The sequence below is a fragment of the Leisingera methylohalidivorans DSM 14336 genome (genome assembly GCF_000511355.1).
Lineage (GTDB): Bacteria > Pseudomonadota > Alphaproteobacteria > Rhodobacterales > Rhodobacteraceae > Leisingera > Leisingera methylohalidivorans.
Genome location: NC_023135.1, coordinates 57,201 through 168,998, shown reverse-complemented (window position 1 = coordinate 168,998; position 111,798 = coordinate 57,201). Strand labels below are relative to the sequence as shown.

Sequence of the window (111,798 nt, the reverse complement as noted above, 5' to 3'; positions counted from 1 at the left end):
GCGGCGCCAGCATGAACCCTTCCAGCGTTACAGCCACATCATATTCCTGCGCGCCCTGATACCGGCGCAGGCGGGTTTCCAAAGCGTTCTTGATTGCCGCGTCCCATTCGCTGTGATCCGCATTGCGGGACAGCGGCCATTGCAGCGCCTTTTCAGTATAGACATGCGTTACCCGCGCCTGAAAGGCGCCGAGGTCCTCGGGCGCTTCGTCCAGCCGGGTTTCACCGCAGGCTGCGAGCATGCCCAGCGCGGCCAGAATGGAAAGAATGCGGATCATGGACGCCCCCCAAGGAAATTCGATCCCGCCCAGATAGCCGGGTAAAGCGCAGCGGGTAAAGGTCTGGAAACAGCGCCCCCGCGCAGGTGGCGCGGGGGCACAGGCTGCAGCAGGACACTGCCGCCCTATTTGAACTTGTAGTCGCGCGGGAAGCCGTGCGGCGGGCGCTTGCCGATTCCGGCCCGCTTGCCCAGCCATTGGCTGAGATCGGCCTCGTGCCGGGTCTTGCCGCCGCCCATTTCCCACTTGAGGCCGTCATCCCAGTTGAAGGTGGTGATGTCGCTGAGACCGCCGTCCAGTTCCAGCGCCCCCTGCTTGCCGCGGGCCATATTGTATTTCTGCAAACGCACGCCCTTGCCGCGGGTGAGTTCCGGCATCTCCTCGACCGCGAAGACCAGAAACTTGCCGTTTTCCGATACAATGGCGACGTGGTCGCCTTCAACCGGGATACAAATCTTGGCGTGGTCGTCATCCTTGACGTTCAGCACCTGCTTGCCGCTGCGGGTCTGGGCAACGATTTCCTTTTCGGCGCAGATGAAGCCGTTGCCCGCATCCGAGGCGACCAGCAATCGGCCCTCGGGGTTGTGGATCAGAAGGTCGACGATCTCAGCTTCGTTGGGCAGATCGACCATCAGACGCAGCGGTTCGCCCATGCCGCGCCCGCCCGGCAGATTCGAGGCTGACAGGGTGTAGAAACGACCGTTGGAGCCGAACACCAGCAAACGGTCGGTGGTTTCCGCATGGAAAACAAAGCGCGGGCCGTCGCCGTCCTTGAACTTCAGCTCGCGGCTGAGGTCGATATGGCCGGTCATGGCCCGGATCCAGCCCATCTGGCTGCAGACAACGGTGATCGGTTCGCGGTCGATCATCGCTTCTAGCGGGACATCCTCGACCTCGCCCGCTTCGGCAAAGCGGGTGCGGCGGGCGCCGCCGGAGTAGTCCTTGCCGAACTGCTTCTTGGTCTCTTTCAGCTGCTCGGAAATACGGGACCACTGCAGCTCCTCCGAGCCCAGCAGTTCGACCAGCCCGGCGCGTTCCGCACGCAGGGCGTCGCGTTCGCGGACCAGTTCGATCTCTTCCAGTTTGCGCAAAGACCGCAGGCGCATGTTGAGGATCGCCTCGGCCTGCACTTCGGTCAGTTCGCCCGCGCCCTGGGCCGGAGTGATGTAGTCGGCTTCGGTGAAGGCGCGCGGGTGGTCCGCGCTCCAGTCCTCGCGGATCAGGGCGGCCTTGGGATCCTCGTCATAGCGGATGATGTCAATCACCCGGTCGAGGTTCAGGAAGGCGATGATGAAGCCTTCCAGGACCTCCAGCCGGTGGTCGATTTTCTCCATCCGGTGCTGCGAGCGGCGCTGCAGCACGTCGCGGCGGTGGTCGAGAAAGGCGCGCAGCACCTCTTTCATCGAACAGACCTTGGGGGTCACCCCGTCGATCAGCACGTTCATGTTCAGGCTGAAGCGGATTTCCAGGTCCGAGTTGCGGAACATCATGTTCATCAGAACCTCGGGGTCCACGTTCTTGGACTTGGGCTCAAGGATGATGCGGATGTCGTCCGCCGATTCGTCGCGCACATCCGCAAGAATCGGCACCTTCTTGGTCTGGATCAGCTCGGCGATCTTCTCGATCAGTTTGGACTTCTGGACCTGATAGGGAATCTCGGTGACCACGATCTGCCACTGGCCGCGGCCCAGGTCCTCGACCTCATGGGTGCAGCGCAGGCGGAAGGAGCCGCGCCCGGTGCTGTAGGCCTTGGCGATGTTTTCCTTGGGTTCGACTATGACGCCGCCGGTCGGGAAGTCCGGACCGGGCACATAGTTCAGCAAGGTGTCGTCGCGGGCATCCGGAATTTTGATCAGATGGAGGCAGGCGTCGATCAGTTCAGCGATGTTGTGCGGCGGGATATTGGTCGCCATGCCGACGGCAATGCCTGCGGCACCGTTTGCCAGAATGTTCGGAAAGGTCGCGGGCAGCACGGCCGGTTCGGTCAGGCGGCCATCATAATTGTCGCGGAAATCGACGGAATCCTCGTTCAGCCCCTCCAGCATCGCCTCGGCGACAAAGGTCATCCGTGCTTCGGTGTAGCGCGAGGCCGCCGGATTGTCGCCGTCGATGTTGCCGAAGTTGCCCTGGCCGTCCACCAGCGGGTAGCGGACGTTGAAATCCTGCGCCAGACGCGCCATCGCGTCATAGATCGCGGCGTCGCCGTGCGGGTGGAAGTCGCCCATGGTGTCGCCGGAAATCTTGGCCGACTTCAGAAAGCCGCCCGTGGAGCTGAGCCGCAGGCGGTTCATCGCATAGAGAATCCGCCTGTGCACCGGCTTCAGCCCGTCGCGCGCGTCAGGCAGCGCCCGATGCATGATGGTGCTGAGCGCATAGGTCAGATAGCGCTCGCCAATGGCGCGGCGCAGCGGTTCCAGGATTTCGCCTTGTTCGGGGGCGGACGGCATGTCGGGGTCTTCTACCAGGTCGGTCATGGATTGGTGATACTGCCGCCGCCGGAATTGGTAAAGCGGGCGCAGGCGAAATTCGCACAGTCCTGCGCCGCTCCAGCTGCGGCAGATGCGGTTTAGGGGAGAAGCCGGCCGACTCTCCCCTGTTTCCGCGGCCTTAACTTGCCCTAGATAAAAGGGAACCAGGCAGCAGCGCCGCGCGTTTATTTCTCAAACAAATGCAATTCTGTGCAGCTGCCCGCGTGGTGGTACTTGGGGGACTGGTTATGTCGCGATTTATTATTGTCTCTTTCGCTTTTCTGGGCTGGGGCTTTTATGAACTCAGCGGGGGGGCTGACTTCGAGCCGCGCAAGGAGCGGTCGGACGCCTTGGAAATTGCCAAAGCGGCCTTTGCCGCGCCGGATGAGACCGGGCAGGACAGCCGCGGCGGCGAGAATGCTAAATCTCTGGTTCGCAACGTGACTTTCCGCCCGGCCGATAGGGTGCAGGATGCAGCAGAGCCTGTGCGGCCGGCCGCAGACCCGCAATTGCGGTCGCGCGTGGCGCTGCGGCAGATCACACAAGCCCGTCTTGCGATCAGTGACAGCAGCACCGTGTTTCCGGCAGTTGCGGGTCACGCCGGTCAGGGCGGCCCGCTGCAACTGGCATCGCTGGAAGGCGGAATTTCCGGGATACAGACCGCCTCTACAGGACCTGTGGTGCTGAGCGATACTTCAGCGCCGGCAGGAGAGGCGCTGGCTGGACCCGAGCCAGAACCGGAAAAAGACATCCGCCAGATCAGAGCGTCGCGAGTCAACATGCGCCAGGGGCCGGGTACCAATTATCCGGTGATTGCGCGCCTCCTGGGCGGTGACGAGGTAATCGTGTTTGAGGACAGCGGCACCGGATGGCTGCACCTGCGCGCGCCCGGCAAGGGCAAGGTCGGCTGGATTGCCGCTTCCCTGGTGAGCAAGAAACGCCCATAACTGCTGCGGAACATTCCGGGAGCAAGAGGCGGCTGCATGAAAAAATCCATCCTGATTACAGGCTGTTCCTCGGGGATCGGCCTGGATGCCGCCCGCGGCATGCGCGAGCGCGGCTGGCGGGTGTTTGCCTCCTGCCGGCAGCAGCGCGACTGCGACCGGATGCGTGCAGAAGGCTTCGAGAGCCCGCGGATCGATTACACTGATCCGGAGAGCATCACCGCGGGCCTTGGCGAAGTGCTGGAGGCCACCGGCGGCACCCTGGATGCGTTGTTCAACAACGGCGCCCACGGGCTGCCGGGCGCGGTGGAGGACTTGCCGACCGACGCCTTGCGCACCATCTTCGAAGCGAATTTCTTCGGCTGGCACGAGCTGACCCGGCAGGTGATACCGGTGATGCGCCAGCAGGGGCATGGGCGGATCGTGCAAAATTCCTCAATCCTTGGGTTTGTCACCTTCCCCTGGCGGGGCGCCTATGTGGCGACCAAATACGCGCTGGAGGGGCTGACCGACACCTTGCGGGTGGAATTGAAGGGGTCCGGCATCCACATGGTGCTGATCGAGCCCGGTCCGGTCACCTCGAAAATCCGCGAGAAGTCGATCCCGCATTTCGAGCGTTTCGTCGACTGGAAGGCCTCGCCGTTGCGCGATCTTTACGAATCCCGCCTGCTGAAGCGGCTTTATGAAAGCAATGGACCGGACCGGTTCGAGCTGCCTGCGTCTGCGGTTACGGCCAAGCTGGCGCTCGCCTGCGAAGCCCGCCGTCCGCGCGAACGCTATTTCGTCACCACCCCGACCCATATCGCGGGGTTCCTGCGCCGGATCCTCAGCACAAGGGCAATTGACCGCATCCTGGTGAAGCTCGGATAGCGGATTCTCGGTCGCCAACGGACCGGACGCAGGGTAGAGGAAGGCACAGAATTGTGGCGCCTATGGGGGACAATATGAGCGATCCGCTGTACTATCTGGGACTGGCGGCTGTTGCCGCCGTGGTTGTGGCACTGGTCGTCGGCATCGGCGGCTTTGGCAAAGGCGGCGAGTTCAACCGCAAGAACGCAAACAAGATCATGCGCCTGCGCATCCTGTTTCAATTCATTGCGGTGGTGGTTCTGCTGGCCTACGTCTACCTGCGCAGCAAGGGAGGATAACCGGCAATGGTCGTACTGAACAAAATCTACACGCGCACCGGCGACAAGGGTGAAACCGCACTGGGCAACGGCGATCGCGTGGCCAAGCATTCGGCGCGGGTCAATGCCTATGGCACCTCGGATGAACTGAATTCTTTTGTCGGCGTCGCACGGCTGGAGGCCGGGGGCGACATGGATGCCGCATTGGCCCGCATTCAAAACGATCTGTTCGACCTGGGCGCCGATCTGTGCAGGCCGGAAATGGCAAAAGACGCCGAGGCTGAATACCCGCCGCTGCGGGTGGCCGTGACGCAGGTTGAGCGGCTGGAAACAGAGATCGACGGCATGAACAAGGATCTGGATGCACTGCGCAGCTTCATCCTGCCGGGCGGTTCGAAACTGGCGGCGCACCTGCACGTCTGCCGCACCGTTGCCCGCCGCGCCGAACGGCTGGCCACCGACCTTAGCACGTCTGAGGAGGTGAACCCGGCTGCAGTTAAGTATCTGAACCGGCTGTCGGACTGGTTTTTTGTCGCCGCCCGCGCGGCGAACAACGGCGGCAAGGACGACGTCTTGTGGGTTCCGGGCGCCAACCGCTGATTCCCCTGCCAGCGGCCTGATTCGCGATTTCGTGCCGGTTTTCGGCCGATCCCGCGGGCAACGCGTCATTTGCCTGCCCGCGGCGGTGTTAATCCGGCAGGCAAATTTCCCTCCGGAAACATTCTTGCAAAAATGATGTTCCAAATCCGCAAACGCGACGTCGGCGTGCGCTAACGTGACGATTTTGCCCTGTTGCAGGCGCACACCAGCCGGTATCAACGCAGCGAGAGCATGGAGGGGAGTCGCCCAAAGGCGGCTTGCCGTTTGTTAAGGAGAGAACGCAAAATGAAGGTACTTGTGCCTGTCAAACGCGTGATTGACTACAACGTGAAGGTCCGCGTCAAAGCGGACGGCAGCGGTGTCGATCTCGCCAACGTGAAGATGTCGATGAACCCCTTCGACGAAATCGCCGTCGAAGAAGCCATCCGTCTGAAAGAAGCCGGCAAGGCTGACGAGGTGATTGCGGTTTCGATCGGCGTGAAGCAGGCTCAGGAAACCCTGCGCACCGCGCTGGCGATGGGCGCTGACCGCGCCATCCTGGTGGTGGCTGCCGATGACGTGCACACCGACATCGAGCCGCTGGCGGTTGCCAAGATCCTGGCCAAAGTGGTCGAGGAAGAACAGCCGGGCGTCGTGCTCTGCGGCAAGCAGGCGATCGACAACGACATGAACGCAACCGGCCAGATGCTGTCGGCGCTCTTGGGCTGGTCCCAGGGCACCTTTGCCTCTGAACTGGACATCGAAGGCGGCAACGCCAAGGTGACCCGTGAGGTCGACGGCGGCCTGCAGACCATCTCGGTGAAGATGCCCGCCATCATCACCGTGGACCTGCGCCTGAACGAGCCGCGCTATGCGTCGCTGCCGAACATCATGAAGGCGAAGAAAAAGCCGCTGGCCGAGAAAACCGCCGCCGATTACGGCGTCGACGTCACGCCGCGCCTGGAAATCGTCAAGACCGAAGAGCCGCCGGCACGCGCCGCCGGCATCGTGGTCGGTTCCGTCGACGAGCTGGTTGAGAAACTCAAAGAAGCGGGGGCTGTGTAATGGCTGTTCTTCTCCTTGCTGAAGTGACCGACGGCGCCCTGGCGCTGGACGCAACCGCAAAAGCCGTGGCCGCTGCCTCCAAACTGGGCGACGTGACCGTTCTCGCCGCTGGCGCCTCCGCTGCTGCGGCTGGCGAAGAAGCGGCCAAGATCGCAGGCGTTGCCAAGGTTCTGGTTGCCGAGGACGCATCGCTGGGCCACCGCCTGGCGGAACCGACCGCGGCGCTGATCGCCGGTCTGGCCTCCGACTATGAGCACATCGTTGCACCGGCCACCACCGACGCCAAGAACGTTCTGCCGCGTGTTGCTGCGCTTTTGGACGTTATGGTGATCTCGGACGTGTCCGGCATTGTCGACGGCAGCACCTTCGAGCGCCCGATCTATGCCGGCAACGCGATCCAGACCGTGAAATCGAACGACGCCAAAAAAGTCGTCTCGATCCGCACCGCGTCCTTTGATGCAGCCGGCGACGGCGGCTCGGCTTCGGTTGAAGCCATCTCGGCCGCAGCGAACCCGGGCCTGTCCGAGTGGGTCGAAGACAAGGTTGCCGCAAGCGACCGTCCCGAGCTGACCTCGGCCGGCATCGTTGTCTCCGGCGGCCGCGGCGTTGGTTCCGAAGAAGACTTCAAACTGATCGAAGCCCTGGCCGACAAGCTGGGCGCTGCAGTCGGCGCATCGCGCGCCGCGGTTGACTCGGGCTATGCCCCGAACGACTGGCAGGTCGGTCAGACCGGCAAGGTTGTTGCCCCGGACCTGTATATCGCTGTCGGCATCTCCGGCGCGATCCAGCATCTGGCCGGCATGAAGGACTCCAAGGTGATCGTGGCGATCAACAAGGACGAAGAAGCACCGATCTTCCAGGTTGCCGACTTCGGCCTGGTTGCCGATCTGTTCGACGCCGTCCCGGCCTTGACCGCGAAACTGGGCTAAGCCCTCTCCGGCAACCGACCAATCAGAAAAGGCCCGCCATCCGGCGGGCCTTTTTTATTTCCAATGCCAACGGTGTTCTTATTTCCGGATCAGCGGCGAAAGACGATCTGCCAGCGCATGGGCAATCCGCAGGTGTTCCTTCGGGCCGATCATGTGGCGGGCGGCAGGCAATTCCATTTGGCCAAAGATCATGCCACCGATGTCCTGTGCAACCGCAGCCGAAGAGGTTCTGAGCTCCAGCACTCCCTGCACCTTGGGGCGCAAGGCATCGGCCATGGACCGGTTGACCAGGACCGGTTCCTCAGGGAAGCCGGCTTCGGCATCCAGCTCATAGCGGAGCCATAGCAGCAGAACACGGCCTTCAAGTGCCTCAACCAAAACACTCATCCGCTCTATCCAGCTTCGCTGCAGCTGTTCCTCCACCTGCTCAAACCGCTGGCCGGAGATGTCCCGCAAGGTGCACAGCAGATGCTTGTTGAAATGAAAATCCGTGAAATCCACTTCCGGGTAAAGCGTCTTGAGGGCCGCGTGGGCCTGCAGAAACCGGTCATTGCGGCGCGGATGCACCCGGTAATAGGGATTTGAGATATTCTGCGCGCCCAGCATCTGCACCACAGATACATCCGCCTGCCTGGCGATCCCGATCAGGGTTTCATCCTGCGCGAAACTGTCCAGCCCGGCATTCACACTGCCCAAGTTGACGCAGTCCAGTCCAAGCTGAGTTTGAAGGGAATCGACAAAGGGAAATTCAACGAATCGCCCGTAAACTTCGGTTCCACCAAGAAAGGCGACGTAGGGCTTGTCCAGGGACCGTTGCGGACCCCGGACCAGCAGCCTGGAACGCCCATATCTGCATGGTTCCCCCGAAAGCGCCCCTGCGCTTTTGAGTTCATAACTCATTTCACCACCATTTTTCACCCGAGACTCACCTTGCCGTGCAAGCATTGCAAATTCCCTAAAGTGAGAATTTGCCTTAAATCGATCCCAGCTGCCCTTGTGCCTGACCTTCGCCCGCCAGTAAGGTTGCCGCAGATATTTCAGGAGCCTGAGGCATGGAAATTCAGAAGGTTGGAGTGATCGGAGCCGGGCAGATGGGCAATGGCATTGCCCATGTTCTGGCGCTTGCCGGGTATGAGGTCGTGCTGAACGACGTCAGCCAGCAGGCGCTGGACGGGGCTCAGAGCCTCATTCACAAAAACTTGGCCCGCCAGGCTAGCAAAGGAAAGATCTCCGAGGCCGAGGCAGAAGCTGCGCTGGCGCGTATCACCCTGTCTATGAAGCTTGCCGATGTTGGCGCAACCGATCTGGTGATCGAAGCCGCCACCGAGCGGGAAACCGTGAAACAGGCCATTTTTGAGGATCTTCTGCCGCATCTGCGGCCGCACACAATCCTGACGTCCAACACATCGTCGATCTCAATCACCCGGCTGGCCAGCCGCACCGACCGGCCGGAACGCTTCATGGGGTTCCATTTCATGAACCCGGTGCCGGTGATGCAGCTGGTCGAACTGATCCGCGGGATTGCCACGGATGAGCCCACCTTCAGCGCTTGCCAGGAAGTCGTCGCGCGCTTGGGCAAGACGTCTGCCAGTGCGGAAGACTTCCCGGCCTTCATCGTCAACCGGATCCTAATGCCGATGATCAACGAGGCGGTCTATACGCTTTATGAAGGGGTTGGATCGGTCAAATCGATCGACGAATCGATGAAGCTGGGCGCGAACCACCCGATGGGACCGCTGGAGCTGGCGGATTTTATCGGCCTGGATACCTGCCTGGCAATCATGAACGTGCTGCATGACGGGCTGGCGGATACCAAATACCGACCCTGCCCGCTGCTGACGAAATACGTCGAGGCCGGCTGGCTGGGCCGAAAGACCGAGCGCGGGTTTTATGATTACCGCGGTGAAACCCCGGTCCCGACACGCTGACCTGAACCGGCAGGAGGGGGCCATCCCCCCTTCTTGACCGCACGGCCAGTTCTCCCCCGGGATATTCTTCGCCCGAGACAGAAGCAGGACGGTCAGTCCTGTTTGCCCAGGTTGAGTGTGTGTTCGCGCAGCCAGGCCATAAAGCCCCGCGGATCGCTTTGCAGTTGCTCCATCTGCGCGTCCGTCAGCGGCTTGCCCACAACCGGCGCCTGCGGCTTGTTGCAGGAGCGGACAATCTCATGCAGAAGCAGCCCCTGACGCAGGATCGGGGAGATCCGGCAGGCAATCTGGTACCAGCGTGAATTGTGGCCGGGGAAGTATATCGGCACCACACGGGCCCCAGAGCGGCGGATCAGCTGCGCAGTGAAGACATTCCATTCACGCTCGACCGCCGGGCCGAACCAGCTGTCGGAGGACATAACCACGCCGGACGGGAACAGCGCCACCGCGCCGCCCTGCTTGAGAAAGGTCATCGTCTTGGCCCGCATGTCGACCATCTTGCGTTGGGCTTCGGGGTCATGCGGGAAGGGCACCGGAATCATGAAGGAGGTTGCCGCCTCGTCCAGGCCGGTCAGCACCGAGCGGGTCAGAATACGGTAGTCCAAGCGGCGGCGGCCAATCAGATCCGCAAAAATCATACCGTCGACCATCCCATGCGGATGGTTGGCGACAATCACCACAGGCCCGTCTTCGGGGATATTATTGATCTGCTCTTCCGGCGTCTGCAGATCGATGCCCATTATGTTGAGCGCACCCCGCCAGAATTTCTGGCCGCGGTATTCCGCGTTCTGCTTCTCGAACTTGCTGACCATGCGCAGGATGGTCAGTTTTCCGGTGCACCATTCGATTGACTTTATCGCCAGAGACGTCCAGCGGTCGTCAAAGGAATTGGCATAGGTCAGCGTGCGGCGGTCATAGACCTCGCCCGTTTGATCAGCGGCTTCCGGCGCGGCGCCGGTATTCCTGTCGTGTGCGGTATCCGCCAATGTGCCTTTTCCCGTTCCGTCGCCGGCGCCGAGCTAGTAGCCCTCGCCGAACTTGCCGGCCACAAGGGCCTCCAGCGCATGCGCCAGCGCATCAGCATCGGGCCCCGAAGTCTCGACGTCAATAGTCGTTCCTTTCGAGGCTGCCAACATCAAAAGGCCCATAATACTGTCGCCCGAGGCGGACAGTCCGTCCCTCAGCACCTCTGCCGTGGCGTCAAACGCTTCGACCACCTCGACCAGTTTGGCAGAGGCGCGGGCGTGCAGCCCCTTTTCATTGATAATTTTCAGCGTCTTCAATGCCATTTATTGTGCCTGCTCCCCGTCAGGGTTTACGTTTTGCGCGTTTATGTACTTACGCCCGGCCTCCATTGCCTGCCGGACCGCATCGGCCACTGGCAGGTGGCGGGATTTTGCCAGTTTGATCAGCATTGGCAAATTGGCACCGTACAGAATACGGCGATCCGCCGGGGCGCAGGCCTTGAGACTGAGGTTAGACGGAGAGCCGCCGAACAGGTCGGTGACCACGACAACGCCGCCACCGCTGTCCACCTCATTGGCAGCCGTGCAAATCTCATCCTGCTTGTTGTCCCGGTTATCCTCCGGGCCGATGGCAATGGCCATCAGGCACGGCTGAGGACCCACAACGTGTTCCACAGCGGCAAGATACTCCCTTGCCAGCCCGCCATGCGCTACGATCACAATCCCGATCAACCCGGCCTCTCACTTCTTTCGCTGGCCTTGCAGCTCGCGGTGTCTAATTGACACTTGCAGACCGTCTTCTGCAAGGGCCTTGGCCAGGGTTTCCGCCATCGCCACCGATCTATGCTGTCCGCCGGTGCAGCCGAAGGCTATCGAAAAATGCGATTTGCCTTCCTCCCGGTAGGCAGGCAGCAGCAGGCGGGTGAGGTCCAGCACCCGGGTAAAAAATGGGGTGAACCGGCTGTCTGACTTAACATAGTCCTGTACCGCCGCCTCCGTCCCGTTGTGCCGGCGCAATTCTGGCCGCCAATAGGGGTTGGCCAGAAAGCGGCAGTCGAACACCATGTCGATACCATGCGGCATGCCGCGTTTGTATGAGAAACTTTGCACCGAAAGTGCGAGCGCCCGGCCTTCGGGCGCGAACCAGCGTTCAATCTCCGCCTTCAGCTGGTGGACATTCATGTCCGAGGTGTCCAGAAGGATATCCGCCCGGTCCCGGATCGGCGCCATCAGGTCAAGCTCGCGGCGCACGCCCTCGCCCGGCGATTCCGCAGGCGCCAGCGGGTGGCGGCGGCGGGTCTCCGAATAGCGGCGCAGCAGCACATCGGGCTTCGAATCGAGGTACAGCACGGTCAGCTCCACCTCGCGGCGGCCTGACAGCATGTCGATCACATCCAGCAGCGCCCGTGGCGAGAAATCCCGGTTGCGGCTGTCCAGCCCCAGCGCCATCGGTCGCGGTGCCGCAGCAGCATCGATCAGTCCGGGCAGCAGCCGGAGCGGCAGGTTGTCGATCGCTTCAAAACCAAGGTCTTCAAGCACGTTGATCGCCGTGGTCCGGCCCGCCCCGGAGGGTCCAGTGACCAGCACTGCCGGGACCGCCTTTTGTTCCGCTTCAAGCATCGGGGTCCAAAGCCCCGCATCTGAGATACTGCATCAGGGCCGGAGCGAAATGCGCACCCTCCACGCGCTTGAGCCGAAGCACCTCCTGCCCCAGCAGAAACGTGTTGTGCCGCATCGGCAGGCGTTCTGTTTCGGCCTCATCCAGGTCCACCAGTACCGCCACCGGCACAGGGCTGCGGATCTGCGCGCGCAGCAGGCCCATGTACCGCGCCTCGATCAGTCCGCGGATCGGCTCTGGGACGCTGGCGACAACCTGCCCGTCCAAAAGCTGCAGTAACACCCGGTCATCGGCAACCAGCTGGGCGCCAAAGGCCATCAGCTGCAGTGCCAGCGCGGATTTTCCCTGCCCGGAGGTGCCGGTGATCAAAAGCCCCCGCCCCTCGAGCGCGACGCAGGAGGCATGCAGGATAAGGCTTTCTGTGTCAGACATGGTTACACCGGCAGACCAACCACGAACCGCGCCCCCAGCGGTTCCGATGTCACATCGGCCTCGGTCGGGCGTATATTTTCGGCCCAAACCACGCCGCCGTGCGCCTCGACGATCTGTTTCGAGATTGCCAGACCGAGTCCTGAATTGTTACCGAAATGCTCCACCGGGCGCTCCGAGTAGAAGCGTTTAAAGATCTTCGACAACGCCTGCTCCGGGATGCCAGGGCCAGTATCCTCGACCACAATCAGCACCCGGTTGGCACGGCGCCGCGCCCAAACGCGGATGGCGTCGCCCTCCTCGCAGAACGAGATCGCATTGGTGATCAGATTGACAAAAACCTGTGCCAATCGTGCTTCAAGGCCTTGCAGCTGAATGGGCTGGGCGGGCAAGTCCGTGATATAGTCGATCCCCTTGGCACGTGCATCTTCCCCCAAGTATTGGTTGAGGTTGCCCAGCATGGCCAGAAGATCAAAATCCTCTTCCTCTTCCTTGACCAGCTCGGCATCCAGCCGCGAGGCGTTGGAAATATCGCTGACCAGCCGGTCCAGGCGGCGGACATCGTGTTCGATCACATCCATCAGCTTTTCGCGCTGATCATCACGGTGGACCATGCGCAGCGTGCCGACGGCCGATTGCAGGCTGGCCAGGGGGTTCTTGATTTCATGCGCCACGTCGGCCGCAAACTGTTCGTTGCTGTCGATCCGGGAGTACAGCGCCTTGACCATTCCGCGCAGAGCCCGGCTCAGCCGTCCGATTTCGTCCGGCCGGGCAGTCAGATCGGGAATCCGGATCCGGCCCGGATTGGACTGGCGGCTGCCGCGTTCGCGGCCAAGCTCGGCTGCCTCTGCGAGATCGGCTAGCGGGTTGGCAATGGTCGAGGCCAGCACCAAGCTTAGCCCGACCGAGACCAGCAGGGCGACGACAAACATCTGCAGCACCCGCTCCTGCTCGCCGCGCACCAGAGCGTCCACTTCGCCAGTGGGGGAGGTCAGCGCAATGACGCCGACTGCTCTGTCATTGTGCATGATCGGTGTTGCCGCGGAGATCACCCGGCTGCCGGTGGTGTCGGCCACAGTTTCAATGCCGGTGCCGCCGTTCATCGCCCGGTCGACCAAACCGCCCAGCCGTTCCTCTAAGGCCGGCCCTAACGCGGCGGAGTTGACAGCAGCCGCATCGCCGCCATCCGCGATACCCCACAAGGCCGAAAGCGCATCGCTGATCAGCGTGCGGCTTCGGCCGCTGTCATTCAACACGTTCAGGGCATCGCTGCGGTCGACACCTTTGATGCTGGAAATCAGATTACCGGTGGTGTCGAACACAAAGGCCTCGACGCCGCCGCGCAGGCTGAGCCGCGCCAGGGTGTCCTCCACCTGGATGCCATCACCTGCGGCAAAGCTGACCGCGCCTGCGGCCGGCATTTCGGCCTCGAATACATCCGCTGCCAGCATCGCCTCGGACACCAATGTGCCCGCCCTCTGCTGCACCAGGCTTTGACGCGAGGAATTCAGATACAGGATCCCGGTGACCAAGATGATCAAGGCGATCAGGTTGAATGTGATGATCTTCCGGGTCAGAGGCGAACCCTTGAGCGATAAAAGCCCCCGGCGCGCGCGCTTGACCTGCATCTCCCGCGTGACGGATTGCTCGGGGGTAACCCAGTCTTCCCCTAGAACAACATCGCCGTCCAGCTGGCGTTGCGTAATGCTGGTATCGCGCATGCGCGCCCACTCCTTCGGCCCGGGGGCAAACTGCCCCGCTTAAACGTGCCGCTTATTCTTCGTTATAACGGTAACCGATTCCATAAAGGGTTTCGATTGCCGCAAAATCCGAATCCGCGCTGCGCATTTTCTTGCGCAGGCGCTTGATGTGGCTGTCGATGGTGCGGTCATCGACATAGACCTGATCATCATAGGCCACATCCATCAGCTGGTCGCGGCTTTTTACAAAACCCGGCCGCTGGGCCAGCGCTTGCAGAAGCAGGAATTCGGTGACCGTCAGGGACACGTCCCTGCCCTTCCAAGTGACCGCGTGGCGCAGCGGGTCCATGCGGAGGTTGCCGCGCTCCATGACCTTGGCTTCCGGACTGGCCGTGCCTGCCTGATCATTGCCAAGCGCCTCCTGACGGCGCAAAAGCGCCCGGATCCGTTCAACCAGCAGCCGCTGGGAAAACGGCTTTTTCACATAATCATCCGCGCCCATGCGCAGTCCCAGAACCTCGTCGATCTCATCGTCCTTGGAGGTGAGGAAGATCACCGGCATCTGAGATTTCTGGCGCAGCCGCTGCAACAGGTCCATGCCGTCCATGCGCGGCATTTTGATATCCAGCACGGCCATGTCCGGCAGCTTCTTATTGAATGCGTCCAGCGCCGCCTGGCCGTCGTTATAGGTTTCCACCTCAAAGCCTTCGGCCTCAAGCGTCATGGAAACGGAAGTCAGGATGTTCCTGTCATCATCTACCAATGCAATCTTTGACATCGGAATTGCCCCTAATCTGCTCTGTTATGTTTTGTTTTTTACCACTTTCATCGCCGTTATGGTGCCCCGAATCAATCCCATTTGAAGAATCAGGGCGATCTTTGGTCTCCATTAGGGCAAAAATACCTTAGCGTCTGCTGAACAAGCGGGCACCGGCACCGGCCTAAACTGATGGTTGCGCTAAACGTTGCCTTGGTGGCGCTAACTGGGGAGGACCGGCCTGTTCACTGCCCAAAACGACGTGTTAAGACCCCGCCACCGGCAGCGATGCCGTTTTCTATTGCCCCACTGGCGCAGCCGCGCAGCCTGCGTGCCGCCCGCGCCGCCACAGGAGAAAAAACGCATGACATCTGGACGGGTTAACCCGCAATTCCGCCTCGAGGATCAGGGCATCGAGGGTCTGGGAAATGTCTACTACAACTTCATGGAGCCGGCGCTGATCGAAGCCGCGCTGAAACGCGGCGAGGGCACGCTCGGCAATGGCGGCGCATTCCTGGTGACCACCGGCAAATTCACCGGCCGCTCCCCCAAAGACAAGCACGTCGTCAAATCCGACAGCGTCCGCGACACCATCTGGTGGGACAACAACGCAGCGATGAGCACGGAAGGCTTTGACGCGCTTTATGCCGACATGCTGGAGCATATGAAGGGCAAGGACTACTACGTCCAGGACCTGGTGGGCGGCGCTGACCCGGCCCATGCGATCAATGTCCGCATGGTGACCGAACTGGCCTGGCACAACCTGTTCATCCGCACCATGCTGCGCCGTCCCGAGCGCGAGGACCTGGATGATTTCATCGCTGATTTCACCGTCATCAACTGCCCCGGCTTCCAGGCCGACCCCAAGAAGCATGATTGCCGCTCTGAAACCGTCATCGCGATGAATTTCGACCGCAAGTTGATCCTGATCGGCGGCACCGAATACGCAGGCGAGAACAAGAAATCCGTGTTCACCCTGCTGAACTACCTGCTGCCGGAAAAGGGCATCATGCCGATGCACTGTTCCGCCAACCACGCCAAGGGCAACCCGGTCGACACCGCCGTGTTCTTCGGCCTCAGCGGCACCGGCAAGACCACCCTGTCCGCCGACCCCGACCGCGTCCTGATCGGCGATGACGAGCATGGCTGGGCGGCCAACGGCACCTTCAATTTTGAGGGCGGCTGCTACGCCAAGACCATCAATCTGAACGCTGAAGCCGAGCCGGAGATCTACGCCACCACGTCAAAGTTCGGCACCGTGATCGAGAACATGGTTTTTGATCCGGAAACCAAAGATCTGGACTTCAACGATGACAGCCTGACTGCGAACATGCGCTGCGCCTACCCGCTGCATTACATTTCCAATGCATCGGAAAGCGCCCGCGGCGGCCACCCGAAGAACATCATCATGCTGACCTGCGATGCCTTCGGCGTTCTGCCTCCGATCGCCCGGCTGACCCCGGCGCAGGCGATGTACCACTTCCTGTCGGGCTTCACCTCCAAGGTGGCCGGCACCGAGCGCGGCGTGACCGAGCCGGAGCCGACTTTCTCGACCTGCTTCGGCGCCCCCTTCATGCCGCGCCGCCCCGAGGTCTACGGCAACCTGCTGCGTGAAAAGATCGCCCAGCACGGCGCGACCTGCTGGCTGGTCAACACCGGCTGGACCGGCGGCGCCTATGGCGTCGGCAGCCGGATGCCGATCAAGTCGACCCGCGCGCTGCTGACCGCCGCACTGGACGGTTCGCTGGCCGAGGCCGAGTTCCGCAAGGACAGCAACTTTGGCTTTGACGTTCCTGTCACAGTGCCCGGCGTGCCGGAAGTGCTGCTGGACCCGCGCCGCACCTGGGACGACCAGGAAGCCTATGACCGCCAGGCGGCCAAGCTGGTTCAGATGTTCTCCGACAACTTCGGCCAGTACCTGCCCTATATCGACGAGGATGTGAAAGCAGCCGCCATCGGCTGATCGCCTTTTAGGATCCCTCCGTCTCCTGAAAACCCCGGCCCTGCGCCGGGGTTTTTCATTTTAGGAAATAATTTTTCCAGTAAACACTTCCTTAACCCCTCCAGCGCAATTCTTCCGCAAAGGCAGCTTTCGGCTGTTTAACAAAATTTGCGCCATTTCCGGGGAGAGGTCAGAATGGACAAAGAGGCTTTAACGGTTTTCAACAGCATTTTCAGTTCCGGCAGCGCCTTTGTGTACCGCTGTGCCAATGACGAGAATTTCACGATGAAATTCATGGCCGGGCAAATCGAAAAGCTTTGCGGCTGCCCCAAATCGGACATCCTTGGAAATGCAAAGGTATCCTACGTCGGCTTGACACACGCCGAGGACATCGACCGCGTCTTCGCCGATGTGGACGCCGCCATCGAAGCGCGGGAGAACTGGGACGTCGCCTACCGGCTGAGCCGCCCGGACGGAACAGCCGCCTGGGTGCGCGAGCGCGGCAATGCAGTCTATGATGACAATGGCGAAATGGTATACCTTGAGGGGCTGGTCGTGGATGCCTCGGCCGAAGTCAACCTTCGCAAAGAACTCGAGAACACCTTGCAGAAGACCGAAGCGGACAATGCCGAAATCCTCAAGCTGGCAGAGAATATCCTGCGGTCGGTGCAGAAACTTTCGATCCTGGCCATCAATGCGGGCATCGAGGCCGCCCGGGCCGGAAAGGCAGGACAGGGATTTGCGTTTCTGGCGCGTGAGATCAAGGCGCTGGCCGACGAGAACAACGCTTGGGCGAACCGGATCACGGATCAGATGGCGGGCCGCGACAGCTCAGCCCGCGACAAGATCATGCGCGCACGGGCACCGGATCAGACCTGAAGCGAGCCTGTGACCATGTCCCGGACCTTGACCGCATAGCGATCAGTCATGCCGGAGACAAAGTCTGCAAGCGAGTGCATGGCCGTGTACGGGTCTTCCACCCCGCGCAAATCCAGGTCCACGGCGCGGATCAGCTGCTTCCAGTGAGGGTGTTTCTTGGCCAGCCGTTCCTGATCCCAATCACAGCCAGCGAGATCGGCATAAAGCCCGTGAAAGTGGTCGAGAAGGCGATGCAGCACCTGGCGGCCGGCCACTTCCAGCTGTGTCTTGCGGCGCGCTGCAAAGATCCGCTCCACCGACAAACGCTGCAGTTCGGAGAACGCGTCTGCCTTGGCAGAGGCGCCGATCAGATCACCGTCGAACTCGCCGCTCATGATAGCGTCATAATTGTCCATGAACGCCTGCACCGCGGCGCTGCTGGCAGCCCCGATTGATAGTGCGCGCAGCAGGGCGATCCGGTCATTCAACGGCATGGCCGCGTCTTCCTCACGGTTGCGTTTGCCGGTGATGTCCTCCAGTACCGCTGCCACGTCGGACCGGTCCAGATCGCCGACCGCGCCTGCATCTTCGATGTCCATGATCCGGTAACAGATGTCGTCCGCCGCCTCGACCAGGAAAGCAAGCGGATGCCGGCGGTACCAGCCTGCACCTTCGTGCAGCATGCCAGTGGCCTCGCAGATTTCGTCGAGCAGTCCGGTGTCAGAGGCAAAGACGCCGAATTTTTTGAGGCCTGTATAGGGCGCCGGACCGTCACCGCAGACGGCATCACGCACCAGCCGGGTGCAGGGGTATTTCAGGAAGGCGCCCAGTGTTGCATAGCTAAGCCGCATGCCGCCCTCGCGCCGTGCCATTTCCAGCCGCCCGGCGATCCGCAGCCCTTGGGCGTTGCCTTCGAAATGGGCGAACTCGGCCTGCTGGTCCGCCGGGATACGGGCAGCCAACCCGTTTACGGATTGAAATTGCGCTGCAAACCAGCCGCCGATGCTGTCCTCGCCTGAGTGCCCGAAGGGCGGGTTGCCGATATCATGCAGCAGGCAGGCAGCCTGCACATGGCCTGCAATGCGCAAAACCTGATCAGGAGAGATGCGGCCCTCCTGCAGCAGAGCATGGCCGACACCGGTGCCGAGCGACCGGCCGACACTGCAGGTCTCCATGCTGTGGATCATCCGGTGATGCACATGGTCGTGGCTGTACAGCGGATGCACCTGGGTCTTCTGCGCCAGACGGCGGAAGGGTTCGGAGAACAGGATGCGGTCATAGTCCTGCAAATAGGCCTCGCGGCCCGGAGCCTCGGGGTAGTCCGGACGGCACAGCCGCCCCGGATTCAGCAGCCTGTTCCACTCCATCGCCATTTGCCTGCTCCTTTGCCTGTTTGAAGGCGGTTAAACGGGAGGCCGGGCGGAAATGCAATCGCTTCAGCGCGGCCTGATCCCGGCGGGTTCCAGCTTATGCTCGGGCTCCACGTGAATCACCGGCTGCGCGTCGGGGATGGAGGCCGTCAGCGCGGCCTCGACCCGGTCGCAGATGTCGTGAGCGGCGCGGACAGACATGGCGCCGTCGACCACCATGTGGAACTCGACAAACAGGGCCCGGCCGGCGCGGCGGGTCTTCAGCCCATGCACCTGCATCGCCCCATTGGCGGTGGTGTGGATAATCTCCTCGATCCGGGCGCGCTCGCCTTCCGGGGCAGCTGTGTCCATCAAGCCGTTCACCGATGCCGCAATCACCAGCCAGCCTTCGCGCAGGATATTGATCGCAACCAGGATTGCCAGCAGCGGATCAAGCACCGCCCAGCCGGTGGCCAGCGCCAGCACCAGGCCGCCCAGTACCCCTGCCGAAGTCCAGACATCGCTCATCAGATGCCGCCCGCCCGCAGACAGCGCCGGTGAATGCAGCCGGCGTCCGGCCTGCAACAGCACCCGCGCCCAAGCTAGGTTCACGCCCATTGCCACAGCATTGACCACCATTCCCGCTGCGCCCCAATCGGCTGCGGCCGGGCGGCCCAAAGCATTTACGGCTTCATGCACGATCACCAAAGCGGCGATGACAATCATGGTGCCTTCAGCCACAGCAGAGAAATACTCCGCCTTGTGATGGCCATAGGGATGGCCCGCATCCGGCGGCCGCTGGGCGTAGCGCACGGCAAACCAGGCCATTACGGCGCCGCCGATGTTCACCAGCGACTCCAGTGCATCCGACAGCAGCGCGACCGACCCGGTCATCATCCAGGCGGCGGCCTTCAACCCCATGACCGCCAGCGCGATCAAGATCGAGCCTGTTGCCAGCTGCTCCGCGCTCAGCCTTTGATGCATGGTCCCTTCCTCCAGCCCCTGTTCACATCAGCAAGCCGCGGCGCAGCAGATTCACCCCTGCAACCAGCAGAACCACCAGCGTTGCACGGCGGAACAGCACTTGGTCGATCCGGTCATGCAGCTGCCCGCCCATCCACATGCCTGCCACGGCCGGCACAATCAGCGCCAGCGAGAACGGTGCGGTATCCGCCCGCATCACACCCGAGCCGATATGCGCCGCCAGCAACGCCACGGCACCCAGGCCGTAGATCACTCCCTGAACGCGGATTTGCTCGGTCTTTTCAGTGCCGAGCGCAATCAGGTAGGCAACCGTCGGCGGCCCCCAAACCCCGGAAACTCCGCCAATAAACCCGGCGATCCCGCCCACGGCAGCTTCGCTGAAGCGGGTTGGCTTACGGATAGAAAACGCCTTTCCCATCAGCTGGAGCAAGGCAAATCCCGTGACCGGCACCCCGATTACCAGCAGCAGTGCCTGCTGCGGAAGCAGCCGCACGGACTGAGCGCTCAGCAGCATGCACATCAGCCCCGTCAGCAGAAACACCCGGAATTTCCGGATCGAGCCTATCGCGGCCCGCGGCCCTTGACGCAGCGCCTGCATCCCGTTGGCCACCAGTGTCGGAAGAATCAATCCAGCCAACGCCAGGTCAGGCGGCAGAAACACGCTGAGACCGGAGATGAAGATCATAGGCATGGCAAAACCGATCAGGCCTTTGACCGTGCCCGCCAGCAGTGCAATGCCAAAGGCTGCTGCCAGCTCTGCCGGGGAAATGAGAGAAAACAATGCTGTCATATTCCCGACCTACCACATCCGCAGCGTGCTGCACTGGCAAAATAGGCACGCAAGATTTGATCCAAATGCCGCACCCGTGAGTATTTTTGTTGCGCTGCACCTGCAAAATGATTTACCACCGGGCGACCGGAAAAGGATCTGATTCATGGCCCACGACGGACAGGACTTGCATATGAAACCGACACTCATCCCCGACCTGCTGGCGCTGACCGCCGCATCCCTGGAACCTCTGGACCAGTTGCTTGAGGCAGCCCGCGCCTCGGTCAAGGACATGGTGAGCCACGAGGGCCGTGTTTCCGGCCAGCTGGTCGAGGAGAACCAGGTGGCTGCACACGGGCTGTCATGGCTAGCAACCTATGTCTTCAGCCTGCGGCAGATGCAGAAATGGGCCGAGAAACTGCAAGGTGAAGGCAAGTTCGGAGAGATGGAGCAACTGATCCATCAAATCGGCTTTGGCGAATACCTGTCGCAGGTCTATGGCGGCATCCAGATGAACCAGAGCGAGATTATCCGCCTGCAGGATTTGGGCCTTTCCCAAAACGTCCAGCGCGGGCTGATGGTGCCCGCAGTTATGACGCTCTGCGAGCAGGGCAACAGCCAGGCCGCACGCACCCGTCTGGTAGAGCTGATGGAGGCGCAGGCTGGCGCCACCATGTTCGGCACTTCCGGGCTGGAAGAAGAACTGGAAATGATCCGCGACCAGTTCCGCCGCTATGCGGTTGAAAAGGTCGAACCGCACGCCCATGACTGGCATCTGAAGGATGAGCTGATTCCGCTGTCGGTGATCGAAGAACTGGCAGAGATGGGCGTATTCGGCCTGACTATCCCCGAGGAATACGGCGGTTTCGGCCTATCCAAAGCGTCAATGGTGGTGGTGTCCGAAGAGCTGTCGCGCGGCTATATCGGTGTTGGCTCGCTGGGCACCCGTTCAGAAATCGCGGCCGAGTTGATCCTCTGCGGCGGCACTGACGAACAAAAGGCCCATTGGCTGCCGAAACTGGCCAGCGCCGAGATCCTGCCCACTGCTGTCTTCACCGAGCCGAATACCGGCTCCGACCTCGGCTCATTGCGCACCCGCGCGGTGAAGGACAAGAACGGCGACTACAAAGTGACCGGCAACAAGACCTGGATCACCCACGCTGCCCGAACCCATGTGATGACCCTGCTGGCGCGCACCGATCCGGATACAACCGACCACCGCGGGTTGTCGATGTTCCTGGCGGAAAAGTCACCCGGCACCGATGAGGCCCCGTTCCCGACTGAAGGCATGACCGGCGGTGAGATCGAAGTGCTCGGCTACCGCGGCATGAAGGAATACGAGCTGGGCTTCGACAACTTCCACGTAAAGGGGGAAAACCTCTTGGGCGGCGAGGAGAACAAGGGCTTCAAGCAGCTGATGGAGACCTTTGAATCAGCCCGTATCCAGACTGCGGCCCGTGCCATTGGCGTGGCCCAGTCGGCGCTGGATATCGCCATGCAATACGCCCAGGACAGAAAGCAGTTCGGCAAATCGCTGATCAACTTCCCGCGGGTTTCGGGAAAGCTGGCGATGATGGCGGTGGAGATTATGATCGCCCGCCAGCTGACCTATTTCTCGGCATGGGAAAAAGACCACGGCCACCGCTGCGACCTGGAGGCCGGGATGGCCAAGCTGCTGGGTGCGCGCGTTGCTTGGGCTGCTGCGGACAACGGGCTGCAGATCCACGGCGGCAATGGCTTTGCGCTGGAATACAAGATCTCGCGCGTTCTTTGTGACGCCCGGATCCTTAATATTTTTGAAGGGGCTGCGGAAATTCAGGCTCAGGTCATCGCCCGCCGCCTGCTGGCTTAACCTGTTTCAGCCCAACTGCGAACGAACGCTTTCTGGCCCGGCGCTTGCGCCGGGCTTTCCCATTTCCGTGAATTTACCCTCGGAATGCGGCCTGTTTGCGATGTTCTCCCGGAATACGACTGTTTCCAATCTGGGTTGTTCGCACCTTCACGATTCGCGGTTAATAAGAGAGCATGACACGTTTGCGCCTTTTCCTGTTCCCGCTGTTCCTGCTGATTGCCGCCTGCGCTTCTGCCGTTCCGTCAGAGCACTCCCCCCGCATTCTCGCAATGGGGGATTCGCTGCTGGCCTGGCACAGCCTGGCCGGAAAATCCGTCTCCGACACCGTGGCCCGGGAACTGCAGGAACCGGTGGTCGACCGCTCCGTTTCTGCCGCGCGCATCATCTACAAGCTGCCGGTTTCCGCTGCGGCCGGCATGCAGATCCGCAGACAGTACCAGCCCGGCAAGTGGGACTGGGTGATTGTGAACGGCGGCGGCAACGACCTGTGGCTCGGCTGCGGCTGTTTTGCCTGCAACCGCAAACTGGACAAACTGGTCTCTAAGGACGGGCGCGCGGGTGCGATTCCCGGAATGCTGTCAGAATTGCGTGCGACCGGTGCCAAGGTCATATATGTCGGCTATCTGCGCAGCCCCGGAACCGGATCGCTGATTGAGCACTGCCGCGACGAGGGTAACGAGCTGGAAGCCCGCATCGAACGGCTGGCGGAACTGGACAAGGGCATTCACTTCCTGTCGCTCAGGGACATGGTGCCCTTCGGCGACCGGTCTTATCATGCGCTGGACATGATCCACCCATCGGTCAAGGCCAGCAACGAGATCGGCCAAAGAGTGGCCGAAATCATTCAGGCAAATTAGACGGCGGCTCCCGCCTCTTCAGACGCATTCAAGGAATGCATCTTCTGCGTTGGGCCGGGCACCGTGCTGCGCACGGTGCAACAGCGCATTCCTGCTCGGACCGGCCTGCGCCGCGCATTGCGCGGCGCTATGCCCAACCGGCGCAAGGCATTCACAATGCCGCCACGGCGGGCGGGAGACGTCACGTTCCGTTTCCGGGCCGCCTTGTGTTCTCCGCGCCCCTTTTTCAGTGCACAAGGCATCATTGCTGTATGGAGCCCCGGTGCCGCAGTCTGTTTTGATCTTCTCGCTGCTGCTTGCCAGTGCCTGCACCGGCGACGAAACTCTTTCAGCTTATGGGGCAGCGGATGAAATCTGGCATATCTCCAGTATCGACAATGCGGTCTTTCCCGCAACCGCCAGGCTAAACTCCCCGGAACCTGGAAAAATCTCGGGGCAAGCGCCCTGCAACAACTTCCGGGGCGTTCAGACCGCGCCGTACCCTTGGTTCAGCATAGAAACGCTTGCCCTGACGCGCGCCGCCTGTCCTGAACTTGCAGCCGAAACCGCATTCCTGCAAGCCCTGCGGGATATGACGCTGGCCTAAGTTTCCGGTGGCGTGCTGATCCTCAGCAACGACCAGGAACGCAAGATACTGTTCACAGCCGGCGGCTGAGCAGATGCATCAGCCTCCCGCGCGCCTCGGGCAGCGGCCGGTTGCCCAGCGAAGGCGCCAGATGGGTCTCCAGAAAATGGCCGGTGGTGCGCAGCGCCTGCAGGATTTCCGCGTCTCCGGCATCGCCTTTCCCCAGCATCACCGGGGGCAAGGGCAGCAGCCGGTCTGCCCACTCCCCGGCGCCTTCACGTGAAACAGCCCGGCCCGATTTGGGAGAAACATATTCAAGCCTGCGCTGCGACCCGGTGACCGCACAGACTGTCAGATCAAGCCCAAAGCCCATTTCCTCCAGCAGCCCCAACTCCCAGCGAAGGAAGGCAAGCGGCCAAAGCTCTTCATTGCCCAAGAGATCCAGCAACTGTTCACTGCGGGTATAGAGTTCAGGATGCGGTTCGCGTTCAGGCAGGCAGAAGGACAGCAGCGCTGTCACCGTATTCAGCCCCGCCAGCGCCAGCCGCCCGGACATCGCAACTGCGGCCCGGCTGCGCAAAAGTTCTGCATTATAGCTGCCAAGATGGTCCTCCATCCGGGCCCGCCAGGCCACATCCAGCTGGGCTCCGGGCTGCAGTACCGGAGCAAGCTTGCGGCTGGCACCGCCGCGCACCATTCCCGCGTGGCGGCCATGCGCTTCGGTGAAGACATCGATGATGGCTGAGCTTTCGCCATGCCGGCGCATCGAAAGCAGTATGCCATGATCACGCCATTCCAACAGCAGGCCTCCCAGTCATCCAGACCGCCGCAGCAGAGCGCATTGCAGCGGAACCTGCAAGCGGCGGAATCACTCCAGCCCCGGCTCGTCCAGAAGATGGCGGCCGGCGCGGTCTTCGACCTCAATCACCCAAAGGTCCGGGTCGAACCCGCGCTGGCGCTGGATGGAAGTGTCGACCTCAGTCTCTGCGCCGGCAGCCAGTTCATCCCATTTGCGCACACCGCTCATTAGATCATAAGTCCGGTGAAAGGCACGCGCCTGACCATCCAGCGTGTTGAGCTTGACCAGCACCGCACCCGCTGTGTCATCACCATGCGACGTAACAAAGGCAGGAATGTCCATCAGCCGCAGCCGGGCCAAATAGGCCTGCACCCAGAATTCGGCAGTAAGGCGGGTCATGCTGCGCGGTTTCCGGCGATGCCGCCGGTTGCAACCACGGGAGCCTCCGGCAGGAGTATTTTCACAAAGGTGAAACGCATAGACAGCTTCAGTTGCCGTCTTTGAAGTCGAGGCCCATTTCGGAATAACGCTCGGATTCTTCCAGCCAGTTGGGGCGGACCTTCACTTGCAGGAACAGATGCACCTTGCGATCCAGGAATTCTTCCAGCTCGGCGCGGGCGGCTTGGCTGACCGCTTTGATCGTCTCGCCCCGCTTGCCCAGTACAATGCCCTTATGGCCGTCGCGCACCACATAGATCAGTTGATCCACCCGGGCAGATCCATCTTTGCGTTCTTCCCAATTCTCGGTTTCGACCGTCAGCTGGTAAGGCAGTTCCTGGTGCAGGCGCAACGTCAGTTTTTCACGGGTCATTTCAGCTGCGATCATCCGCATCGGCAAGTCGGCTATCTGATCCTCGGGGTAAAGCCAGGGGCTTTCCGGCAGCTTGCCCGCCAGCCACTGGCGCAGGTCGTCGACTCCATGGCCGCGTTCAGCAGAGATCATGAAAGTTTCGGCAAAACCGTAGCGGCTGTTCAGGTCCTCGGCGAGGCCCAGCAGTTTTTCTGCCGGCACCCTGTCGATTTTGTTGATGGCAAGTGCCACTTTCCGGCCGCTGCCGATTTCCTCAAGCCCCTCCAGAATGGTTTCCACGCCTTCGGTGATGCCCCGGTGCGCCTCGACCATCAGAACCACCACGTCGGCATCTGCCGCCCCGCCCCAGGCTGCCGCGACCATTGCCCGGTCCAGGCGGCGGCGCGGGCGGAACAAGCCGGGGGTGTCGACAAAGACAATCTGCGCTTCGCCCTCCATTGCCACGCCGCGGATCCGTGTGCGCGTGGTCTGAACCTTATGGGTCACGATCGAGACCTTCGCCCCGACCATACGGTTCAGAAGAGTCGATTTGCCCGCATTGGGCTCTCCGATCAGGGCAACGAATCCGGCGCGTGTGGTCATCAATACAGGTCCTGTTTGCAGAGCAGACCCCCTACAGGATTTTACCCACAGGGGCCAGAGGTGTTTTCAAGGGGGCTTTGCCTACCTTCACATAACCTTGCCCAATGTCAAAGACCTGTGGCAGGTCCCATGTGACAATCGCGGCGCCAAGCCGATCCGCGAGCCAGGCAGTTCATGACAATTGCGCCTTGGGGAGGTTTCCAACGAAACGCCGTGATTTTCGACTGGGATCGGCTGCGATCCCAGGGGTGACGGGCGCTGCCTCCTGGGGCACCGCATGCGCCGCCGCGCAACAGCTCACCATTCAGACTGCCCGCTTTGCATGACGCGGAAACGTCCCGAAGGGCTAGAGAGTTTGCCGCCAGACGCGCCGCCACCGGTTCTCTACGGTGTGCAAGGCAAGCCGATGCACCTGCGGGTCTCCACGCGCACCGCAGATCAAATAGCGATGCATAGGCACGGCCGTGAAACCGGAATGGCAAGCAGTGGCCTAATTGTTCAGATGCCGCGCCCGGGACGCACCATCGGATCGCAGCTGCGCCATGGCGCGGGATGGCAGGCCTGGAAGGTCTGCCGGGAAATCGGCGGTTTGGCCTCCGCCCGCGGGCATTGGCACCGCAAAATCCACCTTCTGACCTGGGCCGGAGAGGCCGCCAAGGGCACCGGGCTAATGGCCCTGGTGGTACGCGGTGAGAGCCATGTTCTGCGGCTTAGGAATGGGCCGCCAGACCTGTATCCGGTCCACCTTCACGGACTGGCCGTTACCCCGATCCGTTCAAACCTGCGCAAGTTTCCGCCGCTGGTGGCCGATACCATGCTGCTGTTGAAAAACGAGTTGCCGGGATCGCGCTGGTGGCTGACAATCCGGGCGATCGGGCGATCCACTGCCATGGGATTGAACACCAGAAAACCGGTCACGCGGGCTATACCCGCGTGACCTGAGAGCTTATCCGAGCCGCGTCAGCAGCGCCTTTGCAGCGGCCTGTTCGGCCTGCCGCTTGGAACCAGCGGTAGCCTGTGCTTGGGTCCCGTCCTGCAGCCGCGCTGCGATGGTGAAGACCGGCGCGTGATCCGGGCCGCTGCGGGACAGTTCGACATAGGACGGCGGGTTCTGACCGCGCGCCTGCGCCCATTCCTGCAGCGAAGTCTTGGCGTCGCGTGCGTCGCTTTCTACCTGATGAACACGGCGGCCCCACAGCCGCAGGATCATCTCAGCCGCGGCCTCAAAGCCTGCGTCCTTGTAGACCGCGGCAATCACCGCTTCCATCGCATCACCCAGCAGCGCCTGCTTGCGCCGGCCGCCAGACATCATTTCCGACCGGCCCAGTTTCAGAACTGCACCCAAGTCGATTTCCGCGGCAACATCAGCGCAGGCCTCCTTGCGCACCAGCGCATTGAAGCGCGGCGCCAGCTGCCCCTCGGTGGCGGTCTTGTCATGCTCCAGCAAAGCGGTTGCCATCACCAGCCCCAGAACCCGGTCACCCAGAAACTCCAGCCGCTGGTTGTCCTTGCGGTTGGGCGACGACACAGACGCATGTGTCACAGCGCGCTGCAACAGTTCAGGCCGGGCAAACTGATGCCCGATCCGGTCTTCAAACGCGCGCAATTCCTTGGACAGTTTCACTTGATCCCCTTGAAGAAACGGTCGCTCCGCCAGGTCCAGAAATAGAGCATGGAGCGCCCGGCGGAAGAGAACATGATCCGGTCGGCACGTCCGATCAAGTTTTCAAACGGGACGAAACCCACGCCGCCGGCAGACTGCGGCAAACGGCTGTCTGAGGAATTATCCCTGTTGTCGCCCATAAAGAAGTAGTGGCCTTCCGGCACTTGAAAAACGCCAGTGTGATCCATGCCCTGATTGGTGATGTTGAGAACAATATGTTCATTTCCGCCGGGCAGGGTTTCCAGTTTGCGCGACTTATTACAGACAGCCCCCTGGCCCACCGGTGCGTTTTCACAACGCGGGAAGGAACCCTGCGGCCCCTGGCGCCCCATCACTTCCTCGAATTGACCGGCCTCTTGCAGCTTTACCGGTTCGCCATTGATGAAAAGAACGCCATTCTTCATCTGGATCTTGTCGCCCGGCAGGCCGATCAGCCGCTTGATGAAGTCATTGCTGTTCACTGGATGGCGGAACACCACCACATCGCCGCGCTCCGGCTCGCCGCCCATCAGGCGGGTATTGTCGCCGTCCAGGAAACCGCAGATGTTTTTAGCGTCTATGTTCAAACCAATGGCGGGGATGCGCACGCTGGGGCAGGAAGCATAGGAATATCCATAGGCCATCTTGTTCACGAACAGGAAATCCCCGATCAGCAGGGTCTCCTTCATCGATCCTGACGGTATCCAAAATGGCTGAAAAAAGAGGGTGCGGAAGACACCGGCGATCAGCAGCGCATAGACGATGGTTTTCACCGTCTCAATGATCGAACTGCCGGTCTTTGCTTTGGCCGTCATCAGGCTCTCCGGTTTGGAAACAGGGTCCGGGGCTACATGCGGGCCTGAAGGGGCCAAGTCAAGTTCCGGCGGGCAATTCCTCCGGGTTCGCGGTCATGGGACGCGCCTCAATCACCACAAAGGCCTGCGCCCAGGGGTGGTCATCCGTCAACGTCACATGGATCACCGCTTCATGGGCCGGCGGGGTCATTTCGCGAAGGCGTTCAGCGGCCCAGCCTGTCACATGCATCACCGGCTGACCCGTACGCAAGTTGGTAACCGCCATGTCCCTCCAGGCGATTCCCATGCGCAGCCCGGTGCCCAGCGCCTTGGAACAGGCTTCCTTGGCGGCCCAGCGTTTGGCATAGGTGCCCGCCACGTCGCGGCGGCGTTCGGCCTTCTTCTGTTCGGTTTCGGTGAAAACCCGGTTGCGGAACCTGTCGCCGAAGCGGTCCAGCGTGCGCTGGATACGCTCGATATTGGCCAGATCGGTTCCCACGCCCAGGATCATTCTTCCAGCCGTTTCAGCCCCAGTTTGATGCCATGCGCCAGAAACAAACGGTTGACCATCAGGATGACTGCCAGCAGCAGCACAAAAAGTCCTGCGAGATACAGGGCAGGAATGGTCGCCCGCGCTTCAGCGATCACCGGGTTGTTCCAGTAGAGCGGCAGCTGAACGATGGTCAGCAGCGCAACGACGCCGGTCATCGCCGCAGCATTGACCCAGGCCGATTTTCCGTCCAGCGGTGCCCGGATTGTCTGCGCGATGCGCATTCCTTCAAGAACTGCGGCAAACATAGGCGGCAGAACCGTTGCCAGTCCGGCCGGCATGCCGACCCCGAACTGCGTCAGCACCAACCCCAAAAGCATCATGCCGATTGAAGCTGCCATCCAGAGCAGACCGTAGCGGATCAAATTAACGTGCATGCCCTTATCTCTCCCGCGCTTCATCCATCATCCGCCGCATTTTCTGCACTGCCGGGGTAAGGCCCCGGAAGACTGCCTCGCCAATCAGGAAATGGCCTATATTCAGCTCTTTGACCTCCGGGAAGGCCGCAACCGGTTTTACGGTATCATAAGTGAGGCCATGCCCGGCATGCACTTCCAGCCCCAGGGAATGGGCATAGGCCGACATCTCGCGCAATGCGTCCAATTCGCGGTCACGGTCCTCAAACCTGGCCTCGGCGTGGTAGTCGCAATAGGCACCGGTGTGCAGTTCGATCACCTCGGCGCCGATCCGGTGCGCGGCTTCGATCTGTTTTCTATCGGCGGCAATGAAGATCGACACCCGGCAGCCTGCGTCGCGCAGAGGTGCGATGTAATGGGCCAGGCGGTTTTCCTCACGGGCGACTTCCAGCCCGCCTTCGGTGGTGCGTTCCTCGCGTTTTTCCGGCACGATGCAAACCGCGTGCGGCTTGTGGCGCAGGGCAATTTTTTGCATTTCCTCCGTCGCCGCCATCTCAAAATTCAGTGGCACCGTAAGCGCCTCCATCAGCCTGTCGATATCGGCATCTGTGATATGGCGGCGGTCTTCGCGCAGATGCGCGGTGATACCGTCGGCGCCAGCCTCTTCGGCCAGTTTTGCCGCGCGGACCGGGTCCGGATAGGCACCGCCGCGGGCGTTGCGCACCGTGGCGACGTGGTCGATATTCACACCCAGGCGCAATTTGTTCTGTGTCATGACAGCTGTCTCATCCGTCTGAAGTCAAAGCTTTTACGCAAAGACTAGACAGCCTGCGGGCAAGAGCAACCCTGCTGGCGATAATGGTACAATCCGGCGGCACGGCTCAGCAGCCGGTGTCGACTTCGGCGCGCTGCTTGATGGCCTCGAACTTGGCCTTGATCTTGGCCCGGCGGCGCTGCTGATAGACTCGGATCACGGGCAGGCTGAGCATATAGCAGACGGACGCGGAAATGATGCCGGGAATGATGCCGCCGATCATATAGGGGTAGAAAACCTCGTTATAGAACAGGTGCAGCCCCTGCCAGTCGGCGGGCTTGTCCAGGAACAGCGCAAACAGGTTGTCCTTCAGATCGCCCCCCGCGTCCAGAAATTTGCCCATCAGGGATTTGTCGACTTCTTCGTCGAACTCGGTCCCAAGAATCCAGTGCCCGGTCTGCAGCGAGGCCACCCCGATCGGCACATAGGTCAGCGGGTTGCCAAAGAAGGTGGCGCTGAGCGAGGCCAGAATATTGCCATTCATCAGCCGGGAAATGATCGCCGCGACAAGGAAGTGCAGCCCGTAAAAGGGCGTGAAGGTGGTGAACACTCCGGCCCAGATGCCGCGGGCGATGCGTTCAGGCGAATCGGGCAGCCGCCGCACCCGGTGCTTCACATACAGGAACGCCCTTCCCCAGCCGCCGCGCGGCCAGAGAAAATCCGCCAGCGCCCGGAGGGGCGGACGTCTGTCCCGGCGCCTGAATACCAAAGCTGTGCGTCCTTCCCAGTTCCCGGCTCAAAGTTTCATCGGCTTATCCCGGAAAATGGCGCTCTTCCGGCTTGTCACGGAACCGCGCCACCGCGGCAACATCGCTTTCGGCTTCAAGCGTCAGCATCAGCGAGTGCAGCTGCTCCACATCCCGCAACTCCACATTGATCATAAGCCGGTAAAAGTCTGGTTTCCTGTCAACAAATTCAAGGTCCGAAATATTGGCCTTTTTCTCACCAATCAATGTGCAAATGCGTCCCAGCACACCGGCGTCATTGCCGATGGTCAGTTCCAATGTTGTGCCATAAGCCGCCGGATGGGTTCCGCTGTGCCACTGCACATCCATCCAGCGCTCCGGCTGATCTTCAAACTCGCCCAGCTTGTCGCAATCCGCGGAATGCACCACCACCCCGCGGCCGCGGTAGGTGATACCGATGATGCGTTCGCCCGGCAGCGGCTGGCAGCAAGGCGCACGCTCAAAGCTCTGCCCCGGTTCCAAGCCGACCACGGCCCGGCGCGGAGAAATTTCGTCGCCATCGCCAGTGGTGGTCAGTTCCGGATAAACCGATTGCACCACGTCATGCGCGGTGATCTCTGCCGCCCCTAACCGCGCAAGCAGCTCATTCACCCCGCCCGCTCGCAGGGCGCGTGCAGCAGTTTCGAGCGCCTTGTCAGTGGCCTTCTTGCCGACATGCTCAAAAGCCGAGCGTGCCAGTTCATGGCCCAGTTTCACAAACCGCGCCCGGTCCGCCTCGCGCAGAGCGCGGCGGATCGCGGTACGGGCCTTACCAGTGGTGGCAATCTCCAGCCAGCTTAACTGCGGGGTCTGTCCCTCGGCGGTGATCACATCCACAGATTGGCCGTTGCGCAGCCGGGTCCACAGCGGCACCCGGATCCCGTCCACCTTGGCACCGACGCAGGCATGGCCGATGCGGGTATGGATGGCATAGGCAAAATCGATCGGCGTCGCGCCCTTGGGCAGTTTGATCACATCGCCCTTGGGCGTGAAGCAGAACACCTGATCGGAATACATCTCGAGCTTCACCGCCTCGAGGAATTCGTCGTGATCATCCTCGGCGTCGAATTGCTCGGTCAACGAGGCGATCCATTTGGCCGGATCTACCGCAAAGGGGTTTTCCGTGCGCACACCGTCGCGATAAGACCAATGGGCCGCCACCCCGGTTTCGGCCACGTCATGCATCTGCCGGGTGCGGATTTGCACCTCAACCCGCTTGCCGTCCCGGCCAGAAACCGTGGTATGGATCGAGCGGTAACCGTTGGATTTCGGCTGGCTGATGTAATCCTTGAACCGGCCCGGCACCGCCCGCCAGCGCTGGTGAATCGCCCCAAGCGCGCGGTAGGCGTCCTCTTCGGAAGTGGTGATAACGCGGAAGCCGTAGATATCCGAAAGCCGCGAGAAGCCCTGATCCTTGGCCTGCATCTTGCGCCAGATCGAATAGGGTTTCTTGGCACGGCCAAAGACCTCCGCCTCGATCCCGGTCTTTTCCAGCTCCAGCCGCATGTCGCCGGTGATCCGGTGAATTACATCGCCTGTTTCGCGCTGCAGGGTCACGAAACGGCGGATGATCGACTGGCGGCCTTCGGCGTTAAGCACGCGGAACGCCAGATCCTCCAACTCCTCGCGCATCCACTGCATCCCCATGCGGCCCGCCAGAGGCGCATAGATATCCATCGTCTCGCGCGCCTTCTGGGCCTGCTTTTCCGGGCGCATCGCCTTGATTGTGCGCATGTTGTGCAGCCGGTCGGCAAGCTTGACCAGGATAACCCGCAGATCTTTGGACATCGCCATGAACAGCTTGCGGAAGTTTTCCGCCTGCTTGGTCTCGCGGCTGCTGAGCTGCAAGTTGGTCAATTTGGTAACGCCGTCGACCAGCATCGCCACCTCATCGCCAAAACGGCGGGTGACTTCCTCGTAGGAGGCCTTGGTGTCTTCGATGGTGTCATGCAAAAGCGCGGTGATGATCGTCGCATCATCCAAGCGCTGCTCGGTCAGAATGGCTGCGACGGCAACCGGATGCGTGAAATAGGGTTCGCCGGAATGGCGGAATTGCCCTTCATGCATCTGCTCGCCGAAGGCATAAGCCTCGGCGATTCTGTCCGCATTTGTCTTCGGGTTGTAGTTGCGGACCAGAGCAAGCAGATCTCCAGCGGAAATATCGGGGGAGTTCATGTCCGGTCCGCAGCCTCAATTTCGTCAGCGCACGCCTCAGCCCTGGCCCTGGGCCTCCATCAGCGCGCGCAGCAGTTTCTCTTCAGACATATCGTCATCGGCGGGCTTATCGTTATCCGCGCCCATCAGCAGAGCCATCGAATCTTCTTCCGGCTCATCGACCTCAATCTGGGTCTGATTGCCTTCGATCAGGCGTTCGCGCAGATCGTCTGCGCTTTGTGTCTCATCAGCGATTTCACGCAAGGAAACGACCGGGTTTTTGTCGTTGTCACGGTCCACGGTGATTGGAGCACCTGCCGAAATTTCGCGGGCGCGATGCGCTGCCAGCATCACCAGCTCAAAGCGGTTGGGCACCTTGTCTACGCAATCTTCAACCGTCACGCGGGCCATCAGCGACTCTCCAATTCATTCCGGGTCCAGAAGGCAGACATTTACGCCCAAACCTTTCCCTTGACAAGAGCGGAAAACGCCGCATTGCGCGGCTTACAGCGGCGTGACCTCTGCCACATCTGCCGGCGGCAATTCCGCCAGCAGCCCGGCAGCGGTTTTCTGCAGCACCGGGTGGCGCCAGCGCGGGGTAATATCGCAAAGCGGCACCAGCACAAAGGCGCGGTCCTGAATGCGCGGATGCGGCAGGATCAGCTGTCCGGGCGCCTCCTGCATCTGGGTCTCCAGCGGCAGCCCCTGCCAGCGGGCAAACCCGTCCGCATCCGGCAGGACCGCGCCGCCGTGGTCAATCAAATCCAGATCAAGCGTACGCATCCCCCAGCGTTGCTCCCGCACCCGGTCAAACTGTTCTTCAATCTCATGCAAGCGCGCCAGCAGCGCGCGCGCGGTCAAAGATGTCTCAACCGCAACTGCAGCGTTCACATAATCCGGCCCGGCGCCTGCCGGAAAACAGGGCGTCTGAAAGAACCGTGAGACGCGGCGCAGCACAACATCATCGGATTGCAAAGCGGCAACGGCCTTTGACAAGGTGGCTTGCGGCGCATCAGCGTCCACAGGCAGGTTGCCGCCAAGCGCGATGAGGGAAGTTTTCAGATTTCCGGCCATTTTTGACCCTATTTCAGAATGGCAGTATACTTGCGGCAGATGACAAATAACTTACATTAAGTCCACCCGTCTCGCTGATTTCAAGCACTCACTCACGGAACACCCGGCCGGGACGGTTATACCGGAAGGAACATTTTATGTTTTACAAAGACGAACGGCTTGCGCTGTTCATAGACGGGTCGAACCTATACGCCGCAGCTAAGGCGCTTGGGTTTGACATCGACTATAAGCTTTTGCGGCAAGAATTCATGCGCCGCGGCAAGCTTCTGCGGGCCTTTTATTACACTGCCCTGCTGGAGAATGACGAGTATTCACCGATCCGCCCGCTGGTCGACTGGCTGCATTACAACGGCTTCACCATGGTCACCAAACCGGCCAAGGAATACACCGACAGCATGGGCCGCCGCAAAGTCAAAGGCAACATGGATATCGAACTTACCGTCGATGCCATGGAATTGGCCCCGCGGGTGGACCATATCGTGCTGTTCTCCGGTGATGGCGATTTCCGTCCTCTGATCGCCAGCCTGCAGCGCCAGGGCGTACGCGTCTCGGTGGTTTCGACCATCCGCAGCCAGCCGCCGATGATCTCTGACGATCTGCGCCGCCAGGCTGACAATTTCATCGAGCTGGAAGAATTGCGCGACGTCATCGGGCGCCCGCCGCGCGAGCAAAGCGAACCGCGTTCAGCGACAGCAGCACACGGCTAAGCAAAACTTACCGGAACAAGGCGCCCGATGGGGCGGTGCCTTATTCCGGACAGAGCTTTTTCTCCGCATGATTATTGATCTGATTGCGGCGGGAAACCAGTTTGCCGTGTGTGATTTGGCGCGAGTGACGCTATCAGCAGTCGAGCAGCGTTTTGCATGGACAGATCAACCGGCTGAACTTAGCCGCTATGTGCCTGAACTTGGCCGCCTGAACGGCTGCGGCAGCCTCCGCCTCGCAGAGGCACCAATTGTCTATTTCAAACATTTGCTGCTGCCAGTGCGGCTTTTCCGGCCTCTTCGCTAGCGCCGCCGCGGCAAGTTTCGGACGCATCGGCTGCGACCCCGCCGGCACTGGACCTTGCCGCGCGAACCGCTTACCTCTGGCCGCAAGGAGACGCCAATGACCAAGCCAGCCCTAACCCTATACCTTGCCGCGCCGCGTGGTTTTTGCGCCGGTGTGGACCGCGCCATCAAGATTGTTGAAATGGCGATCGCGAAATGGGGAGCTCCGGTCTATGTGCGCCACGAAATCGTGCACAACAAATTCGTGGTCGACTCGTTGCGCGACAAGGGCGCGGTGTTTGTTGAGGAGCTGGACGAATGCCCTGACGACCGCCCGGTAATCTTTTCCGCTCACGGGGTCCCAAAATCAGTCCCGGCTGAGGCCAGCCGCCGCGAGATGGTCTATGTCGATGCCACCTGCCCGCTGGTCTCCAAGGTGCATATCGAGGCCCAGCGCCACGCTGAAGCCGGCCTGCAAATGATTATGATCGGCCACAAGGGCCACCCGGAAACCATCGGTACCATGGGCCAGCTGCCTGACGGCGAGGTGCTGCTGGTGGAAACCGTCGAGGACGTGGCCACGGTAGACGTGCGCGACCCTGATCAACTGGCCTATGTCACCCAGACCACCCTATCGGTCGATGACACCAAGGGCATCGTGGCAGCGCTGCACCAGCGGTTTCCGAACATCACCGGCCCGCACAAAGAAGACATCTGTTACGCCACCACCAACCGCCAGGAAGCGGTGAAATCGGTGGCGCCCAAGGCCGACGCGCTTCTGGTGGTCGGCGCGCCGAACTCCTCGAATTCCCGCCGCCTGGTCGAGGTTGGCGCCAAGAACGGCTGCGACTACGCCCAGCTTGTGCAGCGCGCGGACAACATCGACTGGCGCGCCCTGGAAGGCATCGGATCGGTTGCCATCACTGCAGGCGCCTCCGCCCCGGAACTGCTGGTCAACGAAGTGATCGACGCCTTCCGCGCCCGCTTTGACGTGACCGTCGAAGTGGTGGAAACCGCCGTGGAAACCGTGGAGTTCAAGGTGCCCCGGGTATTGCGGCAGCCCGCATAATCCTTCTGCGGGAGCAATCCAGGCGACAGAAAACGCACCCGGCGCGGACTAACCGTGTTATTCACTAGTCCCGGGCATACTTCTGGAGCCGTATTCATGATTTCGCTGCACTTTCTGATTACCGCATTTGTTGTTGTTCTCGCTCCCGGCACCGGCGTCATCTATACGCTGGCGCTAGGTCTCGGCCAAGGCCGCAGCGCCGTGGTCTGGGCCGCAATTGGCTGCACATTCGGCATTGTTCCGCACCTCGCCGCCGCCACCCTGGGGCTGGCGGCCGTCCTGCACAGCTCTGCCCTGCTGTTTCAGATCGTCAAGGCCGCAGGCGTAGCCTATTTGCTGTACCTCGCATGGCAGGCCCTGCGCAGCGGTGTTGTGCTGGCGGTAGGATCGAAACGCAGCACCCAGCCGGGCTGGAAAATCGCCTGGCGCGGGGCGCTGATCAACATCCTGAACCCCAAGCTGTCGGTGTTCTTCTTGGCGCTGCTGCCGCCGTTCCTGAGCGGCAATCCTGCCAGTGCCACGATGGAGATGTCCGTTCTGGGGGTGGTATTCATGGTAATGACCTTTGCCATCTTCGTACTCTACGGGCTATTTGCCGCCCAAGCCCGCACTTATCTGCTGAACAGCGAGCGGGTGCTGAAGTGGATGAGCCGCGGCTTTGCCGCCGTCTTTGCAGGCCTCGCCGCCCGGCTGGCCGCAGAACGCACCTGAGTGCGGCTAAGGAGACCACCGGATGAGCGATGACAGAACAATCAGCGTCTATGACGAACGCGCCGCGGAATACGCCGAACTGGTTACCGGCAGCTTGGCAAACGGGGAAGAGGCGGATTTCCTGGCCTTTACCACCCGCCTGCCCGAAAACGGCACGGTGCTGGATCTCGGATGCGGCCCCGGCCACTGGGCGGCACGCTTTCGGGACGCGGGTTACCGAGTGGCTGCGCTTGATGCCTCGCAGAAAATGGCAGACGCCGCCCGCACCACGCATAGAATAGAGGTCACTGTCACCGGGTTTGAAGCTTTGGATGCCGAGGCGGTCTTTGACGGCATCTGGGCATATTTCAGCCTGCTGCATGTTCCGCGGGCCGAACTTGCCGTCCATCTGTCCTCCATCCACCGGGCACTGACCCAAGGCGGAACATTGTGCCTGGCGATGAAACTGGGCGAGAACGAAGGCCGCGATGAACTGGGCCGGTTCTATGCCTATTACAGCGAGGCCGAATTGCGCCGCCAGCTCGAAGGTGCCGGTTTCACCCTCCTCGGCAGCCGCCGCGGCACCGGCAAAGGACTGGCTGGCACACACGAGGAGTTCGTAGTACTGACCGCGCATGCCTGAATTATTTGCTTATACCGACGGCGCCTGTTCTGGAAATCCCGGCCCCGGCGGCTGGGGCGTCCTGCTGCGCGCCATGGACGGTGACACCATCGTCAAAGAAAAAGAACTCCAGGGCGGCGAGGCCGAGACCACCAACAACCGGATGGAGTTGCTGGCGGCGATCAATGCGCTTGAAAGCCTGGCGCGGCCGTCCACGATCACCGTGGTCACCGACTCCGCCTATGTGAAGAACGGCGTCACTGGTTGGATCTTCGGCTGGAAAAAGAACGGCTGGAAAACCTCCGGCAAGAAACCGGTGAAAAATGTCGAACTGTGGCAGCGCCTGGACGAGGCCCAGCGCCGCCACAAGGTGACCTGGGAATGGGTCAAGGGCCACGCAGGCCACCCCGAGAACGAACACGCGGATGAGCTGGCGCGCGCTGGTATGGCACCTTTCAAGAAGAAGAAACGCGCCTGATGAACAGGGCCGCCGCATGACGTTTCTGGCGCTGCTGGATTACGCGTCGGTGCTGGTCTTTGCCCTGACCGGTGCACTGGTCGCCAGCCGGGCGCAGCTGGATATCGTCGGCTTTGCCTTTGTTGCCTGCTTGACTGCGCTTGGCGGCGGCACCTTGCGCGACCTGCTCTTGGACCGCAATCCGGTGTTCTGGATCGGCAATCCGAATTACATCCTGCTTGCGGCCTTCGGTGCGGTGGCAGTATTCCTCAGTGCGCATCTGCTGGAGAGCCGGTTGCGCTGGGTCGTATGGCTGGACAGTTTTGCATTAGCTGTGGCTGTCCCCGCGGGGACAGGCGCTGCAATTGCGCTGAACAGCCCGCCGGTAATCACCGTGCTGATGGGCATGGCCACTGGAACCATGGGCGGGCTTATGCGCGACGTGGTCTGCAACGAGGTGCCCTTGGTACTGAAACAGGGTGAGCTCTACATCTCCTGCGCCATGGCAGGTGCGATCACCGCTGTTATGATGATTTGGATGGGGCTGGAGGTGCGGTTTGCCCTGCTGGCCTGCGCCGGTGTGTGCTGGACCCTGCGGGCAGGGTCCATCCTGTTCGGCTGGCACCTGCCAGTCTACAAAAGCCGCCCGCCGCGCAGTTAAGGCAACTTTGCGGCTCACACAGCCTCGCGGCAGATTTGCACAGATGCACTGGCAAGCGGCCCATTCAGCACACCAGGCTGGGCTGCCGGAACAATCCGCACCGCCTGCAGCCAGTCTGCCAAAGCCATAGATACAAGTTTGCCGTTATGTCATGTCTGCGGGTTTGACGGCTGAAAGGATATCGGCGTGCAGGCGGCGCCTTTGCCGGCTCAGGCCCCGGCTAATTCAAAAAAATGTGCGGTCGGTGCAACCGCTGGGTCCAGCCCCGCTTGGCTTGCTTGCCGAGCCACAATGGCCCTGACCGGGTTCCTCAGCCAGAATGTTTGGCATCCCCTGCAAGCCCTTCACCCTCAGCTCCTGACGGCTGGCCGATGGGTGCGCAGACGGCAGCAAGGCATTTGGTTGCAGCTGTATCAACGGCTCTACTTGCGGACCCTTGGCGGCAAACCATTGTTCATAGGCCAAAATCAGGTCCTCCTCAGCCGTTTCCAGCAGCGATACTGCCAGTGCGGTCAGTCCCGGGATCGTTGGCAGCCAGGTGATGTCAAGATCAGGCACAACTGGGCGACTTGGCGCAAGGGCACTAATGACTGCCACGGCTTCCGTCGCGCTATGCACCGGGTAACGGTGCAAGGCTGCGCAATCTCCGGAACCAAGGACTGTGTCGCGCAGACACTGGCGGCACCCGCAGCGAATGAGCCGCAATCAGGCCATTTTGCGGGTCTCAACCAAGGATTTCAGAAGTTCCTGGCCGTCTTTGCTGATCCTGGCCTTACGGCCCCTTCGACGGTGCCAGACCTGCGCCATTTCATGGTATTCCCGCAGAGTGGCGTCCTGCAGAAGGTCTTCCTTGATTTGCAGCGCAGCTGAGAAATTGTCCGCCAGCCGCCGGTCTTCTTCTTCATTCCTGTCAAACTTGTGCCAGTAGCTTGGTTCTATGGAGGAGGTGAAATGGTTCGCCCGGCCGCGCGCTTTCTTGTTCAGGAAACCATCGCGAGAGCGCAGTGCATAGTGGTTAAGCTGCGCTGCGGAATAGCCGTAGTTGCCGCGCACGTACAGTGCGCCTTCCAACTCATCCTCCGGCAGGCGTGTGCCATCGGCAAGCTGCCAGTTCACGCCGCCCCCCGTTTCCGCCAGATAAGGGCGGTGCACCCCCATACGGGCGAATTTTCCATTCTTCCGGAACGCAGTCTTGAAGAACCGGTGCTCATCCGGGCGCCCCACCGCCGGTTCAGCCTGCACAAAGGCCTGAGGCACCGGGGGATGGTCCACAGTAGTGACCCCGGAATTGCCGAAGATGCGCCAAACAAAGGAAACCGCATCGGCATCCGCCCGCTCTGCCAACAGCCCCGGCAGTGTGCCGTCGCCGGAGTTGATCTGCAGATATTCATCGACGTCGATCACCAGAACCCAATCGGCATTAATCACCTTGGGCTCGTACTCCGCCCACATCAGCGCGCTTTTGTGCGGGCCGCGGCGCACCACCCGGCTGAACCGGTGTTCGATAACACCCATCCGGTGCAGGCAGCGCAGGATATGGTCCGTGGGGTCGGAACATTCATTGGTGAAGATGACAAAATCACTGACACCAATGGATTTATAGTGGCTGATCCAGTCGAGAATATAGGCGCCTTCATCCTTCATGGTGCTCACAACCACCACATTCGGCGCGCCGGGCTGGCCGCTGTTCTGTGTCATCTGCAAATGCTCTCTGCCTCGATTTTCTGCTGCTTTGCACAGCGGTTGAGGTACCTTATTCATTCAGCGGCGCGCTGCAGCAGAAATCGCGCGTTCTCCCTCCGGCTGTGGCCTGCGTGCCTCAGCCGGGATTACTTACGCAGGTAGAGCTGCCAAAGCCAGATCAGCACCAATGCCCCCAAAACCGCACCGGCAAAGCCGGCCATAAACCCCATGACCGCCAGCAAGGCACGCAGCACCAGCCCGCCGATCAATGCGCCAGCCATGCCAATCACAACAGTGGTGATGATATCGGTTTCAAGCCGCATCAGCCGGGTCGCCAGAAAACCTGCGGCCGCGCCAATGATGATGAGGGCAGTTATCGGCATCCCGGCCTCCCTATCTGCGCCAATGGGTCGGAACGATCACCAAAGCCCCTATGGAGGAGGCAATCGCATTCCACCCAGGCGCGCTGAACCCGATGCCGAACATCAGCCGCACAAAATAAAACAGGAACGCCCCGCCGTTGCAAATGATGATTGAAGGACGTACCCGTTGCTGGTGAAGCCGCTGCATTCAGAATGCGTAGCCGGCGATACCGGCAATCACCACGGTGCCCATCAGAGTCAGAATCATGCCGGGCCCCCGGTTACAGGCGGCAGCCCTTCGAAACAGGGTAGCCACGTAAGAAAACCTCAGGATCCTGCGCACTTTTACCTGCCCGTTGCAACCGCAACAGCTGAACAGCGCCAGACCCGCAAGCAATCGTCAGATTGTCATCCAAAACTTCGCCCGGCGCTCCTTGGCCCTTTGCCCGTCGCGAGGCCAGCAATTTGACCCGCTGCCCCTTGATGTCGCACCAGGCACCGGGGAACGGCGACAATCCGCGGATTTGACGGTCCACCTCAGCCGCCGGACGGGTCCAGTCTATCTGCGCCTCGCTCTTGTCGATCTTTTCGGCATAGGTAACGCCAGCCTTCGGCTGCACCTCGGGCGTCAGTTCCGGCAGGCGGCTCAGGGTGTCCGCAATCAGCGCAGCCCCCATCTTTGAAAGCCGGTCATGCAGCCGGGCAGTGGTTTCTTCTGCTCCGATTTCAGTAGCCTCCCGCAGCAGAACCGGGCCAGTGTCCAACCCGGCCTCCATCTGCATGATGCAAACGCCGGTTTCTGCATCACCAGCCATGATCGCGCGGTGGATCGGCGCCGCACCGCGCCAGCGCGGCAGCAGGCTCGCATGGATGTTGAGACAGCCGTGTTTCGGCGAATCCAGGATCACCTGCGGCAGGATCAGCCCGTAGGCCACAACCACAGCGACGTCCGCCTGCAGCGCAGCAAACGCGTCCTGCACTTCCCCGCTTCTAAGCGAGACCGGGTGACGCACCTCAAGCCCCAGAGCCGCGGCACGGGCATGAACGGGCGCGGGGCGGTCTTTCTTGCCGCGGCCCGCCGGCCGCGGCGGCTGGCAGTAAACGGCAGCAATTTCGTGCCCTGCATCGACCAGCGCATCCAGCACCGGCACCGAAAATTCAGGCGTTCCCATAAAGACAATGCGCATCAGTCAATCCGTCCGTACCCCGGTTGCCATGCCGCGCCTGCCGTGGGGGCCGTTCCGGACGCGCATCGGGCCGCATTTGGCCCGGTAGTAGAAATCAGTGTCAGCCGTTAAGCTTTTTCGCCTTACGGATCAGCATATCGCGCTTCACCTTGCTAAGATGGTCGAAATACATCTTGCCGTTCAGATGGTCGATCTGATGCTGCACCGAAGTAGCCTCGATCCCGACGAAATCCTTGCGGTCGACCATGCCCTGCTCGTTGGTGAAACGAACGGTCACGGCGCGCGGGCGTTTGATCCTGGCCGAAACACCCGGCAGGTTAGGACTCGCCTCGTCATGTTCGCGCAACTCGATCGAGGAATGCAGGATCTCCGGGTTGGCCAGCTTCACCGCGCGGCCGCGCTCGGCAGAGCCGTCCACCACAGCCAGCCGCAGCATCACACCGATCTGATTGGCGGCAAGGCCTACACCGGGCATCGCGTCCATGGTGTCGATCATGTCGCCCCAGATTTCCCGGATTTCGTCAGTTATTTCGCTCACTTCTTCGGCCTTGGTGCGCAGGCGCTTGTCAGGCCAAGGCAGGCAGGTGCGGACGGTCATGTCGGATATTCCCTCAGGCGCGGGCGCGTTCGCGCTTCAGCTTCTGCATCTTGCGTGTGATCATCTGGCGCTTCAGCGGCTTCAGGTAATCAATGAACAGCTTGCCGTTCAGGTGGTCGATCTCATGCTGCACGCAGGTCGCCCACAGCCCGTCAAACGTCTCAGTTCTCGCGTTGCCATCGCGATCCATCCATTCGACTTCAACCACCTTGGGCCGGGTGACTTCGGCGTATTGATCAGGGATCGACAGGCAGCCTTCCTCATAAACGTTGGTGTCATCGGAGGAGGACAGGATTTGCGGATTGAACATCACCAGCGGGCGCGCATCACCGTCTTCTTCCTTGACGCAGTCCAGCACGATCAGCCGTTGCAAAATTCCGATCTGCGGCGCCGCCAGCCCGATGCCGGGGGCCGCGTACATGGTTTCCAGCATATCATCCGCCAGGACGCGCAAATCGTCGCTCAGGTCCGGCACAGGCACGCAGACCTTCTTCAGGCGGGGGTCGGGATGGATCAGGATCTGTCGTTTCATGAAGTCCATTTATGCGATCAGCGGTCCCATCGCAACGCCCCCCTTGCTTATGCCGCCGCAGCGATTAGCTTCGCTTACAATGATACGGGAGTTCACCACATGAATTTTGACAAGATCACCGACCGTCGCGGCACCCATAGCTCAAAATGGGACAAGATGGAGGCACTGTACGGTCTCTCCCCGCAGAATGGTCTGGCGATGTGGACAGCCGATTCCGACTACGAGACCGCTCCTTGCGTGATTGAAGCAGTCACAGCCGCCGCCGAGCACGGCGTGTTCGGCTACTCCTGGCAGCACCCGGAGTATCTGCAGGCAGTTCAATGGTGGATGAAGACCCGCCACAGTTGGGACATTGAGACCGATTGGGTGCTGACCTCGCAGGGGCTGGGCAATGCCATTGCCCTCTGCCTGGATGTCTGGAGCCAGCCTGGCGACGGCGCAGTTATCTTTTCGCCCGTTTATCATGAATTTGCGCATAAGGTGAACAAGGCGGGGCGCACGGTTACCGAATGCCCGCTGGCGCGCGACGGCGACACCTACAATCTGGATCTGGATGATGCGCAATCGCGCCTGAACGGAACCGAAAAGCTGCTGCTGTGGTGCTCGCCGCAGAACCCGTCAGGCCGGGTCTGGACCGCGGAGGAACTGCGTGCGGTAGCCGATTTTGCCAAGCGCAATGGGTTGATCCTAATCTCTGACGAAATTCACCACGATCTGGTCTATCCCGGCAGCACCTTTGTTCCGATGGACGTGGCGGCCCCCGACGCACGCGCCTGGACTGTCACACTGACCGCCCCCTCCAAAACCTTCAATATTGCCGGCCAGCGGACCGGCAACATGATCATTCCGGATCCGGATCTGCGCACCGCAATGCGGCACAGACAGAACACGCTGGACTATGACCCCAGTGCCCTTGGCGTTGCCATGATCACCGCCGCCTATTCCCCGGAAGGCGCTGAATGGGCCGATGCGCAGATCGCCCATTTGGATGGCAACAGAAAACTGTTTGATGAGACAGTGAACGCATTGCCCGGGCTTAAATCCCTGCCGTTGCAATCAACCTATCTGGCCTGGGTGGATTTCTCCGGCACTGGCATGAGCCGGGCGGAATTTATCAGACGGTTGCGCGAAGACGCCAAAATCGCAACCTCGCCCGGTGATGGCTTTGGCACCGGCGGTGAGTTCATGGAGCGATTCAACCTGGCCACCCAGCGCTCGCGCGTTGAGGACGCGTGCCGCCGCCTGACTGCGGCGTTCTCGGACCTGCAGTAATCATGAAGCGCCTGCTGCGCCTCGTGGCGCTGGTTGTTTTGACCGGCGCCGCCTGGATTGCGTGGCAGGCCTTTGCTCCGCTCGCCGCGCCGCCGCCACCATCCGCGGCAACGGACCGGATCGACCGCATTCTGATCGAAAAATCCGCCCGCCGCCTGACCGCCAGCCGCGACGGGGAGACGGTGCTGGAATTCCCCATCGCACTTGGGTTCGCGCCGGCCGGCGACAAGTTTCAGGAAGGCGACGGCAAAACGCCTGAGGGCATTTTTCTGATCGACCGGCGCAACCCGAACAGCGCCTATCATCTATCGCTGGGGATCAACTATCCGCTCCCCGAGGACACGGGGCAGGCCAGGGCCGCTGGTGCCAGCCCCGGCGGCGACATCTTTATACATGGGCAACCGAATTCCTTTGGCAGCCTTGTCACCCTGTCAGGCGATTGGACGGCGGGCTGCATCGCAATCAGCAATGACCAGATGAAAACGCTTTGGCGGCTTGCCCGGATCGGGACGGAAGTGGAAATCCGTCCCTGACGCCCCGTGCATCCGGTGTCAGATCTTGCCTTGCGACTGATCGAACGGAATCAGACCGGCAGGTCCACCCGGTGATTCATAAAAATCCAGCGGCGCCTTGTCCGCAGCCGGCGTCGAGCGCTTGAACTCATAGCGCATCTCTCCGCCCTCTTCCTCACTGGCGACGATCAGGCATTGCGAAAGGTGCCGCGCGCCATCGTAAAGATCGACCAGACCGCGCAGCATCGGCGCGGTTTCTGCTTCAACCGAAAAGCCCGTCTTCCACATCCGCAGAACCGGAACCAGCTCATTGTCCGCCATCACCCGCAGACGGTTCTTCTTGCGCATCCCCTGAAGGCGGGCAGTGTCCAGCGCTTCCTGCACGGCTTTGGGCACATAAGTGTTCATCATTCAGGCCTTCCAAATGCTTAGGTTCTCTTGGAACCTTCTATTCAACGGTGCGTCACAAACAGATAAAATCAAGTGAACATTTTCGGAAATTTGACGGTCACGCAATTTTGTTGCTCTTGTGCAGTGGCGCAGGTGGCTTGCGCGCTGCATTGCGTAGGCGCGAAGCCGGAGGAGGCTTATGTTTGGTCCGGCACAGCAGCAGGAGCAGACACGATGGGCCTTTTGATTGACGGGAAATGGCACGACCAATGGTATGATACTGATTCCACTGGCGGTGCCTTTAAACGCAGCGAATCGCAGTTTCGCAACTGGATCACAGCGGATGGCAGCGCTGGTCCTTCGGGCGAAGGCGGGTTCCGAGCAGAAAGCGGACGGTATCATCTATATGTGTCGCTCGCCTGCCCCTGGGCTCATCGCACGCTGATCTTCCGCAAGCTGAAGGGGCTGGAGGACCACATCTCCGTTTCCGTGGTGCATCCTCATATGCTGGGCGAAGGCTGGACCTTTGAAACCGACGATCATGGGGCAACCGGCGACACCTTGTTCGGCAGTTCGCACATGCATCAGATCTACACCCGCGCCGATTCAGAGTATACTGGCCGGGTGACGGTCCCGGTGCTGTGGGACAAGGCACAGAATACCATCGTTTCCAACGAAAGCGCCGAGATCATCCGGATGTTCAACACGGCCTTCAACGGGATCACCGGCAACACCGAGGACTACTGGCCGGAAGAGCTGCGCGAACCGATCGAGGCTGTCAACGCCCGCATCTACAGCACCATCAACAATGGCGTCTACAAATGCGGCTTCGCCACCTCGCAGGAAGCTTATGACACCGCAGTCGGGCCGCTGTTTGAAAGCCTGGACTGGCTGGAAGACCTGCTGTCGCAACACCGCTACCTGCTGGGGGAACGCCTGACCGAGGCCGACTGGCGGCTGTTCACCACACTCCTGCGGTTTGATCCGGTCTATCACGTGCATTTCAAATGCAACCGCAAGCGGCTGGCAGACTACCCGAACCTCTGGGCCTACACCCGCGAGCTGTATCAATGGCCGGGCGTGGCAGGGACAGTCGGCATGCTGCATATCGTGCGCCACTATTACTACAGCCATGACACCATCAACCCGCACCGGATCATCCCGGTCAATCCGGATATCAACTGGCACGAACCGCATCGGCGCGGCTGATCCGCCGCGGGCAGGCACCAAACAGGCCTTTTCGGTTGATACCGATATATTTAGGGAGTTCACGCCTCGCCCTGGTTGCTCTATGAACCGCTGTGTCTGATTTAAAGTCCGACCCGTTCGGAGCAACACTCAACCGGTGGCGACCGCGATGCTTGAACTTCCGCTCGAGAATGCAGCCCCATCCAGGGACCACGGCGGCAACCTGAGCGTTGCCAAGGCAGAGTTCGGCGGCTCCCGCGGCGATTGGATGGACCTGTCCACCGGCATCAACCCTCACCCCTATCCGCTGCCGGATTTTACAACCGAAGACTGGAACGCGCTGCCGGACGCCGATGCGCTGGCCGATCTCGAACGCGCTGCGCGGTCATTCTGGAACATCCCGGAACAGGCAGCGGTCCTCGCCGCCCCCGGCGCATCAGCCCTGATCGCGGCCTTGCCTGCTTTGGCCGCGCCGCGCTGGGTGCAGATCACCAAACCGACCTACAACGAACACGCCGCCGCTTTTGAAGCCCGCGGCTGGAAGATTCGCGTGGATGGCCCTGCTGAGGCCCGCGTAGCGGTGCACCCGAACAATCCCGATGGCCGCCTATGGCGGGAAGAACAGCTCACTGCACCGCTGACCATTATCGACGAAAGCTTTTGCGACGTCTGCCCGGCGGAAAGCCTTATTCGCATGGCCGCCCGGCCCGGTGTCATTGTCCTGAAAAGCTTTGGCAAATTCTGGGGCCTCGCCGGCCTGCGGCTGGGCTTTGCGATTGGCGATCCGAAACTGATCGCTGCTCTGTCCACCTGGCAGGGCCCATGGGCGGTGTCCGGCCCGGCCCTGCGTACTGGTGCGCTGGCCCTGCAGGACCGAAGCTGGGCCGAAGCCACCCGCGTCCGGCTCAGGGCGGATGCGGCGCGGTTGGATGGGATGCTGCTTGCCAAGGGTGCCAGCCTGGCCGGCGGCACTGACCTGTTCCGGCTCTACACTGTTGAAGACGCAGCGGCCTGGCAGGAAAAGCTGGCCCGCGCCCATATCTGGAGCCGCATCTTCCCCTATTCCAAAACCTACCTGCGCCTCGGCCTGCCGCCCGCGGACGGCTGGAACCAGTTGGAGGCCGCGCTATGACCACTGCGGCCATGCTGTCGGTTGCCCTCGTGCTGGATGCCGTCATCGGCGAGCCGAAATGGCTTTGGGCGCGTGTTCCCCATCCTGCCGTGCTGATGGGAGAACTGGTCGATATGCTCGACCGCAAGCTCAATACCGGCCCCAACCGCCGCGGCAAGGGCGTGCTGGCCGCTTTGGCGCTGATTCTTTGCGGTTTCACCGCGGGCAAGCTGCTGTCGCTGCCGGGGGGACTGATCGAAATCCTTGTGGCTGCCATCCTGATCGCGCAGCGTTCGCTGACTGCACATGTCGCTGCCGTTGCCAAAGGCCTGCGCAGCAGCCTTCAGGACGGCCGCGAGGCCGTGGCAATGATTGTCAGCCGCGACACCACAGCCATGACAGCCCCGCAAGCCGCCCGTTCCGCCATCGAAAGCGGCGCCGAGAACTTGTCGGACGGCGTCATAGCGCCCGCCTTCTGGTTCCTGATTGCCGGACTGCCCGGGCTGATTATCTACAAGATGGTCAACACTGCCGACAGCATGATCGGCTACCAGAATGACCGCTATCAGGACTTCGGCTGGGCTGCCGCCCGGCTGGACGACCTGCTCAACCTGGTCCCCGCCCGGCTGACCGGACTGTTGATTGCCCTGGCCGGGGGTCAGCTGCGCCATTGGAGGGCCATCGCCTCAGACGCGAAGAAGCACCGATCCCCCAACGCCGGCTGGCCCGAAGCCGCCATGGCCCGAGCGCTGAACAGCGCGCTGGCCGGCCCAAGATCCTACGACGGGCAGATGCGCGACTTCTCCTGGATCCATCCGGATGGGACCAAAAGCGCCAGCGCCGAAACCATCACCCGCTCAGTCATCTTGCTTTGGCGGACTTGGGCAATTGCCTTGGCCCTGACGGTTGCCATCGCTGCCGTTTTCTAGCACATAAGACCCTGTGGGAGCGGTAAGACCAAGGAACGCCAGAATTATGCGCCTATTACCCTTCGTCCTTGCAGCTGGGTTGCTGCCTGCGGCAGCAACTGCCCAGTGCGGCGGCGGCTTTCAGAATTTCGTAAAGCTGATGAAAGATGAGGCGGTGCAGGCCGGCTTTGACACTGCCACTGTCCACGCTTTCTTCTCCGGTACCCGGCAGGATGCCAGCGTGCTCAAGGCTGACCGGGCCCAAGGTGTGTTCCAAAAGCCCTTCATCGAATTCACCCGCCACCTGATCTCGCAATCCCGAATCAAGCGCGGGCGCCAGATGGCCCAAAAACATGATGCCACTTTCCAGCGGATTGAGAACACCTATGGCATTGACCGCGGTGTGCTGCTGGCGTTCTGGGCCTTCGAGACCGACTATGGCGGCTATCAGGGTGATTTCAACACCCGCGATGCGCTTGTCACGCTGGCCCATGATTGCCGCCGCCCAGCGCTGTTCCGCCCGCAAGTCTTCTCGGCGCTAGAGCTGTTCAGCCAAGGTAATTTCGCCCCCAAACGCACCACAGGCGCATGGGCGGGCGAGATCGGCATGGTGCAGATGCTGCCTGGAGACATATTGAAATATGGCGTCGATGCCGACGGCGATGGCCAGGTCAGCTTAAAGACGTCTGCCGCCGATGCACTGATGTCGGGCGCGCGAATGCTCTCGCATTTGGGTTGGCAGCCTGGGCAGCCCTGGCTGCAGGAAGTCAGCATCCCCGAGGATCTTGACCTGACGCTGACGGGCACTGCACGCAAGAAATCCGTTGCCCAGTGGCGCAGTCTGGGCGTCTCCGCGCGGGACGGCAAACTGCCCGATCCTTCCTTGCGCGCGTCGCTGCTGCTGCCGCAGGGCCACAAGGGGCCGGCCTTCCTCGCTTATCCCAACTTTGAAGTCTACTTTAAGTGGAACCAGAGCTTTACCTATGTCCTCACCGCAGCCTATTTTGCCAACCGGCTGGAAGGCGCAGAGGTCTATAGCGCCGGGCAACCCGAGAACGGATTAAGCGGCACTCAGATGAAACAGCTGCAGCATAAACTACAGGCCCGGGGCCATAACGTTGGCGATATCGACGGCATTCTTGGCGCCCGCACCCGGGTTGCCGTGCAAAAAGAGCAGGCCCGCCTCGGCCTGCCCGCCGATGCCTGGCCCACTCCGGTGTTGCTGCAGAAACTTTAACGCACCGGGAACCGCTCGCCTCTTTCCGTTATCAGGATAACGCGGCTGCCGTTGCGCACATACAGATCGCAACGGTCAAACCCGTTGGCGAACTCCACGCAGATGCTACCGTCCCCGGCAACCCGGTAGGTGCCCCAGGCAGTACCGCCGCCATTCTCCGCCGAGTAAGTATAAGCATAGGCGCCATCGCTGCCGTACAGCGACTCGCCGCCGTCATAAAAACGAAAAGACTGCCCCGCCAGTGCCTCCAGTTCGCCTTGCACCAAGGGGATGTCGCCGGGCCGCAGCGGCCAATCGCCGGCTGAGGCGCTGCCTGCCATCAGAGATAGGAAAAGGGGCATGATCCGTTTCATGCCCCGACTTTAGCGGTTCACTTGTTAAGTCCGGGTCACAATCCGGTGACAGATGGATTTACCAGTCGATGAAAGCTTCAAAATCCTGCATTGCGCGGTTCCAGATCCCCACGGCCTGAGCAAAATCATCCGGGCTCATCCCATTACCGCCCAGGAATACATCCATCTCGATCCGGGCCGAGCCCTCTTCCGAGACATAGCCGCGGGCAAAACGGTTTTCACTGTTCCACTCGTTTATCTTGGACAGGCGCACGCTGCCATCTGTCTGATAGCCGGAAAAGAACTGGATGGCCTCGCAGTTGCGGTTGTTATCGCAACCGTAGTAGTAGACCGAGAAATCGTTCCCGTAGTACTCAACTTTCAGGTTAGGGTCGCCAACGCTGTCAGTGGTTACGTCAACCTTGGCTCCCTCATCCTTGAAGAAGTTGGCAACACTATCGCCAGTCTTGGCCACCACATTCTGGGCCGTCGCGGCAATCGGCATCATCAGGACCGCGGATATGGCAATTGCTTTGAGCATATTCATTCGTCACCCCACTGGGAAATTTCGCAACCAAAAGCACCAATTCCATTAGTGCCTCTGCATTAGGCCACCATCGCCTCTGCTTTCTTCAGGTCAACCGAAACCAGCTGGCTGACGCCCTTTTCCTGCATGGTGACCCCAAACAGCCGGTCCATTCGCGCCATCGTCACCGCGTGGTGAGTGATGATCAGGAAACGGGTGTCAGTCTGGCGGCACATTTCATCCAGCAGGTCGCAGAACCGGGTGACATTGGCGTCGTCCAGCGGTGCGTCAACCTCGTCCAGCACGCAGATCGGCGCCGGGTTGGACAGGAACACTGCAAAGATCAGCGCCATCGCTGTCAACGTCTGTTCGCCGCCTGACAACAGCGACAGGGTCGACAGCTTCTTGCCCGGCGGCTGGCACATGATCTCAAGGCCCGCATCCAGCGGGTCATCGCTTTCGACCATCACCAGATTGGCTTCGCCGCCGCCGAACAGATGGGTGAACAGCATGGCAAAGCTGTTGTTCACCTGCTCAAACGCGGTCAGCAGCCGCTCGCGCCCCTCGCGGTTGAGGCTGGCAATGCCGTCGCGCAGGGTCTTCACCGCGCCTTCCAGGTCCAGCTTTTCCGCAACCAGCGTGTCATGCTCGTTCTGCACCCCGCGGGCATCTTCCTCGGCGCGCAGGTTGACCGCGCCCAAGGCATCGCGCTGGCGCTTATAGCGGTCGACGTCGTGTTCCAGACCTTCCGAGGCAGGCATCTCATCCGGTGCTACACCCAGTTTCTCCAGAAGCGCCTGCGGGGTTATCTGCTGCGCTTCGATGATCCGCCCCGCAGCTTGGGTGACGGCTTCCCTGGCCGCATCACAGCGCGCCTCGGATCGCGCCCGCGCCTCGCGCGCCTCGGAGGCCAGCCGCTCGCACTCGCGCTCCTTGTGGACCCCCTCGCGCAGCTCGGCCTCGGCCGCGACCAGCGCCTCTGTTGCAGCCGATTTTCGGGCCTCGACCTCGGAAATCGCCTCGTTCAGCTCTGCGCGTTTACCGGCAATCTCGGCTGGAACCGCATTGGCCTCTTCCAGCTCCTCCTGCGAGGCCTCGCGGCGTTCGGCCAGTTCCTCGATCCGCTGCTCCGCGCTCTCCAGACGAAGGCGCCAGCCCGAAAGTTCCTTGGTCACCTCCTGTGCACGCTTGGTGCGGGCTTCACCCTCGCGGCGCAGCTCGTCATGGCTGGAGCGGTGGGTCAGCATGGTGATCCGCGCCGCCTCGACCGACTGCTTGATGTCCTCAACTACCGTGCGCGCCTGGTCAAGATCGCCAAGCTCAGCCAGGGCCTTTTCCGCCTCTTTCAGCTGCAGACTGGCGTTCAGCGCATCTTCTTCATGGCGCGAAACAGCGATGCCAAGCGTTTCAAGCTTGCCTTCTGCAAGATTCCTGTCGGCCTCAGCCCGGCTCAGCGCGCGGGCCGCATCCGCCACCCGCTGGTCCGCCACGCGGCGAGCCTGGCGGGCGTTATGATCGGCCAGTGTTACCTCTTCCAGCTTTCGCAAGAGCATTTCATGCGCAGCGCGGGCGCCATCCGCCCTGGCGCTGACGCGCTCCATCTCCTGCTTCAGCGCTTCCAGCTTGTTCAATTGCTCCAGCCGCATCGCTGCTGCACTTGGCGCATCCTCAGCCCAGGCACGGTAACCGTCCCAGCGCCACAGATCACCTTCTATGGTCACCAGGCGCTGCCCTGGCTTCAATAGCGCCTGCAGCCCTGCTGCGGCATCGCCATCCACTAGTCCGATCTGCGCCACCCGGCGGGACAGGGCATCAGGACCGGAGACATACAACGCCAGCGGCTGCACGCCAGCGGGCAGGGCGGCATCCTGATCATAACCGGACAGCGCCACCCAGCCAGTCGGCCCGTCCGCCTCCGCCAGCGGCGCGCGCAGGTCATCGGCCAATGCTGCACCCAGGGCCTTTTCATAGCCCGGGGTCACGGTCAGTTCATCCAGGATCTGGCCGCCCTCGGCTGTATCCCGCTCCACCAGTTTCGCCAGCGCTGTAACCTCGGCACGCAACGCGCCCAGCCCGCCTTCGGCTTCCGAGCGCTGCGAACGTGCTTCACCCTCCCGGCTCTGCGTCTCGGTGCGGGCCTTATCCGCGTCGGCCAGCGCCTCTTCAGCCATTTCCGAGGCCTCGCGCGCCTCTTCCTCAGCCGTGACTGCAGCTTCGAATTTGTCCGCCGCCAGCTCCAGCGCGTTCCTGGCCTCCCGCTGTGCGGCACGGGCTTTCTCTGCCTCTTCCCCGGAGCGGCCAAGCGCGCGCTGGCAGTCTTCCACCCCGCGGCGTGCTGATTGATGGCGGGCTGCCAAGCGGGCGACATCCTCGGTCACCTGCGCCAGATGGTCCTCGCGAGCCTGCAGGACCGAACCCGCATCGCGTGCCAGCTTCGCCGCCTCAGCCATTTTACTGTCGTGCCCGTCACCAGCCTTGGACAGCTCGCGCTGCTCCCATTCCAGCCGTTCGATGGTTTCGCCAGCGTCCTTGTTCAGCCCGGTCTCGCGCTCAATATCGTTGCCCAGCTGCACAACCCTGCTTCTGAGCCGTTCGATCGTCTGGCGCGCCTGCGCCTCCTGATCGCCCAGCGAGTCCCGCTGCACCACCAGACGCTGCAAAATAGCGGCTGCGATGGCCTCTTCTTCGCGCAGCGGCGGCAGTATCGCCTCTTGAGATCCTCGCTGCGCTGCCGCCGCACGGACCAGTGCTTCGGCCTTGGCGGCCTGCTCAACCCGCACCCTCAACTCATTTTCCGATGCCAGCCGCGCCTCATCCGCTTCGCGCCAGCGGCGGTACAGGAGCATGCCTTCGGCCAGCCGCAGCTTCTCGCCGATCTCGCGGTAACGCTGCGCCTGCCGCGCCTGCTTTGCCAGTTGTGCCAGCTGTGCGGCCAGCTGTTCGATCACGTCGTCGACACGCAGCAGGTTGGCCTCGGTGCTCTTAAGCTTCAGTTCGGCCTCGTGGCGCCGCTGATAGAGGCCGGAAATGCCCGCCGCCTCTTCCAGGATGCGTCGCCGCGCCTTGGGTTTGGCGTTGATCAGCTCGGCAATCTGCCCTTGCCGCACCAGGGCCGGCGAATGCGCACCGGTCGAGGCATCGGCAAACAGCATCTGCACATCACGCGCCCGCACGTCCTTGCTGTTCGACTTGTAGGCACTGCCCACATCGCGCGTGATGCGGCGCACGATCTCCAACCCGTCGGACTCATTAAACCCCGAAGGCGCCAGCCGCTCAGAATTGTCGATCTGCAAGCTGACTTCGGCAAAGTTGCGCGCGGGACGCGACGAGGTGCCGGCAAAGATCACGTCCTCCATGCCGCCGCCGCGCATGGCCTTGGCGCGGGTCTCGCCCATCACCCAGCGCAAAGCCTCCAAAAGATTGGATTTGCCGCAGCCATTTGGCCCCACAACCCCGGTCAGCCCATCGGCAATGACCAGTTCGGTAGGATCAACAAAGCTTTTGAAGCCGTTCAGCCTGAGCTTGGAAAACCGCAAAGCCGCCCCTTCGTGATTCCGTATCGGGAAAGTTCAGCGGTTCCTAACGTGTGTGTCAACGCTCCGCACCCCCAAATCGGGGCAAACCAAATGTAATTGGCACCATATCTTGTGGATAACCCGTGCGATCCGGCGGTCTTTTGCCAAGCCGGCGCTGTCCCGAAGTCAGACAGAGCGCAACAGCCGCCCCAGCCGGGCTATCCCCTCCTTAATGGCCGCATGGTTGGAGTTGGAAAAGCTAAGCCGCATCGTGTTCTGGCCGCTGTCATCGGCAAAAAAAGCCTGCCCGGGCACAAAAGCGACCTTCTCCGTCTCAAGCGACCGGGCCAGCAATCGGGCCCCATCCGCGCCGTCTGGCATTGTCATCCAGACAAACATCCCGCCCTCGGGCCGGGTCCAGTCTACCCCCTCCGGCATGTGTTCCTCCAGGGCCGCCAGCATCACGTCACGGCGCCGCTGATAGACCGCGTGCAGCTGCTCAACATGCGCGTCAAAGCAGGCCTCGGCCACCGCATGCACTGCCATCTGGTTGACAGTGGACGTGTGCAGGTCCGCCGCCTGTTTCAGCAGCACCATCTGCGATATTACCGGCTTGGCCGCCACCGCCCAGCCGATCCGGACTCCTGGCGCCAGCGTCTTGCTGAAGGTGCCGCAATAGACCGTGCGGCAGTCCTCGAGCGAGCCTTTCTGCTCCAGTTCCAGCGCCAGCACCGGCGGCACGGCCTCGCCATCATAGCGCAGTGACTGATAGGCTGCGTCTTCAATGATCGCACAGCCCAGCACCTCCGCCAGCTCCAGCAACTGCAGCCGGCAGGTGCGATCCAGGGTCTCCCCGGTCGGGTTAGCGAAATCCGGCGACAGATAGGCGAATTTCACCGCGCTGCCCGCCTCAGCCGCGCCTGCGGCATAGCTCTCCGCAGTCCGTTTCCCTTTCAGCGACAGCCGGTCATAGCGTGGCTCATAGGCGTTAAAGGCCGCCAGCGCCCCCAGGTATGTCGGCCAGCCCACCAAAGCGGTGTCGCCAGGCGTCAAAAACAGTTTACCTAAATAGTCCAATGCCTGCTGGGAGCCGGAGGTAATCAGCACATTGACCGGATCACAGACTATTCCAATCTTTGCCATCTCCCCCACAATCCATTCGCGCAGCGGCATATATCCCTCGCTCACCGAATACTGCAGAGCCATGGCTTGCCGTTCTGGTGTAAGCGCATTCTTGAAAGCTTCGGCAAATTCATCCGTCGGGAACAGCGCCGAATCCGGGATGCCGCCGGCAAAAGAGATAATATCCGGCTGGTCCAAAAGCTTCAGCAACTCGCGGATTTCCGACGCCTTCATCCGCGCGTTCCGGCTGGAAAAGATCTGGTCGAACTGCATCCTGGCTCTCCTGGCTTGGTATTTAGTGTCACGGTAGGAGAGTCCAAAATAAAGTCAACAATACTGACCTAATGTTGCAGCCTTCGTGACCCGACCTGCCCTTGCGGCCTCTTCCCTCGCGTGGTCATATGATTTGACCAATTCAGACGAGCCCTCGCATGCCATTTCAGAAAGTTCAGCCCGAAAAACTCTCTGCCTCTGTCGTCAAGCAGATCGAACAGTTGATCCTGCGCGGCATCCTCTCACCCGGCGAACGGCTGCCTGCTGAACGTGAACTGGCCGAACGGCTGGGCGTTTCCCGCCCCTCCCTGCGCGATGCCATCGGCGAACTGCAAGCACGCGGGCTGCTGACGTCCAAGGCAGGCTCCGGCGTGTTTGTGGGGGATGTTCTGGGATCAGCCTTTTCGCCGGCGCTGATCCAGCTCTTTGCCACCCATGACGAGGCAGTGTTCGACTACTTGTCCTTCCGCCGCGACATGGAAGGGCTGGCGGCGGAGCGCGCGGCCCGGTTCGGCTCAGACTACGACCTGCAGGTGATCCAGGCGATCTTTGACAAGATGGAAGCGGCGGGCAACCCGGCAGTATCAGAAGAGGCCGCCAAGCTCGACGCCCAGTTCCACTCCGCCATCATGGACGCCAGCCACAATGTGATCATGCTGCATATGATGCGCTCAATGTTCGATCTGCTGCGCGAGGGTGTCTTCTACAACCGCCGCATCATGTTCCAGCAGCACACCACTTACGAGGCTCTATTGGAGCAGCACCGCGCCATCAACTCCGCCCTGCAGGCCCGCGACCCGCAAGCGGCTCGCACCGCGGTGGAAGCGCATCTGGACTATGTCAAACAGGCCCTCACCGACCACCAGCGCGCCGAGCGCAACACCGAAGTGGCACGGCAGCGGCTGGAGCACGAGACGGGCAAAGGTTGAACAGGGAACTGTAGCCGTTTCAGAGCTCAATCGGTCTGGGGCACAGTTCCACTAGCGAACAAAACCTGTGGATACCCCTTCACGTGAAAGACGGCTTGGACGAGCTCCTTTGCGACCAAAAGTAACCCAGGCCAAGCGCGATGCTAGCGCCTCCAACCGTCTTGAGCATACTGGCAATGAGTGGGCAATTTGGAGCATCCGGGCACTTTTGATTTCGCCATTGGATGGATAATATCTGCCGTTAATAACATCACCCGCCTCGTGCGGTTTGGGAGACGTCCAGATACTTGCTGAGTACTCCACGAGTCGGCCATCATCCTCCACTTAAAGGACTGGCCTGGACACACGGCCGTTTTCGCCGTCTTTCGCATCCACACAGACAATAGAAACATCCAATTCGATGGAATTGGCTTCGAAGCCGCTTTCCGTAGCGCCGAACCTTATTCCGGCTGCCGTAAAAAGCGGACCAGCAAAGATGAGGATGTATTTTATAGTTTTGACGCTTTGAACGAAAAAATTCGATGCCGTTGATGGAAATCCTGACATATCACCCTTAGTTTAAAGCCCTGTTTTACCACACGCCGTTCAAGGCCAGTTTTCAAAGTCAGTCGGCAAAAGCTGAGTTAAGCTGATGCTTTTGCATTTTAGATGGAAGGCAACCTTCTACTCCACGAACGAAAAAACCCGGCCACATGGGCCGGGTTCTTTAATTTTCTAGGTGTCAGCGCAGCTTAGTGCAGCTTGGCGTCCACATCTGCGATCGCGGCGTCAATCAGCTTATTGGCTTCGGTCGCGGTCATCTGTTTCGAGATCACCTCATCCGCCGCAGCAACTGCGATTGATATCGCTTGATCGCGTACTTCCTTCACAGCCGAAGCTTCCGCTGAAGCGATTTGTTCTTCAGCAGCCGCCAGACGGCGGGCGATGGAGGTTTGCAGGTCCGCTTTTGCCTGTTCCGCTGCACGGGCAGCTTCGTCACGGGCAGCAGCGACAATTTGATCGGCCTTAGCCTGAACTTCCTGCTGCTTGCGCTCGTAAGACGCCAGAACAGTCTGGGCCTCCTCGCGCAATGCACGGGCTTCGTTCAATTCGTTCTGGATGCCTTCTGCACGGCTGTCCAGCTGGCCACCCAGCATGCCCGGCACTTTGGCCAGCAGCAGGATGCCTACAAACAGAGCAAAAGCCAGCAGAACGACAAAATCGGTGTTGCCCAGCGAAAAGAACGGACCTGAAGCGGCCAGCGCAGGGCTGGCAGCGCCAAATGTCAGGGCAAGGGCGAGAATATTGCGCATGTCCTTATCCTTTCGTCCGCTCGGCAACTGCCACGGCAATTGCGTCTGCGTCTGCCGAACCGCCCAGCGCAGTTACCAGCGCCTCTGCGGTATCGGTGGCAACAGCCTTCACGCTTTCCAGCGCCCCGGCCTTGATTTCGGCGATTGCCTTTTCGGACTCGGCGGCCTTAGCAGAGATCTGTTCGTCTGCTTTAGCAATTGCCTTATCCAGCCCGGCCTGAATTTCCGCGCGGGTCTCAGCAACGATGCGCTGAGCTTCGGCACGGGCATCCGCCAGAGCTTTGTTATATGCATTCTCGGCCTCGACAGCCTTGGCTTTCAGGTCTTCAGCCGCAGCGAGGTCGTTGGTGATGGTCCCCTGACGCTCGGCCAGCACCGCGGCAATGCGGGGCAGCGCGACGCGCGACAGAATGAGGTAGATCACGACCAGGGCGACCACGAGCCAGAAGATCTGGTTCCCGAAGGTCGAGAAGTCCAGCTGCGGCATGCCCGGAGCAGACCCGTGCGCTGCGTCTGCGGCGCCGTGTGCTGCGTCTTGCGTATTAGATGCCATGTCGTCCTCCTTGGGAACTTGCCGTTACACCGGGCAGTGCAGATTTAGGCCGCACTGCCCGGCCGTAAGGAAATAGGTTCCTAGGGTCTTAGACGGCGAACATCAGCAGCAGCGCGACCAGGAACGAGAAGATGCCCAGTGCTTCTGCAAATGCGATGCCGATGAACAGGGTTGCGGTCTGGCCGGCGGCTGCCGACGGGTTGCGCAGAGCGCCTGCCAGGAAGTTGCCGGCAACGTGGCCCACACCGATTGCGGCTGCGCCGGAACCGATTGCTGCCAGGCCTGCGCCGATGAACTGACCGAGTTGTGCGATATCGCCTTCCATGAGTATTCTCCTTACGATGGAATGTGGTGATTTAGGGTCTGGGTGAACCGCCAGGCTCACCCGGTAAACTTTCAGATCCCGGCCTTAGTGGCTCGGATGCAGCGCATCCTTCAGGTACACGCAGGTCAGGATGGTGAAGACATATGCCTGGATGAAGGCCACCAGAACTTCGAGTGCATAAACCGCAGTGATCGCGAAAATCGGCAGGAAGCTGAACAGGCCCAGCGCGCCTGCAAAACCTGCAAACACCTTCAGAACCGCGTGGCCGGCCATCACGTTGCCAGCCAGACGGATGCTGTGGCTGACGGGACGCACGAAGTAGGAAATCAGTTCGATGATGGCCAGGATCGGGCGAAGCGCCAGAGGCGCGCTCGACACCCAGAACAGGCCCAGGAAACCGGCGCCGTTCTTGACAAAGCCAACGATGGTCACAGTGAAGAACACCAGCCCGGCCAGGATCGCGGTCACGGCGATGTGCGAGGTGGTGGTGAAGGACATCGGCAGCAGGCCCAGGAAGTTGGCCATCACGATGAACATGAACAGGGTCATGATATAGGGGAAGAACTTGACGCCATCCTTGCCAGCCACGTCCTCAACCATCTTATAGATGAAACCATAGGCCAGTTCCGCAACCGACTGGGCGCGGCCCGGCACGATGGCCCGGCGCGACGATCCGAGCACCAACAGCGCGAACACGGCTGCAACGGCCAGAGCCATCCACAGAGTTACGTTGGTTGGGGTGTACCAGGAAATATTATCTCCAAACAGCGCCTTCACATTGAACTGATCCATCGGGTGGATTGCCAGTTTTGATTCCGCCGGAGCGAAAATCAGGCCGGATACCAGCACCAGCGCCAGCGCTGCGTAAAAGAAAATTTTGCCCATCAGTCCGCTTCTCCTGTCGCCGGTGCCCGATCCCGTCGGATCAATCCCGGTCTTGCGCATTTTTGTCGGCCTCTTCGGCCAGTTTCTGTTCCTGGATCTCTTGCGCGGTGCGAAGCATCGTCTTCACCCCAGCCGCCAAGCCCAGCATTACAAACAGCACCATGAAGATGGGCAGGGTACCAAACAGATGGTCCAACCCGTATCCGATGCCAAAGCCGATCCCAAGACCGGCCACCAATTCAATCACCATTCGCCAGGCCTGATTGGCCATCGAATAATGCTCATCCGCACGCGGCTTGGGCTCTTGGGCCTTACGCGCCGCCGCCAGCTTCTCCTCCAGCTGCGCCATGCGCTGCTTTTGGTCGTCGTCGGTCACGGGCGCCATCCTCACGCGAATTCCTGAGAACGGTTGCTAAGGCCAAGGAGCTTGGGAGTCAATTACAAGGATTGAAACTTGGATTCTGGATTAACCATTTGAAAAAGAACAGCTAAAAACGCAACACTGCGTCCCGCGCGCTTCTGCCGCGCCGCCTGTTAGCGCCCGAACTTCGAGGAATCCATATTCAACCAAAAGGTTGATTTTAGCGGGCCGGCGGTTTTACCAACCGCCAGCGCACGATCCGTCCGTCGATCAGCAACAGCCCCAGAAGGATCGCCGCCATGCCCCACAGGTGTTCCGGCAGCAGTTGCTCATTCAGAATATAGGTGCCCAGGAACAGGGCCGAGACCGGCGCGATCAGCGTCGGCAGGGTAATGTTGGTCGGTCCAACCTTGGGCAGCACCCAGTAGAATGCGATGAAAGCCGCAGAGGTTAGAACAAAGCCGATAACGAACAACGAGATCCAGGTCTCCATCCGCGTCACATGCGGCGCGCCTTCGCTCCAGACCGCCAGCGGCGCAATCGCCGCGGTCGCCCCGGTCAGCGCGATGGCCACCAGAACCACCGGTTCCATGTCCCTGAAGCTGCGGGCGATATTGACTGAAAAGGCGTAACACAAAGGCGCGCACAGGGTGATCAGCACAGCCCAAATCTCTGAAGATTGACCAGTCTCCAGCAGCGGCAGCGACAACAGGACGATGCCAAGAAAGCCGCAAACCACCCCCAGCGACTTCAGCCCCGTCGCGCGCTCGCCACCGGGCCAGAAATGCGATACAACCACCGCCAGCGCCGGGGTAGTCGCATTAACAATCCCCGCCACGCCGCTGGCGATATGCTGCTGCCCCAACGCATAAAACGCAAAAGGCCCAGCATAGCTGAGCACCCCAAAGCCAAACAGCGCCAGCCAGCGCCCCGGCTCCACCGGCACCCGCTTGCGCGACGCCAGCACAAAAATCCAGCAACCCAGCGCACCGAACCCCACGCGCCCCATCGACACCGACAGCGGTCCCAGCTCGCGCAGCAGGATCGCGTTGAACATGAACGACATGCCCCAGCCGATGCCCAGGATGAAAATTACCAGCCAGTATTTCAGTGCCACGCCCTGCCCCTCCCCACAGAAGTGCCACCATGACGGTTCAAGACAGATTGTCAAACCTGCGGGCGGTGGATAGGACTACCAGGCATGAGCGACCCCCTCGACACAGTCTTTGCGGCCTTGGCCGACCCGACTCGCCGGGCGATCCTCACCATGCTGTTGGAAGACGACATGGCGGTGACCGATGTAGCGGACCCATTCGAAATGTCGCTGGCGGCGATTTCCAAGCATTTGAGCATCCTGACCCGGGCAGGGTTGATCGCTCAGGAAAAACGCGGCCGGGTAAAGTGGTGCAAGCTGCAGCCCGACGCCATGCGCGCTGCCTCTGTCTGGATGCAGGGCTTTGGCCAGTTTGAACCGGTCAATCTGGATGCCTTTGAACGCTTCTTGGAGGCTGAGCACCTGGCAGGAGACGTGCAGGCGGACCCCTAGCGGACTACAAATACCGATGTTTCAGAATGCAGCACCAGATGGCTGGCGTGTGACGAAAACACATAGTCCAGGATTCCAGGCATATGGGTGCCCATCACAACCAGATCCACCTCCAGCTCCTTCGCAGTCCGGGACAGGATGGAATCGATCTCTGCGCCGACATCCACAGAATAGATCGGCAGCCCTTCAACCTTAGCACCGGTTTGCGCCGCCACCTTGCTTGCCAGGTCCGCCAGCTCATCACCGGACGACCCTACGGTATGCCCGCGTCTGACCTGCTGATCCGTCACATGGACCAGTGTCACGCGCGCACCATGATTCTTGGCGAAATCCGCAGCCACATCCAGAGCTTTCTTGACCGTTGGGGGCATGTGCAGGTCAACGGGCACCATGATATGCTTGAACATTGTTCCCTCCTCTTTCCGAAGTGTCCCTCAGGATCAGTATAGCGGAAAACAAGAGGGTTGCGTTGACCTGCCGCAAGGTGCGGGGAACCGCCGCCCGAGGGAGGCACGCCCTGTGTGCTCAGACGGGTACCCGGTCCCTCGCCCCTTCCAGCAGCATCGCCAATGCCACCACCGACATCACGACCCCAATCAGAACCATGCCCGGCGGCGCGCCGCGGCCCAGCGCGATCTCCCACAGGATCACCCAGCTCGGCGTCAAGTAGGTATAGGCCATAACCTTGGCTGAAGGCAGCCGCATAGCCGCATATTGCAAAAGCACAAAGGTCGCCGAACTGGCACAGACAGCCAGGTAAATCAGCCCGATCCAGACGATACCGGGCAACTGTGACCATTCGGTGGCCAGAATGTCCTGCCAGCCAAACACCGCCAGCAGCGCGCCGCCTGCCAGCAGCATCCCGAAGGTAAAGACCACTGCGGGCTCGCCCCGGTTCAGTTTGCGCACCATCGGCGTATAAATGGCATGCAGCACGCAGCCCCAGAAATAGATGATCTCCCCCTGGCCGACCTCAAACGCCGCCAAGGCGCCCAGATCGCCGCGTACGATCACCCATACTGCACCCGCCGCGCCAATCGCCAGTGCCATGGCCATCCAGCGGGTGGTGATCTGCCGCAGCAGCAGCCAGCCGAATGCCGCGCTCATCACCGGCACCAGGGTGAACACCGCCGCGGCGCTGACCGGCGCCGCCGTCTGCAGCCCATAGAACATCAGCACGAAGTATCCGCCGAACAGCCCGCCGAGCACCGCAAACCGCCAGGGCGCGCGGAAATGCGCCCGCTGCAGCCCGGTGGTTGCCATCGCCGCGATGCCAATCACCACCGCGGCAATACCAAAGCGCGCCGCATTCAAAGCCGCCGGCGCAATCTCGTTGGCCACCATCGCGCCCAGCGAGAAAGATCCCGCCACCAGTGCCGAAAACAACAGCATCGCCAGGTGCCCACGCAGTGCCTCGCTCACAGCTGCCAATCCTTCACCTGCTCTTTCAAGAATGCCAGGAACGCCTGCACCTTGGTAGTACGGTGCAGATCCACATGGGTCACCAGCCACAACGCGCCCTCCCAGTCCTTCTGGGGCGGCATCATCTCCACCAGATCCGGCTGCTGCCGCGCCTCCCACGCCGCCATGAAGCCGATCCCCGCACCGCTTTGCACCGCCGCCTTCAGGGTGAAGCCATCGGTACAGCGAAAGGCGATCGCTTCGGCCGGAGCATTTGCCCGCAGCCAGCGGGAGTACGGCGCCCGGCTGCCCTCATCGTCCTGGCCTACAAACCGGTGGTTGGGAATATCCTCCAGCCCCTGCAGCAGCCCGTATTTCTCTGCATAATTCTTGGCGGCATAAAGCCCGATCTGCTGCTTCATGAAAGGCTGCACCACATTGTCCGGCTGATCCGGCGCATTGCCCGCGCGAATCGCCACATGGGCTTCGCCGTATTCCAGCCGGAACAGCCGGTCGCCGGTCAGATAACGGATGATCAGCCCGGGATGCATGCCCTGGAACTCTTGCAACGCAGGAACCATCATCGGCGCGAACGACGCCAGCGAGGTCACCACCAGCTCGCCTGAAACGTCATCGCCCTGCCCCTTCAGCCGCCCCACCAGCTGGTTGAACTGATCGTCCGTGGCCTGCGCAACCCGCAGCAGGTCCTGCCCGGATTCCGTCGGCGTATAGCCGCGGGCATGGCGCTGGAACAGCTTCACCCCAAGCCGTGCCTCGATTGCGTCGATATGGCGGATCACCGTGGCATGGTGCACCCCCAGCACTTCGGCGGCACCGCTCACCGTGCCCATGCGGGCCACCTGATACGCGGTGCGGACCTCATCCCAATTGTCCATTGCAGCCTCCTTGCCAGCCGGAGCCACTATGCGCACAGATGCACACCCCATGTGACTAAAGCAGCGTTGCGTTCGAATTTGCAATACCCCAAATACCTGACAGCAACAAGCAAAGGAACACGAAAATGACCCGCACTGTCCTCCATATCGACTCCTCCGCCCGCACCGAGGGTTCCGTGACCCGCGATCTTTCGGCGCAGATCGTCAGCCGCCTTGGCGCCGGACAGGTGATCCGCCGCGACTTAGCCACTCCGCTGCCGCTGCTGGACAGCGCGTGGATTGGCGCCAACTTCACCCCTGCGGACCAGCGCAGCGACACGCAGAAGCAGCTGCTTTCCCTCTCCGACTCGCTGGTGGAGGAACTGAAACAGGCCGACACCATCGTGATTGGCTCACCGGTCTACAACTTCTCGGTGCCCTCCACGCTGAAGGCCTGGATCGACCTGGTGGCCCGCGTCGGCATGACGTTCCAGTACCATGAAACGGGCCCGGTCGGCCTTCTGGAAGGCAAACGCGCCATCATCGTCATGGCGTCGGGCGGCACACAGGCCGGCTCCGACATCGACTTTGCCACCACCTACCTGCGCCACATGCTGGGCTTCATCGGCATCACCGATGTTGAGGTCGTCGCCGCCGACGCCATGTCCGTCGACGCAGACGGCGCCTTGGCCAAGGCGAAAACCCAGATCGAAGCCCTGGCCGCCTGATCCCCGGCGTCCCGGCGACGCCGCCAGCCCTCCTCCGGAGAGCTGGCGGCGTTTTTGCGTTTGGCAGGCCCCCGCCACCGTGCCAGTCTGCCCGCATCGGCATTTCACGGGCGGGTTATTTGATGAAGAAGATCGGCATTCTCGGCGGCGTCGGCTGGGCCGCCACCCTCGACTACTACCGCGCCATCTGCGAGGGCGCCGGGCGGTTCTTTGCAGACCGTGGCGGCGCCTCCCCCCTGCCGGTGCCGCCGATCACCATCGAATCCGTGGTGCAGGCCCAAACCAGATCCCTACACGGCCGCCTTGGCGATGAAGCCAGCTGGGCCGCCTTCGACGCAATCTTCCGCGAGGCGATGCTGACCCTGGAACGTGCAGGCTGCGATTTTGCACTGATCGCCTCCAACACCCCGCACGCCCGGTTGCATGCGATCCGCGACGGGGTGATGATGCCGATCCTCAGCATCTTCGATGCCACCGCCAAGGCTGCAGCGGAGACCGGCGCCAATCGGGCGTTGGTGCTGGGCACTGCCGTCACCATGCAAGCCCGCAACTACGCCAATGTTCTTACCGAATATAAGATGAAAGCCAACGATCAGCTACCGGACGCCGAAATCGCCGAAATGCAGGCGATGATCGACGAGGATTTTCACGGCGGCGCCTCTGCCGCCGCTCAGGGGCGGCTTCTGCGCTTCTGCCGCAAACATGCCCGGCCCGGCAGCGTCATCCTGCTGGCTTGCACCGAACTGCCGCTCGCCTTTCCTGATCACCTCGATGATGTGAACTTCAAGGCCGGTGGCTTTCATTTTGTGAACCCGTCCGCTGCCCATGTGGCGGCAGCGCTGGACCTGGCGCTGGAAGACGAGTAAGCTGGATAGCTCGGCCGTCATTCAATTCCTGCTTAGATCCAGCTGACCTCGCAGCCGGTCTTTTCGAAGAAGGCCATCAGATCAGTCCGCGTCATCGCCACCGTGCGGTCATTGACCAGCGGATGCATAAAGATCACATCCGCCTCCTGTGCCCGCGCGTCCATATAAAAGGTGACGCCCTTTTCCGTTCCTGTGATCATCGCCAGCGGACTGACCGCGCCGGGACGGATACCGAGGTTCTCCAGCAGCCGGTCCGCCGAGCCGAACGACAGGTTGCCGGCCCCCAGCTCCGCCCCCAGCGCCTTGAGGTCGACCTCCCGGTCCTGCTGCAGGGTCACCAGATAGTTGCGCTTCTTCTTATCGCGCAGATACAGGTTCTTGAGCCGCAGCGCGTTTTCGCCCGGCACCACGAACTGGTCTTCGATCGCCTTGGCATCCTCCACCGTGCGGAGCGGCACATGCGTGTGCAGCCGATAGGCGATCCCCCAACCGTCCAGCTGCTTCAGCAGCGCATCCGAGGAGACAGGCAGGCTGTCTTGATAGGCCGATGATGCATCCATGATCTTACTCCGCAAGCCGTTTCGGGTTGCAGCGCAGATCACGCAAAATGAATGCGGGACGCAAGAGGTGTTCCGCCCTCTGCGCCCCGTTTTACGCCAATTCGCCTCTACGCCTCGGCGAAATCCGCGCGCCGGGCCTCTTCATAGTGGTCGAAATCAGTGCTGAACCAGCCAGTACCGCGGGTGGCGCTGGCCAAAGTGTTGCACAGGTCATCCTGCGCCGACATCGGCAGTAGTGTTTCAAACACATCCCAGCCAGCGACACCGTCCTCGGCCTCAAACCCAAGGATCTGCCCTTTCATACCGCTCACCACCGGCACCAGTCCGCCAGTAAACACCGAAGGCACATGAATATGCACCCGCATGATCGGTTGAAGCAGCACCGCGCCAGCTTCGGATAGCGCTTCCCTGACCGCATTCTTTCCCGCAGTCCGGAACGCAAAATCAGAGCTGTCGACCGAGTGATGCTTACCATCCTTCAGCGTCACGCAGATATCCACCACAGGATGCCCGTTCAGCCCCTGCGCCAGCGCCTCGCGCGCGCCGGCCTCGACCGAGGGGATATAGTTCTTGGGCACCGCGCCGCCTTTCACGGTTTCCTCGAACACGAAACCGCTGCCCCGCGGCAGGGGCTTCACCTCGATCACCACATCTGCAAACTGGCCGGCGCCGCCGGACTGCTTGCGGTGGCGGTACTGCACCTGCACGGGCTTCCTGATTGTCTCGCGCAATGCCGGCGGTACCACGCCTTCCTCCACCTCAACGCCGAATTCGTCTTTCAGGGCCTGCTTGACGCGCCGCATGTGCAGCGGGCCTTGCAGGTTCAGCAGCACTTGGCCGCTGGCCTCATCCTGCCCCACCCCCAGCGCCGGATCGATCTCCGCCAGCCGCTCCAGCGCGCCCGACAGCCGGGCATCGTCGCGCTCGTTTACCGGGGTAATCACCCGCCGAAAGGTCGATGGCCGCGGCTGCGCCCAGTCCGGCAGCGGCGCTGCGCCGTCGCGCGCATAAGCAAATCCCATATTCAGGTGGTCCGACTTGACCGCTTGTCCCATATCCCCCGGTGTCAGGCTGGCGTTTGCTGTGGATCCAACGCCGGTCAGCGAGCCAAGCGCTGCTCCGCCAACCGAAGCGCCATTGCCGACACTGCCGTCCAACGCCCGCACCATCACCGTCTTGCCCAGATGCTTGACCAGATCGGCCATGCAACCGACAGCGACGACTTTGGCGTCCTTAGACAGCCGCTCCAATGCAGCCCCCACATCCGGCGCCTCGTGCCGCAGCGACTTCATCAGCCGCATGACACCGTTCTTGTGCACGGCAGAACCCATCAGCGCCGGGATCAGGTCGTTGTGCTGCAACACCTTGGTGGCCACCTCGTAGGCCTCATCCGCCATCACCTTCTGATCCTCGATCAGCTCCTCCAGCAGGGTGTCGTCGAAATCCGCCAGCGCCTCCAACAGTTCGGTGCGGGCTTCCTGCTCGCGGGCATACATCGCCACCGGCAGCTCAATCAGTGCCGAGGGCTCGCCTTCGCGGTATTGCCAGGCGCGTTCCGAGATCAGATCCACAGCACCCACAACCTGGCCGTCCTCGCGGATCGGCACCTGCCGCAGAATGATATTGTGGCTGCAATAGGCCTGAAGCGCAGCGACGATTTCCGCAACCCGGTCTGCCGCCTGATCCATGCGGTTGACAAAAATAAAGGCGGGGATCCCCGCCTCCTCCAGCTTGCGCAGATACGGCGCGCTTAACACCGCAGCTCCGGCATCTGCCGGCACGCAAAGGACGGCAGCGTCACTGGCCGCCAATGCCGGACCTGCCTGAGCCAGGTTGTCGGCCCCGCCCGCGATGTCGATTGCGGCCCAGTCCTCCCCCATGAATGAAAAAGGCTGCAAAGCGGCGACGCCTGCAACCTCCTGCCGTTTACCCTCGGCACTGTCCAGATTGGCCAGCGCCGTTGCCAGCGTTGATTTGCCGGACTGCGACGGTCCCAGAATAGTGAAAACGCGCATGTTATCTGATCCTCCCTTGGCTGATGCGGCTGCCCGCCCGGAACCGCAGACGCCAAGCGGCGCGCGGAATGCCTGTACTGAAGATCTGCCTCGATGCTCTGTCGGTTGGCCCAGCCGGTTAGTTGACGGCGAGGGACCAGCTGTCAGATGTTGACCAACACGGCCCCCGCATGTCAAGCCGCACGTAGGTGCCCGCTGCCGCCCCGGCGAACCCGCGCCGCGGTTGACACCGGCGGCCAAACGGCGTAACGCCTGCCCAATATCCGGAAGCGAGTGAGTCTTCCGGTCCCTGCCCGTGCCAGGGATCGCCCCCCACCAGCGTGTTACGCCCGTGGGGGCATTTGCGCATGGATCGCTTGTCCCCTACATACGGGGGCGCCACAACTTGAAACCGGCATCAGGAGGCCGCAGGCATGTTTGAAAATCTATCCGAACGCCTTGCCGGCGTTTTTGACCGGCTGACCAAACAGGGCGCCCTCAACGAGGAGGACGTGAAATCCGCCCTTCGTGAAGTGCGCGTGGCGCTGCTCGAAGCCGACGTCTCACTGCCGGTTGCCCGCGACTTCGTCAAGAAGGTGCAGGAGCAGGCCACTGGTCAGGCGGTCACCAAGTCGGTGACCCCGGGTCAGCAGGTGGTGAAGATCGTGCATGACGCATTGGTCGACGTGCTGCGCGGCGAGGAAGACCCCGGCAAGCTGAAGGTCGACAACCCGCCCGCCCCGGTGCTGATGGTCGGCCTGCAGGGCTCGGGCAAGACCACCACCACCGGCAAACTGGCAAAACGGCTGAAGGAGAAAGAGGGCAAGCGCGTCCTGATGGCCTCGCTTGACGTCTACCGCCCGGCAGCGATGGAGCAGCTGGCGGTGCTGGGCGCCCAGATCGGCGTCGACACGCTGCCGATCGTGCCCGGCCAGAAACCCGTCGACATCGCCAAACGTGCCAAGCAGCAGGCAGCCCTTGGCGGCTATGACGTCTACATGCTGGATACCGCGGGCCGCCTGCACATCGACGAGACCCTGATGCAGGAGGTCGAGGACGTCCGCAACGCGGTCTCGCCGCGTGAGACGCTTCTGGTGGTCGATGGCCTCACCGGCCAGGTCGCGGTGGAAGTCGCGGAGGAGTTCGACGCCAAGATCGGCATCTCCGGCGTGGTCCTCACCCGGATGGACGGAGACGGCCGCGGTGGTGCGGCGCTGTCAATGCGCGCCGTCACCGGGAAGCCGATCCGCTTTGTCGGTCTCGGCGAGAAGATGGACGCGCTGGAAACCTTCGAGGCCGACCGGATCGCCGGCCGCATCCTCGGCATGGGCGACATCGTGGCGCTGGTCGAAAAGGCACAGGAAACCATCGAGGCCGAACAGGCCGAGCGCATGATGAAGCGCATGATGAAGGGTCAGTTCAACATGAACGACCTGAAGATGCAGCTTGAACAGATGCTTCAGATGGGCGGCATGGAGGGCATGATGCAGATGATGCCCGGGATGGGCAAAATGGCCAAGCAGGTGCAGGACGCCGGCATGGACGATAAGGTGCTTAAGCGCCAGATCGCCATGATACAGTCGATGACCAAGAAGGAGCGCGCCAATCCCGCCCTGCTGCAGGCCTCCCGCAAGAAACGGATCGCGGCCGGCTCGGGCATGGAGGTTTCCGACCTCAACAAACTTCTGAAAATGCACCGGCAGATGGCCGATGTGATGAAGAAGATGGGCAAGATGGGCAAAGGCAAGATGCTGAAGCAGGCCATGAAGGGCATGTTCGGCAAGGGCGGCGGTATGCCCGGCATGGACGGCATGGATCCCAGCCAGATGGATCCGAAGGCACTGGAAGCCGCGGCCAAGGCAATGGGCGGCGGCAAGGGCCTCCCCGGCGGCCTCCCCGGTCTCGGTGGCGGCATGGGCTTGCCAGCGGGCCTCAGCGGTTTCGGCAAGAAAAAGTAAACCATGCAGTTCCCTTCCATACCTCAGCTTGAAACCGAACGCCTGGTCCTGCGCGGACCGGAGGCGGCGGATTTCGGGCCAATGGCAGCGTTCTTCGCAGATGAAGCACGTTGCTGGGGGTTTGGCGGACCGCTGGACCGAAACGAAGCCTGGCGCTGGTTCACCATGTCGGTGGGACACTGGGCAATGCGTGGTTTCGGCTTCTGGACCATCACCTGCAAGGTCACGGCCGAAACGCTTGGCATCACAGGTATCTGGCAGCCCGAAGGCTGGCCGGAACCGGAACTGGGATGGGTCGCCTTCCCGGCAGGCGAAGGCCGCGGTGTCATGGCTGAGGCGGCGATGGCGGCCCGCACCCATGCTTATGAGATTATGGGCCTGCCCGCATTGTGCTCCAACATCTTCCCGGGCAACACCCGCTCGGTAGCTCTGGCCGAACGGCTGGGCGCGGTATTCGAAGCGGAATTCGAAAACCCCAAACACGGGCGTGAGCTGGTCTACCGCCACCCCGCTCCTGCCGCGCCCTGCGACGGCGGGATGGAGGCCTACGCATGAGCTTCCGTCAAATCTGCGCAAACCCCGCCCGCCCGGCACTGGCAGCGGCTTGTTTAACCGAATATTACGCAGTCTCCCCGATACTTCTTCACCGGATGGGTGAAATTCATGCCGGACGGTCCGCCGCCCGGGAAAAGGGGCATAAAATGACTGACGTTCGAAAGCCGTTTCCGCGGCTTGTTTCAAAACGGCTGATGCTGATTTCTCCGGCGGACCCGGAGTTTGACGCCAATGCGGCTTTCCTGACCCCGGACGCACCGCGCTTTATCGACGCGGCGGAAGACCCCGACTCGCTGTGGTGGTCGATTGCAACCATCATCGGTCACTGGCACCTGCACGGCTACGGTCTGTTTGCTGTGGTCGAGCGCAGCAGCGGCTTGACTGTCGGCCTTGTAGGCCCCTGGTTCCCCAAGGGCTGGCCGGAACCGGAATTGTCCTGGCACCTGATGGAGCCGGGACAGGGCAAAGGCTATGCCAGCGAATCCGCGCAATGCGTGCTCGATTGGCTGTTTGCCGAGGCTGGCTGGGACAGCATCGTCTCCTACGTGCCCGAGGAAAACGAAGCTTCTATCGCGCTGGCCCAACGCGTTGGCGCCCGGCCGGAAAAACCGGTCTCTTTCCGTCTGCAGCCCGCACCCAATATCCGCGCCTGGCGCCACATCCCGCCGGCCCGCGTGTCCGGCCCGCAAGCCGCACGGGGCATGCTTCACTGATGCGTCTTAACGGGGTCATATCCTGGCTTGGCCGCGCCCTTCCGATGGAAGGAGCGCGCTGATGCCGTTTGACATCCCGGTGATAGAAACCCGCCGCCTGGTGCTGCGCGGCCCCGAAGCGCAGGACTATCCTGATTTCAAAGCCACCTTCAGCTCCTACCGCTCGCGCTTTATGGGCGGGCCGCTGAACACCTATGAGGCCTGGATGCTCTACGCCGCCGAGATCGGCCACTGGCAGGTCCGCGGCTTTGGCATGTGGATGATCCACAACAAATCCACGGACGAGACCTATGGAATGGCCGGCGGCTGGCAGCCCGCGGGCTGGCCCGAACGCGAGATTGCATGGATCATCTGGCCCGGTGCCGCCGGCAAGGGCTATGCGCTGGAGGCTGCACAGGCCGCACGCCGGCATTTTTATTCAAATCTGGGCTGGGAGACCGCGGTCAGCTATATCGACCCCAAGAATCTCGACTCGATCCGGCTGGCAGAACGGCTCGGCGCCACCAAGGACCATGAGGCTGCCACTATCGACGGCAATGATGCAGTTTTCCGCCATCCCGGCCCGGACACTCTGAAGGACAGCCAGATTGCGCACGGCATCGAAATGGAAATCGGCCACTACGCCGACCCGCTGTTCAAGCCGGAGGGCTGGGCCCTTGACTGAACTGCGTCTGGAAACATTGTTGCTGCGCTGCGGCGGTGCAAAGGGTGTGTATAGGGAATGCTCGCCCGCTGCGACCTTGGAACGCTCCAGCCTGCTGCACTGCGGAGAACCTGATGACAACTGATACCCAAGATCCCGCCGCCCGTGCAGCACAGCTGCTGAAGGGCCACCGTGAAAGCATCGACCGCTTGGATGCGATCCTCGTTTATACCTTGGGCGAGCGGTTCAAGCACACCCAGGCAGTGGGGCGGCTCAAGGCTGAACACGACCTTCCCCCGTCCGATCCGACCCGCGAAGCGGCGCAGATCGCACGGCTTGAAGACCTGGCGGAGCAGGCCGATCTGGACCCTGAGTTCGCCAAGGCATTTTTGAACTTCATCATCGGTGAAGTCATTCGCCACCACAAGAAACACCAAGAATAACAATTACAACAGGAACAACCGGGGCATACCCCGGACAACGCCATCAAAGGAGATGTACCCATGGCAATGAAAATCCGTTTGGCCCGCGGCGGCTCTAAAAAGCGTCCCTTCTATCGCATCGTGGCGGCTGACAGCCGCATGCCGCGCGACGGCCGCTTCATCGAGAAGCTGGGCACCTACAACCCGCTGCTGCCGAAAGACAGCGAAGAGCGCGTGAAAATGGACATGGAACGCGTGCAGCACTGGCTGGACCAAGGCGCACAGCCGACCGACCGTATCGCCCGCATGCTGGAAGCCGCAGGCGTGCGCGCCAAGACCGAGCGCAGCAACCCCAAGAAGGGCGCCCCGGGCAAAAAAGCCCAGGAGCGCGCAGAAGAGAAAGCTGCCAAGGCTGCTGAAGCCTCCGAAGCAGCTGCAGACGCGGAATAATTCCGTGGAGCTGCGGGGCGCTTTTCCCGAAGAGTTCCGCAGCCAGCTTGATCTGCTGATGCGGCTCCGGCGCGACGTGCGCCGGTTCCGCAGCGTTCCGGTGGAGGAGGCAGTGCTGATGCGCTGCCTCTCTGCCATTCCGCTGGCCCCCTCGGTGGGGCTCAGCGAACCCTGGCGCATCTTGCGAGTGGACAGCGACACTGCCCGCGCCGCTGCGCTGAAGAATTTCGAAAAGGCCAATACCGAAGCACTAAAAGGCTACTCCGGGGATCGCGCGAGCAAGTACGCGCAGCTGAAGCTCTCTGGCATGCGCGACGCACCGGTGCAGCTGGCGATCTACTGTGACGATGAAACGGCCCAAGGCCACGGGCTGGGCGCCGTCACGATGCCGGAGATGCGGCGTTATTCGGTGGTCACCGCCGTCACCCTTTTCTGGCTCGCCCTACGCGCCGAAGGCTTGGGGCTGGGCTGGGTTTCGGTGCTCGATCCCGAACAGCTGAACCGCGATCTGGCAGCGCCTGCAGGCTGGCAGCTGATCGGCTATTTCTGCATCGGCTATCCTGAACGCCAGTCAGACACGCCAGAACTGCAGGAGGCCGGCTGGGAAAGCCGCATGGCAGACCTGCCGCTGCAAACCCGCTGAGCCCCGGGATGGGACGGTTGATCCGGCTTGTGTTTTTTGTTGCAGTAGCCTTTACCGCTGGCATCTTTTTTGAACGCAACCACCAAAGCGAACTCTGCGAACAATCTGGCGGCCAGTGGCTGCGCGCAGGGTTCTGTGCAAAGGAATGACACCATGAGCGACCTGATCTGCGTAGGAGCAGTGGCCGGCGCCTTCGGCGTGCGCGGCGAGGTGCGGCTCAAGAGTTTTTGCGCCATCCCCGCGGAAATCGTCGACTATTCGCCGCTTACCAACGAGGACGGCAGCCAGAGCTATACGCTGACCCTGACCCGTCCGGTCAAGAATGGCTTTGCTGCCCTTCTGAGCGGAATTGAAACCAAGGAAGAGGCGGACGCCGCCCAAGGCCTGCGCTTGTTCGCCCGCCGTGACCAGCTGCCCAGTCTGCCGGATGACGAATATTATCATGCCGACCTGATGGGACTGGAGGTCTATGACACCGGCGGCACCCTGCTTGGCACGGTGAAATCAGTGCAGAACCATGGTGCGGCGGACTTACTGGAGATTCATGGTCCGGGGCTGAAGTCCGCGGTACTTCTGCCTTTTACCCTGGCCGCGGTGCCGACAGTAGATCTTGAAAAAGGCCGCATCGTTGCCGATCCGCCGGACGGGGTGTTCTGACTTTGAATCTGAACGGGAAAACGGCGTTCCCAGCCAGAACGGCTGCACCTGCTTCTCTACGCTGGATCGCACAAAACCAGGACTACATAGGTCCAGAGCTTTCTGAGCGGCAAGCACGGCAAACCGCTAACATGTCAGTACGGTCCCGCTTTAAGCTGCGGCAGCCCGCAGGCTAGCCGCGGTTTCGGTGCTGCTGCCGCATATTGAGCTGCCCACTGCAACGATTAAGGCTTTCATGGCAGCGGCTCCCGTCAATACTCGTCCCCGCCCGAAGTTCTTGATGAGACGCACGCACTCAACCCGCTCAGGGCGGTCGTACCACCAGATCCACCAAGAAAAGCAGTCCAATTTGCGGGACTCTTGCCGCGCAAAGAGATAAACAGGGTGGCTATCCCTTTGTATCTGATGCTAGCCCTCGTATAGGTCAGCATAGCCCTCCATCTTCCGCCCGAGAAAACATGACCGACATCCCCTCCCGCTCCCACGGCCGCAAGGCCATCCGCCCCACTCTGAAACCGCGCGAGCTGATGACGCCGACACCGGACCTGGCTGGCGTGTGGAAAGCCAAGATTATCACCCTGTTCCCCTCCGCCTTTCCCGGCGTTCTGGGCGAAAGCCTGACCGGCAAGGCGCTGCAGGAGGGGCTGTGGCAGCTGGAAACAACAGACTTGCGGGAATTCGGCGTGGGCAAGCACCGCAACGTCGATGACACTCCGGCAGGCGGCGGCGCCGGCATGGTGCTGCGTGCCGATGTGCTTGGCGCGGCGATTGAACACACGATGGCAGACACCCGCGGCAACTGGCCTTTGGTCTACCTGTCTCCGCGCGGGCGCCGGATGGACCAGCAGATGATGCATAACTTTGCACAATGCGATGGCATAACCCTGTTGTGCGGCAGGTTCGAAGGCGTCGATGAACGAGTGCTGGAGCATTACGGCATCCAGGAAGTCTCCTTGGGCGATTTCGTGATGACAGGCGGCGAGCTGGCCGCGCAGGCACTGATCGATGCCACCGTCCGGCTCATTCCAGGGGTGCTTGGCAACCAAGCTTCGACCGAGGAAGAAAGCTTCGCCTCCGGTTTGCTGGAGCATCCGCAATATACCCGCCCTGCCGAGTGGAACGGCCGCGCAATCCCGGACGTGCTGATGTCAGGCCACCACGGTAAGATTGCGGAATGGAGACACAGGATGAGCGAAGACAACACCAAGGCCCGCCGTCCTGACCTGTGGGAAGCTCACAGCCGGAAGAAAGGAAGCAAGCGCTGATTGTCTGTTTGCCCCCCTCTTCAGGGCTAGCAGCAGCGCAAGTTGCCTCCAAACATTGCCGGATGACCCGAGCCATGCTTTAGTCGCCTCATATTCATCAGAAATTAGGAGTGAGCAGGGTGGCTGGAAAATTCGAACTTTATACCGATAATGCAGGCGAATTCCGCTTCCGTCTGAAAGCAGGCAACGGCGAGAATATTCTGGCCAGCGAAGGCTACAAGCAGAAAGCCAGTGCCAAAAACGGCATCGAATCGGTTAAAAAGAACGCTGGAGAGGATACGCGCTATGAGCGCAAAGAAACTGCCGCCGGCAAGCATATGTTCAACCTGAAAGCCACCAATGGCCAGGTGATTGGCACCTCTCAGAGCTACGCCAGCGCATCGGGCCGCGATAATGGCATTGAAGCGGTGAAGAAAAACGCGCCAACAGCTGTGGTCGAAGACCAGACTGGATGAGAACCTGAAAGCTGGAAAAGGCCGGGACTGGACCCAAAATCCTTATAGACAGGAATCTGCAAGGGTTTTCAGAAAACTCTTGCGGACCGCTTAGCTGGGCACTTGTTTTACTGGGCTTGCGGACGTATACAGCGTCGGTCTGGATTCGCAATCGCGGCTCCGGACCTCTGGCTGTTGGATCGCTCACCTGAACTCCTTCTTCGGTTTTCGCCCGGGATCTGCCCGCCAGAAGTAAGAAACAGACTGCGTGATCTCTGGCGGGCTGCTTGTGGCGGGACCCGGTGAAGACCAAGAGCTCTCATGACGGCACAAACCTCTGCGGAAAGAACCGCAGGCCAATTTTAGGAGAGTTGCGATGAACTTGATCGCACAGCTGGAGGCGGAACAGATCGCCGCCCTGGGGAAAGATATCCCTGATTTCAAAGCCGGCGACACCATCCGTGTCGGCTTCAAGGTGACCGAAGGCTCGCGTTCGCGCGTGCAGATGTACGAAGGTGTTTGCATCAGCCGGAAAAACGGTTCGGGCATTGCCGGTTCGTTCACCGTCCGCAAAATTTCGTTCGGCGAAGGCGTGGAGCGTGTGTTCCCGCTGTATTCGACCAACATCGACAGCATCACCGTTGTGCGCCGCGGCCGCGTGCGCCGTGCCAAGCTGTACTACCTGCGCGCCCGCCGCGGCAAGTCGGCCCGTATCGCAGAAGATGCACACTACAAGCCCAAGAAAGCCTGAGGAGCGGTATCATGAAAAAAGACACTCATCCCGAATACCACTTCATCGACGTCAAAATGACCGACGGCACCATCCTCAAGATGCGCTCCACCTGGGGCAGCGAAGGGGATCAGCTGGCGCTGGACATCGACCCGACGGTGCACCCGGCCTGGACCGGCGGCACCTCGCGTCTGATGGATGCAGGCGGCCGTGTTTCGAAGTTCAAGAAGAAATACGAAGGCCTGGGCTTCTAAGCCGTCTGCCGTATTTTTCCAAACTCCCGAAGGCTGCCCCGGACGGGCAGCCTTCTTTTTTTTCTCCTGACGCTGAGGCCGGATGTGCCTCGCGGGAAAGACAGCCCCCCTCGTGAAACAAGCCCTGGCCAACGCACTGCAAGAGCGCGGATATGAAACCCTGACCCAAGTGCAGGAGGCTGTGACCCAGCCGGAGCTTGAAGAGCGCGACCTGCTGGTTTCGGCCCAGACCGGATCAGGCAAGACAGTCGGCTTCGGACTTGCGCTTGCGCCAACCCTGCTGGGTGAGGCCGAGGCGTTTGACGAGGCCGCCGCTCCGTTGGCACTGGTGATCGCACCAACCCGCGAGCTGGCACTGCAGGTGAAGCACGAGCTGAGCTGGCTTTACCGTGGCGCTGGTGCGGTGATTGCATCCTGCGTGGGCGGCATGGACATGCGGGACGAACGCCGCACACTGGCCCGCGGCGCGCATATCGTGGCCGCGACACCGGGGCGGCTGCGCGACCACATCATGCGCGGCTCCATCGACCTCAGCAACCTGCGCGCGGTGGTGCTGGACGAGGCCGACGAGATGCTCGACCTGGGCTTCCGCGAGGATCTTGAATTCATCCTGGGCGAAGCGCCCGAAGACCGCCGGACACTGCTGTTCTCGGCCACTGTTCCAGCAGGCATTGCCAGCCTCGCCGAAACCTTCCAGCGCGATGCGATGCGGATCAAAACCGCAGGCGAAACCAAACAGCACAGCGATATCGAATACCGGCTGATGAGCGTGGCGCAACAGGATGCGGAAAACGCCATCATCAACGTGCTGCGCTACTACGAGGCCCCCAGCTCCATCGTCTTTGCCAATACCCGTGCAGCAGTGAACCGGCTGGCGGCACGGCTGACCAACCGCGGCCTGCCGGTGGTGACACTGTCGGGCGAACTCTCCCAAGCTGAACGCAGTCAAGCGCTGCAGGCGATGCGCGACGGGCGGGCCCGGGTCTGTGTGGCCACCGATGTTGCTGCCCGCGGCATCGACCTGCCGGGGTTGGAGCTGGTGGTTCACGCCGAGCTGCCTTCGAACCACGAAACCCTTCTGCACCGGTCCGGCCGGACAGGGCGCGCGGGCCGCAAAGGCGTCAGCGCACTGATCGCGCCGCCCAAGGCCCGCAGCAAAGCGCTGCGGTTGCTGAAATGGGCCAAGCTGACGGCAGAGCATTGCGAGGCGCCCTCGGCTGATGACATCCTGGCACGGGATGAGGAGCGGATGCTGGCGGATCCCGTCTGGCAGGAAGCGGTTTCGGAGCAAGAGCAGGCAGGAGTTCAAACTCTGCTGGAGCATTTCTCCGCCGAACAGATTGCCGCCACCTACCTGCGCCTGTTCCGAAGCCGCCATTCGGCACCGGAAGACCTGCGCCCGGCCGGTGCGGAGGAACCACGCAAAGAACGTAAGGAGCGCAAGCCTTTCGGGCCGTCGGTGTGGTTCTCGCTTTCGGGCGGGCGGGCAGCCGGTGCGGACCCGCGCAAGGTGCTGCCGATGCTCTGCAAGGCCGGTAACATCGACCGCGATTCCATCGGTGCGATCCGGGTGCAGGACAATGAGACCTTTGCCGAAATCAGCAAGGCCGCGATTGACGGTTTTCTGAAAGCACTGGACGGCAAGGCGGAACTGGAGCCGGGCGCCGTGTTGACCCAGCTTTCCGAGGCTCCCGATCTGGGCCCGGCCCCGCGCCGCGGCCCCGGCGGACCGAAGGGCGGCTTCAAAGGTGACCGGGACCCCAAGCCGCACCGTGGTAAACCGGATAGTCCGAAACCATATCGCGGCAAAACCGAAGACAGCCGCCCGCCGCGCAAGGACTGGCAGGAAAAGCGCTCTGCTGACAAGGCGCCTTTCGAACGCGAGCCGCGCCGCAGCCGCGCGCCGGAAAGCAGCCCCAAGCCTGAGCCGGCTGTTGTAGCCAAGCCGCGCGGCGCATCCGATCCTTCCAAGCGGATGACCAAGCCCGGCGCGCCTGCAGCAAAACCTTACCACACCAAAGGCCCCAAACCGCCGGCCGGCAAACCAAACAGCAAGAAAAACAAGGCGCGTGCCGCCGATGCCAAGCCGGGCAAACTTCGCAAAGGTGGAGATGCCCGCCCGAACCGCAAGCCGGCGGGACCCTCAAAACACAGGTGACACACTAAGTTTACCAGCCGGCGCAGACCGCTTTTCTTGACCGAATCCAGAGCCTATACAGGGGCGCAAAGATAAAAACGTGCCAAAGGCACGAGCGAAGGGACCTGTATATGGCGCATATTATTGTCGTCGGCAACGAGAAGGGCGGCGCGGGAAAATCCACTGTTTCCATGCATGTTGCAACCACCTTGGCCCGGCTTGGGCACAAGGTGGCAGCGCTGGACCTGGACTTGCGGCAGCGCTCGATGGGGCGTTACCTGGAGAACCGCAAGGATTTCTGCACCAAGGCAGGGCTGGAGCTGCCGATGGTGGAAATGCACGAGCTGCCAGAGATTGATCCCGACAGCCTGCAGCCGGGCGAAAACATCTATGACCACCGCCTGTCGGCCGCGGTCTCGGCGTTGGAGCCGGGCCATGATTTCATCCTGATCGACTGCCCCGGCTCGCACACGCGCCTCAGCCAGGTGGCCCATTCGCTGGCCGATACGCTCATCACACCGCTCAATGACAGTTTTGTCGATTTCGACCTGCTGGCGCATGTAGACCAGAAGGGGGAAACAATCACCGGACCGTCCGTCTACTCGGAAATGGTGTGGAACGCCCGCCAGCTGCGCGCGCAGGCCGGGCTGAAGCCGATTGACTGGATCGTGATCCGCAACCGGGTCGGCACTCAGCGCATGGTCAACAAGGAAAAGATGGAACGCGCCATCAATATGCTGTCCAAGCGGATCGGCTTCCGGGTCGCACCGGGCTTTTCCGAGAGGGTCATCTTCCGCGAGCTGTTCCCTCGCGGACTGACCCTGCTGGACCTCAAGGACATTGGTGTCAAGCAATTGAATATTTCCAACATCGCCGCCCGGCAGGAGCTGCGCGACATGATGAAGGAAGTGAACCTGCCGGGGGTCGAGATCAGTATCTGATCCTGCCCCGGCGGCAGCTCAGCAATCGCAGCCGCATTTGCCGCGGTAGATGGTGTAAAGCTCGATCGGTTCAGCCACTCCGCGCAGCATGTAGCGGCCCAGCGACACCAGATCATGATTGGTTCCCTCGGCCGCTTTCTGTACGTCTTCGGACATGATGATGCTTTGTCCGACCGAACGGTGCATCCCGGCAATCCGGGCGGTCTGGTTCACCGCTTGGCCGATTACGGTGAAATCCAGCCGGTTTTCCGCACCGATGTTGCCATAAAGAATGGTTCCTGCGTGCAGCGCCAGGGTGAAGCCAGCTGTGGGGAGGCCCTGCTCCTCGCGCTTAGAATTAAACGCCCGGACCTTGCCACAGAGTTCATTCGCAGCGGCAAGAGCGGCGTGGGCGTCTTCCTCAATGCTGCCCAGATTGAACATGGTCAGCATTCCATCGCCCATAAACTTGAGGATATTTCCGCCATGCGCCTGGATGGTCTCCACCGCAAGGCCGAAATAGCCATTCAGCATCTCGATCAGGTCAGTGCCGGGCAGCCGCTCTGCAAGCTGGGTGAAACCCTTGAGGTCAAACAAGCAGAGAACCGCATCAATCTGCTGCGAAGAACCACGCTGGATTTCGCCCGACAGCACCCGGCGGCCTGCATCACGGCCCAGATATACCTGCAGAAGGTCACTGGCCATCTGCCTGTTCGACGAGGATTTCAACGCCAGCCCCAGATGCGGCAGAGTGGTGCGGAGCAGATCCAGCTCGCGATTGCTGAACCCTCCGGGCCGGTCCGAGGACCAGGAAATCAGCATCCCTTCGCTGGGATGACGCGGATCGTTCGGCTCGGCGTCCGGCGGCGCAAACCGCACACCCTTTGCAAAGTAATCGGTCGCCCCGCGTTCCCGCAGCTCAGTCAGTAACGGAAATTCCTCCGGGGCGCTGTCCTCGATCCTTTGGCGGAATTCTTCCAGGTTATGCTCCAGAATGTGAAAGAACGGGCTGCGCAGCCATTCTTCGCGCGGGGATTCGCGGTATTCATAGTGCTCGTAGCTGATGCCATCCGCGCGGGTCCAGTTGAAGCCCAACCCGCCGAATTTCGGGTGGAAAGCACGCTGCGCCAGATGGAACCGCCACAACGGCACCCCGGCATCGGCCAGACGTTGACAATATCCTTGCAGCAAGTCCTGCTGATGCGCGCCCTGCAGTCCCTGCTCCATCAGCCAGGCAATCAGCGCTCCGGAATTGACATCAATCTGTATCATGTTTTCACCTTCAATACCGCGGCTCTATTTGGGTATTCCGGCCACCGATGTCTATGGGTCGATCCCTGCTAAATTGCGCAGCATATACCGCAAAATTGCAACCTCACCAGCGGTGAACCTGGCGCAGATGCTGGTGTCGAACTGCAATGCATGTTCCCGCAGATCCTTATAGGCAGCCTCCCCCGCCGCCGTGAGCGCCAGATGTTCCGAACGGCGATCGTTATCATCACGACTGCGGGTCACAAACCGTTTCTCCGACAGCTTGGCCACAGCACGGCTGATCTTGGTCTTGTGGATCTTCGCCCGGCTACCGATTTCCTTGGCCGTCATCTGCCCGTAGTTGCCCAAGTGGAACAGCACCCTCCACTCCGTGCGCAACATTCCATAGCGGTTCTTGTAGTGTTTTTGGAACCCCAGCGAGCTTTCCTCAGCCGCGCGGTTCAGCAGATACGGCAGGAAATCCTGCAAAGCGAAATCATCTTTTTCGTTCATTTTGCTCCCCCTCCCCTTGTTAGTTACAAAAACAACTAATATTCCGCAAGCAGCAAGAGGAGAAACGCGCGATGAATCTACCCGCCGATCCCCAGGAAATGATCCAGGCCCCCTCGATCGCGGGGCCGAGCGAGGGCTATATGCCCGGCTTTGCCAATGACTTTGAAACCGAAGCGCTGCCCGGTGCGCTGCCGCAGGGCATGAACAGCCCGCAAAAGTGCAACTATGGCCTATATGGCGAGCAGTTGAGCGGCACCGCATTTACCGCCGACCCGCCGGAACGGACCTGGTGCTATCGCATACGGCCCTCGGTGAAGCATTCGCACCGCTATAAGAAGATTGATCTGCCGTACTGGAAGTCGGCACCCTGCATCGATCCGGATGTGGTATCTCTGGGCCAGTACCGCTGGGATCCAGTGCCGCATTCGGAGGAAAGCCTGACCTGGCTCACCGGCATGCGCACCATGACCACCGCAGGCGACGTGAATACCCAGATAGGCATGGCCAGCCATATCTATCTGGTCACTGAGTCGATGGTGGACAGCTATTTCTTCTCAGCCGATTCCGAACTGCTTGTGGTACCGCAGGAAGGCCGCCTGCGGTTTGCGACCGAGCTGGGCATTATAGATCTGGCGCCGCAGGAGATTGCCATCATTCCACGTGGACTGGTCTATCGCGTCGAAGTGCTGGAAGGTCCCTGCCGCGGTTTTGTCTGCGAGAATTACGGCCAGAAATTCGAACTGCCAGGCCGCGGGCCGATCGGTGCCAACTGCCTGGCCAACCCGCGCGATTTCAAGGCGCCTGTGGCCGCGTTTGAGGACCGCGAGGTGCCGTCCACAGTGACCATAAAATGGTGCGGTCAGTTTCATGAAACCAGGATCGGCCACTCGCCGCTGGATGTGGTTTCCTGGCATGGCAACTACGCCCCCTTTAAATACGACCTCAGCACTTATTGCCCGGTGGGTGCGATCCTTTTCGACCATCCCGACCCGTCTATCTTTACCGTGCTGACCGCTCCGTCCGGTGTGCCGGGCACCGCGAACATCGACTTTGTATTGTTCCGCGACCGCTGGATGGTGGCCGAAAACACCTTCCGACCGCCGTGGTACCACAAAAACATCATGTCTGAACTGATGGGCAATATCTACGGACAGTACGATGCCAAACCGCAAGGTTTTGTGCCAGGCGGCATGTCACTTCACAACATGATGCTCCCTCACGGACCGGACAAAAACGCGTTCGAAGGCGCATCGAATTCCAACCTGGGGCCAGAGAAGCTGGAGAACACCATGTCTTTCATGTTCGAAACCCGCTTTCCGCAGCATCTGACTACATTTGCAGCTAAGGACGCGCCGTTGCAGGATGACTACATCGACTGCTGGAGTGACATCGAGAAGAAGTTTGACGGCACGCCCGGTCTGAAGTGATGGTGGAAAGGGGGCGCTGCCTCCGCTGGGTTGCAAACGGCCCATCCCCCCGGGAGTATTTGCACAAAGAAGAAGCCCAGGCGGGCGAATGACAGGAAAATGAAATGGCTCTTATGAAATCCTGGGTGGCTTCAGCCAATGATGCAAACCACCCATTCCCGCTCAACAATCTGCCTTATGGCGTGTTTTCGGTCGATGGTGATGATCCGCGCTGCGGGGTAGCCATTGGTGATTTGATCCTGGATATGCAGGCCGCCGAGGAAAGCGGCATCATCCAGTTGGGAGATGCGCCGCTGTTCGACGTGCCCTACTGGAATGACCTGATGGAGGAAGGCCCTGCCGTCTGGGCCGCGCTGCGTGACCGTCTGACAGCCCTTTTGTCCGATGGGGCGGCCGAGCAAGGCAGGGTCGCACCGCTGATGGTTCCAATGGCAGAAGCTGAACTGCACATGCCCTTTGCAGTCAGCGAATACACCGATTTCTACGCCGGCAAGAACCATGCCTTCAACGTTGGCACCATGTTCCGCGGCCCGGAAAATGCGCTGCCGCCAAACTGGCTGCATATCCCGATCGGCTATAACGGGCGGGCGTCTTCCGTGGTGGTGTCGGGCACAGATGTGCGCCGCCCCTGGGGTCAGCTGAAGGGTCCGAATGAAGACAAGCCGCGGTGGGCACCTTGCGAGCGGTTCGACATCGAACTGGAGTTGGGCGCTATTGTCGGCACACCGTCAGATGGTCCGATCACAGTGCAGGAAGCAGATGATCACATCTTTGGCTATGTGTTACTGAACGACTGGTCCGCGCGCGACATACAGGCTTGGGAGTATCAGCCTCTGGGCCCGTTCCAGGCCAAGGCCACCGCCAACTCGATCAGCCCTTGGATTGTGACCAAACCGGCGCTGGAACCCTTCCGCTGCGGCACGCCTGAACGCGAGGTGGAACTACTGGACCATCTGAAGGACTGCGGGCCAATGCTCTATGACATTGATCTGGAAGTCACCATGGCGCCGGAGGGCAAGAGCGCGACTACTATCGCGCGGACCAATTACAAGGAAATGTACTACTCAGCCGCGCAGCAGCTGGCGCATCATTCGACCTCGGGCTGTCCGATGAATGCTGGCGACCTTCTGGGCTCCGGCACCATCTCCGGTCCGACGAAGGAAAGCCGCGGCTCGCTACTGGAACTCAGCTGGGGCGGCAAGGAGCCTATTACGCTGAAGACGGGCGAAGAGCGTTCCTTCATCGCTGATGGCGACACACTGACGCTGAAGGGCGCTGCAAAGGGCAACGGATACACCATCGGATTTGGCGACTGCACAGGCACTGTTCTGCCTGCGCTTGAAGACCCCTACGCACGATAAGGAATACCATTATGGCTAAGGCTTTTGCGTCCCAAGGGGACATGACCGAAAAGAAGATCACCTTTGATGAGATCGGGGAAGGGCTTTATGCCTTCACTGCGGAGGGCGACCCGAACTCTGGCGTGATCATTGGCGATGACAGCGTGATGATCATCGAAGCACAGGCCACGCCACGGCTGGCCAACAAGGTGATTGAATGTGTGCGCTCGGTGACTGACAAGCCGATCACTCATGTTGTGCTGACCCATTATCACGCCGTGCGGGTGCTGGGTGCCTCCGCCTTCGGCGCGCAGCAGGTTATCATGGGCGATACAGCCCGCGCCATGGTTGTGGAGCGCGGCCAAGAGGACTGGGACAGCGAGTTTCAGCGTTTCCCGCGCCTATTTGAAGGCCACGAAAGCATTCCGGGCCTGACTTGGCCTACCACGACTTTTTCAGAAGATATGACGGTCTATCTCGGCAACCGCCGGGTCGATCTGATGCACCTGGGCCGCGCCCATACCGCTGGTGACATCGTGATCCATGTGCCGGACCAGAACGTGATGTTCACCGGCGACATTGTCGAATACCACTCCGCCTGCTACTGCGGCGACGGGCATTTCGGCGATTGGGGCAATACGCTCGACAACATCAAGGCGTTCGAAGTGGATGCCATCGCACCGGGCCGCGGCGATGCCCTAGTGGGCAAGGAGATGGTCAACGCCGCCATTGAGAACACCCGTGACTTCGTCGAGAGCACCTACCGCCCCGCCGCCAAGGTTGCCGCCCGCAACGGCACCTTGAAAGAAGCATGGGATGCAGTGCGCGCTGAGTGCGATCCGAAATTCGCGGACTACGCGATCTACGAACATTGCCTGCCTTTCAACGTCGCCCGCGCTTATGACGAGGCCCGCGGTATCGACACCCCCCGGATCTGGACCGCTCAGCGTGATCTGGAAATGTGGGAGGCCCTTCAAGGCTAACGTTCGGCCAGCATTGCAACCGGGGCGGTTTGATCCAGATCGTATCGCCCCAGCGGAACCTGTGAGACGCTAGACCATCCTTCCGGCGGCCCCATGCCGGAAGACGGTTGAGCTGTTCCGGACGGCACCCGGAAAATGGGAGGAGACCAGATGAACAAGATCTTTGAAGTCCCTTTGTACCCCTATGAGCGTCATGCAGATGAGGACGCCGCAACACCAGTACGCCGCAAGGTGGTGGTGATCGGCGCTGGCCCCATCGGGCTGTCTGCCGCCATCGACTTGGCGCAGCAGGGCACCGAAGTGGTGGTGCTTGATGACAACGACAAGGTGAGCTTTGGATCCCGCGCGATCTGCTTTGCCAAGCGGCCCCTGGAAATCCTCGACCGGCTGGGATGCGGCCAGCCGATGGTGGACAAGGGCGTGCAGTGGAACGTCGGAAAAGTATTCTTTGACGACCGTCAGGTCTATGACTTCAACCTGCTGCCGGAAGAAGGCCACAAGCGCCCGGCCTTCATCAATCTGCAGCAATATTACTTTGAAGAACACCTTGTAAACCGAGTCCGGGAGCTGCAGGAGCAGGGTGCCAAGATCGAAATCCGCGGCCGCAACAAGGTTTCGGCCATCGGCACCCATCCCGACCATGTGACGTTGGAAATTGACACGCCCGAAGGCTCTTATAATCTGGAAGCTGAGTGGCTGATCGCCTGTGATGGCGCAGGTTCACCTACCCGCCGGATGCTGGGACTGGATTTTGTCGGCCGGGTGTTTGAAGACAACTTCCTGATTGCCGATGTGATCATGGACGCGGATTTCCCGACTGAACGCTGGTTCTGGTTCGACCCGCCTTTCAACAAGGGGCAGTCGGCGCTTCTGCACAAGCAGCCGGATGGGGTCTGGCGCATTGACCTGCAGCTGGGCTGGGATATCGACAAAGAGCGGGAGAAGCGCCCGGAAAACGTGATCCCGCGTCTAAAAGCGATGCTGGGAGAGGATGTGAAGTTCGAGCTGGAATGGGTCTCGATCTACACTTTCCAATGCCGCCGGATGGAAAAGTTCCGCCACGGAAGAGTGCTGTTTGCCGGCGATGCTGCGCATCAGGTTTCGCCCTTTGGTGCACGCGGCGCCAACTCCGGCGTTCAGGACACCGACAACCTGTGTTGGAAGCTGCAACTGGTGATGGACGGCACCGCCCCGGAAAGCCTTCTGGACAGTTATGACGCTGAGCGGGTCCACGGCGCGGACGAAAACATTTTGAACTCCTCGCGCTCCACCGATTTTATCACCCCCAAGTCGGAGATGAGCCGGGTGATGCGCGATGCGGTTCTGGATCTGTCAGAACAGTATGAATTCGCCCGGCCGCTGGTGAATTCGGGCCGTCTGTCGGTGCCTTGCACCTATGATGGATCGTCCTTGAATTCAGCCGATGCCTTGGACGGGCCTGAACGGACCCGGCCTGGCTCTCCCTGCCCGGACGCACCGCTGAGTGACGGCTTCCTGTTGGACAGGCTGGGGGACAAATTCGTTCTGCTGACTATCGACGCTGACGCCCCGGATGCGATTGAGGAGTCCGGCATCAGGGTTACCCGTCTGGCACTCTCCATCAAGGACGACAAGTCGCTGGCGCTGAAAGAACGGTATCTGGGCAAGCATGAAAGCGCCGTCTATCTGATCCGCCCGGATCAGCATGTCGCCGCCCGCCGCCCCGGCTTTGACGAAAACCAGTTCCGGCACGCGATCCGCCGGGCCATCGGTAAGGAGTGATCCATATGACCGACGAACAGCTGATCCTGAACGCCAACACCGAGCGCGCCGACGACTTCTATGCAGATCTCCTGGCGGCGCATGAGGGTCTCAGCAAAACCGAAAGCGATGCACTGAATGCACGCCTAGTGCTGATACTGGCCAACCACATAGGCAAACGCTCGATTCTGAAACAGGCGCTGGCGGCTGCCGCACTGAATCCCCAGAAGGATTCCGCTTGAGAATCGAGCAGATCCACCACGTTGCCTACCGCTGCAAAGACGCCAAGCAGGCGGTAGAATGGTACAACGAAATGCTGAAAAAGGGCTTTGTCCTGACCATTGCCGAGGACCGTGTTCCGTCCACCCACGAGCCGGCCTCTTACATGTATAACTTCATGGATGCAGGGAATGGCAACGTGCTGGCTTTTTTGAGCTGCCGACCAAGCCGGAAATGGACCGTGACCGCAACACGCCGGTCTGGGTCCAGCACATCGCCTTTAAGGTAAAGGACCGTGACACGCTGATCCAGTTCAAGAAGCATCATGAGGACAAGGACGTCGAGGTGCTGGGTGTCACTGACCACTCTATCTTCCATTCGATCTATTTCTTCGATCCGAATGGCCACCGGGTGGAACTGGCCTGCCCCGACCCGAAGGAAAAGGCGCTGCCGCAAAAGCTCGGTTCGGTGAAGTGGGAAATGCTGAATGAATGGTCAGAGACCAAGAAAGCTCCGAAACATGCCGATTGGCTGCACTCTAAAGAACGGAACAAGGCCTAAGCTATTAAATAGGGGAGAATGCCGTTGGGCGACGCGATTCTTTACGACTACTGGCGGTCATCGGCCAGTTACCGCCTGCGCATTGCGCTAAACTTGGCAGGGATTAAATATGCCACAGAACGGGTCGACCTGGTCAAGGGCGAACACAAAAGCCTCGAACATCTGGCCCGCAACCCGCAAGGTTTTGTTCCCGTCCTGGAAATCGACGGGCTGCGCCTGACCCAGTCTCTGGCAGTTCTCGACTATCTGGACGATACCCGGAACCTCGGCTTGCTGCCCAAGGACCCAGGTCTGCGTGCCAGGGCACGGGCGCTGGCCCATTCGGTGGCGGTGGACGTGCATCCGGTCTGCAACCTTCAGGTGGCCAAACATGCAACCCAGCTCAGCGGCGGCGCGGCGGACATGCCCAAGGCGTGGATGCAGCATTTTATCCGTCCGGGCCTGGAAGCCTTCGAGGCACTGCTGACCGACTTTGATCAAGCCCCTTTCTGCACCGGCGACACACCTGGGCTCGCCGATATCTGCCTTATGCCGCAGCTTTACAATGCCCGCCGCTGGCAAACGGATTTCAAGGATATGCCCCGGATCTGCGCGGTGGAGGCAGCCTGCGCGGCGCACCCTGCTTTTGCCGCCGCGTACCCGGATCAGGAGCGCTGACTGGACAATCGGTTCATTGTATCAGGAAAAACGCAGCGGCATGATCCTCATTTACCTGGTGCCCGGGAAAGACCACTGCCGGAAGTTAGAGAGAGTGTCCCAGGGCCTTGAGTAACTCCGATCTTCGGCCTTTGCTCGGCCGCAGTCATCGCCATGGAGGCCGAGAAGGTGCGTCTGGTGGCGATCCTTGTTGATTGTCACTCAAATCTGACCCGGTATTGTCACCGAGAATTGACCCGCCAGCCGCTATGCTTCGTTCGTCATGATGTGGTCAATGCTGGTGTGTCCTTCCTTTTTGTTTCGCTTTCTCAGCGCTGGCTTTGTAGCCGAAGCTGTCATTGCCGGTCTCAAGGATGTGGCAGCGATGGCTGATCCGATCGAGCAATGCTGTCGTCATTTTGACGTCGCCAACTACTGTCGCCCCTTCACGGAAGCTTCGAGTCGTGGGAGGACCACGCTGGTGCGCTCGTGGAGTCTGCTGAGAAGGTGGAACAGCAGCGCGCCGACAGAGGTGCTGAGCGGCAGATACCCCAACTCATCGAGGATCACGAGGTCTGTCTCGTCCAATGCTTCGGTGATCTTCCCGGCATTGCCTTGGGCCTTTTCCTGTTCCAGTGCATTGACCAATTCGACGGTTGAGAAGAAGAGCACGCGTTTGCGGTGATGCTCGATGGCCTGAATGCCAAGGGCGGTCGCAACATGCGATTTCCCTGTGCCTGGGCCACCGGTCAGAACAACATTTCCCGCCCCTTCCCTGAACTCACAGCGATGCAGTCGCTGAGCCATGGCCTCGTTGATCTTGCTGGCGGCAAAGCGCGCGGCTTTCGTGTGGTAGGCGATAGAGCGACCCTCTCGTTCGGCCATTTCCGCCTTGAGCAATTGCGAGAGCATGGGGAGTTACCCAATGGCCAGGTCGAACGGATGAACCGCACGATCAAAGACGCCACCGTGAAGAGATACAACTACGAAAGCCATGATCAGCTTCGTTCGCATCTGGCCGATTTTCTCAATGCTTACAATAACGCTCGCCGCTTGATGACGCTCAGCGGCCTCACGCCCTATGAATACATCTGCACAATCTGGACTTCAGAGCCAGACAGCTTCCTTGTGAACCTGATCGACCAGATGCCGGGACCGAACACCTAGCCCCTGTCGTTACGGTTGCTGACGTAGTCTTTCACGAATTTCTCGAGTTCCGGAGTGTCGCATTCAAAGCCCATTTCTTCCGCCTTTGCGATAACTGTGTCTCCGCCCATTCCTTCCTCACAAGCTACGTGCATCATCACCATGGCACTTGCGCGCTTTCCGGACGCACAATGCGCGAGCACGGGGGAGGGCAGCTCCAAAGCCTTGCGGCGGAAGAGATCTACCAGCGCGTCGGAAAGTTGATCGGCATCAACTGGATAGTGCAGGTACGTCAGTCCCGCCTCCCCCGCCACAATTCCCTCTTCCTCTGGCTGCATTCCGAGCTTCTTCTCCTCGTTGCCGGTCTGCATGTTGATGATAGAGCGAAAGCCCTCCCGTGCAGCCCGCCTTACCTGCTCGGCATCCGGTGCGAATTTCGCGACGGTGAAACGGTCGTTGATTTCCACTGTGTCTTGCATGGTCCTCTCCTTCACTTCGGCTGTTCTGCTGCATAGCCGACGGCCTGCCACGCCTTCCAACTGCCGGGCACATTCCGCACCTGCGCAAATCCATTCTTCTTGAGAATACTTGCGGCGATGGAGGCGCGAAAACCACTGGCGCAGTAGGTTGCATATGGGGTAGAGCGATCGAGATCGGACAGCTTGCCCCGCAGCTCGCCTAAGAAAGCATGCGTGGCACCGGGCACATGCCCACCCTGCCATTCGTCCGGCTTGCGCACGTCAAGTGGCGTCAGCCCTTCGGCCTCCTTCAGCTCATGAACCGAGATCTGCGGGATCTGCGCAAACTTCCGCCCCGCCTCGCGCCAGGCGCTCATCCCGCCAGCGAGGTAGCCGCCGAAGCTAGTGAAACCCGTTCGCCAGAGCAGGCGCAGCACGCCGGGAAGGTCCGTATCATCGTGCAGGACCAGATAGATCGGCTTCTCAGGGTCAAGCAGCCACCCGGCCCAGACGGACAACTCGGGCCGCGCTCCGATGTTCAGGCTGCCGGGCACGTGACCGGCGCCGAAATCCATCATGTCGCGCACGTCAAGAACCTGGGCGCCCCCCTCGGTGGCTGCGGCGAAACGCTCCACGGCCATGGGTACAATGCGGGGCAGGTTGCCCAGCACCTCCGGCCCTTGGGAATTGACCTTTTTCATACGTGGGTAATGGGTGGGGACAGGCGGCGCATCGCCGAGGATCACCTCCTTGAAGGCGTCAAGATCCTCAATCCGGGCATAGTCATTGAACCGGCGTTCGTAACCGATAGTGCTCGACATCCGGTCGCCAATATCCGGCCCGCAGGCCGACCCTGCGCCATGACAGGGGTAGATTATCACATCGTCGGACAACGCCATGAAGACGTCACGCACGGTGTGGAACAACTGCTCGGCCAGTTCCTCGGCCTGGTCCTCGCCCAAAAGGTCCGGCCGCCCGACGCTGTCGACAAAGAAGGCATCCCCCGAGAGCACGCCCCATGGTGTCTCGGTCCCGCCATCGTAAAGAAAATAGGACATGTGCTCGGGCGTATGGCCGGGGGTGAAACGCGCTTTCATCCGAATACCACCAAAGGCGAACTCGTCACCATCGCGCACGGTTTCATGGTCAAACCCGTATTCGGCCCCGCCCTCTTCACTCACGTATAGCTTTGCCTCTCCGCCAAGTCGCTCGACAAGTTCGCGCGCGCCGCTCAGGAAATCGGCGTGGATATGAGTCTCGAAGACATGGGTTATCGCCATGCCGAAGCGGCGGGCCGTTTCAAGATAGACCTCGACGTCGGGACGCGGATCAACCACAGCACAGACATGCGCTGCATCATCCCCCAGCAGATAGGAACATTCGGCTACGCCGTCCGCAAGAATTTGTTCGAAACGTAAAGTCATGGTCAACCTCCTTGAAAGGAGAACTCGACGAATGCAGGATTCGTTCCGCCAGGCTTGCTGGCCTTGATGGTTTCCGCAGACCAAGTCCCATACGGATATTGCGGGCAACGATGTGTCCCTGCCAATCGGCGGGGTGTCTTGGTTGGCGGGCTGACTGTGCTCCATCATTTCAATGGTCTTGCTATCTCGAATGTTCTTTTCTCCTTCGGTCAGGCGTTGTGAGGCCGATAGTATTCGTCCTTGGTCAGCACCGCCCAAAAGATCCGTGCTGTTCTATGTGCCATTGCCACTGTTGCCAGTCGTGGAGGCTTGCGGGTAAGCAGATCTATGGCCCAGGGATCGACGCGGTCAGGATTCACCTTCATTTGCCGCAATCGCGCCGTCATGCCGGTCACCAAGAGACGCCGGATATATCGGTCGCCCATCTTCGTGATCCGCCCCAATCGTTCCTTTCCACCGCTGGATCGGTTGAGCGGGGTCAGGCCCAGCCACGCGGCAAATTGCCGGCCATTCTTGAACTGCTTCGCGTCACCAGCGGTGGCAATAAGGGCAGATGCTGTCACCGGTCCAATCCCTGGGATCGTGCGTAATAACATTACGCGCTTGCCAGTTTTGAATGCAAACGCATGCGCATCTCGTACCAGCGAAGACGGAGATGCATGGCGGCAAGTTGGTGACTAAGTTGCTTGGAACATATAGCGCAATCTCTGGCAGGTCCGGTTTATCTCCATCCAGAATGCCCTTGGCAAACTTGACCGCACTTCCTGCGCCCTTTGCAATGATGATGCCAAACTCGGCCAGCAGACAGCGCAGCATGTTGCTGAGCTGCGTCCGCTGACGAACAATCAGATCACGCGCAAGATGAAGGGACAGAACCGCCTGTTGCGCTTCCGACCCAGGCGCAACGAACCGCATTGTCGGGCGTGTCACGGCCTCACAGATCGCTTCGGCATCCACCGCATCAGATTTTCCGCGTTTCACATATGGCTTCACGCAGTTGGCCGGGATCAGCCGAACATCATGGCCGAACTTTGAGAGTTCTCTTGCCCAGTGATGACTGGACCCGCATGCTTCCATCCCGGCTAGGCACGGCTCGAGTTATTCTAAGAAGGGGCTTTGTTGCACAATCTGGATGTGTCCATACTTCCCAATTCCCCGGACGGTCTCACCCTACGGGCTCGGCAACAGGTATACCAAGAGCAGTATAGCGATTGAGGACGGCAATGCGGACCTGGATTTCCGCAACTTGGCGGTCGAAGTCCCGCTCCATGAGGCTTTGCCCCAGCAGTTTTGCACAATGCATTCAATCGTCGGGAAAATGATCCCCCCGATCACTTTCAGACCCTCCTCGTATCTCGGCGCGGCTCCGGCGCTGGTATCCAGTCAACCGTCGCCATAGGGCGCGGCCCAGGTATTTTGCGGCCCGTAGCGCTTCGTTCCGAGCGATGGCCCCCCCGCGCGGGGACATCGAGATGATCTGGCGGCTGCCACAGAGGTTTTCGCGCCCCGATGCGCAGGCGCCGCAGGTCACCAGGGCGGGGATGGTCACCCGGCGGCCCGCTTTCGGGCCGTCCTCGATCAGGCCTGCAGCCTCATGCCCCCGGATCAGCGGCGCGGGCCTGCGGTTGTCTTGACATAGATAGAGGGAAAGATCGCTGGCATTCTGAAGGCCATCGAAGACGGCATGTACCATGCGTCATTGAAGGCCAAGATGTCGGAACTGGAAGCGGAGAAAGCCGGATTGGAGGCCATCATCAAGGAAAGCCCTGGGCCCCCTGCCCTGCGGCTGCATCCCAGCCTTTCGCAGCGCTACGGCGAGATGGTCGAAGATCTCGCCCGGTCGCTGAACGCGCCGGAGGTGAAGCGGGAAGCCACAGCAGCGCTGCGGGCGCTGATTTCGCAGGTTCGGATGGTTCCGGACGCTGATGCGCCGGGCGGGCATGAGCTTGAACTTGTTGGGGAATTGGCCGGGATCATGGCTTTGGGGAGCCCGGAATCGAAAAAGCCCCCGCTGTTGGCGGAGGCTTGGTCGGAAACGCTGGTTGCGGGAGCAGGATTTGAACCTGCGACCTTCAGGTTATGAGCCTGACGAGCTACCTGGCTGCTCCATCCCGCGTCAGGTGTTTTTTTTTGATATCGTTATGAGAGGTTTGGATTTTACTAGGTTTGGCGGTGACCTACTCTCCCAGGGCTTGAGCCCAAGTACCATCGGCGCGACAGTGCTTAACTTCCGGGTTCGGGAAGGGACCGGGTGTTTCACTTGTGCTGTAGCCACCAAACCGAGGAAAATCCAAAAGCCTCCGGCTTTTGGATTTGGCGGCAGGCAGCGTGTTTGCAAAGCAAACATGCGTTGCCGCTGGTCTGTTACGTCACGGGGACGTTTCCAAAAGCGGAAGGCGTTACAATCAAGGTTGTCCAAGTCAGTTTGGGATGTGTTTGCTTTGGTTCGAGTAACACTGTCTGTTACTGGATCAAATCAAGCCTATCGGGCGATTAGTACCGGTCAACTGAATGCATTGCTGCACTTACATCTCCGGCCTATCGGCGTGGTGGTCTTCCACGGCCCTCAGGGATACCTTGTTTTGAGGGGGGCTTCCCGCTTAGATGCCTTCAGCGGTTATCCTGTCCGAACATAGCTACCCTGCACTGCTGCTGGCGCAACAACAGGTCCACCAGTGGTTCGTTCACCCCGGTCCTCTCGTACTAGGGGCAACTCCTCTCAAGTATCCTACACCCACGGCAGATAGGGACCGAACTGTCTCACGACGTTCTAAACCCAGCTCACGTACCTCTTTAAACGGCGAACAGCCGTACCCTTGGGACCTGCTCCAGCCCCAGGATGAGATGAGCCGACATCGAGGTGCCAAACACTGCCGTCGATATGGACTCTTGGGCAGTATCAGCCTGTTATCCCCGGCGTACCTTTTATCCGTTGAGCGATGGCCCTTCCACTCGGGACCACCGGATCACTATGGCCGACTTTCGTCTCTGCTCGACTTGTCAGTCTCGCAGTCAGGCTGGCTTCTGCCATTGCACTCAACGAGCGATTTCCGACCGCTCTGAGCCAACCTTCGCGCGCCTCCGTTACTCTTTAGGAGGCGACCGCCCCAGTCAAACTACCCGCCACGCAGGGTCCCGGATCCGGATAACGGACCGCGGTTAGATATCAAGAGTGCGAAGGGTGGTATCTCAAGGGAGGCTCCACCGCGACTAGCGTCACGGTTTCGATGCCTACCACCTATCCTGCACATCACAATCCTGATACCAGTGCGAAGCTGTAGTAAAGGTGCACGGGGTCTTTCCGTCTAACCGCGGGAAGCCTGCATCTTGACAGGCAATTCAATTTCGCTGAGTCGATGTTGGAGACAGCGGGGAAGTCGTTACGCCATTCGTGCAGGTCGGAACTTACCCGACAAGGAATTTCGCTACCTTAGGACCGTTATAGTTACGGCCGCCGTTTACCTGGGCTTCAATTCGGAGCTCTCACCCCTCCTTTTAACCTTCAGGCACCGGGCAGGCGTCAGACCCTATACGTCGCCTTACGGCTTCGCAGAGCCCTGTGTTTTTAATAAACAGTCGCCACCCCCTGGTTTGTGCCCCCGGATTCCACTTGCGTAGGACCCGGGCCTCCTTCTCGCGAACTTACGGAGGTATTTTGCCGAGTTCCTTCAACATCGTTCTCTCAAGCGCCTTGGTATTCTCTACCAGTCCACCTGTGTCGGTTTAGGGTACGGTCTGACGGAGGGCTATTTCCAGGGACTGATCAGCAGCCCATTCAATCCGATAAGGATGAACTACCTTCACAATCCGTCACATCCTCCTGGCCCACGAATATTAACGTGGTTCCCATCGCCTACGCCTTTCGGCCTCGGCTTAGGGGCCGGCTTACCCTGCTCAGATTAGCTTTAAGCAGGAACCCTTGGACTTTCGGCGAGAGTGTCTCTCACACTCTTTGTCGCTACTCATGTCATCATTCTCACTAGTGATCTCTCCACGGGATCGCTCACGCGCCCGCTTCATCGAAAGCTCCTTGCGTCCAATCTTTCCCGGAGGAAAGTAAGGACGCATGGAACTATGTCACACTACGCTCTGCTACCATGCACTATGTGCATCCTCGGCTTCGGCTCATGGCTTGAGCCCCGTTACATCTTCGCCGCAAGACATCTTGATTAGACCAGTGAGCTGTTACGCTATCTTTAAAGGATGGCTGCTTCTAAGCCAACCTCCTGGTTGTTTTGGACGTCTCACCTGCTTTCCCACTTAGCCATGAATTGGGGGCCTTAGCCGGAGGTCAGGGTTGTTTCCCTCTCCACGACGGACGTTAGCATCCGCCGTGTGTCTGCCATCCAGTACTCCCGGGTATTCGGAGTTTGGTTAGGATCAGTAAGCCTGTGGGGCCCCATTACCCATCCAGTGCTCTACCCCCCGGGGTATTCGGATGACGCTCTACCTAAATAGATTTCGCAGAGAACCAGCTATCTCCGAGTTTGATTGGCCTTTCACCCCTAGGCACAGCTCATCCCGATCCTTTTCAACGGATGTGGGTTCGGTCCTCCAGTGCGTGTTACCGCACCTTCAACCTGGCCATGCCTAGATCACTCGGTTTCGGGTCTGATCCCACGAACTCATGCGCCCTATTAAGACTCGCTTTCGCTGCGCCTACACCTAACGGTTTAAGCTTGCTCGTGAGACCAAGTCGATGACCCATTATACAAAAGGTACGCTGTCAGCCCTCAAGGGGCCTCCAACTGATTGTAGGCGTTCGGTTTCAGGTACTGTTTCACTCCCCTCGCCGGGGTGCTTTTCACCTTTCCCTCACGGTACTGGTTCGCTATCGGTCAGTAAGGAGTACTTAGCCTTCGGAGGTGGTCCTCCGATCTTCGAACAGGATTTCACGTGTCCCGCCCTACTTAATACGTCCCTCAGAGCTTAGAATACGGGGCTGTCACCCGCTATGGCCATGCTTCCCAGCATGTTCTTCTCACTCATCAGGCTCGGCTGGTCCGCGTTCGCTCGCCGCTACTAACGGAGTCTCTATTGATGTCCTTTCCTCCGGGTACTTAGATGTTTCAGTTCCCCGGGTTTGCTCTTATAAACCTATGTATTCAGTCTATAAGTACCTGGTTAAGCCCATTATAAGCAGCCATCCGGAATAAACCGGCGGCTATTATAACAAACTTTCAGGTGGGTTCCCCCATTCAGAGATCTTGGGATCAAAGCCTATTCCCGGCTCCCCCAAGCTTATCGCAGGGTATCACGTCTTTCATCGCCTCTTACTGCCAAGGCATCCACCAAACGCCCTTCTCGCGCTTGATTTGATCCAGAAAAAGAAAGTGTTACCTTCCGCGGCTCCGGAAGCTGGTAAGAAACCGGCGCCTTTATTCTGAACCAAAAAGCAAACTATCCCGCTCCCGGCCACATCTGCGACCAGGAACTTGTTGCATGATCCTCAGATCATGCGGGTTAGTGTACTTGACTTGGACAACACTGTCTTTTCAATCAGGCAGACTTCAGGACGTCTGAGGAAACATGACGTATTCTGAAGCTCGCATCCCGTCCCGAAGGACAGTCAGCACCTGACTGAGACCGGTCCCACACTCGGGCGGCCAACAGTCTTGTTGATTGTATCTCTCTTAACGATGTCAATTTTCGTCTGAAGAACAGACGTTCAAACAGTCAGAAACTGCTTGAAGATATGTTCTTCCTTACGGCGTCCCCGCGGGGGATGGTGGAGCCTAGGAGGATCGAACTCCTGACCTCCTGAATGCAAATCAGGCGCTCTCCCAGCTGAGCTAAGGCCCCAAATATATCCCGAGGGATTATGGTGGGTCGAGGAGGACTTGAACCTCCGACCTCACGCTTATCAGGCGTGCGCTCTAACCACCTGAGCTACCGACCCAGGTTTTCGTTCTGCTCTGCAAAACAAAACCGGTGTGCGACAGGGTATTGCAAGGCAATGCCCGAGAGCAGCACTCAGTGGTTATGTCACCGACAGCTGCCAGTAACGGCTGCTGCCGCGTGTTTTCCTGAAGAGATATGAGGACGGTCCGGTCCAGAGGGCATCTTGCGATGCCCCGATGCGGACAGCTTTGTTTGCTGTCCATGCTAAGTGATGCACGATCAGGAGCAGGCTCCATGATGCTAGCATCATCCTTAGAAAGGAGGTGATCCAGCCGCAGGTTCCCCTACGGCTACCTTGTTACGACTTCACCCCAGTCGCTGAGCTCACCGTGGTCCGCTGCCCCCACCGAAGTGGTTGGCGCACGGCCTTCGGGTAAACCCAACTCCCATGGTGTGACGGGCGGTGTGTACAAGGCCCGGGAACGTATTCACCGCGTCATGCTGTTACGCGATTACTAGCGATTCCGACTTCATGCCGCCGAGTTGCAGACGACAATCCGAACTGAGACAGTTTTTTGGGATTAACCCATTGTCACTGCCATTGTAGCACGTGTGTAGCCCAACCCGTAAGGGCCATGAGGACTTGACGTCATCCACACCTTCCTCCCGCTTATCACGGGCAGTTTCCCTAGAGTGCCCAGCCGAACTGCTGGCAACTAAGGATGTGGGTTGCGCTCGTTGCCGGACTTAACCGAACATCTCACGACACGAGCTGACGACAGCCATGCAGCACCTGTCACTCGGTCACCGAAGTGAAAACCAGATCTCTCTGGCGGTCCGAGGATGTCAAGGGTTGGTAAGGTTCTGCGCGTTGCTTCGAATTAAACCACATGCTCCACCGCTTGTGCGGGCCCCCGTCAATTCCTTTGAGTTTTAATCTTGCGACCGTACTCCCCAGGCGGAATGCTTAATCCGTTAGGTGTGTCACCGAATAGCATGCTACCCGACGACTGGCATTCATCGTTTACGGTGTGGACTACCAGGGTATCTAATCCTGTTTGCTCCCCACACTTTCGCACCTCAGCGTCAGTATCGAGCCAGTGAGCCGCCTTCGCCACTGGTGTTCCTCCGAATATCTACGAATTTCACCTCTACACTCGGAATTCCACTCACCTCTCTCGAACTCAAGACCAGGAGTTTAAGAGGCAGTTCCAGGGTTGAGCCCTGGGATTTCACCCCTTACTTTCTGGTCCGCCTACGCGCGCTTTACGCCCAGTAATTCCGAACAACGCTAACCCCCTCCGTATTACCGCGGCTGCTGGCACGGAGTTAGCCGGGGTTTCTTTACCAGATACTGTCATTATCATCTCTGGCGAAAGAGCTTTACGACCCTAAGGCCTTCATCACTCACGCGGCATGGCTGGATCAGGCTTGCGCCCATTGTCCAAGATTCCCCACTGCTGCCTCCCGTAGGAGTCTGGGCCGTGTCTCAGTCCCAGTGTTGCTGATCATCCTCTAAAACCAGCTATAGATCGTAGACTTGGTAGGCCGTTACCCCACCAACTATCTAATCTAACGCGGGCCGATCCTTCTCCGATAAATCTTTCCCCCGAAGGGCGTATAAGGTATTACTCACCGTTTCCAGTGGCTATTCCTTAGAGAAGGGCACGTTCCCACGCGTTACTAACCCGTCCGCCGCTCCCTCCCGAAGGAGAGCGCTCGACTTGCATGTGTTAGGCCTGCCGCCAGCGTTCGTTCTGAGCCAGGATCAAACTCTCAAGTTGAAACGCCGTTGCCAGCGTATCCTTGACGTTCGAACCTCTGCACATCACTGGTTGCTTTAACAAAACACTCAAACACGGGGGTCTGAAATGCCTTGCGATCCGACCCGGCTAGGAACCGGAACTGCAACCAATTATTCTCTGTCTGTTGTGCTTGGTTTCAAAAGAAACCGAAGCCGAACAAGACAGTGAAGCTGACACTCAATCATCGGAAGCGAACTTCCTAAGAGCGTTGATATACAGACGTTGATCCATCGAAACGAACCAAACCGCCCACATATCTCTTCAGTTATCCATCAATGTCAAAGAGCAAACATCCCGAGGTCAAAAACAGGACCGATGCGCCAGTTCTCCCAGCGCGCCCGCCTGCCAAATCCATCAAAATGCCCCGGTCTCTCCCGGGCGTCCTGCCGTCTCTCCGGCCCGTCCCGGCGTCTCTCCGCCGTGTCTCCCGTCCGTTCCTGCGTCGCCGCCGCCCCGTCCGGTGTGCCCCGCTGCGCCTCAGCGCCGCCGGTGAGGGGGCTTTTACGGTTACCCCCCAGAACCCGCAAGCCCAAAATCGCAAAAAACAAAACTTTCTGCCCGGAAAAACCGCAATGCCAACAAAATCAACGGCTTACGCNGNANTAAACTCNNGCCCCCTGCCCCGCCCGCCNCCCTCAACAACCGCCGCCGCAACCGCCGGATCCCGCCCCGGCCCCCGCTGCCCCGGGAACCGGCAGACTTACCCACAGACCGGCCCGCCTTATCCACAGAACCGTCCCCGGAATCGCTCCAAACAGCCCCAAAAAGGAATCCCCCCGCTTCCGTCCGGACAAAAATACCCCCGCCAAGGCCGCCAAAAACAGGATGCGGCCAAAGCCCCGAACAAAAGACGGAAAGAACACCCGCCGGCCAGGCCACTCAAGCAGATCCCGGGCCTAGGTCCCGCCCGAAGCCTTGGGCGCGGGCTGCTGCCTTCGAAACGGAGCGGCAGGCAACCGCAGGCCCAAAGCGGCAATCACCGCGCCAAGATAGAGCAGCGGTTCAATTTGAAACCCTTTCACCAGCATCACATAGTGCAGCGCCCCAAGGAGGCTTGCCGCATAAGTCAGCCTGTGCAGCCGCGGCCAGGAACGCCCCAGTCTCCGGACAGAGACATTGTTGGAGGTGACAGCCAGCGGCAGCATCAGGATAAAGCCACCCATACCGATGGTAATAAACGGCCGCCTGGCAATATCAGCGAAGATCTCGCCAATGATCTGCACGTCCAGCACCAACCAGACAAGCAGGTGGCAAGAGACATAGAAGAAGCACAGCAGGCCGATCGCCCGGCGGAATTTCATCAGGTTCAGCCCCGCCAACCGGCGCAACGGGGTAATGGCCAGAGTGAGAACCATCAGCTGCAGCGCCAGCCCGCCATACTCATGCTCCAGCGCCTTGATCGGCTCTACCCCCAGGCCGCCGGTGAGGCCGAGGTAAAAGAGCCAGAACGCAGGCAATGCCCCAAACAGATAAACGGCCCAGACCGGCAAGCGGCGGAGAAGCTGGTTTACCCTGTGCATAAGACGTCTCCGGTCAGAAGTGCCGGGCAAGGTCCATCCCCTCATACAGGGAAGCGACCTCTTTCCCGTAACCATTGAACATTAGGGTCGGCTGGCGCTTGGCAAACAGCCCGCCGCCAATACGGCGCTCGCTGGCCTGACTCCAGCGCGGATGAGAGACATCGGGGTTCACATTACTGTAGAAACCGTATTCCCGGCGGTTGGCCATGTTCCAGCTGGTGGGCGGTTCCTGATCGGTCAAGGTAACCCGAACCACCGACTTTATCGACTTAAAGCCGTATTTCCATGGCACCACCAGCCGCAGCGGCGCCCCGTTCTGATTGGGCAGCGGTTTGCCGAAGATACCCGTCGCCATCATTGTCAGCGGATGCATCGCCTCATCCAGGCGCAAGCCTTCGCGGTAGGGCCAGTCCAGCACCTTATAGGCGGTGCCGGGCATCTCGGACGGCCGGTAGAGGGTTTCGAAAGAAACGTATTTCGCCCCCCCCTGCACGCCGGCCATGTTCAGCAGATCCGCCAACTCAAATCCCTGCCAAGGCACCACCATCGACCAGGCCTCGACACAGCGGAAGCGGTAGATGCGCTCTTCCAGCGTCATCTCCCCCAGGATCTGCTCAAAGGAATAGTCGCCCGGCCTGTCCACCAGACCGTCAATCGTGACGCTCCAAGGCCGGGTAGTCATACGGTCCGCATAGGCAGAAGGATCGCCCTTGCCGGTTCCGAATTCATAGAAGTTGCAGTAGTTGGTCACCTCTTCCCAGGTGTTGGGGTCCAGTGCCTCTTCGGCTTGCACGCTGGTGCCCAGCGCCGCGGCCAGCCCGCTGCCTGCCAGCCCCGCCATGATCTGGCGGCGGTTCCAGAACGCAGCCTCCGGGGTTGCATCTGCAAGGGTCAAATCATTGGTCCAGCGGCGCGCCATCTGCGTCTCCTGAGTATCCTGCTCCCTTTCAGGTAACGGTCTCGTGCGGAAAACCCAAAACATATCCTGTAACGACTGCGCGAGAGAACTGTAATGTAGCCCGGCCATCTGCATCCTGTGTGACCTAAATGAGGGCGTTTCAGCGCCCCCGCGCCGGAACCAAGTCTACGGGAATTTTGCGGTGGCGGTTGCCCCCATTCTCATGCAGAAAATGTAATGTATTCCACACGCGGCCCTGCAGGACAGCCGGTGCGGGCCGCCAATCACCCAGGGAGACGCCAGATGAAATCACATGTATTTGCAGCCGCCCTAGTTCTAGGTACCAGTGCTGCAGCGGCACAGGAAATGGTGAGCTATTCTACTCCCCTGTCCTTTGATGACGTAACATTCGGGCTTGAGAGTGCTATTACCAACCGGGGGCTGCGGGTCGACCACATCAGCCATGTGGGTGACATGCTGGAACGCACCCGGGCCGATGTCGGTTCGGATATTGTGCTGTTCAAACATGCGCAGGTCTTCTCTTTCTGCTCCGCCAAACTGTCGCGCCAAGTGATGGAGACCAACCCAATGAACATCACCTTCTGTCCTTATGACATCTTTGTCGCTCAGCCTTCCGGCGCAGAATACGTCACTATCGGCTTCCGCGCCTTCCCCGAAGGCGAAATGCAAGTGATCCACGCGCTTCTTGACGCGATCGTGCAGGAAGCCATCGAGGAATAAGCCGCGGCTCTGAAAATTCCCCGCTGCGCTGCTTGCGTGATTTCACTATGCTGGCCCGAAACTGAAATTCCGGCACGGGCAAACCATGATGAAATCCCTTTTTGTTACCTTGATGATGCTGGCGGCCGCCGCGCTGGCCGGCTGCGCGTCCGGCCCAACCGCGACCAAGCACGATGTCGAGGAACTCTCGCGTGCGCTGCAAACCCTGGACACGAAAGTAGACCCGGATGAAGCCCGGCGCGCGGCAGAAATCGCCTACAGCTACTCCGCCCGGCTGGCCGAGCAATATGATGTGACCACTTCACCGATCCTCCATAACACCATGGTAAACACCGGGGTCAAGGAGCGCGGCCTCTGCGTGCATTACGCCGAAGACATGCAGGCGCGGCTCAGCCAGGAGAATTTCCAGACGCTCTCACTGCTGCGTGCCATTGCCGAGCCTAAAAACGATTTCCGCATCGATCACAGCACCGCGGTAATCGCCGCCAAGGGCGGCGGCATTTACGACGGTCTGGTACTCGACCCCTGGCGCTATGGCGGCAAGCTGTTCTGGTCGCCTACTACAGAAGACTCCCGCTATGACTGGGAACCTCGTCTGAAAGTCCTGCGCCGCAAATACGAGCGCCGGATGGCCAAGGAAGCGGCCTAAGGGTGAGCCGCCTTCTGCGCTGCTAAATATCCGCCGCCTGAGATGCCGCCCGGAACTGTCCGGGCGCCTCAGTCCGAATTGCTTCCTGAAGGCGCTGATGAAGTTGGACGTGCTTTCATACCCCACTGCCAAGCCGATGCTTGTGGTCGCGTCGCCGGCGCTTTCCAGCAGACCTTTTGCCTGATCCAGCCGGCGCTGCTTGCGCCATTACGCAGGCGACGCACCAAAGATACGCTGGAACTCTCGGTTGGCGTGCTCCGGCCGTTTACTGCAGCGGCAACTCCGGCGGAGGTGCGATTCCACTCGCTGAAATTCCGCAAGCCCAGCACCGCCGCATACCTTCAGGAACTAAGCCGGAACCGGTCGTCCTTCAGCCAGCTGGCACATGAGGGTGACGACTGCTGCCTGATTCTAAAGGGTCAGCGCTCCGGCATAGGCGCTTGCAGACCGGGACTGAAAAACGCCGCCGCTCAAGGCAAAGGCCCGCCATCTCTGGCGGGCCTTCCTTGCAGCATATCCTCAATGCACCACGGCATCGTCTGGCTTGGGCCGTTCCGTCGCCCCCAGCCGGCCGCCGATGATCAGCCCGTCGCTGCCAGCCGAGACCGGGACTGTATCGCCATCCTTGATCTCGCCGCCAAGCAGAGCTTCGGCCAGCGGATTCTGCAGGGCGCGCTGGATCACCCGCTTCAAAGGCCGCGCCCCGAACACCGGGTCATAACCCTCATCCGCCAGCCAGGTCTTAGCCGCTGCGTCCAGCTCCAGCGTGATCTTGCGCCCCGCAAGCCGTTTCAGCAGCCGCGCCAGCTGGATCTCGACGATGCCGTCCATATCAGCCCGTGCCAGACGATCGAAGATCATCGTCTCGTCCAGACGGTTGAGGAACTCGGGGCGGAAATGCGCCCGCACTGCATCCATCACGTCGCGCCGCGCATCCGAGGCATCGGCACCGTCCGGCAGCTGGCTGAGCGCCTGCGCGCCAAGGTTCGAGGTCAGCACGATCAGCGTCTGCTTGAAATCCACCGTGCGGCCCTGGCCATCGGTCAGCACCCCGTCGTCCAGCACCTGCAGCAGCACGTTGAAGACATCCGGATGCGCCTTTTCGACTTCATCGAACAGCACCACCTGATAGGGGCGGCGGCGCACCGCTTCGGTCAGCACCCCGCCTTCGTCATAGCCGACATAGCCCGGCGGCGCGCCAATCAGCCGGGCGACCGAATGCTTCTCCATGAACTCCGACATATCAACCCGCACCATCGCGTGTTCGTCATCGAACAGGAAATCGGCCACCGCCTTGGTCAGCTCGGTTTTGCCGACCCCGGTGGGGCCAAGGAACAGGAAGGAGCCCAGCGGCCGGTTTTCGTCATTGAGGCCCGCCCGCGCCCGGCGCACCGCATTGGCAACCGCGGTGACGGCTGAATGCTGGCCGATCACCCGGCGGTGCAGATCATCTTCCATGCGCAGCAGCTTTTCGCGCTCGCCTTCCAGCATTTTGGAGGTCGGGATGCCGGTCCAGCGTTCCACCACTGCGGCGATCTGCTCCGGGCGCACCGCCTCTTCGACCATCACCCCCGACGCCTCGCGGCTTTCGGCATCCGACAGCTGTTTTTCCAGCCCCGGAATGACGCCGTAGGACAGCTCCCCGGCCTTGGCCAGATTGCCTTCGCGCTTGGCGATATCCAGCTCGGCGCGGGCTCGGTCCAGCTGTTCCTTCAGGTCGCGGGCGCCGGCCAGCTTGTCGCGCTCGGCCTGCCATTGGGCGGTCATCTCCGCCGATTGCTCCTGCAGGTCCGACAGATCCTTCTGCAGGGCCGCCAGCCGGTCCTTCGAGGCGGCATCGTCTTCCAGCTTCAGCGCCTGCTCCTCGATCTGCATCTGCAGGATCTGCCGGTCCAGCGCGTCCAGCGCCTCGGGTTTGCTGTCCACCTGCATCCGCAGCCGCGCCGCGGCCTCGTCCATCAGGTCGATGGCCTTGTCGGGCAGGAAGCGGTCGGTGATATAGCGGTGCGACAGGGTTGCCGCCGCGACCAGCGCCGCATCGGCGATCCGCACCCCGTGGTGCAGTTCGTATTTCTCCTTGATGCCGCGCAGGATGGAGATGGTGTCCTCTTCCGTCGGTTCAGAGATCATCACCGGCTGGAAACGGCGCGCCAGGGCGGCGTCCTTTTCCACGTATTTGCGGTATTCATCCAGCGTGGTGGCGCCGATGCAATGCAGCTCGCCGCGCGCCAGTGCCGGTTTGATCAGGTTGGCCGCATCCATGGCGCCGTCGGATTTACCAGCCCCCACAAGGGTGTGCATCTCGTCGATGAAGAGAATGATCTCACCGGCCGCTTCGGTCACTTCGGTCAGCACCGCCTTCAGGCGTTCTTCGAATTCGCCGCGGTATTTCGCGCCGGCAATCAGCGCGCCCATGTCGAGCGCCAAGAGTTTTTTGTCGCGCAGGGACTCCGGCACATCGCCGTTGATGATGCGCAGCGCCATGCCCTCGGCAATTGCGGTCTTTCCGACGCCGGGTTCACCGATCAGCACCGGGTTGTTCTTGGTCCGGCGCGACAGCACCTGCATCGAGCGGCGAATTTCCTCATCCCGCCCGATGATCGGATCGATCTTGCCCTCGCGTGCAGCCTCGGTCAGGTCGCGGGCGTATTTCTTCAGCGCATCATAGCCCTCCTCAGCCGTGGCTGTGTCTGCAGTGCGCCCCTTGCGAATATCATTTATTGCTTCATTCAGTTTCTGGGCCGAGACACCGCCGGCTTCCAAGGCTTCTTTGGCCTTGGATTTCACCATGCATAGCGCCATCAGCAGACGTTCCACCGGCACAAAACTGTCGCCTGCCTTCCCGGCAATCTTGGCAGCCTCATCCAGCACCTTGGCGGTCTGGCCGTCCAGATAGATTTGCGCCGCGTCGCCGCTCACCTTGGGCTGCTTCGCAACAGCGGCATCAACAGACTCCGCCACACGTGCAGGCGCGCCGCCTGCACGGGAGATCAGGTTGCTTGCCAGCCCCTGATCATCATCCATCAAAGCTTTCAGAATATGCTCCGGCACCAGTCTCTGGTGCCCCTCGCGCATTGCAATCGTTTGCGCTGCCTGCACGAATCCCCGCGCACGCTCCGTGAACTTGTTCAAGTCCATCTTGCTCTCCTTTTTCAAGCGCCCGATGATTGGCAGTGCCCGCTCCGCGGCACACCCCTGACTGGGCCTCAATCTGATATGTGGGAAGCAATCCAGTCGCTTCAAGATCATTAAACACCGAAAAGATGTGCAAATCCCTGACCTGCGTCAGCTTTCCCGCCCCGGCCGCCGCAAGACGCAGCCGCGCCGCGCGTCAGCACGGCGCCCGGCCCAAAACTGTAATCTGTCCCGTCAGGGGCTGCTTCAGTTGCGGGAGCCTCCCCTTGCCGCTAGCACCTTGCCCAACCGCGGCCCCTTGCGTATGAAACGCCAGTTTCACGCCAAACCCGCCACAAAGGATCCCGCCATGACCCAAGCCCCGCGCGCCGACGACCGCCTGATTGTTGCTATGGATGTCCCCAACGCGCTGGACGGGCTGAAACTGGCCGAACAGCTGGGCGATGCGGTTTCCTTCTACAAGATCGGCCTCGGAATGCTGACCGGCGGCGGGTTGGCGCTGGCCAACGAGCTGAAGCAAGAGCACGGCAAGCGTATCTTCCTCGACATGAAACTGTTCGACATCGGCGCCACCGTTGAAAGTGCGGTGCGCGGCCTGGCCCAGTTCGACCTCGACTTCCTTACCGTGCACGGCGACCCCTATGTGGTGCGCGCCGCCAAGGAAGGCGCCGCAGGCAAAGAGATGAAGATCCTCGCCGTCACCATTCTGACCTCGCTGGACCGTCAGGATCTGGATGGCGCCCTGATCAAACCGGGCGCAGTCCAGGATCTGGTGCTGGAACGCGCCGGAAATGCCCTTGCCGCCGGTGCCGACGGGGTCATCGCCTCACCGCAGGAAGCTGCCCTGATCCGCGCCCTTCCCGAGGCCGAAGGCAAGCTGATTGTCACACCCGGCGTCCGGCCCGCCGGCGCCGACCTCGGTGATCAAAAGCGGGTTGCCACACCTGCAAGCGCCATTGCCGACGGCGCCGATCATATCGTAGTCGGCCGCCCCATTTGGAAGGCGGACAGCCCCCGCGCCGCGGCTGAAGCCATTCTTGCAGAGCTGGCCAGCCTGCGAGAATAACAGCAATGCAGCCACGGCCTGCCTGCATTGCAATCAGTGCAGGAGCCTTCATGCACAAGAAATAGGCGGGAAAAATCTTCTTCGCAAAGCACAATCCGCCGGTGCAGGCTACGGTTCAAAAGCATAGTGACGCTACGTCAAGCGCTTCTATTCAATGAGAAATCCTTCAACGGCGGCAGAAGCTGCGCCAAATTGCCCTGTGCCCTCAAAAGCACACTACAAAGCTCTGCAGGCTTCGCCGGCTGCCGCAAACTTTGCGAATTACCGCTGGCTGAGCGATTCTAGGACCTGAGACACTCCCCAGACGGGCTTTTCTTCCTGAGGCCCGTCACCTCCCCCGCTAATCAGCGGGGGATCTTTCTTTCAAACCTTCAAAACATACCGCACCGCAAGGTAGCCCCGAAGCCTGCTGGCAACATGCGGGACCGCCAATGAATGCGCCCATTAGGCTTCAGGCGGCATCAGCACCCATCCCTGCCCCTCATCTCGGAACCTCACCTGCCCCGCCGCCGCAGCGGGCAAATGCGCCGCAAAAAAACAGACCAGCCCATGGCGGCTCTGATAGACCTGCGGCCGCACCAGAACCTCTGGCTGCAGCACCAGGCTAACCTCCTCTCAGGTCTCCCGCAGCGCGCATGCCTCGGGGCTTTTCCGCCCCTCGCGTCTGCCGCCTGGCAAGTCCCAATACCCGGGATAAGGAATATCCGGCGCGCCATCGCGCAGGATGACCAGCCGATCCCGGCCCAGAAACAAGGCCAGTTTCACACCAGAAAAATCATCGCTCGCTAATGTCATGAACTGTCACTTGGCTGCCCGTCGCGCTAAAGACAAGCCCTCCGCCGCAGGCTAAGCTTGCTCCTCCATGAAGTCAGCCGTTCGACACCGCCATGCATGCCCTTTGCCGAGACTGCCTGAACCAGATCACCCCTGCCCGGCGCTGCCCGCATTGCGGCAGCCCGCGGATCAAGGCGCATGCAGAGCTGTTTTCCCTCAACATCGCCCATATGGATTGCGACGCCTTTTACGCCAGCGTCGAAAAACGTGACAATCCGGAACTGGCCGCTAATCCGGTGATCATCGGCGGCGGCAAGCGCGGTGTGGTCTCCACCGCCTGCTATGTCGCCCGTATCCGCGGGGTGCGCTCCGCGATGCCAATGTTCCAGGCGCTCAAGCTTTGCCCCGATGCGGTGGTGGTGAAACCGCGCATGGATGTCTATGTCGAGGTCAGCCGCGAAATTCGCAAATTGATGAATGAGCTGACCCCTGAGGTGGAGCCGCTATCGCTGGATGAAGCCTTCATGGACCTCAGCGGCACCGAGAAACTGCATGGTGCGCCACCCGCTGTGATGCTGGCGCGGCTGGTCAGGCGGATGAAGGACGATTTGGGCGTCACCGGCTCCATCGGCCTTTCCCACAACAAGTTCCTGGCCAAGGTTGCCTCCGATCTCGACAAGCCGCGCGGGTACTCCGTGATCGGCAAGGCAGAGACCGGTGATTTCCTGCGCGAAAAACCGGTGCGGCTGATCTGGGGCATTGGCCCAGCCGCCCAGGTCAGCCTTGAAAAAGCCGGGATCCGCACTTTCTCGGACCTTTTGCGATGGGACCGAGAGGCCCTGCACAACCGGTTCGGCTCGATGGGTGACCGGCTCTGGCATCTGGCCCGTGGCCAGGACCGGCGCCGGGTTTCCGCCAATGCGCCCGTTAAATCGATATCCAAGGAAACCACTTTTTTTGAAGACACCGCCAGCACAGAAACCCTGGATGGTCATTTGTGGCGGCTTGCAGAGCAGGTTTCCGACCGTGCCAAAGCGCGCGAGCTTGCCGGCCGGGTTGTCACACTCAAACTTAAGCGCGCCAATCATTCGGCGCTGACACGGCGGGTGACGCTGCACAGCGCCACCCAGATCGCCGACCGTATTTACCGAACCGCCCGTAACTTGCTGGACCAGGTTGGCGATGAAGGCCCTTACCGTCTGCTGGGCTGCGGCATCTCAGATCTGGTGCCCGAATCGCAAGCGGACGATACCGGCGACCTGTTGGATCCGCAGGCTGGCAAGCGGGCTGATGCGGAACGCGCCACTGACGCCATACGCAAGCGGTTTGGCGAGAGCGCGATTCTGAAAGGCCGCGCGCTGCGCTGAACAGCAGTAACGTTCAGTCTACTCCGCTGCCAGCGGCAGCGCGTCTCGCCCGATCGCCGCGATCTCGGAAATCACTTGGCGCAGCAACTGCTGCAGCGGCTCAAAGTTCCCGTTAGGCCGGATGTTGGCTTCATCCATATACAGCGCCCGGTCGATTTCAACCTGAACCGCGTGCTGGCGCCGCGACGGGCGGCCATAGGTCTGAGCAATATAAGCGCCGGCAAACGGCGTGTTGCGGGCGACGTTCAGTCCAGCCGCAGCGAAGGCCGCCTCGATCCGGTCCACAACACTGTTGTCGGCTGCTGCGCCGAACCGGTCTCCCAGCACCACCTCGGGCTTTCCGCCCTTGCACGGAACCATGGTGTCGATCGCCTCATGCGGCATCGAATGGCAATCAACCAGAATCGCCTGTCCGAAATACTGATGCGCCTGCTCTAAAAGCCCTTTCAGCGCCCGGTGGTAAGGGTGCCAGCAGCATCTGATCCTCTGTTCTGCCTCTGTCACCGGAAGTTTGCCGCGGTAAATAGCCCGGCCATTGGCCACCACCCGGGGAATCACTCCAAGGCCCGAAGCCACCCGAGGGTTCTGACCGCGCAGCTGCACACCTTCGATCACCGCCGGATCCAGCTCATCCGGAGACCGGTTCAGGTCCAGGTAGGCACGCGGTTTGACAGCCATCAGCAGCGGTGAGCCGAATTCCGGCGCAGCCTGAAACAGCTGGTCGACAAAGGCGTCCTCCGAGCTGCGGATCTCCTTCCGCCCCAGGATCGACTGCGCCAGAAAGGAATCGGAATAATCCGTACCGCTGTGCGGTGAGGCAAAAACCACGGCGGACGCCAGTTTCTGCGGTGAAATCACGGAAAACGCTGTATCAGGCATCCTTGCTCCGGTGCTTCTTCTGCAAGAAACAGCATAGAGCGGAAATTTCTGCGGTCAAAAGCTCTTGCGCCTGCCGGCGACTCTATTTATAGACCCCCTCACCGGCGCGGCACCCCGCGCCCCTTTCACTTCTAAGGGGCAGGAACGGCGCGCAGGCCAGAGTGGGCGATTAGCTCAGCGGTAGAGCACTTCGTTGACATCGAAGGGGTCACAAGTTCGATCCTTGTATCGCCCACCATTCATTCATTGCCGTGGCTCCGGCCGCGGCATCCGCTAACCCAGGCGCTGGTTCGCGCCGCAGACAAGGAGAGAGACCATGAAGGTCAAGAACTCGCTCCGTTCGCTGAAGAACCGGCACCGCGATTGCCGGGTTGTGCGCCGTAAAGGCCGCGTTTACGTGATCAACAAGACCCAGCGCAAGTTCAAAGCGCGCCAGGGTTAAGATCCGACAAAGCGACATGAAGAAAACCGCATCACCCGATGCGGTTTTTTTGCATTCAGCGCCTGCGTTTTCTGAGCGGCCATAGGTGAATACCCCCGTACCCGCAGCTCCCCCCTTCCGAGCCCAGGCGATTCTTCGCCCTCTTCAGGCGTGACACCCCGACTGGCGGGAGGCCCGCCGCTGTTTTTGCCCCCTTTACTCTCTGACACATCCCAGCCGCGGGGCAAACTTTCCGAGTGTTTCAGTCGGAAATTCATTGCATCTTCTGCCGTTTTCTTTAATTGACTCTTTCAGTCGGAATAAAAGCCACAGAAGAACGGGACACTCTATGCTGAAAGCCTCAACCGTATTGGCCGGCACCCTGGCCGCTGCCATCGCCTCCTCCGCTGCAGCCGAAGGCGAGCTGAACATCTATTCGTCGCGCCATTATGACACTGACGAACAGCTTTATTCAGATTTCGAAGAGGCGACCGGCATCACCATCAACCGCATCGAAGGCAACGCGGATGAGCTGATCGCGCGGATGAAGGCCGAAGGCGAGAACTCCCCCGCTGACATTCTGATCACAGTCGACACTTCACGCCTGACCCGCGCCAAGAACGCAGGCGTGCTGCAAAGTATCGACAGCGATGTGCTGGAAGCCCGGGTGCCAGCCTATCTGCAGGATGAGGACAATCAATGGTTCGGTTTCAGCCAGCGCTCGCGGATCATCTTCTATGACAAGGCCGAAGTGGCAAACCCGCCGCTGACCTATCTGGATCTGGCCGACCCCGCCTACAAAGGCATGGTCTGCATCCGCTCTTCCAAGAACACCTACAACCAGACCCTTCTGGCCTCGATCGTGACACATCATGGTGCCGAACAAGCCAAACAGTGGGCCGAAGGCGTAGTTGCCAATATGGCCCGCGATCCGCAGGGCGGCGATACTGACCAGATGCGCGGCATCGTCTCGGGCGAGTGCGATATTGCGGTGGCCAACACCTATTACTTCGCCCGTTCAATCCGCAAAAACGTCAAGGGCATTTCGGAAAACCGCGATCAGATCGGCTGGCTGTTCCCCTCGCAGAACACCCAGGGCGCACACATGAACCTGTCCGGCGGCGGCGTGGCCGTGCATGCGCCGAACAAGCAAAACGCCATCGCCTTTCTGGAGTATCTCGCCAGTGATTCCGCCCAAGCGTACTTCTCGGCCGGCAATGACGAATACCCAGCAGTTCCAGGTATTGGCCTGGCTCCGTCGATTGCGGCGCTTGGGCACTTCAAGCCGGATGACGTGAACCTCTCGGAAGTTGCCAAGAACCTGCCCGAAGCTCAGAAGATCTTCAACGACGTCGGCTGGAAGTAGGTCCAGCCGGCAGCACACAATCGCACGCCCCTCGGTGAAAGTT

115 protein-coding genes, 4 tRNA genes, 3 rRNA genes and 7 pseudogenes (1 of these 129 cut by a window edge) are annotated in these 111,798 nt (G+C 60.7%); 60 read left to right on the top strand and 69 right to left on the bottom strand.

Translation table 11 applies throughout. The features are described from left to right. Together METH_RS00900 and parC are read right to left on the bottom strand one after the other, a co-directional pair. On the bottom strand, positions 1-277 hold the 5' end (the start) of the coding sequence (locus tag METH_RS00900; protein ID WP_024088514.1) for a hypothetical protein. It extends 323 nt beyond the left edge of the window; 277 of the gene's 600 nt are visible here — the first part of the coding sequence; the start codon lies at positions 275-277; its stop codon lies beyond the left edge, outside the window. Positions 278-402: 125 nt separating this feature from the next. Next, entirely contained in the window at positions 403-2,751 is a 2,349-nt protein-coding gene (gene parC, locus METH_RS00895; protein WP_024088513.1) for a DNA topoisomerase IV subunit A, read from the bottom strand. A 242-nt stretch (positions 2,752-2,993) separates the two neighbouring features. On the opposite strand from parC, the gene METH_RS00890 reads away from it, so the two are divergent. The 6 genes from METH_RS00890 to METH_RS00865 all read left to right on the top strand — a co-directional run bounded on the left by METH_RS00890 (position 2,994) and on the right by METH_RS00865 (position 7,389). Further along, positions 2,994-3,692: an SH3 domain-containing protein gene (locus tag METH_RS00890; RefSeq protein ID WP_044008296.1), complete on the top strand. Its 699-nt coding sequence runs from the start codon at positions 2,994-2,996 to the stop codon at positions 3,690-3,692. Positions 3,693-3,728: 36 nt separating this feature from the next. After that, positions 3,729-4,559, top strand: coding sequence for an SDR family NAD(P)-dependent oxidoreductase (locus tag METH_RS00885; protein WP_024088511.1), 831 nt, complete (start codon positions 3,729-3,731; stop codon positions 4,557-4,559). 74 nt (positions 4,560-4,633) lie between these two features. Continuing rightward, the gene (locus tag METH_RS00880; protein WP_024088510.1) at positions 4,634-4,837 is read left to right on the top strand and encodes a twin transmembrane helix small protein; all 204 of its coding nucleotides are present in this window, start codon (positions 4,634-4,636) and stop codon (positions 4,835-4,837) included. Between the two features lie 6 nt (positions 4,838-4,843). After that, positions 4,844-5,416, top strand: coding sequence for a cob(I)yrinic acid a,c-diamide adenosyltransferase (locus tag METH_RS00875; RefSeq protein ID WP_024088509.1), 573 nt, complete (start codon positions 4,844-4,846; stop codon positions 5,414-5,416). Between the two features lie 285 nt (positions 5,417-5,701). After that, on the top strand, positions 5,702-6,460 hold the full coding sequence (locus METH_RS00870; RefSeq protein ID WP_024088507.1) for an electron transfer flavoprotein subunit beta/FixA family protein: 759 nt from the start codon (positions 5,702-5,704) through the stop codon (positions 6,458-6,460). Beyond that, complete coding sequence (locus METH_RS00865; protein ID WP_024088506.1) at positions 6,460-7,389, top strand: electron transfer flavoprotein subunit alpha/FixB family protein; 930 nt, start codon at positions 6,460-6,462, stop codon at positions 7,387-7,389. The genes METH_RS00870 and METH_RS00865 overlap by 1 nt, the downstream gene beginning before the upstream one ends. Positions 7,390-7,467: 78 nt before the next feature. Here METH_RS00865 and METH_RS00860 read toward each other — a convergent pair whose 3' ends face one another. Then, the gene (locus METH_RS00860) at positions 7,468-8,289 is read right to left on the bottom strand and encodes a DUF6473 family protein (RefSeq protein WP_024088505.1); all 822 of its coding nucleotides are present in this window, start codon (positions 8,287-8,289) and stop codon (positions 7,468-7,470) included. A 152-nt stretch (positions 8,290-8,441) separates the two neighbouring features. On the opposite strand from METH_RS00860, the gene METH_RS00855 reads away from it, so the two are divergent. Next, positions 8,442-9,317, top strand: a complete 876-nt coding sequence (locus tag METH_RS00855; protein ID WP_024088504.1) for a 3-hydroxybutyryl-CoA dehydrogenase — start codon at positions 8,442-8,444, stop codon at positions 9,315-9,317. 92 nt (positions 9,318-9,409) lie between these two features. On the opposite strand, the gene METH_RS00850 is transcribed toward METH_RS00855, so the two are convergent. Genes METH_RS00850 through METH_RS00820 form a run of 7 tightly spaced genes read right to left on the bottom strand, consistent with a single transcriptional unit; the run spans position 9,410 to position 14,807 of the window. Further along, positions 9,410-10,303 (bottom strand): lysophospholipid acyltransferase family protein, encoded by an 894-nt coding sequence (locus METH_RS00850; RefSeq protein ID WP_024088503.1) that lies wholly within the window; start codon positions 10,301-10,303, stop codon positions 9,410-9,412. A 33-nt stretch (positions 10,304-10,336) separates the two neighbouring features. Continuing rightward, a complete protein-coding gene (locus METH_RS00845) occupies positions 10,337-10,606 on the bottom strand; it encodes an HPr family phosphocarrier protein (RefSeq protein WP_024088502.1) in 270 nt (89 codons plus the stop codon). Next, positions 10,607-11,014: a PTS sugar transporter subunit IIA gene (locus METH_RS00840; RefSeq protein WP_024088501.1), complete on the bottom strand. Its 408-nt coding sequence runs from the start codon at positions 11,012-11,014 to the stop codon at positions 10,607-10,609. Between the two features lie 9 nt (positions 11,015-11,023). After that, positions 11,024-11,902, bottom strand: a complete 879-nt coding sequence (gene rapZ, locus METH_RS00835; RefSeq protein WP_024088500.1) for an RNase adapter RapZ — start codon at positions 11,900-11,902, stop codon at positions 11,024-11,026. Next, entirely contained in the window at positions 11,895-12,332 is a 438-nt protein-coding gene (locus METH_RS00830; RefSeq protein ID WP_024088499.1) for an HPr kinase/phosphorylase, read from the bottom strand. The genes rapZ and METH_RS00830 overlap by 8 nt, the downstream gene beginning before the upstream one ends. Before the next feature lie 2 nt (positions 12,333-12,334). After that, positions 12,335-14,050: a sensor histidine kinase gene (locus METH_RS00825; protein WP_024088498.1), complete on the bottom strand. Its 1,716-nt coding sequence runs from the start codon at positions 14,048-14,050 to the stop codon at positions 12,335-12,337. Positions 14,051-14,102: 52 nt separating this feature from the next. Further along, a complete protein-coding gene (locus METH_RS00820) occupies positions 14,103-14,807 on the bottom strand; it encodes a response regulator transcription factor (RefSeq protein ID WP_024088497.1) in 705 nt (234 codons plus the stop codon). 343 nt (positions 14,808-15,150) lie between these two features. On the opposite strand from METH_RS00820, the gene METH_RS00815 reads away from it, so the two are divergent. Both METH_RS00815 and METH_RS25100 read left to right on the top strand, forming a co-directional pair. Then, positions 15,151-16,749 carry a phosphoenolpyruvate carboxykinase gene (locus METH_RS00815; RefSeq protein ID WP_024088496.1) on the top strand — a complete coding sequence of 533 codons (1,599 nt, stop codon included), beginning with the start codon at positions 15,151-15,153 and terminating at the stop codon, positions 16,747-16,749. 174 nt (positions 16,750-16,923) lie between these two features. Next, positions 16,924-17,607, top strand: coding sequence for a methyl-accepting chemotaxis protein (locus METH_RS25100; protein WP_024088495.1), 684 nt, complete (start codon positions 16,924-16,926; stop codon positions 17,605-17,607). Here METH_RS25100 and dgt read toward each other — a convergent pair. From dgt to METH_RS00795, 3 genes are all read right to left on the bottom strand, one after another. Continuing rightward, positions 17,598-18,959 carry a dGTP triphosphohydrolase gene (gene dgt / locus METH_RS00805; protein WP_197538816.1) on the bottom strand — a complete coding sequence of 454 codons (1,362 nt, stop codon included), beginning with the start codon at positions 18,957-18,959 and terminating at the stop codon, positions 17,598-17,600. The genes METH_RS25100 and dgt overlap by 10 nt on opposite strands. A gap of 63 nt (positions 18,960-19,022) precedes the next feature. Next, on the bottom strand, positions 19,023-19,919 hold the full coding sequence (locus METH_RS00800) for a cation diffusion facilitator family transporter (protein ID WP_024088493.1): 897 nt from the start codon (positions 19,917-19,919) through the stop codon (positions 19,023-19,025). 22 nt (positions 19,920-19,941) lie between these two features. Then, a complete protein-coding gene (locus METH_RS00795; RefSeq protein ID WP_024088492.1) occupies positions 19,942-20,709 on the bottom strand; it encodes a sulfite exporter TauE/SafE family protein in 768 nt (255 codons plus the stop codon). Between METH_RS00795 and METH_RS24260 the strand changes: the two genes are divergently transcribed. The 4 genes from METH_RS24260 (at position 20,609) to METH_RS00780 (ending at position 23,983) form a co-directional block, all read left to right on the top strand. Next, entirely contained in the window at positions 20,609-20,851 is a 243-nt protein-coding gene (locus tag METH_RS24260) for a hypothetical protein (RefSeq protein WP_169731228.1), read from the top strand. The two genes, METH_RS00795 and METH_RS24260, sit on opposite strands and share 101 nt — an antisense overlap. A gap of 3 nt (positions 20,852-20,854) precedes the next feature. Beyond that, positions 20,855-22,540 (top strand): acyl-CoA dehydrogenase family protein, encoded by a 1,686-nt coding sequence (locus METH_RS00790; protein WP_024088491.1) that lies wholly within the window; start codon positions 20,855-20,857, stop codon positions 22,538-22,540. Between the two features lie 173 nt (positions 22,541-22,713). Continuing rightward, positions 22,714-23,397: a GDSL-type esterase/lipase family protein gene (locus METH_RS00785; protein WP_044008295.1), complete on the top strand. Its 684-nt coding sequence runs from the start codon at positions 22,714-22,716 to the stop codon at positions 23,395-23,397. A 262-nt stretch (positions 23,398-23,659) separates the two neighbouring features. Beyond that, a complete protein-coding gene (locus METH_RS00780; RefSeq protein ID WP_342667063.1) occupies positions 23,660-23,983 on the top strand; it encodes an META domain-containing protein in 324 nt (107 codons plus the stop codon). A gap of 52 nt (positions 23,984-24,035) precedes the next feature. On the opposite strand, the gene recO is transcribed toward METH_RS00780, so the two are convergent. From recO to era, 3 genes are all read right to left on the bottom strand, one after another. Next, entirely contained in the window at positions 24,036-24,761 is a 726-nt protein-coding gene (recO, locus tag METH_RS00775) for a DNA repair protein RecO (protein ID WP_024088489.1), read from the bottom strand. 69 nt (positions 24,762-24,830) lie between these two features. After that, on the bottom strand, positions 24,831-25,160 hold the full coding sequence (locus tag METH_RS00770; RefSeq protein ID WP_024088488.1) for a DUF1491 family protein: 330 nt from the start codon (positions 25,158-25,160) through the stop codon (positions 24,831-24,833). An 88-nt stretch (positions 25,161-25,248) separates the two neighbouring features. Then, on the bottom strand, positions 25,249-26,154 hold the full coding sequence (gene era / locus METH_RS00765) for a GTPase Era (RefSeq protein WP_024088487.1): 906 nt from the start codon (positions 26,152-26,154) through the stop codon (positions 25,249-25,251). A 502-nt stretch (positions 26,155-26,656) separates the two neighbouring features. Between era and METH_RS24625 the strand changes: the two genes are divergently transcribed. Further along, positions 26,657-27,091, top strand: coding sequence for a cupredoxin domain-containing protein (locus METH_RS24625; protein ID WP_044008294.1), 435 nt, complete (start codon positions 26,657-26,659; stop codon positions 27,089-27,091). A 9-nt stretch (positions 27,092-27,100) separates the two neighbouring features. Here the strand turns inward: METH_RS24625 and rnc are convergent, their stop codons facing one another. The 9 genes from rnc to folK form a co-directional block, all read right to left on the bottom strand. Next, a complete protein-coding gene (gene rnc / locus METH_RS00755; protein WP_024088485.1) occupies positions 27,101-27,778 on the bottom strand; it encodes a ribonuclease III in 678 nt (225 codons plus the stop codon). Continuing rightward, on the bottom strand, positions 27,775-28,611 hold the full coding sequence (gene lepB, locus METH_RS00750) for a signal peptidase I (RefSeq protein ID WP_024088484.1): 837 nt from the start codon (positions 28,609-28,611) through the stop codon (positions 27,775-27,777). Before lepB ends, rnc begins: the two co-directional genes overlap by 4 nt. A gap of 58 nt (positions 28,612-28,669) precedes the next feature. Continuing rightward, positions 28,670-29,101: a holo-ACP synthase gene (gene acpS, locus METH_RS00745; protein ID WP_024088483.1), complete on the bottom strand. Its 432-nt coding sequence runs from the start codon at positions 29,099-29,101 to the stop codon at positions 28,670-28,672. After that, positions 29,098-29,517 carry an ABZJ_00895 family protein gene (locus tag METH_RS00740; RefSeq protein WP_024088482.1) on the bottom strand — a complete coding sequence of 140 codons (420 nt, stop codon included), beginning with the start codon at positions 29,515-29,517 and terminating at the stop codon, positions 29,098-29,100. Before METH_RS00740 ends, acpS begins: the two co-directional genes overlap by 4 nt. A 4-nt stretch (positions 29,518-29,521) precedes the next feature. Further along, complete coding sequence (locus tag METH_RS00735) at positions 29,522-30,271, bottom strand: pyridoxine 5'-phosphate synthase (protein ID WP_024088481.1); 750 nt, start codon at positions 30,269-30,271, stop codon at positions 29,522-29,524. A 106-nt stretch (positions 30,272-30,377) separates the two neighbouring features. After that, positions 30,378-31,019 carry a DUF2062 domain-containing protein gene (locus METH_RS00730; RefSeq protein WP_024088480.1) on the bottom strand — a complete coding sequence of 214 codons (642 nt, stop codon included), beginning with the start codon at positions 31,017-31,019 and terminating at the stop codon, positions 30,378-30,380. 43 nt (positions 31,020-31,062) lie between these two features. Then, on the bottom strand, positions 31,063-33,210 hold the full coding sequence (locus METH_RS00725) for a RelA/SpoT family protein (protein ID WP_044008292.1): 2,148 nt from the start codon (positions 33,208-33,210) through the stop codon (positions 31,063-31,065). Positions 33,211-33,246: 36 nt separating this feature from the next. Further along, positions 33,247-33,600 (bottom strand): DNA-directed RNA polymerase subunit omega, encoded by a 354-nt coding sequence (gene rpoZ / locus METH_RS00720; protein ID WP_024088478.1) that lies wholly within the window; start codon positions 33,598-33,600, stop codon positions 33,247-33,249. Positions 33,601-33,693: 93 nt separating this feature from the next. After that, entirely contained in the window at positions 33,694-34,263 is a 570-nt protein-coding gene (gene folK, locus METH_RS00715) for a 2-amino-4-hydroxy-6-hydroxymethyldihydropteridine diphosphokinase (protein ID WP_044008291.1), read from the bottom strand. A 137-nt stretch (positions 34,264-34,400) separates the two neighbouring features. Here folK and METH_RS00710 point away from each other — a divergent pair, with 137 nt between their 5' ends. The 7 genes from METH_RS00710 to METH_RS00680 all read left to right on the top strand — a co-directional run bounded on the left by METH_RS00710 (position 34,401) and on the right by METH_RS00680 (position 38,751). Next, entirely contained in the window at positions 34,401-34,970 is a 570-nt protein-coding gene (locus METH_RS00710) for a LabA-like NYN domain-containing protein (protein ID WP_019296609.1), read from the top strand. Between the two features lie 67 nt (positions 34,971-35,037). Further along, on the top strand, positions 35,038-35,274 hold the full coding sequence (locus METH_RS23710) for a hypothetical protein (RefSeq protein WP_156927424.1): 237 nt from the start codon (positions 35,038-35,040) through the stop codon (positions 35,272-35,274). 96 nt (positions 35,275-35,370) lie between these two features. After that, positions 35,371-36,321 carry a 4-hydroxy-3-methylbut-2-enyl diphosphate reductase gene (gene ispH, locus METH_RS00700; protein ID WP_024088475.1) on the top strand — a complete coding sequence of 317 codons (951 nt, stop codon included), beginning with the start codon at positions 35,371-35,373 and terminating at the stop codon, positions 36,319-36,321. Positions 36,322-36,417: 96 nt separating this feature from the next. Further along, positions 36,418-37,032 carry a LysE family translocator gene (locus METH_RS00695; protein ID WP_024088474.1) on the top strand — a complete coding sequence of 205 codons (615 nt, stop codon included), beginning with the start codon at positions 36,418-36,420 and terminating at the stop codon, positions 37,030-37,032. Positions 37,033-37,054: 22 nt separating this feature from the next. After that, entirely contained in the window at positions 37,055-37,654 is a 600-nt protein-coding gene (locus METH_RS00690; protein ID WP_024088473.1) for a class I SAM-dependent DNA methyltransferase, read from the top strand. Next, positions 37,647-38,111, top strand: coding sequence for a ribonuclease HI (gene rnhA / locus METH_RS00685; protein WP_024088472.1), 465 nt, complete (start codon positions 37,647-37,649; stop codon positions 38,109-38,111). Before METH_RS00690 ends, rnhA begins: the two co-directional genes overlap by 8 nt. 16 nt (positions 38,112-38,127) lie before the next feature. Further along, positions 38,128-38,751 (top strand): trimeric intracellular cation channel family protein, encoded by a 624-nt coding sequence (locus METH_RS00680; protein WP_024088471.1) that lies wholly within the window; start codon positions 38,128-38,130, stop codon positions 38,749-38,751. A gap of 225 nt (positions 38,752-38,976) precedes the next feature. Here the strand turns inward: METH_RS00680 and METH_RS00675 are convergent, their stop codons facing one another. The 7 genes and pseudogenes from METH_RS00675 to def (METH_RS00645) all read right to left on the bottom strand — a co-directional run bounded on the left by METH_RS00675 (position 38,977) and on the right by def (METH_RS00645) (position 43,113). Further along, entirely contained in the window at positions 38,977-39,348 is a 372-nt protein-coding gene (locus METH_RS00675; RefSeq protein WP_156927423.1) for a hypothetical protein, read from the bottom strand. A gap of 108 nt (positions 39,349-39,456) precedes the next feature. After that, positions 39,457-40,449, bottom strand: coding sequence for a glycosyltransferase family 2 protein (locus METH_RS00670; RefSeq protein WP_024088468.1), 993 nt, complete (start codon positions 40,447-40,449; stop codon positions 39,457-39,459). Between the two features lie 131 nt (positions 40,450-40,580). Next, a complete protein-coding gene (locus METH_RS00665; RefSeq protein ID WP_024088467.1) occupies positions 40,581-40,817 on the bottom strand; it encodes a GlsB/YeaQ/YmgE family stress response membrane protein in 237 nt (78 codons plus the stop codon). A gap of 10 nt (positions 40,818-40,827) precedes the next feature. Then, positions 40,828-41,064, bottom strand: a pseudogene (locus METH_RS25325) (hypothetical protein). A gap of 13 nt (positions 41,065-41,077) precedes the next feature. Beyond that, positions 41,078-41,983 (bottom strand): methionyl-tRNA formyltransferase, encoded by a 906-nt coding sequence (fmt, locus tag METH_RS00655; RefSeq protein ID WP_024088466.1) that lies wholly within the window; start codon positions 41,981-41,983, stop codon positions 41,078-41,080. A 100-nt stretch (positions 41,984-42,083) separates the two neighbouring features. Further along, the gene (gene def / locus METH_RS00650; RefSeq protein WP_024088465.1) at positions 42,084-42,581 is read right to left on the bottom strand and encodes a peptide deformylase; all 498 of its coding nucleotides are present in this window, start codon (positions 42,579-42,581) and stop codon (positions 42,084-42,086) included. A 13-nt stretch (positions 42,582-42,594) separates the two neighbouring features. Continuing rightward, positions 42,595-43,113, bottom strand: coding sequence for a peptide deformylase (gene def / locus METH_RS00645; protein WP_024088464.1), 519 nt, complete (start codon positions 43,111-43,113; stop codon positions 42,595-42,597). Between the two features lie 99 nt (positions 43,114-43,212). On the opposite strand from def (METH_RS00645), the gene METH_RS00640 reads away from it, so the two are divergent. Next, the gene (locus tag METH_RS00640; protein WP_024088463.1) at positions 43,213-44,385 is read left to right on the top strand and encodes a MalY/PatB family protein; all 1,173 of its coding nucleotides are present in this window, start codon (positions 43,213-43,215) and stop codon (positions 44,383-44,385) included. 2 nt (positions 44,386-44,387) lie between these two features. Further along, a complete protein-coding gene (locus METH_RS00635) occupies positions 44,388-44,918 on the top strand; it encodes a L,D-transpeptidase family protein (RefSeq protein WP_024088462.1) in 531 nt (176 codons plus the stop codon). A gap of 18 nt (positions 44,919-44,936) precedes the next feature. Here METH_RS00635 and METH_RS00630 read toward each other — a convergent pair whose 3' ends face one another. Beyond that, positions 44,937-45,305: a hypothetical protein gene (locus METH_RS00630; protein ID WP_024088461.1), complete on the bottom strand. Its 369-nt coding sequence runs from the start codon at positions 45,303-45,305 to the stop codon at positions 44,937-44,939. Positions 45,306-45,521: 216 nt separating this feature from the next. Between METH_RS00630 and METH_RS00625 the strand changes: the two genes are divergently transcribed. From METH_RS00625 to METH_RS00610, 4 genes are all read left to right on the top strand, one after another. Further along, positions 45,522-46,496 (top strand): glutathione S-transferase family protein, encoded by a 975-nt coding sequence (locus tag METH_RS00625; RefSeq protein WP_024088460.1) that lies wholly within the window; start codon positions 45,522-45,524, stop codon positions 46,494-46,496. A gap of 148 nt (positions 46,497-46,644) precedes the next feature. After that, the gene (locus METH_RS00620; RefSeq protein WP_024088459.1) at positions 46,645-47,607 is read left to right on the top strand and encodes a threonine-phosphate decarboxylase; all 963 of its coding nucleotides are present in this window, start codon (positions 46,645-46,647) and stop codon (positions 47,605-47,607) included. Beyond that, on the top strand, positions 47,604-48,515 hold the full coding sequence (gene cbiB, locus METH_RS00615) for an adenosylcobinamide-phosphate synthase CbiB (RefSeq protein WP_024088458.1): 912 nt from the start codon (positions 47,604-47,606) through the stop codon (positions 48,513-48,515). Before METH_RS00620 ends, cbiB begins: the two co-directional genes overlap by 4 nt. 46 nt (positions 48,516-48,561) lie before the next feature. Continuing rightward, a complete protein-coding gene (locus tag METH_RS00610; protein WP_024088457.1) occupies positions 48,562-49,731 on the top strand; it encodes a lytic murein transglycosylase in 1,170 nt (389 codons plus the stop codon). On the opposite strand, the gene METH_RS00605 is transcribed toward METH_RS00610, so the two are convergent. The 4 genes from METH_RS00605 to METH_RS00590 all read right to left on the bottom strand — a co-directional run bounded on the left by METH_RS00605 (position 49,728) and on the right by METH_RS00590 (position 55,499). Continuing rightward, a complete protein-coding gene (locus tag METH_RS00605; protein ID WP_342667062.1) occupies positions 49,728-50,072 on the bottom strand; it encodes a hypothetical protein in 345 nt (114 codons plus the stop codon). The genes METH_RS00610 and METH_RS00605 overlap by 4 nt on opposite strands. A gap of 70 nt (positions 50,073-50,142) precedes the next feature. Continuing rightward, on the bottom strand, positions 50,143-50,610 hold the full coding sequence (locus METH_RS00600) for a YbjN domain-containing protein (protein ID WP_024088455.1): 468 nt from the start codon (positions 50,608-50,610) through the stop codon (positions 50,143-50,145). 59 nt (positions 50,611-50,669) lie between these two features. Then, a complete protein-coding gene (locus METH_RS00595; protein ID WP_024088454.1) occupies positions 50,670-54,125 on the bottom strand; it encodes a chromosome segregation SMC family protein in 3,456 nt (1,151 codons plus the stop codon). A gap of 165 nt (positions 54,126-54,290) precedes the next feature. Further along, complete coding sequence (locus METH_RS00590) at positions 54,291-55,499, bottom strand: aminotransferase-like domain-containing protein (RefSeq protein WP_024088453.1); 1,209 nt, start codon at positions 55,497-55,499, stop codon at positions 54,291-54,293. A 158-nt stretch (positions 55,500-55,657) separates the two neighbouring features. Here METH_RS00590 and METH_RS00585 point away from each other — a divergent pair, with 158 nt between their 5' ends. After that, the gene (locus METH_RS00585; RefSeq protein ID WP_024088452.1) at positions 55,658-56,428 is read left to right on the top strand and encodes a FadR/GntR family transcriptional regulator; all 771 of its coding nucleotides are present in this window, start codon (positions 55,658-55,660) and stop codon (positions 56,426-56,428) included. Positions 56,429-56,752: 324 nt separating this feature from the next. On the opposite strand, the gene METH_RS23705 is transcribed toward METH_RS00585, so the two are convergent. The 7 genes from METH_RS23705 to METH_RS00555 all read right to left on the bottom strand — a co-directional run bounded on the left by METH_RS23705 (position 56,753) and on the right by METH_RS00555 (position 60,961). Continuing rightward, positions 56,753-56,974 carry a hypothetical protein gene (locus METH_RS23705; protein WP_156927422.1) on the bottom strand — a complete coding sequence of 74 codons (222 nt, stop codon included), beginning with the start codon at positions 56,972-56,974 and terminating at the stop codon, positions 56,753-56,755. 185 nt (positions 56,975-57,159) lie between these two features. Then, positions 57,160-57,720, bottom strand: a complete 561-nt coding sequence (locus METH_RS00580) for a F0F1 ATP synthase subunit B (RefSeq protein WP_024088451.1) — start codon at positions 57,718-57,720, stop codon at positions 57,160-57,162. Positions 57,721-57,724: 4 nt separating this feature from the next. Then, positions 57,725-58,273 (bottom strand): F0F1 ATP synthase subunit B', encoded by a 549-nt coding sequence (locus tag METH_RS00575; protein WP_024088450.1) that lies wholly within the window; start codon positions 58,271-58,273, stop codon positions 57,725-57,727. 88 nt (positions 58,274-58,361) lie between these two features. Then, entirely contained in the window at positions 58,362-58,598 is a 237-nt protein-coding gene (locus METH_RS00570) for a F0F1 ATP synthase subunit C (RefSeq protein WP_008205040.1), read from the bottom strand. A gap of 84 nt (positions 58,599-58,682) precedes the next feature. Continuing rightward, positions 58,683-59,483 (bottom strand): F0F1 ATP synthase subunit A, encoded by an 801-nt coding sequence (locus METH_RS00565; RefSeq protein ID WP_024088449.1) that lies wholly within the window; start codon positions 59,481-59,483, stop codon positions 58,683-58,685. 40 nt (positions 59,484-59,523) lie between these two features. Then, complete coding sequence (locus METH_RS00560) at positions 59,524-59,868, bottom strand: AtpZ/AtpI family protein (protein WP_425412315.1); 345 nt, start codon at positions 59,866-59,868, stop codon at positions 59,524-59,526. Between the two features lie 196 nt (positions 59,869-60,064). Continuing rightward, positions 60,065-60,961, bottom strand: coding sequence for a DMT family transporter (locus METH_RS00555; RefSeq protein WP_024088447.1), 897 nt, complete (start codon positions 60,959-60,961; stop codon positions 60,065-60,067). A gap of 84 nt (positions 60,962-61,045) precedes the next feature. Here METH_RS00555 and METH_RS00550 point away from each other — a divergent pair, with 84 nt between their 5' ends. Beyond that, positions 61,046-61,390 (top strand): ArsR/SmtB family transcription factor, encoded by a 345-nt coding sequence (locus tag METH_RS00550; RefSeq protein ID WP_024088446.1) that lies wholly within the window; start codon positions 61,046-61,048, stop codon positions 61,388-61,390. Here METH_RS00550 and METH_RS00545 read toward each other — a convergent pair. The 3 genes from METH_RS00545 to METH_RS00535 form a co-directional block, all read right to left on the bottom strand. Beyond that, the gene (locus tag METH_RS00545; protein WP_024088445.1) at positions 61,387-61,797 is read right to left on the bottom strand and encodes a universal stress protein; all 411 of its coding nucleotides are present in this window, start codon (positions 61,795-61,797) and stop codon (positions 61,387-61,389) included. The two genes, METH_RS00550 and METH_RS00545, sit on opposite strands and share 4 nt — an antisense overlap. Before the next feature lie 118 nt (positions 61,798-61,915). Continuing rightward, the gene (locus tag METH_RS00540) at positions 61,916-62,812 is read right to left on the bottom strand and encodes a DMT family transporter (protein WP_024088444.1); all 897 of its coding nucleotides are present in this window, start codon (positions 62,810-62,812) and stop codon (positions 61,916-61,918) included. Next, positions 62,809-63,687, bottom strand: a complete 879-nt coding sequence (locus METH_RS00535; protein WP_024088443.1) for a LysR family transcriptional regulator — start codon at positions 63,685-63,687, stop codon at positions 62,809-62,811. Before METH_RS00535 ends, METH_RS00540 begins: the two co-directional genes overlap by 4 nt. A gap of 125 nt (positions 63,688-63,812) precedes the next feature. On the opposite strand from METH_RS00535, the gene METH_RS00530 reads away from it, so the two are divergent. Together METH_RS00530 and METH_RS00525 are read left to right on the top strand one after the other, a co-directional pair. Continuing rightward, positions 63,813-64,394, top strand: a complete 582-nt coding sequence (locus METH_RS00530) for an FMN-dependent NADH-azoreductase (protein WP_024088442.1) — start codon at positions 63,813-63,815, stop codon at positions 64,392-64,394. Between the two features lie 122 nt (positions 64,395-64,516). Beyond that, entirely contained in the window at positions 64,517-65,260 is a 744-nt protein-coding gene (locus METH_RS00525) for an aspartate/glutamate racemase family protein (RefSeq protein ID WP_024088441.1), read from the top strand. 32 nt (positions 65,261-65,292) lie between these two features. On the opposite strand, the gene METH_RS00520 is transcribed toward METH_RS00525, so the two are convergent. Both METH_RS00520 and METH_RS00515 read right to left on the bottom strand, forming a co-directional pair. After that, on the bottom strand, positions 65,293-65,820 hold the full coding sequence (locus METH_RS00520) for a prolyl-tRNA synthetase associated domain-containing protein (protein WP_024088440.1): 528 nt from the start codon (positions 65,818-65,820) through the stop codon (positions 65,293-65,295). A gap of 107 nt (positions 65,821-65,927) precedes the next feature. Beyond that, entirely contained in the window at positions 65,928-67,835 is a 1,908-nt protein-coding gene (locus METH_RS00515; protein WP_024088439.1) for an elongation factor G, read from the bottom strand. Positions 67,836-68,248: 413 nt separating this feature from the next. On the opposite strand from METH_RS00515, the gene ffh reads away from it, so the two are divergent. The 14 genes from ffh to METH_RS00445 all read left to right on the top strand — a co-directional run bounded on the left by ffh (position 68,249) and on the right by METH_RS00445 (position 79,616). Further along, a complete protein-coding gene (gene ffh, locus METH_RS00510) occupies positions 68,249-69,772 on the top strand; it encodes a signal recognition particle protein (RefSeq protein ID WP_024088438.1) in 1,524 nt (507 codons plus the stop codon). A 3-nt stretch (positions 69,773-69,775) separates the two neighbouring features. Next, positions 69,776-70,327 carry a GNAT family N-acetyltransferase gene (locus METH_RS00505; RefSeq protein ID WP_024088437.1) on the top strand — a complete coding sequence of 184 codons (552 nt, stop codon included), beginning with the start codon at positions 69,776-69,778 and terminating at the stop codon, positions 70,325-70,327. A 146-nt stretch (positions 70,328-70,473) separates the two neighbouring features. Further along, on the top strand, positions 70,474-71,040 hold the full coding sequence (locus METH_RS00500; protein ID WP_024088436.1) for a GNAT family N-acetyltransferase: 567 nt from the start codon (positions 70,474-70,476) through the stop codon (positions 71,038-71,040). A 61-nt stretch (positions 71,041-71,101) separates the two neighbouring features. Beyond that, complete coding sequence (locus METH_RS00495) at positions 71,102-71,704, top strand: GNAT family N-acetyltransferase (RefSeq protein ID WP_024088435.1); 603 nt, start codon at positions 71,102-71,104, stop codon at positions 71,702-71,704. Positions 71,705-71,817: 113 nt separating this feature from the next. After that, entirely contained in the window at positions 71,818-72,126 is a 309-nt protein-coding gene (locus METH_RS00490; RefSeq protein WP_024088434.1) for a chorismate mutase, read from the top strand. Between the two features lie 60 nt (positions 72,127-72,186). Then, positions 72,187-72,555, top strand: a complete 369-nt coding sequence (rpsP, locus tag METH_RS00485; protein ID WP_024088433.1) for a 30S ribosomal protein S16 — start codon at positions 72,187-72,189, stop codon at positions 72,553-72,555. A gap of 4 nt (positions 72,556-72,559) precedes the next feature. Then, positions 72,560-73,198 carry a 5,6-dimethylbenzimidazole synthase gene (gene bluB, locus METH_RS00480; RefSeq protein ID WP_024088432.1) on the top strand — a complete coding sequence of 213 codons (639 nt, stop codon included), beginning with the start codon at positions 72,560-72,562 and terminating at the stop codon, positions 73,196-73,198. 153 nt (positions 73,199-73,351) lie between these two features. After that, complete coding sequence (gene rimM, locus METH_RS00475) at positions 73,352-73,855, top strand: ribosome maturation factor RimM (protein WP_024088430.1); 504 nt, start codon at positions 73,352-73,354, stop codon at positions 73,853-73,855. A 458-nt stretch (positions 73,856-74,313) separates the two neighbouring features. Next, entirely contained in the window at positions 74,314-75,120 is an 807-nt protein-coding gene (gene trmD / locus METH_RS00470) for a tRNA (guanosine(37)-N1)-methyltransferase TrmD (RefSeq protein ID WP_024088429.1), read from the top strand. Positions 75,121-75,239: 119 nt separating this feature from the next. After that, complete coding sequence (locus METH_RS00465) at positions 75,240-75,575, top strand: YegP family protein (RefSeq protein WP_024088428.1); 336 nt, start codon at positions 75,240-75,242, stop codon at positions 75,573-75,575. Between the two features lie 355 nt (positions 75,576-75,930). Next, positions 75,931-76,305, top strand: a complete 375-nt coding sequence (rplS, locus tag METH_RS00460) for a 50S ribosomal protein L19 (protein ID WP_024088427.1) — start codon at positions 75,931-75,933, stop codon at positions 76,303-76,305. Between the two features lie 11 nt (positions 76,306-76,316). Next, complete coding sequence (gene rpmE / locus METH_RS00455; RefSeq protein WP_024088426.1) at positions 76,317-76,538, top strand: 50S ribosomal protein L31; 222 nt, start codon at positions 76,317-76,319, stop codon at positions 76,536-76,538. Between the two features lie 112 nt (positions 76,539-76,650). Next, complete coding sequence (locus tag METH_RS00450) at positions 76,651-78,696, top strand: DEAD/DEAH box helicase (protein ID WP_024088425.1); 2,046 nt, start codon at positions 76,651-76,653, stop codon at positions 78,694-78,696. 110 nt (positions 78,697-78,806) lie between these two features. Next, on the top strand, positions 78,807-79,616 hold the full coding sequence (locus METH_RS00445) for a division plane positioning ATPase MipZ (protein ID WP_024088424.1): 810 nt from the start codon (positions 78,807-78,809) through the stop codon (positions 79,614-79,616). A gap of 18 nt (positions 79,617-79,634) precedes the next feature. On the opposite strand, the gene METH_RS00440 is transcribed toward METH_RS00445, so the two are convergent. Both METH_RS00440 and METH_RS00435 read right to left on the bottom strand, forming a co-directional pair. Beyond that, on the bottom strand, positions 79,635-80,867 hold the full coding sequence (locus tag METH_RS00440; protein WP_024088423.1) for an adenylate/guanylate cyclase domain-containing protein: 1,233 nt from the start codon (positions 80,865-80,867) through the stop codon (positions 79,635-79,637). Positions 80,868-80,918: 51 nt separating this feature from the next. After that, entirely contained in the window at positions 80,919-81,359 is a 441-nt protein-coding gene (locus tag METH_RS00435) for a MarR family winged helix-turn-helix transcriptional regulator (protein WP_024088422.1), read from the bottom strand. A gap of 71 nt (positions 81,360-81,430) precedes the next feature. On the opposite strand from METH_RS00435, the gene hmgA reads away from it, so the two are divergent. The 7 genes and pseudogenes from hmgA (at position 81,431) to maiA (ending at position 88,286) form a co-directional block, all read left to right on the top strand. Next, positions 81,431-82,786: a homogentisate 1,2-dioxygenase gene (gene hmgA, locus METH_RS00430; RefSeq protein WP_024088421.1), complete on the top strand. Its 1,356-nt coding sequence runs from the start codon at positions 81,431-81,433 to the stop codon at positions 82,784-82,786. 104 nt (positions 82,787-82,890) lie between these two features. Beyond that, positions 82,891-84,147 carry a fumarylacetoacetase gene (gene fahA / locus METH_RS00425; RefSeq protein ID WP_024088420.1) on the top strand — a complete coding sequence of 419 codons (1,257 nt, stop codon included), beginning with the start codon at positions 82,891-82,893 and terminating at the stop codon, positions 84,145-84,147. Positions 84,148-84,158: 11 nt separating this feature from the next. Further along, entirely contained in the window at positions 84,159-85,109 is a 951-nt protein-coding gene (locus METH_RS00420) for an MBL fold metallo-hydrolase (RefSeq protein ID WP_024088419.1), read from the top strand. 150 nt (positions 85,110-85,259) lie between these two features. After that, complete coding sequence (locus METH_RS00415) at positions 85,260-86,870, top strand: FAD-dependent oxidoreductase (protein WP_024088418.1); 1,611 nt, start codon at positions 85,260-85,262, stop codon at positions 86,868-86,870. A gap of 5 nt (positions 86,871-86,875) precedes the next feature. Continuing rightward, positions 86,876-87,091 carry a DUF2783 domain-containing protein gene (locus tag METH_RS00410; protein ID WP_024088417.1) on the top strand — a complete coding sequence of 72 codons (216 nt, stop codon included), beginning with the start codon at positions 86,876-86,878 and terminating at the stop codon, positions 87,089-87,091. Further along, a pseudogene (locus METH_RS00405) lies at positions 87,088-87,629 on the top strand (VOC family protein). Before METH_RS00410 ends, METH_RS00405 begins: the two are co-directional and overlap by 4 nt. Positions 87,630-87,653: 24 nt before the next feature. Next, entirely contained in the window at positions 87,654-88,286 is a 633-nt protein-coding gene (gene maiA / locus METH_RS00400) for a maleylacetoacetate isomerase (RefSeq protein ID WP_024088416.1), read from the top strand. 271 nt (positions 88,287-88,557) lie between these two features. On the opposite strand, the pseudogene METH_RS00395 reads toward maiA, so the two are convergent. Continuing rightward, positions 88,558-89,180 (bottom strand): annotated as a pseudogene (locus METH_RS00395) (ATP-binding protein); the annotation flags it as partial. Between the two features lie 9 nt (positions 89,181-89,189). On the opposite strand from METH_RS00395, the pseudogene METH_RS00390 reads away from it, so the two are divergent. After that, positions 89,190-89,432, top strand: a pseudogene (locus METH_RS00390) (integrase core domain-containing protein); the annotation flags it as partial. Here the strand turns inward: METH_RS00390 and METH_RS00385 are convergent. From METH_RS00385 to msrP, 12 genes and pseudogenes are all read right to left on the bottom strand, one after another. Then, a complete protein-coding gene (locus tag METH_RS00385) occupies positions 89,429-89,890 on the bottom strand; it encodes a protein tyrosine phosphatase family protein (protein ID WP_024088414.1) in 462 nt (153 codons plus the stop codon). The pseudogene METH_RS00390 and the gene METH_RS00385 sit on opposite strands and share 4 nt — an antisense overlap. Before the next feature lie 11 nt (positions 89,891-89,901). Beyond that, complete coding sequence (locus METH_RS00380) at positions 89,902-91,293, bottom strand: MBL fold metallo-hydrolase (protein ID WP_024088413.1); 1,392 nt, start codon at positions 91,291-91,293, stop codon at positions 89,902-89,904. A 209-nt stretch (positions 91,294-91,502) separates the two neighbouring features. After that, positions 91,503-92,391 (bottom strand): annotated as a pseudogene (locus METH_RS25320) (IS110 family RNA-guided transposase); the annotation flags it as partial. Positions 92,392-92,458: 67 nt separating this feature from the next. Further along, positions 92,459-92,950 (bottom strand): annotated as a pseudogene (locus METH_RS24425) (alcohol dehydrogenase catalytic domain-containing protein); the annotation flags it as partial. Between the two features lie 382 nt (positions 92,951-93,332). Beyond that, positions 93,333-93,409 (bottom strand) — tRNA-Met (locus METH_RS00355). Between the two features lie 48 nt (positions 93,410-93,457). Then, positions 93,458-93,572, bottom strand: a 5S ribosomal RNA gene (gene rrf / locus METH_RS00350). Between the two features lie 193 nt (positions 93,573-93,765). Continuing rightward, a 23S ribosomal RNA gene (locus tag METH_RS00345) occupies positions 93,766-96,609 on the bottom strand. A 410-nt stretch (positions 96,610-97,019) separates the two neighbouring features. Next, a tRNA-Ala gene (locus METH_RS00340) sits at positions 97,020-97,095 on the bottom strand. Positions 97,096-97,115: 20 nt separating this feature from the next. After that, positions 97,116-97,192, bottom strand: a tRNA-Ile gene (locus tag METH_RS00335). 258 nt (positions 97,193-97,450) lie between these two features. Next, positions 97,451-98,918: ribosomal RNA gene (locus tag METH_RS00330) — 16S ribosomal RNA — on the bottom strand. Together the 16S, 23S and 5S rRNA genes with 3 tRNA genes alongside form the textbook arrangement of a ribosomal RNA operon. A 917-nt stretch (positions 98,919-99,835) precedes the next feature. Beyond that, the gene (gene msrQ, locus METH_RS00320) at positions 99,836-100,459 is read right to left on the bottom strand and encodes a protein-methionine-sulfoxide reductase heme-binding subunit MsrQ (RefSeq protein ID WP_024088409.1); all 624 of its coding nucleotides are present in this window, start codon (positions 100,457-100,459) and stop codon (positions 99,836-99,838) included. Between the two features lie 13 nt (positions 100,460-100,472). After that, positions 100,473-101,378, bottom strand: a complete 906-nt coding sequence (msrP, locus tag METH_RS00315) for a protein-methionine-sulfoxide reductase catalytic subunit MsrP (protein WP_024088408.1) — start codon at positions 101,376-101,378, stop codon at positions 100,473-100,475. 282 nt (positions 101,379-101,660) lie between these two features. On the opposite strand from msrP, the gene METH_RS00310 reads away from it, so the two are divergent. Together METH_RS00310 and METH_RS00305 are read left to right on the top strand one after the other, a co-directional pair. After that, positions 101,661-102,098, top strand: a complete 438-nt coding sequence (locus tag METH_RS00310; protein ID WP_024088407.1) for a hypothetical protein — start codon at positions 101,661-101,663, stop codon at positions 102,096-102,098. Positions 102,099-102,186: 88 nt separating this feature from the next. Next, a complete protein-coding gene (locus METH_RS00305; RefSeq protein WP_044008509.1) occupies positions 102,187-102,747 on the top strand; it encodes a hypothetical protein in 561 nt (186 codons plus the stop codon). A gap of 81 nt (positions 102,748-102,828) precedes the next feature. Here METH_RS00305 and METH_RS25315 read toward each other — a convergent pair. Beyond that, a pseudogene (locus tag METH_RS25315) lies at positions 102,829-102,942 on the bottom strand (helix-turn-helix transcriptional regulator); the annotation flags it as partial. 324 nt (positions 102,943-103,266) lie between these two features. Next, the gene (clpB, locus tag METH_RS00300; protein WP_024088405.1) at positions 103,267-105,885 is read right to left on the bottom strand and encodes an ATP-dependent chaperone ClpB; all 2,619 of its coding nucleotides are present in this window, start codon (positions 105,883-105,885) and stop codon (positions 103,267-103,269) included. Between the two features lie 346 nt (positions 105,886-106,231). Here clpB and pyrF point away from each other — a divergent pair, with 346 nt between their 5' ends. Beyond that, complete coding sequence (gene pyrF, locus METH_RS00295; RefSeq protein ID WP_024088404.1) at positions 106,232-106,948, top strand: orotidine-5'-phosphate decarboxylase; 717 nt, start codon at positions 106,232-106,234, stop codon at positions 106,946-106,948. Positions 106,949-107,392: 444 nt separating this feature from the next. Here pyrF and METH_RS25220 read toward each other — a convergent pair whose 3' ends face one another. Together METH_RS25220 and METH_RS25215 are read right to left on the bottom strand one after the other, a co-directional pair. Beyond that, positions 107,393-107,548 (bottom strand): NUDIX hydrolase, encoded by a 156-nt coding sequence (locus tag METH_RS25220; RefSeq protein WP_342667061.1) that lies wholly within the window; start codon positions 107,546-107,548, stop codon positions 107,393-107,395. Between the two features lie 15 nt (positions 107,549-107,563). After that, positions 107,564-107,743 (bottom strand): NUDIX domain-containing protein, encoded by a 180-nt coding sequence (locus tag METH_RS25215; protein ID WP_342667060.1) that lies wholly within the window; start codon positions 107,741-107,743, stop codon positions 107,564-107,566. 92 nt (positions 107,744-107,835) lie between these two features. Here METH_RS25215 and METH_RS00285 point away from each other — a divergent pair, with 92 nt between their 5' ends. After that, positions 107,836-109,089: a DNA polymerase IV gene (locus METH_RS00285; RefSeq protein WP_044008288.1), complete on the top strand. Its 1,254-nt coding sequence runs from the start codon at positions 107,836-107,838 to the stop codon at positions 109,087-109,089. Between the two features lie 18 nt (positions 109,090-109,107). Here METH_RS00285 and METH_RS00280 read toward each other — a convergent pair whose 3' ends face one another. Further along, positions 109,108-109,968: an N-formylglutamate amidohydrolase gene (locus METH_RS00280; protein WP_024088401.1), complete on the bottom strand. Its 861-nt coding sequence runs from the start codon at positions 109,966-109,968 to the stop codon at positions 109,108-109,110. A 163-nt stretch (positions 109,969-110,131) separates the two neighbouring features. On the opposite strand from METH_RS00280, the gene METH_RS00275 reads away from it, so the two are divergent. The 3 genes from METH_RS00275 to METH_RS00265 all read left to right on the top strand — a co-directional run bounded on the left by METH_RS00275 (position 110,132) and on the right by METH_RS00265 (position 111,755). Further along, a tRNA-Val gene (locus tag METH_RS00275) sits at positions 110,132-110,206 on the top strand. Between the two features lie 78 nt (positions 110,207-110,284). After that, positions 110,285-110,410, top strand: a complete 126-nt coding sequence (gene ykgO / locus METH_RS00270; RefSeq protein WP_005648635.1) for a type B 50S ribosomal protein L36 — start codon at positions 110,285-110,287, stop codon at positions 110,408-110,410. 328 nt (positions 110,411-110,738) lie between these two features. Next, positions 110,739-111,755, top strand: a complete 1,017-nt coding sequence (locus tag METH_RS00265) for a Fe(3+) ABC transporter substrate-binding protein (RefSeq protein WP_024088400.1) — start codon at positions 110,739-110,741, stop codon at positions 111,753-111,755. Positions 111,756-111,798: the final 43 nt, after the last annotated feature.

Coding starts and splice junctions, on each gene's coding strand:
- METH_RS00815 (WP_024088496.1), top strand. CDS start 15,151: ATGACATCTGGACGGGTTAACCCGCAATTCCGCCTCGAGGATCAGGGC.
- METH_RS00795 (WP_024088492.1), bottom strand. CDS start 20,709: ATGACAGCATTGTTTTCTCTCATTTCCCCGGCAGAGCTGGCAGCAGCC.
- METH_RS00695 (WP_024088474.1), top strand. CDS start 36,418: ATGATTTCGCTGCACTTTCTGATTACCGCATTTGTTGTTGTTCTCGCT.
- METH_RS00565 (WP_024088449.1), bottom strand. CDS start 59,483: ATGGGCAAAATTTTCTTTTACGCAGCGCTGGCGCTGGTGCTGGTATCC.
- METH_RS00785 (WP_044008295.1), top strand. CDS start 22,714: ATGACACGTTTGCGCCTTTTCCTGTTCCCGCTGTTCCTGCTGATTGCC.
- METH_RS00385 (WP_024088414.1), bottom strand. CDS start 89,890: ATGCAAGACACAGTGGAAATCAACGACCGTTTCACCGTCGCGAAATTC.
- METH_RS00580 (WP_024088451.1), bottom strand. CDS start 57,720: ATGCGCAATATTCTCGCCCTTGCCCTGACATTTGGCGCTGCCAGCCCT.
- METH_RS00550 (WP_024088446.1), top strand. CDS start 61,046: ATGAGCGACCCCCTCGACACAGTCTTTGCGGCCTTGGCCGACCCGACT.
- METH_RS24625 (WP_044008294.1), top strand. CDS start 26,657: ATGCCGCGCCCGGGACGCACCATCGGATCGCAGCTGCGCCATGGCGCG.
- ffh (WP_024088438.1), top strand. CDS start 68,249: ATGTTTGAAAATCTATCCGAACGCCTTGCCGGCGTTTTTGACCGGCTG.
- METH_RS00520 (WP_024088440.1), bottom strand. CDS start 65,820: ATGGATGCATCATCGGCCTATCAAGACAGCCTGCCTGTCTCCTCGGAT.
- METH_RS00725 (WP_044008292.1), bottom strand. CDS start 33,210: ATGAACTCCCCCGATATTTCCGCTGGAGATCTGCTTGCTCTGGTCCGC.
- METH_RS00585 (WP_024088452.1), top strand. CDS start 55,658: ATGCCATTTCAGAAAGTTCAGCCCGAAAAACTCTCTGCCTCTGTCGTC.
- msrQ (WP_024088409.1), bottom strand. CDS start 100,459: ATGCACAGGGTAAACCAGCTTCTCCGCCGCTTGCCGGTCTGGGCCGTT.
- cbiB (WP_024088458.1), top strand. CDS start 47,604: ATGACCACTGCGGCCATGCTGTCGGTTGCCCTCGTGCTGGATGCCGTC.
- METH_RS00885 (WP_024088511.1), top strand. CDS start 3,729: ATGAAAAAATCCATCCTGATTACAGGCTGTTCCTCGGGGATCGGCCTG.
- METH_RS25100 (WP_024088495.1), top strand. CDS start 16,924: ATGGACAAAGAGGCTTTAACGGTTTTCAACAGCATTTTCAGTTCCGGC.
- METH_RS00525 (WP_024088441.1), top strand. CDS start 64,517: ATGAAGAAGATCGGCATTCTCGGCGGCGTCGGCTGGGCCGCCACCCTC.
- ykgO (WP_005648635.1), top strand. CDS start 110,285: ATGAAGGTCAAGAACTCGCTCCGTTCGCTGAAGAACCGGCACCGCGAT.
- METH_RS00415 (WP_024088418.1), top strand. CDS start 85,260: ATGAACAAGATCTTTGAAGTCCCTTTGTACCCCTATGAGCGTCATGCA.
- METH_RS23710 (WP_156927424.1), top strand. CDS start 35,038: ATGATTATTGATCTGATTGCGGCGGGAAACCAGTTTGCCGTGTGTGAT.
- folK (WP_044008291.1), bottom strand. CDS start 34,263: ATGGCCGGAAATCTGAAAACTTCCCTCATCGCGCTTGGCGGCAACCTG.
- METH_RS00285 (WP_044008288.1), top strand. CDS start 107,836: ATGCATGCCCTTTGCCGAGACTGCCTGAACCAGATCACCCCTGCCCGG.
- METH_RS00280 (WP_024088401.1), bottom strand. CDS start 109,968: ATGCCTGATACAGCGTTTTCCGTGATTTCACCGCAGAAACTGGCGTCC.
- rplS (WP_024088427.1), top strand. CDS start 75,931: ATGAACTTGATCGCACAGCTGGAGGCGGAACAGATCGCCGCCCTGGGG.
- METH_RS00640 (WP_024088463.1), top strand. CDS start 43,213: ATGAATTTTGACAAGATCACCGACCGTCGCGGCACCCATAGCTCAAAA.
- METH_RS00875 (WP_024088509.1), top strand. CDS start 4,844: ATGGTCGTACTGAACAAAATCTACACGCGCACCGGCGACAAGGGTGAA.
- METH_RS00735 (WP_024088481.1), bottom strand. CDS start 30,271: ATGACACAGAACAAATTGCGCCTGGGTGTGAATATCGACCACGTCGCC.
- METH_RS00880 (WP_024088510.1), top strand. CDS start 4,634: ATGAGCGATCCGCTGTACTATCTGGGACTGGCGGCTGTTGCCGCCGTG.
- METH_RS00865 (WP_024088506.1), top strand. CDS start 6,460: ATGGCTGTTCTTCTCCTTGCTGAAGTGACCGACGGCGCCCTGGCGCTG.
- METH_RS00845 (WP_024088502.1), bottom strand. CDS start 10,606: ATGGCATTGAAGACGCTGAAAATTATCAATGAAAAGGGGCTGCACGCC.
- METH_RS00535 (WP_024088443.1), bottom strand. CDS start 63,687: ATGGACAATTGGGATGAGGTCCGCACCGCGTATCAGGTGGCCCGCATG.
- METH_RS00890 (WP_044008296.1), top strand. CDS start 2,994: ATGTCGCGATTTATTATTGTCTCTTTCGCTTTTCTGGGCTGGGGCTTT.
- METH_RS00610 (WP_024088457.1), top strand. CDS start 48,562: ATGCGCCTATTACCCTTCGTCCTTGCAGCTGGGTTGCTGCCTGCGGCA.
- METH_RS00635 (WP_024088462.1), top strand. CDS start 44,388: ATGAAGCGCCTGCTGCGCCTCGTGGCGCTGGTTGTTTTGACCGGCGCC.
- rpoZ (WP_024088478.1), bottom strand. CDS start 33,600: ATGGCCCGCGTGACGGTTGAAGATTGCGTAGACAAGGTGCCCAACCGC.
- METH_RS00570 (WP_008205040.1), bottom strand. CDS start 58,598: ATGGAAGGCGATATCGCACAACTCGGTCAGTTCATCGGCGCAGGCCTG.
- fahA (WP_024088420.1), top strand. CDS start 82,891: ATGGCTCTTATGAAATCCTGGGTGGCTTCAGCCAATGATGCAAACCAC.
- METH_RS00310 (WP_024088407.1), top strand. CDS start 101,661: ATGAAATCACATGTATTTGCAGCCGCCCTAGTTCTAGGTACCAGTGCT.
- METH_RS00855 (WP_024088504.1), top strand. CDS start 8,442: ATGGAAATTCAGAAGGTTGGAGTGATCGGAGCCGGGCAGATGGGCAAT.
- rpmE (WP_024088426.1), top strand. CDS start 76,317: ATGAAAAAAGACACTCATCCCGAATACCACTTCATCGACGTCAAAATG.
- METH_RS00445 (WP_024088424.1), top strand. CDS start 78,807: ATGGCGCATATTATTGTCGTCGGCAACGAGAAGGGCGGCGCGGGAAAA.
- rnhA (WP_024088472.1), top strand. CDS start 37,647: ATGCCTGAATTATTTGCTTATACCGACGGCGCCTGTTCTGGAAATCCC.
- trmD (WP_024088429.1), top strand. CDS start 74,314: ATGACCGACATCCCCTCCCGCTCCCACGGCCGCAAGGCCATCCGCCCC.
- METH_RS00410 (WP_024088417.1), top strand. CDS start 86,876: ATGACCGACGAACAGCTGATCCTGAACGCCAACACCGAGCGCGCCGAC.
- METH_RS00790 (WP_024088491.1), top strand. CDS start 20,855: ATGGCCCACGACGGACAGGACTTGCATATGAAACCGACACTCATCCCC.
- METH_RS00590 (WP_024088453.1), bottom strand. CDS start 55,499: ATGCAGTTCGACCAGATCTTTTCCAGCCGGAACGCGCGGATGAAGGCG.
- def (WP_024088464.1), bottom strand. CDS start 43,113: ATGAAACGACAGATCCTGATCCATCCCGACCCCCGCCTGAAGAAGGTC.
- METH_RS23705 (WP_156927422.1), bottom strand. CDS start 56,974: ATGTCAGGATTTCCATCAACGGCATCGAATTTTTTCGTTCAAAGCGTC.
- METH_RS00575 (WP_024088450.1), bottom strand. CDS start 58,273: ATGGCATCTAATACGCAAGACGCAGCACACGGCGCCGCAGACGCAGCG.
- METH_RS00710 (WP_019296609.1), top strand. CDS start 34,401: ATGTTTTACAAAGACGAACGGCTTGCGCTGTTCATAGACGGGTCGAAC.
- dgt (WP_197538816.1), bottom strand. CDS start 18,959: ATGGCGATGGAGTGGAACAGGCTGCTGAATCCGGGGCGGCTGTGCCGT.
- METH_RS00690 (WP_024088473.1), top strand. CDS start 37,055: ATGAGCGATGACAGAACAATCAGCGTCTATGACGAACGCGCCGCGGAA.
- lepB (WP_024088484.1), bottom strand. CDS start 28,611: ATGACGGCCAAAGCAAAGACCGGCAGTTCGATCATTGAGACGGTGAAA.
- METH_RS00620 (WP_024088459.1), top strand. CDS start 46,645: ATGCTTGAACTTCCGCTCGAGAATGCAGCCCCATCCAGGGACCACGGC.
- METH_RS00545 (WP_024088445.1), bottom strand. CDS start 61,797: ATGTTCAAGCATATCATGGTGCCCGTTGACCTGCACATGCCCCCAACG.
- METH_RS00820 (WP_024088497.1), bottom strand. CDS start 14,807: ATGTCAAAGATTGCATTGGTAGATGATGACAGGAACATCCTGACTTCC.
- fmt (WP_024088466.1), bottom strand. CDS start 41,983: ATGCGCATTGTCTTTATGGGAACGCCTGAATTTTCGGTGCCGGTGCTG.
- METH_RS00420 (WP_024088419.1), top strand. CDS start 84,159: ATGGCTAAGGCTTTTGCGTCCCAAGGGGACATGACCGAAAAGAAGATC.
- METH_RS00800 (WP_024088493.1), bottom strand. CDS start 19,919: ATGCATCAAAGGCTGAGCGCGGAGCAGCTGGCAACAGGCTCGATCTTG.
- METH_RS00440 (WP_024088423.1), bottom strand. CDS start 80,867: ATGATACAGATTGATGTCAATTCCGGAGCGCTGATTGCCTGGCTGATG.
- clpB (WP_024088405.1), bottom strand. CDS start 105,885: ATGGACTTGAACAAGTTCACGGAGCGTGCGCGGGGATTCGTGCAGGCA.
- ispH (WP_024088475.1), top strand. CDS start 35,371: ATGACCAAGCCAGCCCTAACCCTATACCTTGCCGCGCCGCGTGGTTTT.
- METH_RS00530 (WP_024088442.1), top strand. CDS start 63,813: ATGACCCGCACTGTCCTCCATATCGACTCCTCCGCCCGCACCGAGGGT.
- METH_RS00825 (WP_024088498.1), bottom strand. CDS start 14,050: ATGCGCGATACCAGCATTACGCAACGCCAGCTGGACGGCGATGTTGTT.
- METH_RS00495 (WP_024088435.1), top strand. CDS start 71,102: ATGCCGTTTGACATCCCGGTGATAGAAACCCGCCGCCTGGTGCTGCGC.
- METH_RS00665 (WP_024088467.1), bottom strand. CDS start 40,817: ATGCCGATAACTGCCCTCATCATCATTGGCGCGGCCGCAGGTTTTCTG.
- rapZ (WP_024088500.1), bottom strand. CDS start 11,902: ATGCTTGAAGCGGAACAAAAGGCGGTCCCGGCAGTGCTGGTCACTGGA.
- pyrF (WP_024088404.1), top strand. CDS start 106,232: ATGACCCAAGCCCCGCGCGCCGACGACCGCCTGATTGTTGCTATGGAT.
- METH_RS00605 (WP_342667062.1), bottom strand. CDS start 50,072: ATGCCCCTTTTCCTATCTCTGATGGCAGGCAGCGCCTCAGCCGGCGAT.
- METH_RS00600 (WP_024088455.1), bottom strand. CDS start 50,610: ATGAATATGCTCAAAGCAATTGCCATATCCGCGGTCCTGATGATGCCG.
- METH_RS00830 (WP_024088499.1), bottom strand. CDS start 12,332: ATGTCTGACACAGAAAGCCTTATCCTGCATGCCTCCTGCGTCGCGCTC.
- def (WP_024088465.1), bottom strand. CDS start 42,581: ATGACCGTCCGCACCTGCCTGCCTTGGCCTGACAAGCGCCTGCGCACC.
- rpsP (WP_024088433.1), top strand. CDS start 72,187: ATGGCAATGAAAATCCGTTTGGCCCGCGGCGGCTCTAAAAAGCGTCCC.
- parC (WP_024088513.1), bottom strand. CDS start 2,751: ATGACCGACCTGGTAGAAGACCCCGACATGCCGTCCGCCCCCGAACAA.
- METH_RS00870 (WP_024088507.1), top strand. CDS start 5,702: ATGAAGGTACTTGTGCCTGTCAAACGCGTGATTGACTACAACGTGAAG.
- METH_RS00770 (WP_024088488.1), bottom strand. CDS start 25,160: ATGACCCGCCTTACTGCCGAATTCTGGGTGCAGGCCTATTTGGCCCGG.
- acpS (WP_024088483.1), bottom strand. CDS start 29,101: ATGATCCTGGGCGTGGGAACCGATCTGGCCAATATCGAGCGTATCCAG.
- METH_RS00435 (WP_024088422.1), bottom strand. CDS start 81,359: ATGAACGAAAAAGATGATTTCGCTTTGCAGGATTTCCTGCCGTATCTG.
- METH_RS00860 (WP_024088505.1), bottom strand. CDS start 8,289: ATGAGTTATGAACTCAAAAGCGCAGGGGCGCTTTCGGGGGAACCATGC.
- msrP (WP_024088408.1), bottom strand. CDS start 101,378: ATGGCGCGCCGCTGGACCAATGATTTGACCCTTGCAGATGCAACCCCG.
- METH_RS00265 (WP_024088400.1), top strand. CDS start 110,739: ATGCTGAAAGCCTCAACCGTATTGGCCGGCACCCTGGCCGCTGCCATC.
- METH_RS25215 (WP_342667060.1), bottom strand. CDS start 107,743: ATGACATTAGCGAGCGATGATTTTTCTGGTGTGAAACTGGCCTTGTTT.
- hmgA (WP_024088421.1), top strand. CDS start 81,431: ATGAATCTACCCGCCGATCCCCAGGAAATGATCCAGGCCCCCTCGATC.
- METH_RS00515 (WP_024088439.1), bottom strand. CDS start 67,835: ATGCGCGTTTTCACTATTCTGGGACCGTCGCAGTCCGGCAAATCAACG.
- METH_RS00625 (WP_024088460.1), top strand. CDS start 45,522: ATGGGCCTTTTGATTGACGGGAAATGGCACGACCAATGGTATGATACT.
- rimM (WP_024088430.1), top strand. CDS start 73,352: ATGAGCGACCTGATCTGCGTAGGAGCAGTGGCCGGCGCCTTCGGCGTG.
- METH_RS00670 (WP_024088468.1), bottom strand. CDS start 40,449: ATGACACAGAACAGCGGCCAGCCCGGCGCGCCGAATGTGGTGGTTGTG.
- METH_RS00305 (WP_044008509.1), top strand. CDS start 102,187: ATGAAATCCCTTTTTGTTACCTTGATGATGCTGGCGGCCGCCGCGCTG.
- METH_RS24260 (WP_169731228.1), top strand. CDS start 20,609: ATGGCAAAACCGATCAGGCCTTTGACCGTGCCCGCCAGCAGTGCAATG.
- METH_RS00490 (WP_024088434.1), top strand. CDS start 71,818: ATGACAACTGATACCCAAGATCCCGCCGCCCGTGCAGCACAGCTGCTG.
- METH_RS00505 (WP_024088437.1), top strand. CDS start 69,776: ATGCAGTTCCCTTCCATACCTCAGCTTGAAACCGAACGCCTGGTCCTG.
- METH_RS00680 (WP_024088471.1), top strand. CDS start 38,128: ATGACGTTTCTGGCGCTGCTGGATTACGCGTCGGTGCTGGTCTTTGCC.
- METH_RS00630 (WP_024088461.1), bottom strand. CDS start 45,305: ATGAACACTTATGTGCCCAAAGCCGTGCAGGAAGCGCTGGACACTGCC.
- METH_RS00500 (WP_024088436.1), top strand. CDS start 70,474: ATGACTGACGTTCGAAAGCCGTTTCCGCGGCTTGTTTCAAAACGGCTG.
- METH_RS00740 (WP_024088482.1), bottom strand. CDS start 29,517: ATGCACGTTAATTTGATCCGCTACGGTCTGCTCTGGATGGCAGCTTCA.
- METH_RS00560 (WP_425412315.1), bottom strand. CDS start 59,868: ATGGCGCCCGTGACCGACGACGACCAAAAGCAGCGCATGGCGCAGCTG.
- METH_RS00380 (WP_024088413.1), bottom strand. CDS start 91,293: ATGACTTTACGTTTCGAACAAATTCTTGCGGACGGCGTAGCCGAATGT.
- era (WP_024088487.1), bottom strand. CDS start 26,154: ATGACCACACGCGCCGGATTCGTTGCCCTGATCGGAGAGCCCAATGCG.